General features: G+C 45.4%; 111 protein-coding genes (1 of these 111 running past the window's edge). 31 read left to right on the top strand and 80 right to left on the bottom strand.

Going from position 1 to position 115,343, the window contains the following annotated elements:
- Both A3IE_RS20240 and A3IE_RS0108535 read right to left on the bottom strand, forming a co-directional pair.
- Window positions 1-692 carry the 5' portion of a 4-hydroxy-tetrahydrodipicolinate reductase gene (locus tag A3IE_RS20240; RefSeq protein ID WP_020395194.1) on the bottom strand. It extends 94 nt beyond the left edge of the window, so only the first 692 of its 786 coding nucleotides appear in the window; its start codon is at window positions 690-692; its stop codon lies beyond the left edge, outside the window.
- A 227-nt stretch (window positions 693-919) separates the two neighbouring features.
- Complete coding sequence (locus A3IE_RS0108535) at window positions 920-2,821, bottom strand: amylosucrase (RefSeq protein WP_020395193.1); 1,902 nt, start codon at window positions 2,819-2,821, stop codon at window positions 920-922.
- A gap of 721 nt (window positions 2,822-3,542) precedes the next feature.
- On the opposite strand from A3IE_RS0108535, the gene A3IE_RS0108520 reads away from it, so the two are divergent.
- Window positions 3,543-4,262: an alanyl-tRNA editing protein gene (locus A3IE_RS0108520; RefSeq protein ID WP_020395190.1), complete on the top strand. Its 720-nt coding sequence runs from the start codon at window positions 3,543-3,545 to the stop codon at window positions 4,260-4,262.
- Window positions 4,263-4,347: 85 nt separating this feature from the next.
- Here A3IE_RS0108520 and A3IE_RS0108515 read toward each other — a convergent pair whose 3' ends face one another.
- Entirely contained in the window at window positions 4,348-4,914 is a 567-nt protein-coding gene (locus tag A3IE_RS0108515; RefSeq protein WP_020395189.1) for a DUF4360 domain-containing protein, read from the bottom strand.
- Window positions 4,915-5,145: 231 nt separating this feature from the next.
- Between A3IE_RS0108515 and A3IE_RS0108510 the strand changes: the two genes are divergently transcribed.
- Window positions 5,146-5,691 carry a cysteine hydrolase family protein gene (locus A3IE_RS0108510; RefSeq protein ID WP_020395188.1) on the top strand — a complete coding sequence of 182 codons (546 nt, stop codon included), beginning with the start codon at window positions 5,146-5,148 and terminating at the stop codon, window positions 5,689-5,691.
- Here A3IE_RS0108510 and A3IE_RS0108505 read toward each other — a convergent pair.
- The 6 genes from A3IE_RS0108505 to A3IE_RS0108480 all read right to left on the bottom strand — a co-directional run bounded on the left by A3IE_RS0108505 (window position 5,688) and on the right by A3IE_RS0108480 (window position 12,008).
- Window positions 5,688-6,701 carry a fumarylacetoacetate hydrolase family protein gene (locus A3IE_RS0108505; protein WP_020395187.1) on the bottom strand — a complete coding sequence of 338 codons (1,014 nt, stop codon included), beginning with the start codon at window positions 6,699-6,701 and terminating at the stop codon, window positions 5,688-5,690. The genes A3IE_RS0108510 and A3IE_RS0108505 overlap by 4 nt on opposite strands.
- Window positions 6,702-6,751: 50 nt before the next feature.
- The gene (gene hmgA / locus A3IE_RS0108500) at window positions 6,752-8,041 is read right to left on the bottom strand and encodes a homogentisate 1,2-dioxygenase (RefSeq protein WP_020395186.1); all 1,290 of its coding nucleotides are present in this window, start codon (window positions 8,039-8,041) and stop codon (window positions 6,752-6,754) included.
- Window positions 8,038-9,129, bottom strand: a complete 1,092-nt coding sequence (gene hppD, locus A3IE_RS0108495; RefSeq protein WP_020395185.1) for a 4-hydroxyphenylpyruvate dioxygenase — start codon at window positions 9,127-9,129, stop codon at window positions 8,038-8,040. The genes hmgA and hppD overlap by 4 nt, the downstream gene beginning before the upstream one ends.
- The gene (locus A3IE_RS0108490; protein WP_020395184.1) at window positions 9,126-9,335 is read right to left on the bottom strand and encodes a DUF2783 domain-containing protein; all 210 of its coding nucleotides are present in this window, start codon (window positions 9,333-9,335) and stop codon (window positions 9,126-9,128) included. Before A3IE_RS0108490 ends, hppD begins: the two co-directional genes overlap by 4 nt.
- Window positions 9,332-10,966 (bottom strand): FAD-dependent oxidoreductase, encoded by a 1,635-nt coding sequence (locus A3IE_RS0108485; protein WP_020395183.1) that lies wholly within the window; start codon window positions 10,964-10,966, stop codon window positions 9,332-9,334. Before A3IE_RS0108485 ends, A3IE_RS0108490 begins: the two co-directional genes overlap by 4 nt.
- Window positions 10,967-11,042: 76 nt before the next feature.
- A complete protein-coding gene (locus A3IE_RS0108480) occupies window positions 11,043-12,008 on the bottom strand; it encodes an MBL fold metallo-hydrolase (RefSeq protein ID WP_020395182.1) in 966 nt (321 codons plus the stop codon).
- Window positions 12,009-12,129: 121 nt separating this feature from the next.
- On the opposite strand from A3IE_RS0108480, the gene A3IE_RS21990 reads away from it, so the two are divergent.
- Complete coding sequence (locus A3IE_RS21990; RefSeq protein WP_157832854.1) at window positions 12,130-12,597, top strand: MarR family winged helix-turn-helix transcriptional regulator; 468 nt, start codon at window positions 12,130-12,132, stop codon at window positions 12,595-12,597.
- A gap of 111 nt (window positions 12,598-12,708) precedes the next feature.
- Entirely contained in the window at window positions 12,709-13,233 is a 525-nt protein-coding gene (locus A3IE_RS0108470; protein WP_020395180.1) for a hemerythrin domain-containing protein, read from the top strand.
- A 45-nt stretch (window positions 13,234-13,278) separates the two neighbouring features.
- On the opposite strand, the gene paaK is transcribed toward A3IE_RS0108470, so the two are convergent.
- The 12 genes from paaK to paaZ all read right to left on the bottom strand — a co-directional run bounded on the left by paaK (window position 13,279) and on the right by paaZ (window position 24,612).
- Window positions 13,279-14,589, bottom strand: a complete 1,311-nt coding sequence (gene paaK / locus A3IE_RS0108465; RefSeq protein ID WP_020395179.1) for a phenylacetate--CoA ligase PaaK — start codon at window positions 14,587-14,589, stop codon at window positions 13,279-13,281.
- Window positions 14,590-14,632: 43 nt separating this feature from the next.
- A complete protein-coding gene (gene paaI / locus A3IE_RS0108460) occupies window positions 14,633-15,100 on the bottom strand; it encodes a hydroxyphenylacetyl-CoA thioesterase PaaI (RefSeq protein ID WP_020395178.1) in 468 nt (155 codons plus the stop codon).
- A gap of 15 nt (window positions 15,101-15,115) precedes the next feature.
- Window positions 15,116-15,907 (bottom strand): 2-(1,2-epoxy-1,2-dihydrophenyl)acetyl-CoA isomerase PaaG, encoded by a 792-nt coding sequence (paaG, locus tag A3IE_RS0108455; protein WP_020395177.1) that lies wholly within the window; start codon window positions 15,905-15,907, stop codon window positions 15,116-15,118.
- A gap of 17 nt (window positions 15,908-15,924) precedes the next feature.
- The gene (locus A3IE_RS0108450) at window positions 15,925-17,226 is read right to left on the bottom strand and encodes a TRAP transporter large permease (RefSeq protein WP_020395176.1); all 1,302 of its coding nucleotides are present in this window, start codon (window positions 17,224-17,226) and stop codon (window positions 15,925-15,927) included.
- A 4-nt stretch (window positions 17,227-17,230) separates the two neighbouring features.
- The gene (locus tag A3IE_RS0108445; RefSeq protein ID WP_020395175.1) at window positions 17,231-17,773 is read right to left on the bottom strand and encodes a TRAP transporter small permease; all 543 of its coding nucleotides are present in this window, start codon (window positions 17,771-17,773) and stop codon (window positions 17,231-17,233) included.
- A 1-nt stretch (window position 17,774) separates the two neighbouring features.
- Window positions 17,775-18,806, bottom strand: coding sequence for a TRAP transporter substrate-binding protein (locus tag A3IE_RS0108440; protein ID WP_020395174.1), 1,032 nt, complete (start codon window positions 18,804-18,806; stop codon window positions 17,775-17,777).
- Window positions 18,807-18,890: 84 nt separating this feature from the next.
- The gene (paaE, locus tag A3IE_RS0108435; protein WP_020395173.1) at window positions 18,891-19,988 is read right to left on the bottom strand and encodes a 1,2-phenylacetyl-CoA epoxidase subunit PaaE; all 1,098 of its coding nucleotides are present in this window, start codon (window positions 19,986-19,988) and stop codon (window positions 18,891-18,893) included.
- Between the two features lie 10 nt (window positions 19,989-19,998).
- The gene (paaD, locus tag A3IE_RS0108430; protein ID WP_020395172.1) at window positions 19,999-20,556 is read right to left on the bottom strand and encodes a 1,2-phenylacetyl-CoA epoxidase subunit PaaD; all 558 of its coding nucleotides are present in this window, start codon (window positions 20,554-20,556) and stop codon (window positions 19,999-20,001) included.
- Between the two features lie 5 nt (window positions 20,557-20,561).
- On the bottom strand, window positions 20,562-21,323 hold the full coding sequence (gene paaC / locus A3IE_RS0108425) for a 1,2-phenylacetyl-CoA epoxidase subunit PaaC (protein ID WP_020395171.1): 762 nt from the start codon (window positions 21,321-21,323) through the stop codon (window positions 20,562-20,564).
- An 8-nt stretch (window positions 21,324-21,331) separates the two neighbouring features.
- A complete protein-coding gene (paaB, locus tag A3IE_RS0108420) occupies window positions 21,332-21,613 on the bottom strand; it encodes a 1,2-phenylacetyl-CoA epoxidase subunit PaaB (RefSeq protein ID WP_020395170.1) in 282 nt (93 codons plus the stop codon).
- Window positions 21,614-21,625: 12 nt separating this feature from the next.
- Window positions 21,626-22,567: a 1,2-phenylacetyl-CoA epoxidase subunit PaaA gene (gene paaA, locus A3IE_RS0108415; protein ID WP_020395169.1), complete on the bottom strand. Its 942-nt coding sequence runs from the start codon at window positions 22,565-22,567 to the stop codon at window positions 21,626-21,628.
- Window positions 22,564-24,612 carry a phenylacetic acid degradation bifunctional protein PaaZ gene (paaZ, locus tag A3IE_RS0108410; RefSeq protein WP_020395168.1) on the bottom strand — a complete coding sequence of 683 codons (2,049 nt, stop codon included), beginning with the start codon at window positions 24,610-24,612 and terminating at the stop codon, window positions 22,564-22,566. Before paaZ ends, paaA begins: the two co-directional genes overlap by 4 nt.
- A 198-nt stretch (window positions 24,613-24,810) precedes the next feature.
- Here paaZ and A3IE_RS0108405 point away from each other — a divergent pair, with 198 nt between their 5' ends.
- The 3 genes from A3IE_RS0108405 to A3IE_RS0108395 all read left to right on the top strand — a co-directional run bounded on the left by A3IE_RS0108405 (window position 24,811) and on the right by A3IE_RS0108395 (window position 27,154).
- A complete protein-coding gene (locus A3IE_RS0108405; protein WP_020395167.1) occupies window positions 24,811-25,428 on the top strand; it encodes a hypothetical protein in 618 nt (205 codons plus the stop codon).
- Window positions 25,425-26,366: a PaaX family transcriptional regulator gene (locus tag A3IE_RS0108400; protein ID WP_020395166.1), complete on the top strand. Its 942-nt coding sequence runs from the start codon at window positions 25,425-25,427 to the stop codon at window positions 26,364-26,366. The genes A3IE_RS0108405 and A3IE_RS0108400 overlap by 4 nt, the downstream gene beginning before the upstream one ends.
- Window positions 26,367-26,467: 101 nt before the next feature.
- The gene (locus A3IE_RS0108395) at window positions 26,468-27,154 is read left to right on the top strand and encodes an intradiol ring-cleavage dioxygenase (protein WP_020395165.1); all 687 of its coding nucleotides are present in this window, start codon (window positions 26,468-26,470) and stop codon (window positions 27,152-27,154) included.
- A gap of 31 nt (window positions 27,155-27,185) precedes the next feature.
- Here A3IE_RS0108395 and pcaF read toward each other — a convergent pair whose 3' ends face one another.
- From pcaF to boxA, 5 genes are read right to left on the bottom strand one after another with little or no spacing between them, the layout of a single operon-like run.
- Window positions 27,186-28,388, bottom strand: a complete 1,203-nt coding sequence (pcaF, locus tag A3IE_RS0108390; protein WP_020395164.1) for a 3-oxoadipyl-CoA thiolase — start codon at window positions 28,386-28,388, stop codon at window positions 27,186-27,188.
- Complete coding sequence (locus A3IE_RS0108385) at window positions 28,385-28,834, bottom strand: MaoC family dehydratase (protein WP_020395163.1); 450 nt, start codon at window positions 28,832-28,834, stop codon at window positions 28,385-28,387. Before A3IE_RS0108385 ends, pcaF begins: the two co-directional genes overlap by 4 nt.
- Window positions 28,835-28,840: 6 nt before the next feature.
- Window positions 28,841-30,352, bottom strand: coding sequence for a 3-hydroxyacyl-CoA dehydrogenase (locus tag A3IE_RS0108380; protein WP_020395162.1), 1,512 nt, complete (start codon window positions 30,350-30,352; stop codon window positions 28,841-28,843).
- A complete protein-coding gene (locus A3IE_RS0108375) occupies window positions 30,349-31,146 on the bottom strand; it encodes an enoyl-CoA hydratase-related protein (RefSeq protein ID WP_020395161.1) in 798 nt (265 codons plus the stop codon). The genes A3IE_RS0108380 and A3IE_RS0108375 overlap by 4 nt, the downstream gene beginning before the upstream one ends.
- Window positions 31,146-32,426, bottom strand: coding sequence for a benzoyl-CoA 2,3-epoxidase subunit BoxA (gene boxA, locus A3IE_RS0108370; RefSeq protein WP_020395160.1), 1,281 nt, complete (start codon window positions 32,424-32,426; stop codon window positions 31,146-31,148). Before boxA ends, A3IE_RS0108375 begins: the two co-directional genes overlap by 1 nt.
- A 249-nt stretch (window positions 32,427-32,675) precedes the next feature.
- Here boxA and parE point away from each other — a divergent pair, with 249 nt between their 5' ends.
- Window positions 32,676-34,565, top strand: coding sequence for a DNA topoisomerase IV subunit B (parE, locus tag A3IE_RS0108365; RefSeq protein WP_020395159.1), 1,890 nt, complete (start codon window positions 32,676-32,678; stop codon window positions 34,563-34,565).
- Here parE and A3IE_RS0108360 read toward each other — a convergent pair.
- Window positions 34,562-35,635 (bottom strand): zinc-binding metallopeptidase family protein, encoded by a 1,074-nt coding sequence (locus A3IE_RS0108360; protein WP_425425128.1) that lies wholly within the window; start codon window positions 35,633-35,635, stop codon window positions 34,562-34,564. The two genes, parE and A3IE_RS0108360, sit on opposite strands and share 4 nt — an antisense overlap.
- A 177-nt stretch (window positions 35,636-35,812) precedes the next feature.
- Between A3IE_RS0108360 and A3IE_RS0108355 the strand changes: the two genes are divergently transcribed.
- The 5 genes from A3IE_RS0108355 to A3IE_RS0108335 all read left to right on the top strand — a co-directional run bounded on the left by A3IE_RS0108355 (window position 35,813) and on the right by A3IE_RS0108335 (window position 39,315).
- A complete protein-coding gene (locus tag A3IE_RS0108355; RefSeq protein ID WP_020395157.1) occupies window positions 35,813-36,685 on the top strand; it encodes a DMT family transporter in 873 nt (290 codons plus the stop codon).
- Between the two features lie 25 nt (window positions 36,686-36,710).
- A complete protein-coding gene (locus tag A3IE_RS0108350) occupies window positions 36,711-37,580 on the top strand; it encodes a hypothetical protein (RefSeq protein WP_157832853.1) in 870 nt (289 codons plus the stop codon).
- A gap of 216 nt (window positions 37,581-37,796) precedes the next feature.
- Window positions 37,797-38,258, top strand: coding sequence for a DMT family transporter (locus tag A3IE_RS0108345; protein ID WP_020395155.1), 462 nt, complete (start codon window positions 37,797-37,799; stop codon window positions 38,256-38,258).
- On the top strand, window positions 38,255-38,680 hold the full coding sequence (locus A3IE_RS0108340) for a DMT family transporter (RefSeq protein WP_020395154.1): 426 nt from the start codon (window positions 38,255-38,257) through the stop codon (window positions 38,678-38,680). The genes A3IE_RS0108345 and A3IE_RS0108340 overlap by 4 nt, the downstream gene beginning before the upstream one ends.
- A gap of 14 nt (window positions 38,681-38,694) precedes the next feature.
- Window positions 38,695-39,315 carry a nucleoside/nucleotide kinase family protein gene (locus A3IE_RS0108335; RefSeq protein WP_020395153.1) on the top strand — a complete coding sequence of 207 codons (621 nt, stop codon included), beginning with the start codon at window positions 38,695-38,697 and terminating at the stop codon, window positions 39,313-39,315.
- Between the two features lie 18 nt (window positions 39,316-39,333).
- On the opposite strand, the gene A3IE_RS0108330 is transcribed toward A3IE_RS0108335, so the two are convergent.
- Together A3IE_RS0108330 and A3IE_RS0108325 are read right to left on the bottom strand one after the other, a co-directional pair.
- Window positions 39,334-40,188 carry an alpha/beta hydrolase gene (locus A3IE_RS0108330; protein WP_020395152.1) on the bottom strand — a complete coding sequence of 285 codons (855 nt, stop codon included), beginning with the start codon at window positions 40,186-40,188 and terminating at the stop codon, window positions 39,334-39,336.
- 62 nt (window positions 40,189-40,250) lie between these two features.
- Window positions 40,251-42,242 carry an acetoacetate--CoA ligase gene (locus tag A3IE_RS0108325; RefSeq protein WP_020395151.1) on the bottom strand — a complete coding sequence of 664 codons (1,992 nt, stop codon included), beginning with the start codon at window positions 42,240-42,242 and terminating at the stop codon, window positions 40,251-40,253.
- 318 nt (window positions 42,243-42,560) lie between these two features.
- On the opposite strand from A3IE_RS0108325, the gene A3IE_RS0108320 reads away from it, so the two are divergent.
- Window positions 42,561-42,998 (top strand): MarR family winged helix-turn-helix transcriptional regulator, encoded by a 438-nt coding sequence (locus A3IE_RS0108320; RefSeq protein ID WP_020395150.1) that lies wholly within the window; start codon window positions 42,561-42,563, stop codon window positions 42,996-42,998.
- Window positions 42,999-43,049: 51 nt separating this feature from the next.
- Here A3IE_RS0108320 and A3IE_RS0108315 read toward each other — a convergent pair whose 3' ends face one another.
- From A3IE_RS0108315 to A3IE_RS0108290, 6 genes are read right to left on the bottom strand one after another with little or no spacing between them, the layout of a single operon-like run.
- A complete protein-coding gene (locus tag A3IE_RS0108315) occupies window positions 43,050-43,958 on the bottom strand; it encodes a hydroxymethylglutaryl-CoA lyase (RefSeq protein WP_020395149.1) in 909 nt (302 codons plus the stop codon).
- 20 nt (window positions 43,959-43,978) lie between these two features.
- Window positions 43,979-45,667, bottom strand: coding sequence for an AMP-binding protein (locus A3IE_RS0108310; protein ID WP_020395148.1), 1,689 nt, complete (start codon window positions 45,665-45,667; stop codon window positions 43,979-43,981).
- A 37-nt stretch (window positions 45,668-45,704) separates the two neighbouring features.
- A complete protein-coding gene (locus tag A3IE_RS0108305; RefSeq protein ID WP_020395147.1) occupies window positions 45,705-47,708 on the bottom strand; it encodes an acetyl/propionyl/methylcrotonyl-CoA carboxylase subunit alpha in 2,004 nt (667 codons plus the stop codon).
- A 3-nt stretch (window positions 47,709-47,711) separates the two neighbouring features.
- Window positions 47,712-48,503 (bottom strand): enoyl-CoA hydratase/isomerase family protein, encoded by a 792-nt coding sequence (locus A3IE_RS0108300; RefSeq protein WP_020395146.1) that lies wholly within the window; start codon window positions 48,501-48,503, stop codon window positions 47,712-47,714.
- Between the two features lie 10 nt (window positions 48,504-48,513).
- Window positions 48,514-50,121: a carboxyl transferase domain-containing protein gene (locus tag A3IE_RS0108295; protein WP_020395145.1), complete on the bottom strand. Its 1,608-nt coding sequence runs from the start codon at window positions 50,119-50,121 to the stop codon at window positions 48,514-48,516.
- Between the two features lie 11 nt (window positions 50,122-50,132).
- Entirely contained in the window at window positions 50,133-51,305 is a 1,173-nt protein-coding gene (locus tag A3IE_RS0108290) for an isovaleryl-CoA dehydrogenase (protein ID WP_020395144.1), read from the bottom strand.
- A 106-nt stretch (window positions 51,306-51,411) separates the two neighbouring features.
- Here A3IE_RS0108290 and A3IE_RS0108280 point away from each other — a divergent pair, with 106 nt between their 5' ends.
- From A3IE_RS0108280 to bfr (A3IE_RS0108270), 3 genes are all read left to right on the top strand, one after another.
- Window positions 51,412-52,449 (top strand): AraC family transcriptional regulator, encoded by a 1,038-nt coding sequence (locus tag A3IE_RS0108280; protein WP_020395142.1) that lies wholly within the window; start codon window positions 51,412-51,414, stop codon window positions 52,447-52,449.
- A gap of 62 nt (window positions 52,450-52,511) precedes the next feature.
- The gene (gene bfr, locus A3IE_RS0108275) at window positions 52,512-52,985 is read left to right on the top strand and encodes a bacterioferritin (protein WP_020395141.1); all 474 of its coding nucleotides are present in this window, start codon (window positions 52,512-52,514) and stop codon (window positions 52,983-52,985) included.
- A 19-nt stretch (window positions 52,986-53,004) separates the two neighbouring features.
- Entirely contained in the window at window positions 53,005-53,472 is a 468-nt protein-coding gene (bfr, locus tag A3IE_RS0108270; protein ID WP_020395140.1) for a bacterioferritin, read from the top strand.
- 36 nt (window positions 53,473-53,508) lie between these two features.
- Here bfr (A3IE_RS0108270) and A3IE_RS0108265 read toward each other — a convergent pair whose 3' ends face one another.
- Window positions 53,509-53,802 carry a hypothetical protein gene (locus A3IE_RS0108265; protein WP_157832852.1) on the bottom strand — a complete coding sequence of 98 codons (294 nt, stop codon included), beginning with the start codon at window positions 53,800-53,802 and terminating at the stop codon, window positions 53,509-53,511.
- Window positions 53,803-54,112: 310 nt separating this feature from the next.
- On the opposite strand from A3IE_RS0108265, the gene A3IE_RS0108260 reads away from it, so the two are divergent.
- Window positions 54,113-54,322: a (2Fe-2S)-binding protein gene (locus A3IE_RS0108260; protein ID WP_020395138.1), complete on the top strand. Its 210-nt coding sequence runs from the start codon at window positions 54,113-54,115 to the stop codon at window positions 54,320-54,322.
- Here A3IE_RS0108260 and A3IE_RS0108255 read toward each other — a convergent pair.
- The gene (locus A3IE_RS0108255) at window positions 54,319-55,083 is read right to left on the bottom strand and encodes an arylamine N-acetyltransferase family protein (protein WP_020395137.1); all 765 of its coding nucleotides are present in this window, start codon (window positions 55,081-55,083) and stop codon (window positions 54,319-54,321) included. The genes A3IE_RS0108260 and A3IE_RS0108255 overlap by 4 nt on opposite strands.
- A 742-nt stretch (window positions 55,084-55,825) precedes the next feature.
- Here A3IE_RS0108255 and A3IE_RS0108250 point away from each other — a divergent pair.
- Window positions 55,826-56,494 carry a class I SAM-dependent methyltransferase gene (locus tag A3IE_RS0108250; protein WP_020395136.1) on the top strand — a complete coding sequence of 223 codons (669 nt, stop codon included), beginning with the start codon at window positions 55,826-55,828 and terminating at the stop codon, window positions 56,492-56,494.
- Between the two features lie 723 nt (window positions 56,495-57,217).
- Here the strand turns inward: A3IE_RS0108250 and A3IE_RS0108245 are convergent.
- The 5 genes from A3IE_RS0108245 to badH are packed head-to-tail and all read right to left on the bottom strand — an operon-like array spanning window position 57,218 to window position 61,917.
- On the bottom strand, window positions 57,218-57,913 hold the full coding sequence (locus A3IE_RS0108245; protein WP_020395135.1) for a nitroreductase: 696 nt from the start codon (window positions 57,911-57,913) through the stop codon (window positions 57,218-57,220).
- Window positions 57,914-57,923: 10 nt separating this feature from the next.
- Window positions 57,924-59,096 (bottom strand): acyl-CoA dehydrogenase, encoded by a 1,173-nt coding sequence (locus tag A3IE_RS0108240; protein WP_020395134.1) that lies wholly within the window; start codon window positions 59,094-59,096, stop codon window positions 57,924-57,926.
- A 36-nt stretch (window positions 59,097-59,132) separates the two neighbouring features.
- The gene (locus A3IE_RS0108235; protein WP_020395133.1) at window positions 59,133-60,284 is read right to left on the bottom strand and encodes an acyl-CoA dehydrogenase family protein; all 1,152 of its coding nucleotides are present in this window, start codon (window positions 60,282-60,284) and stop codon (window positions 59,133-59,135) included.
- A 40-nt stretch (window positions 60,285-60,324) separates the two neighbouring features.
- Window positions 60,325-61,107: a 2-ketocyclohexanecarboxyl-CoA hydrolase gene (gene badI, locus A3IE_RS0108230; protein ID WP_020395132.1), complete on the bottom strand. Its 783-nt coding sequence runs from the start codon at window positions 61,105-61,107 to the stop codon at window positions 60,325-60,327.
- A 42-nt stretch (window positions 61,108-61,149) separates the two neighbouring features.
- Window positions 61,150-61,917, bottom strand: coding sequence for a 2-hydroxycyclohexanecarboxyl-CoA dehydrogenase (badH, locus tag A3IE_RS0108225; RefSeq protein ID WP_020395131.1), 768 nt, complete (start codon window positions 61,915-61,917; stop codon window positions 61,150-61,152).
- Window positions 61,918-62,000: 83 nt separating this feature from the next.
- Between badH and A3IE_RS0108220 the strand changes: the two genes are divergently transcribed.
- Window positions 62,001-62,471, top strand: a complete 471-nt coding sequence (locus A3IE_RS0108220) for a MarR family winged helix-turn-helix transcriptional regulator (RefSeq protein WP_020395130.1) — start codon at window positions 62,001-62,003, stop codon at window positions 62,469-62,471.
- 14 nt (window positions 62,472-62,485) lie between these two features.
- On the opposite strand, the gene aliB is transcribed toward A3IE_RS0108220, so the two are convergent.
- Window positions 62,486-63,634, bottom strand: coding sequence for a cyclohexanecarboxyl-CoA dehydrogenase (gene aliB, locus A3IE_RS0108215; protein ID WP_020395129.1), 1,149 nt, complete (start codon window positions 63,632-63,634; stop codon window positions 62,486-62,488).
- Window positions 63,635-63,886: 252 nt separating this feature from the next.
- On the opposite strand from aliB, the gene aliA reads away from it, so the two are divergent.
- The 5 genes from aliA (at window position 63,887) to A3IE_RS0108190 (ending at window position 70,524) form a co-directional block, all read left to right on the top strand.
- Complete coding sequence (aliA, locus tag A3IE_RS0108210; protein WP_020395128.1) at window positions 63,887-65,512, top strand: cyclohexanecarboxylate-CoA ligase; 1,626 nt, start codon at window positions 63,887-63,889, stop codon at window positions 65,510-65,512.
- A gap of 8 nt (window positions 65,513-65,520) precedes the next feature.
- Window positions 65,521-66,300 carry an enoyl-CoA hydratase gene (locus A3IE_RS0108205; protein WP_020395127.1) on the top strand — a complete coding sequence of 260 codons (780 nt, stop codon included), beginning with the start codon at window positions 65,521-65,523 and terminating at the stop codon, window positions 66,298-66,300.
- A gap of 236 nt (window positions 66,301-66,536) precedes the next feature.
- Window positions 66,537-67,766 (top strand): DUF1615 family protein, encoded by a 1,230-nt coding sequence (locus tag A3IE_RS0108200; RefSeq protein WP_020395126.1) that lies wholly within the window; start codon window positions 66,537-66,539, stop codon window positions 67,764-67,766.
- A 535-nt stretch (window positions 67,767-68,301) separates the two neighbouring features.
- Window positions 68,302-69,885 (top strand): hypothetical protein, encoded by a 1,584-nt coding sequence (locus A3IE_RS0108195; protein ID WP_020395125.1) that lies wholly within the window; start codon window positions 68,302-68,304, stop codon window positions 69,883-69,885.
- A 315-nt stretch (window positions 69,886-70,200) separates the two neighbouring features.
- Window positions 70,201-70,524 (top strand): hypothetical protein, encoded by a 324-nt coding sequence (locus tag A3IE_RS0108190; protein WP_020395124.1) that lies wholly within the window; start codon window positions 70,201-70,203, stop codon window positions 70,522-70,524.
- Between the two features lie 13 nt (window positions 70,525-70,537).
- Here the strand turns inward: A3IE_RS0108190 and lexA are convergent, their stop codons facing one another.
- Both lexA and A3IE_RS0108180 read right to left on the bottom strand, forming a co-directional pair.
- The gene (lexA, locus tag A3IE_RS0108185; protein WP_020395123.1) at window positions 70,538-71,155 is read right to left on the bottom strand and encodes a transcriptional repressor LexA; all 618 of its coding nucleotides are present in this window, start codon (window positions 71,153-71,155) and stop codon (window positions 70,538-70,540) included.
- Window positions 71,156-71,278: 123 nt separating this feature from the next.
- Window positions 71,279-72,169: a LysR family transcriptional regulator gene (locus A3IE_RS0108180; protein ID WP_020395122.1), complete on the bottom strand. Its 891-nt coding sequence runs from the start codon at window positions 72,167-72,169 to the stop codon at window positions 71,279-71,281.
- Between the two features lie 111 nt (window positions 72,170-72,280).
- Here A3IE_RS0108180 and A3IE_RS0108175 point away from each other — a divergent pair, with 111 nt between their 5' ends.
- From A3IE_RS0108175 to A3IE_RS0108160, 4 genes are read left to right on the top strand one after another with little or no spacing between them, the layout of a single operon-like run.
- Window positions 72,281-73,312, top strand: coding sequence for a cupin domain-containing protein (locus tag A3IE_RS0108175; RefSeq protein WP_020395121.1), 1,032 nt, complete (start codon window positions 72,281-72,283; stop codon window positions 73,310-73,312).
- Between the two features lie 19 nt (window positions 73,313-73,331).
- Window positions 73,332-74,549 (top strand): 3-hydroxybenzoate 6-monooxygenase, encoded by a 1,218-nt coding sequence (locus A3IE_RS0108170; protein WP_020395120.1) that lies wholly within the window; start codon window positions 73,332-73,334, stop codon window positions 74,547-74,549.
- On the top strand, window positions 74,546-75,184 hold the full coding sequence (gene maiA / locus A3IE_RS0108165) for a maleylacetoacetate isomerase (RefSeq protein WP_020395119.1): 639 nt from the start codon (window positions 74,546-74,548) through the stop codon (window positions 75,182-75,184). Before A3IE_RS0108170 ends, maiA begins: the two co-directional genes overlap by 4 nt.
- Window positions 75,185-75,202: 18 nt before the next feature.
- Entirely contained in the window at window positions 75,203-75,907 is a 705-nt protein-coding gene (locus A3IE_RS0108160) for a fumarylacetoacetate hydrolase family protein (RefSeq protein ID WP_020395118.1), read from the top strand.
- Window positions 75,908-75,947: 40 nt separating this feature from the next.
- Here the strand turns inward: A3IE_RS0108160 and A3IE_RS0108155 are convergent, their stop codons facing one another.
- The 9 genes from A3IE_RS0108155 to A3IE_RS0108115 form a co-directional block, all read right to left on the bottom strand.
- Window positions 75,948-76,328, bottom strand: coding sequence for a hypothetical protein (locus tag A3IE_RS0108155; RefSeq protein WP_020395117.1), 381 nt, complete (start codon window positions 76,326-76,328; stop codon window positions 75,948-75,950).
- Window positions 76,329-76,507: 179 nt separating this feature from the next.
- Window positions 76,508-77,437: an electron transfer flavoprotein subunit alpha/FixB family protein gene (locus A3IE_RS0108150; protein ID WP_020395116.1), complete on the bottom strand. Its 930-nt coding sequence runs from the start codon at window positions 77,435-77,437 to the stop codon at window positions 76,508-76,510.
- A gap of 11 nt (window positions 77,438-77,448) precedes the next feature.
- Window positions 77,449-78,201 (bottom strand): electron transfer flavoprotein subunit beta/FixA family protein, encoded by a 753-nt coding sequence (locus A3IE_RS0108145; RefSeq protein ID WP_020395115.1) that lies wholly within the window; start codon window positions 78,199-78,201, stop codon window positions 77,449-77,451.
- 93 nt (window positions 78,202-78,294) lie between these two features.
- Window positions 78,295-79,926 (bottom strand): acyl-CoA synthetase, encoded by a 1,632-nt coding sequence (locus A3IE_RS0108140; RefSeq protein WP_020395114.1) that lies wholly within the window; start codon window positions 79,924-79,926, stop codon window positions 78,295-78,297.
- Window positions 79,927-79,943: 17 nt separating this feature from the next.
- Window positions 79,944-80,882, bottom strand: a complete 939-nt coding sequence (locus tag A3IE_RS0108135) for a branched-chain amino acid ABC transporter permease (protein ID WP_020395113.1) — start codon at window positions 80,880-80,882, stop codon at window positions 79,944-79,946.
- A 3-nt stretch (window positions 80,883-80,885) separates the two neighbouring features.
- Window positions 80,886-81,773, bottom strand: coding sequence for a branched-chain amino acid ABC transporter permease (locus A3IE_RS0108130; RefSeq protein ID WP_020395112.1), 888 nt, complete (start codon window positions 81,771-81,773; stop codon window positions 80,886-80,888).
- A 65-nt stretch (window positions 81,774-81,838) separates the two neighbouring features.
- Window positions 81,839-83,047 carry an ABC transporter substrate-binding protein gene (locus A3IE_RS0108125; protein WP_020395111.1) on the bottom strand — a complete coding sequence of 403 codons (1,209 nt, stop codon included), beginning with the start codon at window positions 83,045-83,047 and terminating at the stop codon, window positions 81,839-81,841.
- A 22-nt stretch (window positions 83,048-83,069) separates the two neighbouring features.
- The gene (locus tag A3IE_RS0108120; RefSeq protein ID WP_020395110.1) at window positions 83,070-83,783 is read right to left on the bottom strand and encodes an ABC transporter ATP-binding protein; all 714 of its coding nucleotides are present in this window, start codon (window positions 83,781-83,783) and stop codon (window positions 83,070-83,072) included.
- A complete protein-coding gene (locus A3IE_RS0108115) occupies window positions 83,780-84,550 on the bottom strand; it encodes an ABC transporter ATP-binding protein (protein ID WP_020395109.1) in 771 nt (256 codons plus the stop codon). The genes A3IE_RS0108120 and A3IE_RS0108115 overlap by 4 nt, the downstream gene beginning before the upstream one ends.
- Window positions 84,551-84,703: 153 nt before the next feature.
- Between A3IE_RS0108115 and A3IE_RS0108110 the strand changes: the two genes are divergently transcribed.
- Together A3IE_RS0108110 and A3IE_RS0108105 are read left to right on the top strand one after the other, a co-directional pair.
- A complete protein-coding gene (locus A3IE_RS0108110; RefSeq protein ID WP_020395108.1) occupies window positions 84,704-87,163 on the top strand; it encodes a cache domain-containing protein in 2,460 nt (819 codons plus the stop codon).
- The gene (locus A3IE_RS0108105; RefSeq protein WP_020395107.1) at window positions 87,151-87,855 is read left to right on the top strand and encodes a response regulator transcription factor; all 705 of its coding nucleotides are present in this window, start codon (window positions 87,151-87,153) and stop codon (window positions 87,853-87,855) included. The genes A3IE_RS0108110 and A3IE_RS0108105 overlap by 13 nt, the downstream gene beginning before the upstream one ends.
- Here the strand turns inward: A3IE_RS0108105 and A3IE_RS0108100 are convergent.
- From A3IE_RS0108100 to A3IE_RS23065, 26 genes are all read right to left on the bottom strand, one after another.
- On the bottom strand, window positions 87,852-89,243 hold the full coding sequence (locus A3IE_RS0108100) for a TRAP transporter large permease (protein ID WP_020395106.1): 1,392 nt from the start codon (window positions 89,241-89,243) through the stop codon (window positions 87,852-87,854). The two genes, A3IE_RS0108105 and A3IE_RS0108100, sit on opposite strands and share 4 nt — an antisense overlap.
- Window positions 89,236-89,745 (bottom strand): TRAP transporter small permease, encoded by a 510-nt coding sequence (locus A3IE_RS0108095; RefSeq protein WP_020395105.1) that lies wholly within the window; start codon window positions 89,743-89,745, stop codon window positions 89,236-89,238. Before A3IE_RS0108095 ends, A3IE_RS0108100 begins: the two co-directional genes overlap by 8 nt.
- 69 nt (window positions 89,746-89,814) lie before the next feature.
- Window positions 89,815-90,843, bottom strand: coding sequence for a TRAP transporter substrate-binding protein (locus A3IE_RS0108090; protein ID WP_020395104.1), 1,029 nt, complete (start codon window positions 90,841-90,843; stop codon window positions 89,815-89,817).
- Window positions 90,844-90,942: 99 nt separating this feature from the next.
- On the bottom strand, window positions 90,943-92,157 hold the full coding sequence (pobA, locus tag A3IE_RS0108085) for a 4-hydroxybenzoate 3-monooxygenase (RefSeq protein ID WP_425425127.1): 1,215 nt from the start codon (window positions 92,155-92,157) through the stop codon (window positions 90,943-90,945).
- Window positions 92,158-92,343: 186 nt separating this feature from the next.
- On the bottom strand, window positions 92,344-92,901 hold the full coding sequence (locus A3IE_RS0108080) for a rhodanese-like domain-containing protein (protein WP_020395102.1): 558 nt from the start codon (window positions 92,899-92,901) through the stop codon (window positions 92,344-92,346).
- Window positions 92,898-93,833 carry a quinoprotein relay system zinc metallohydrolase 1 gene (locus A3IE_RS0108075; protein ID WP_020395101.1) on the bottom strand — a complete coding sequence of 312 codons (936 nt, stop codon included), beginning with the start codon at window positions 93,831-93,833 and terminating at the stop codon, window positions 92,898-92,900. The genes A3IE_RS0108080 and A3IE_RS0108075 overlap by 4 nt, the downstream gene beginning before the upstream one ends.
- Window positions 93,830-94,576 (bottom strand): quinoprotein dehydrogenase-associated SoxYZ-like carrier, encoded by a 747-nt coding sequence (locus A3IE_RS0108070; RefSeq protein WP_020395100.1) that lies wholly within the window; start codon window positions 94,574-94,576, stop codon window positions 93,830-93,832. The genes A3IE_RS0108075 and A3IE_RS0108070 overlap by 4 nt, the downstream gene beginning before the upstream one ends.
- Before the next feature lie 8 nt (window positions 94,577-94,584).
- Window positions 94,585-95,442: a substrate-binding periplasmic protein gene (locus tag A3IE_RS0108065; protein ID WP_020395099.1), complete on the bottom strand. Its 858-nt coding sequence runs from the start codon at window positions 95,440-95,442 to the stop codon at window positions 94,585-94,587.
- Between the two features lie 104 nt (window positions 95,443-95,546).
- Complete coding sequence (gene pedF, locus A3IE_RS23070) at window positions 95,547-96,215, bottom strand: cytochrome c-550 PedF (RefSeq protein WP_020395098.1); 669 nt, start codon at window positions 96,213-96,215, stop codon at window positions 95,547-95,549.
- A gap of 79 nt (window positions 96,216-96,294) precedes the next feature.
- Complete coding sequence (locus tag A3IE_RS0108055; RefSeq protein ID WP_020395097.1) at window positions 96,295-98,067, bottom strand: methanol/ethanol family PQQ-dependent dehydrogenase; 1,773 nt, start codon at window positions 98,065-98,067, stop codon at window positions 96,295-96,297.
- 228 nt (window positions 98,068-98,295) lie between these two features.
- Window positions 98,296-99,471, bottom strand: coding sequence for a GAF domain-containing protein (locus tag A3IE_RS0108050; RefSeq protein WP_020395096.1), 1,176 nt, complete (start codon window positions 99,469-99,471; stop codon window positions 98,296-98,298).
- A 115-nt stretch (window positions 99,472-99,586) separates the two neighbouring features.
- The gene (pqqE, locus tag A3IE_RS0108045; protein WP_020395095.1) at window positions 99,587-100,705 is read right to left on the bottom strand and encodes a pyrroloquinoline quinone biosynthesis protein PqqE; all 1,119 of its coding nucleotides are present in this window, start codon (window positions 100,703-100,705) and stop codon (window positions 99,587-99,589) included.
- Window positions 100,698-100,970 (bottom strand): pyrroloquinoline quinone biosynthesis peptide chaperone PqqD, encoded by a 273-nt coding sequence (pqqD, locus tag A3IE_RS0108040; protein WP_020395094.1) that lies wholly within the window; start codon window positions 100,968-100,970, stop codon window positions 100,698-100,700. Before pqqD ends, pqqE begins: the two co-directional genes overlap by 8 nt.
- Window positions 100,967-101,704 (bottom strand): pyrroloquinoline-quinone synthase PqqC, encoded by a 738-nt coding sequence (pqqC, locus tag A3IE_RS0108035; protein WP_020395093.1) that lies wholly within the window; start codon window positions 101,702-101,704, stop codon window positions 100,967-100,969. Before pqqC ends, pqqD begins: the two co-directional genes overlap by 4 nt.
- A gap of 254 nt (window positions 101,705-101,958) precedes the next feature.
- A complete protein-coding gene (gene rbsD, locus A3IE_RS0108030; RefSeq protein WP_020395092.1) occupies window positions 101,959-102,360 on the bottom strand; it encodes a D-ribose pyranase in 402 nt (133 codons plus the stop codon).
- Between the two features lie 18 nt (window positions 102,361-102,378).
- Window positions 102,379-103,389, bottom strand: coding sequence for a LacI family DNA-binding transcriptional regulator (locus tag A3IE_RS0108025; RefSeq protein ID WP_020395091.1), 1,011 nt, complete (start codon window positions 103,387-103,389; stop codon window positions 102,379-102,381).
- Window positions 103,390-103,396: 7 nt separating this feature from the next.
- Complete coding sequence (locus A3IE_RS0108020) at window positions 103,397-104,407, bottom strand: ABC transporter permease (RefSeq protein WP_020395090.1); 1,011 nt, start codon at window positions 104,405-104,407, stop codon at window positions 103,397-103,399.
- Window positions 104,408-104,450: 43 nt separating this feature from the next.
- The gene (locus tag A3IE_RS0108015; protein ID WP_211206810.1) at window positions 104,451-106,001 is read right to left on the bottom strand and encodes a sugar ABC transporter ATP-binding protein; all 1,551 of its coding nucleotides are present in this window, start codon (window positions 105,999-106,001) and stop codon (window positions 104,451-104,453) included.
- Between the two features lie 73 nt (window positions 106,002-106,074).
- A complete protein-coding gene (locus tag A3IE_RS0108010) occupies window positions 106,075-107,034 on the bottom strand; it encodes a sugar ABC transporter substrate-binding protein (RefSeq protein WP_020395088.1) in 960 nt (319 codons plus the stop codon).
- Window positions 107,035-107,254: 220 nt separating this feature from the next.
- On the bottom strand, window positions 107,255-108,271 hold the full coding sequence (gnd, locus tag A3IE_RS0108005) for a phosphogluconate dehydrogenase (NAD(+)-dependent, decarboxylating) (protein WP_020395087.1): 1,017 nt from the start codon (window positions 108,269-108,271) through the stop codon (window positions 107,255-107,257).
- Between the two features lie 286 nt (window positions 108,272-108,557).
- Window positions 108,558-109,958 (bottom strand): APC family permease, encoded by a 1,401-nt coding sequence (locus A3IE_RS0108000; RefSeq protein WP_020395086.1) that lies wholly within the window; start codon window positions 109,956-109,958, stop codon window positions 108,558-108,560.
- A 190-nt stretch (window positions 109,959-110,148) separates the two neighbouring features.
- Window positions 110,149-111,108 (bottom strand): TerC family protein, encoded by a 960-nt coding sequence (locus A3IE_RS0107995; RefSeq protein WP_020395085.1) that lies wholly within the window; start codon window positions 111,106-111,108, stop codon window positions 110,149-110,151.
- A 210-nt stretch (window positions 111,109-111,318) separates the two neighbouring features.
- The gene (locus A3IE_RS0107990; protein WP_020395084.1) at window positions 111,319-112,527 is read right to left on the bottom strand and encodes a TsoY family (seleno)protein; all 1,209 of its coding nucleotides are present in this window, start codon (window positions 112,525-112,527) and stop codon (window positions 111,319-111,321) included.
- Window positions 112,528-112,600: 73 nt separating this feature from the next.
- Window positions 112,601-113,347 (bottom strand): tRNA pseudouridine(65) synthase TruC, encoded by a 747-nt coding sequence (truC, locus tag A3IE_RS0107985; RefSeq protein WP_020395083.1) that lies wholly within the window; start codon window positions 113,345-113,347, stop codon window positions 112,601-112,603.
- A gap of 6 nt (window positions 113,348-113,353) precedes the next feature.
- Window positions 113,354-114,718 carry a tRNA (N6-isopentenyl adenosine(37)-C2)-methylthiotransferase MiaB gene (gene miaB, locus A3IE_RS0107980; protein ID WP_020395082.1) on the bottom strand — a complete coding sequence of 455 codons (1,365 nt, stop codon included), beginning with the start codon at window positions 114,716-114,718 and terminating at the stop codon, window positions 113,354-113,356.
- A 409-nt stretch (window positions 114,719-115,127) separates the two neighbouring features.
- Window positions 115,128-115,343: hypothetical protein (locus A3IE_RS23065; protein ID WP_211206809.1), on the bottom strand; the 216-nt coding region annotated here is incomplete at its 5' end.

The raw sequence follows: 115,343 nt of genomic DNA, 5'->3' as shown, positions 1-115,343 counted from the left end.
CCATATAAATTTTGTACGGCAAACAGAACTCCGTTCCCAAAAGCTTCGCGCGCAATAGACTCATGCTTAAGACGCACGGTTTGATAAGGAAATCCGAATAAAATCTCATGGACACCAATAATCCCACCGGCTCTCACGGTATTGATTTCATCCTCCGGAATGTCTAACTCGCGTGCTATCACTTTTGCCGTCCCTGATACCTGTGGTTTGGTTTTAAAATGCTGCTCTGTAATGGCAATATCCGTAAAAGGCGCAATATTTTTCAGAACTTTTGCACTAAGAATCAAGAAGTTAATCCCCAAAGTAATATTGGGACTATGCATCACTACGGTACGTTTAGATAGCCGTTTCAGCTTAACGAGTTGGAGATCAGGGTACTGAGAAACCGCACTTACTATAGTAATATGCCGTTTTGCAGCAGCATGACCATAGTAGTCAATACCTGAAGGTGAGGAAAAATCTACAATTACATCGACCGGATAACGATCTAACAGCTCTTCTGCGCTCAGTTCTTGTTTGGAATAGAGCAAACACGGTAAGTCTGACTCTATTCCTAAAAACTCTGGCACTGAACGATGCTCTAGCATGTTCGAACGGCGTACCACCCATTGCAGCTTAGTGTTTGGCGATTCTAGTAAAATGGAGGCGACAGCACGCCCAGTTTTACCGAATCCGATCAGTCCTATACGCATTTTATTACTCCTACTTGCTGCACGCACTGACTCAAACAAAGCTTGAGTCACATGGTAAAGCCAGTGTAATGGCTAAGCCACAAGGCTGGGTTACCCTTATGACCAGCTGGTTAAAAACAAAGTAACCCATTGAAATTAATATAAATAGTTTAGAGTTACTTCACGAATAGCTTAACATTATACAAAAATAACGCTACAGAGCTACTTCACACACCCTATTGGCTAGTTTAACGTTGAATCGCTGGCACACTCAGCCATAGCACTTGGTAGGGTTTAAGTTTTACACCCGATGCTAAAGACACAGATTGAGAGCTAATCAAATCGATTAGCTGTTCAGGTAGAGTCGATAAAGTCAGGGCGCTAACAAAAACATGGTTTTCACTAAAATTCGCCAATACCAATATGCGATCTTTATCGCCACGCCAATAACCCAACACGTGAGGATTGCGCGCATTGAACGACACTAACTGTGTACCACCCAAGGCTGGGGTGTTTTTACGAATCTGGATTAAGTGTAATAAACGATTAAAGACTTGCCCTGCATCGCTCGACAGATCATGACGTTGTTCATAACGCACTTTATCAGCGTGCGGGCGATGCACCCAACGGGAGTCAGTGGCTTTATCTGGATCATCGCTAAAACTATAATCATTTAAAGTGCCAACTTCATCCCCTAAATAAATCAGTGGAAGCCCCCCCGAACTTAAGGCCACACTATGCAAAAGTATGATGCGATCAATCGCTAATGGGTCATGTTGTTCTAAGCCAACCAACGAGGCACACATACCACTAATGCGGCAATCGCCCGTCACCGGATTATCCTGAAAAGGTACGCCACGTGCGAAACTACCGGCAAAACGATTTACATAAAATTGATTCAAAAATTGGCGATGGAAAAAACCATTAATGCCAAATTCCGCCGCATCTTCATCAGCAAACGTCCAGCCAATGTCATCATGACAACGTACATAATTCACCCATGCCGTATGTGCAGGCAAGTTATGGCGACGCTCTAAGGCTTGCTGGAGAAGATTAACTTCGCGGGTAGCCAAGGAATTCCATAAAAGTGCCATTTGCAGGGGGTTGTAAGAAAGCTGGCACTCATTCGGGGCGATGTATTGAACGACTTTGTCAGGGTGAACAATTGCTTCGGATTTGAATAATAAACTCGGTGCAGCAATACGCGCAACGGCATTAAACGCACGAATTAAAGCATGAGCTTGGGTCAAGTTTTCGCAATCAGTGCCAAGCTTCTTCCAGATAAAAGCCACTGCATCCATGCGCAAAATATCCACACCAAGATTAGCAATAAATAGCATTTCCTCAGCCATCGCTGTGAAGGTAGCAGGATTGCTATAATTCAAATCCCACTGAAAACTATTGAAGGTCGTCCACACCCAACGCCCATCGGGAAGTTGTGAAAACGCCCCCGGATGTTGATCTGGAAAAATTTCACGCACGGTTTGATCATAAGCGTCAGGCATGTGGCGATCGGGGAAGAAATAATAAAAATCCTGATAATTGGGATTGCCCTTCACCGCTTCCTTAGCCCAGATGTGCTCATGGGAAGTGTGATTAAAAATAAAATCGACCACTAAAGTAATGCCCGCTGCTTTTAGCGCTTGCGCCACTGCCCGCAAATCCTCAATGGTACCGAGGGCAGGATTCACCTCCCGATAACTACTCACCGCATAACCACCATCACTTTGCCCTTCAGGACATTTAAACAAGGGCATGAGGTGTAAATAAGTCAAGCCTAACTCTTGAAAATACGGAATCTTGGCAAGGATGCCCTGCAAAGTGCCTGCAAATAAATCCACATAACACACGCCACCCACCATCTTTTCCGAGCTAAACCAATCGGGGTTATGCTCATGCGCCATGTCCTGATTCTTTAGCGTGGGGGAGCGCGCTTGCCATGCTTGATAAGCCGATTTCAGTAAGGTTTCGAGGAAGAGAAGAAAGTCATCGCGTTCACCATAGACACGACTCAACTCATTAGTAAGCGCAGGTAAATACCGAATTAAACGTTGTTCAAACGCCAGCCAATCAGAACTACTGAGCTCTGGTGCAAGCTGTTCACGCGCAAAACGGACTAATAATTGGGTTTGTTGTTGTTCATTAAGCATAATGCCTCTCCCTGTGGTTGGATGAGCATTAAAACATGGGGCAGGAGTGGGAGCAATTGCTGTCTACACAACGCTTAGCGGCTATTTTTCCGACTTAATCTGGCAAACAAATTTTCGTGTGCCCCTACTCGACCACAGTCAAACTCGCCTGAATTAAAGTCATGGCGTTCTGACGTGCGAAACTGGCACGGACACGCTCGGCAAAACCGGAATCACTAGATGTAGTCATCATGCTGCTCATTATACAATTGATTGAAAGGATACAACTTTAACTTAAACATCAACTACTGCTATTGTTGGGAGCGTAGTCATTATAAATCTTTACAAGATCGGGACTACTGCCTCCAACTCGATTGTCTACCCCCGAAAAATACAGCGCCAACGCTTATTCATGAATCCAAACCTGTTTCATTAAGCCAGCCAAGGGTTTAGTAAAATGGTCTCTCAGACTTAAGGCTATAGATTTTTGTCATTTTTTAGTAAAGTGAGCACCCTTCCTAAACTCCAATAGCAGAACGACGACGCTTATGCCCCTTTTAAATAACTTGCTTATTATGCTTGCCATTTCCTTGATGATCTTAGGCTCAATCGGTGTCATGAAACCTGGGCGCATTAAACTTTTGACGCGCAAAAGATCAGTAGCTTTATCAATCATTGGCGTATTTTTAGTGATTATTGCACCACATGTTTAATTTGAATCAATCATTTTGTAGGACAGACCATGACTACTGAACTGTTATTTCGCCATGATGCTTATCAAACTCGCGCCAGTGCTAAGGTACTTGCTATTAATGAGCGTGGTGGCATTATCTTAGATCGTACGCTTTTTTATCCTACCGGCGGCGGCCAACCGGGTGATAAGGGTCAATTATGCTTAGCCGATGGTCGCGTGATCCCTATTACTACCACAGTCTGGGATGATGCTGCACATACCTGTATTGCCCACATTCCAGCCGAAGCCAATCCATTACCCACCGTGGGCGAGTCAGTTGAATTAGTTTTGGACTGGCAGACACGTTATAGCCATATGCGGATTCATACAGCCTTACATTTGCTGTCTGTGGTCTTACCTTATCCCGTGACCGGTGGTTCTATTAGCCTTGGCGAAGGCCGTTCAGACTTTGATATTCCTGATGCGAATCTCAATAAAGAAACCATCACGCAACAACTACAAGCATTAATTGATAAAGATTTACCACTCAGTGAGCGCTGGATTAGTGATGAGGAGTTGGATGCTAATCCTAGTTTAGTCAAAACCATGTCCGTGCAACCACCGCGTGGCTCAGGAAAAATACGCTTAATCCATATTCAAGATGCTGACTTACAACCTTGTGGCGGCACCCATGTACGCCGCACTGGCGAAATTGGTCGAGTCGCCATAACGAAAATTGAAAACAAAGGAAAAATTAATCGGCGAGTGAGGATTGCTTTATTGAACTAAACCTTATTAGCGCACTGGCCAAACTAAAAAGGCCACCTAGGCGGCAGCCTTTAATGGCATGAATTTTCAGAACCTTATCTGAAGTTTAGCAAGGTTTGTATTGTAATTTAAAGATGATACCATTTTGCAAATCCAGTGAATCTACGCTAATAGAGCTTTTATTAGTCTTAGTCATAATCCGGCTATTAACACGCAAATTCACATCTTCACCACACTTAGCATAACTATTACTTGAAGTAATCAAGCTATCGCGTTGCGTATATTCTTTACCAGCATTACTACTCATCGGTGTTGACAAACTTGGACCTGTTTCGCCTGCAAAAAAGTAAGAGCGACGTAATTCTGCTGAGCCTTGTACAAAACCACGATAATCAGCGGTCATTAAAGAGACTTGAAAACCATTTGGAACATGCACTGGCACCGCAATATTACAGGTCTTATTACCCGGCGCAGCACTGTAAGAATCAAACAGAATACTTAAGGTTTGACCATCTGGAGTAATGGCATAATCCACAGTACCCGCTTTGCAACCACTGCCTGCAATCGCAGGGTCTTTGAAAAAGACTGTATTTAAATTGGGAGCAGCCTGTACTGAAGTAGCAGCAATAGTCGCTAAAGTAGTAGCAGCTAACCAGGTACGTAATGTGTTCATAACTTCCATCCTTTGAGTTAAATTGGGATTCTCAGACTAATGTGTTTAAAGGTCTTATGTGACCTCATGCCAGCGTAAGGAGCTTTTTCGTTTGTCTTAGCTCAACTACTAACGTGAGTTCAGTATTCCTTAATTCACGCTAAGCGCCTATCCCCTAGTTCAAGGAGCACACGGAAAAAACCACTCACTTATTTGAGGGATGAGCTTGGTCGAGTTGTGCTAGAATCATTTATGAACACTAAAACCTTACTCATTATCGATATGCAAGTGTGCATGGCTTGGCCGCAAGCAGGTGAACAGAATAACCCTGAGGCTGAAACCCATATCACGAAGCTACTCGCGCATTGGCGGCACACTAAACGCCCTATTGTTCATGTTCGCCATATTTCACGCTCACTAAACTCCTTATTTGCCGCTGGACAACAAGGTTGTGCATTTCAAACAGCCTTTCTACCTTTAGCCCAAGAAGCGGTCTTTGAGAAAAATGTACCGGACGCTTTTATTCAATCCGGTTTGGAACGTTGGCTGCATGTGCGCGGTATTCGTGAACTTGTGATCGTGGGGGTCAGTACTAATAATTCAGTGGAAGCCACTGCCCGCAGTGCAGGCAATTTAGGATTCGCTACCCAAGTAGTGAGCGATGCCACTTTCACTTTCGCTAAAGCTGATTATCATGGCGTAGCACGTGGCGCAGAAGAAGTACATGCTATGTCATTAGCGAATTTGGATGGCGAATATGCAACGATTACGAGCACCCACGATTTACTCAATACTTAGGCGTTATATTTAACCACCCGCTGATCAATCGCACCAAAAATACTCTGCCCCTGCGCATCCTTCATTTCGATACGCACACGATCACCAAATTTCATAAAAGGCGTTTGCGGCTTGCCCGTATTAATAGTTTCAATCATGCGCACTTCCGCAATACAGCTATACCCCACACCCCCATCCGCAATCGCTGAACCATGAGCCGTCTCTTGTTTATTAGACACCGTACCCGAACCAATAATTGCACCTGCACCCAGTGGACGCGTTTTGGCAGCATGTGCAACTAATTGCGGGAAATTAAAAGTCATATCCTCCCCCGCATTTGCCTTACCAAACAGTTGCTGGTTGTACTCCACCAATAAGGGCAAATGCACCCGCCCCGCTTGCCATGCATTACCTAATTCATCAGGCGTGACCGCCACAGGTGAAAAACTGCTAGAAGGTTTAGATTGAAAAAAGCCAAAACCCTTGGCTAATTCATTCGGAATCAGACCGCGTAGGGACACATCATTGACTAATAGAATCAAACGAATCTGTTGAGCACATTGTTCAGGGTTAGCCCCCATCGGCACATCATCGGTAATCACGGCAACTTCGGCTTCAAAATCAATGCCCCATTCTTCACTGCCTAGCGGAATATCCGCATGGGGTGGAATAAAACTGTCTGAACCGCCTTGATACATAAGTGGGTCATGCCAAAAACTTTCGGGCATTTCGGCATTACGCGCCTTACGCACTAACTCCACATGATTGACATAAGCACTACCATCTGCCCATTGGTAGGCACGCGGCAAGGGTGAAGCACAATCGGCTGGGTTAAAATCAAATGTACCCTCGGCTGTGCCTGCATTTAAGGCATCGTAACGTTCTTGTAAACGTGGCGCGATGTGTTGCCAATCGTCTAAGGCGGCTTGTAAGGTCGGGGCTATGGCTGTGACTTTCACGGCCTTTTTCAGATCGTGTGATACGAGGATTAACTCACCATCACGACCTTTGTTTAATGAGGCTAATTTCATAATTCCATTCTCTTTCAATCTATGAGTATGTTAAGCACGTTGAATGTGCCTCACCCTTTAAAATGCTTATTTAAACCTGACCAACATTCAATATAGTCATTCTGTAATTCAGGTGCTTCTAGCGCAAAACGCGTCGGTTGAATCACATAACGCGACTCAAACATAAAGGCCAACGTGTTTTCATAACGTTGTGGTTTGAGTTCGGCGTGACTGGCCTTTTCAAATACCGCTGCCTCAGGACCGTGTGGGGAAAAACTATTGTGTAAGCTTGCACCACCCGCTTCAAAACCCTTTTCCTTGGCATCATAGATGCCATAAATTAACCCCATGAATTCGCTCATGAAATTACGGTGATACCAAGGCGGACGGAAAGTCTCTTCCGCCACCATCCAGCGCGGTGGGAAAATCACGAAATCGGCATTAGCCACGCCCACCTGCCCTGATGGTGAAGTTAATACCGTAAAAATTGAGGGGTCCGGATGATCATAACTGACCGTATTCATCACATTGAAACGAGTTAGATCGTATTTATAAGGCACAGAATTACCCGTCCATGCCACCACATCCAAGGGCGAATGCTTTAACTCACAAGCATAGTTTTGCCCCATAAACTTGGTAACTAATTCAAATGATCCTTCTCTATCTTCAAAGGCAGCCACAGGGGTTTGGAAATCACGATCATTGGCATAACCATTCGCACCCACAGGACCACGCTCAGGTAAAACCAAGGGATGACCGTAGTTTTCACAGACATAACCGCGTGCCGTATTATCCAATAACACCACCCGCCATTTCATGCCGCGCGGGATTACTGCAATCTCACCAGCTTTCACCTCCAAAATACCGCATTCGGTATGCAGTCTTAATGCGCCTTGCTGCGGCACTAATAACATTTCTCCATCCGCATTCAGGTAGAAACGATCCTGCATAGATTGATTCGCCAAATACAGATGGATCGCAATGCCAGACTGCCCTGCCACACTACCATTGGTGGCAATCGTGGTTAAGCCTGTAACAAAATCCTGAGCTTGCGTAGGTATCGCAAACGGCGACCAGCGCAGCATATCCGGTGGCGTGGCAATTTCAGTATTCGGCGCACTGCGTGTTAAACCATTATCCATCGGACGATAACGACCCTGTAATACCGAAGGACGTATCCGATAAAACCATGTACGACGATTATCGGCACGTGGTGCAGTAAAAGCCGTGGTATTAAACTGTTCGGCATATAAACCATGTGCCACACGCTGCGGACTAAAACGCCCTTTGGGCAAAGCACCTATTAAGGCTTCCGATTCAAACTCATTGCCGAAACCAGTTAAGTATTGTAATTCACTCATACACTATCCTTTGCTGCAACTTCCAATACACCACGCTGAATTTGGTCACGCTCCATAGATTCAAACAAAGCCTTGAAATTACCCTCGCCAAAGCCTTCGTCACCCTTGCGTTGAATAATTTCAAAAAATACAGGACCTAATAAGGTTTGGGTAAAAATTTGGAGTAATAAACGCGGTGGCTGATTAGCTTGACTGACGCCATCAAGTAAAATGCCACGTGTCTGTAACTCACTCACAGGCTGTCCATGTTGCGGCAAACGTTCGTCCAACATTTGATAATAAGTGGCAGGTGGTGCCGTCATCAATGGCACACTCCGAGCACGCAACTGATCAATGGTTTGGAAAATATCATCGGTTAACAAGGCAATGTGTTGAATCCCTTCCCCATTAAATTGCATTAGGAACTCTTCAATCTGCCCTGTACCGCTGGAAGCTTCTTCATTCAAAGGAATCCGAATTTTGCCATCAGGTGCGGTCATAGCTTTAGAGCTCAAACCTGTATACTCACCCTTAATATCAAAGTAACGCAACTCACGGAAATTAAAGTATTTCTCATAAAAGCCCGCCCAATACTGCATACGTCCGCGATACACATTATGGGTGAGGTGATCAATCACTTTTAAGCCACACCCTACCGGATGACGTTCAACATTAGGCAGATATTCAAAGTCAATATCGTAAATACTCGATCCTTCTTGATAGCGGTCAATCAGATAAATTGGTGCATTGCCGATTCCCTTAATCGCGGGCAGTTTCAATTCCATCGGCCCTGCGGGAATATCAATCGGTTGCGCACCCAAGTCCAAAGCACGGTAATAAGCCTTGTGTGAATTTTCCACCCGAAAAGCTAAGCCACAAGCCGATGCACCATGTTCGTCGGCAAACCAAGTGGCTAAACCTGGTTCACGATTAATAATGAAATTGATTTCACCTTGGCGATACAAATCCACCTGTTTAGAACGATGTCGGGCGACATGCTTGAAACCCAAGCTGGTAAATACATGGATTAATACATTCGGATCAGGTGCAGCAAACTCAACAAATTCAAAACCATTTAATCCCATTGGATTACTCAGCGTTGTATTCATGAAACCCCTTCCTGCGGTAAATCCGCCGCAATGTGCATCGCTTCCATCAGTACCGTTTGATCACCGATATGATTAGCCAGTAACAAAATTAGACGTGCATTAATACGCTGACTTTTTTCCTCATCGCCGTCACGGTGTAAATCCGCTAAAGCTGCATAAAAGGCATCGGCATTGGTGAAATTTGAATTTAAATTTAATGCACTCATACTAACTCCTTACCCAAGGCACGCTGCATGGCTTGCTGCACATCCGCCACTGTCCACTGCCGCCAACGAGCCGCCACGTGTTGATCAGGACGCATTAAATAAGCGCTATTAGGCAGCAACTCATAACGCTCACGTACTTTGCCCTCACTATCAACAAAGTCCTGATCCACCACTAATACTTTTAAATCAGGCTCTTGGCGTAAACGGTTTACAACAGTTTGATCGGCATTACGCCCATCTACGAGCAATACAAACTGATCGCCTAATTGGCGCAGCAACCATGCTTTTTCACCATTTATAGTAATCGGTGCATCTTTACATACCGAACCCACTCGTTGCTTAGGTGTAAAGCCATCTTCCACACGATCAGCAGTATTCAAACTCGAACCGTCATACACACAAGGCACAGATAAACGTCCACTATTCACCAGTGGTCTGGCAAAGGGGTATTGCTCGGCAAGCTCTAATACCGTATCGCGAAATAAACGCGTCATACGATTTTTAGGGGTAATAAAGTCAGTGGCACGACTGGAATTTAGAATATTCTCATCTGCGCCCTGACTGCGTTCTTGATCATAAGTCTTCAATAAACTGGCAGGCGCTTGCCCTTTTAACACACGGACTAATTTCCAGACTAAGTTCTCAGCCGCTTGCAATGCGCCATTCGCACCACGCGCACCAAAGGGCGACACTTGATGGGCGGAATCCCCCACAAACAGAATACGATCTTCGTGAATAAAGGATTCCATACGGCGACAACGGAAGCTATACACACTGAGCCATTCAAACTCAAACTCAATCTCCTCACCCAGCATAGCTTTAATTAGAGGACGTACTTTTTCAGGTTGTTTCCATGCATTGCGATCCGCACCTGCCCCCAACTGAAAATCAATCCGCCAGCAGCCATCAGGTTGTTTATGCAATAACACCGACTGCCCTGGGTGAAACGGTGGATCAAACCAGAACCAACGCTCGGTGGGGAAACCCGCCTTCATTAAAATATCAGCAATCAAGAAGGTATCATTAAATACTTGCCCAACTGATTTCAGCCCTAAACTTTCCCGGATGGGACTGTTTGCACCATCGGCTATCAACACATAATCACAGGTCATGCGATAAGCGCCTGCGGGCGTTTCGACGACGACTTCGACCTTTTCACCTTGGCGACGCACTTGCGTGACCTTGCTTTGCCAGCGCAAATCAATTTCCGGCACGTGTTGAATACGATTCACTAAGTATTCTTCAGGGTAGTATTGCTGGATATTGACAAAGGCGGGACGCTCATGACCATCTTCGGGCAGAAGATTGAACTCATACACTTGGCGTTCGTGAAAAAACACTTTACCCAACTGCCATGTCACGCCCTTATCGACCACTGGTTGACCGCAATCAACACGATCCAGAATCTCTAGGGTACGTTTGGAAAAACACAGGGCGCGTGAACCATAACTCACAGTATTGTCATCATCTAATACCACCGTAGGAATGCCTTGCTTGGCAAAATCCAAGGCACTGTATAAACCGGTGGGGCCACCGCCGACAATAATAATGGGATGATGCACAGGTGTAGTTGCATCCTGATCAGGACTGCGCCGAAACGCATACACAGGATTTTGATAGGTTGAAACCATGCTCCTCTCCTCCAGAAGTATGATTTCCCTTCCTCGCTGTTTGAGAAAGGGTTTGGCAATGCGATAAAACTAGGGTTTAGTGCTTAGCAACGACTTCTTGCAAGGAATGCCACATTTCCGTATCACGCTTCGCCGTCCAAATGCGTGGATGCTGGTATTCGCCTGCTTCGTCATAGCAGCGGGTAATATCAAACGGTAAGCAATGTTCAAAGATCACCCAGTGACCAAATTGAGGTTGAAGGAGTTTATAGGTGTCAGCATAAGTGCTAGCCAAATCCATGCCTTGGGCACGGCATTTTTTCACATTACCATACATTTGATTTAAGAAATTGCGTGTGCCTTCAATCGCTTCTAAACACTGTTCAGCAGTTTGTAAAGCATCTCCACGCCCTGGCACTAATTTTTCAGGTTTCATAGCAGCCAATTTATCTAAGGTCGCGGGCCATTCTTCATGATAGGCGTCACCGGTATAAGGTGTTGCACCATATTCAACCTGATCACCAGAGAATAGAATTCTTTCCTTTGGCAACCATACTACGGTATCACCTTTAGTATGACCTTTGCCAACATGCAAAATTTTCACTTCGCGCTTGCCCATGAATACGGTCAGTTCACGTTCAAATACGATATTGGGCCATGTTAAACCTGGGACAGAAGAAACATCCGCAAATAAACGGGGGAAACGCCCTAATTCTGATTCAAAGTCTTGTTGACCACGCTCCACAATTAAGTCATAGGTGTTGCGGCTGGCATAAACATTCTCAGGCTGATAGGCCGATGCACCCAGCACACGTACCGCGTGATAATGGGTAAGGACGACGTGTTTAATGGGCAGATCCGTTACTTCTCGTATGCGACGAATCACATCGGCTGCCATCGTAGGCGTGGCTTGGGTATCGATGACCATTACAGAATCATCACCAATAATAATGCCCGTATTAGGGTCGCCTTCTGCTGTATAGGCGTATACGCCGTCGGCTAAGGGTGCAAAGGTAATCTGTTTTTGTTCCAGATCCGCTACCGACGCAAATTTCTTTTCCATGTCTTACTCCTCCAAGCCACAAACTAATTTTGATCGAAACCAGTTTAGTTTCGATCAAAATCAATTGCAAGCACAATGCAAAATTTTTTACACTGCGCTAAATCAATTTTTTATTAGTCTTATGAAAAACTTAGAACTCGACAATTTTTTGCCCTATCAATTAGTTATGGTAGCTGATTCTATTAGCCGCTCCTTGGCAAAAGTCTATGCTGATTTTGATTTGACTACTCCCGAATGGAGGATTTTGGCCCACCTTCAGCAATCCGATAATCGTACCCCGACTGAATTAGGTAGGTTGACTAATATGGATAAGGCACGCGTCACACGTGCTTTAATTTTAATGGATAACAAACACTTGGTCGTGCGCACCAGTAATAGCCAAGATAAACGTGTAGTGCATATCAGCCTGACAGAACAAGGCAAACAACTGTTTCAACAAATCGAACCCCAAGTCTTGGCCTGGAATCAGAACTTTTCTCATGTCCTACCCAATAAAAAAAATCAGTTGTTATTAGACCTATTAAAGCAACTAAATCAATGGTGTCTCACCCATTGCACTTCTACTGAGGAACCACCGAAAGCGGAATAAACCGTTTAGAAGAATAGAAACGGAACATTATCTAGCATTGATCGATGTCAATCGTGGGCTTTCACACAGGTGTATGATGCTGGTTATACAATATTAATAGGGAAAAACATCGTGAACACCACCCAAAATCCTTTGAATGAATTTTCTGGCTGTCATGCTGGTATTATGGCTAATTTTCAAAGTTTAGCGGAGTTGCCCGACCACTTGCATAATGCGGACAAAACGCAACAAACCGCGCAAAAGCTTTATGAGTTTTTTCACAAAGTGGTACTGGCTCATCATGCTGAGGAAGAGGAAGAACTGTTTGATGCGGTGCGTAATCCCGTCAAAGCGGATCCCGTGGATATCCGCAATGCGATTGCCCAAGCCTCTGCGCTCACGCAAGAACACCGCCATCTCGAAAACTTGTGGTATCAAATAGAGCCTGCGATTAAAAAGCTTGCCAAGGGTAAGCTGGCTAACTTAGATATTGCTATTGTCCATGAATTATCAAGCGCCTATTTGGCACATGCACAATTCGAAGAAAATACGTTTCTACCCTTAGCGGCAAAGGTATTAGAAGGCAGTGGTTTAGCCGCTTTAGGCTTATCACTCCATATCCGCCACCATCACAGCCTGCCTTATGCCTATATTTAAGCACTAAGCAACAGTTGGGGAATCCATAGGCTTCCCCAACTTCAATCAAGCTTTTGGGCGCTTATCAATAACCCGCTGTGCTTTACCCTGTGAGCGTGCCACTTCGCCTTCACCCACTATATTGATTTTAGTACTCACCCCAATCATGACTTTAATATGATGTTGCAATTCTTTTGCAGCCATGGCTCGCTCTGCGGCATCTACCTGATTACTGCGCGCTTCCACATGCACTAAAAGGTTATCAAGATTACCGTCACGGGTGATTTCAATCAGGTAGTGCGGCGATAATTGTGGAACTTTAAGAATTTGCTCTTCGATTTGCGATGGAAATACATTTACGCCACGAATAATCATCATGTCATCGCTGCGACCGGTAATTTTTGCCATACGGCGCATCACACACGCTGAGCCGGGTAATAAAGTTGTTAGGTCACGTGTTCGATAACGAATCACTGGCATCGCCTCTTTCACTAAAGAGGTAAACACCAATTCACCCTCTATGCCATCCGCAATCGGCTCTAAGCTATCAGGATTAATAATTTCAGGATAGAACGCGTCCTCCCAAATGGTAGGACCATCTTTAGTAGAGCCAAACTCTTGTGCAACACCGGGTCCCATGACCTCAGATAAGCCATAAATATCGACCGCACTTAAGCCCATACGTTGTTCGATTTCTTGACGCATGGCATTCGTCCAAGGCTCTGCACCAAAGATACCAATCCGCAGCGAACATTTGACAGGATCTAAGCCTTGTCTATCGAACTCATCGGCAATATTCAAACAATAGGAAGGCGTTACCATAATAATATCGGGCTTAAAATCTTGGATAAGTTGCACTTGTTTTTCAGTTTGTCCACCCGACATGGGAATCACCGTACAACCTAAACGCTCTGCCCCATAATGTGCGCCCAAGCCTCCTGTAAATAAGCCATAGCCATAGGCCACATGCACTTTATCCCCTGCTCTGCCACCGGCTGCCCAAATCGAACGTGCAACCATATCGGCCCAGCGGGAAATATCGCCTTGCGTATAACCAACCACTGTTGGCTTACCCGTTGTACCACTGGAAGCATGTATACGTGACACTTGCTCCATTGGCACCGCAAAGGTGTCAAATGGGTAGTTTTCACGTAGATCTTGCTTGGTGGTATAAGGAAATTTTCTCAGATCCGCTAATTCTTTTAGATCATCAGGATGCACACCCTCAGCATCGAATTTCTTGCGATACATCGGTGAGTTGGCGTAGGCATGACGCAAAGTCCATTGCAGGCGTTTTAACTGTAAGGCTTGCAATTCATCACGGCTGGCTTTTTCAACCGATGACAAAGCACCTTCCGGAAATGAAGTGGCACTCATAAATTCTCCTCCTCAGTGCTCATCCAGCACTGCCTCATTAGTATTAAGTCACAGGGCTAGTCACCTGATCGCTTGACTCGGGAACAACATGACCTTTCAATTGATACGAGCGCCCTCGAAACACCGCAATTAAACTGCCATCTTGACGATGAATTTCCACATCATAGATACCGGTTCGACCACTACGCGAACGCTGTTGAGCCGTCGCGGTAAGCCAATCCCCTTGATAAGCAGGTGCAAGAAAATCAATCGTGCATCCCGAGGCTAAGGTCACTTTATTGCTGTTATTACAAGCATGAGCAAAAGCCGTATCTGCTAAAGTAAACATCATACCCCCATGACACACATCATGCCCATTAAGCATATTTTCACGCACTTGCATCTGTAAACGCGCATAACCCGGCAGACTTTCTACGATCTCAATACCCATCGCTAAGGAGGCTTTATCATTCCTGTGCATAGTATCACTACACAATTGCGCTAAAGCCTCAGGGCTTATGGTTTGGTTCATGCTGCAATCCTTGGGTTAATGGCCGACAAATTGCGGCGCACGTTTAGCAAAAAACGCTTGGATACCTTCCCGATAATCCACAGTGCGACCCGCTAAACGCTGCAAATCACGTTCTAAATCCAATTGCTGATCCAAGGTATTGGTGGATGAGGCTTGCAAAGCTTGCTTGATATACGCTAAGCCTTGGGTCGGTTGTGTGGCGAGATAATGTGCCATCTCAGTCGCTTCTTTCAGCAAATGCTCATCATCAACACATTTCCAAATCATGCCCCATTGTTCGGCCTGCTCAGCACTCACTTTGTCACCTAATAAGCTTAACGCCATGGCACGCGCCCCACCGACTAAGCGCGGTAAAGTCCAAGTACCACCCGAGTCAGGTAATAAACCAATCTTGCAGAATGCTTGAATAAACTTCGCCGAGCGTGCTGCTAACACAATGTCACACGCTAAAGCTAAGTTCGCACCAGCACCTGCAGCCACACCATTCACCGCACAAATCACGGGCATGGGCAAAGCGCGCAAACGACGAATTAAGGGGTTGTAATAGTCCTCAATCGTTTGCCCTAAATCGACCACTTCAGCATTCGGATCAACCATGCGGTCATTCAAATCTTGTCCAGCACAAAAACCGCGCCCCTTACCCGTTAACAATAAGCAACGCACCGCTGTATTACTTTGAACTTCGCTCAACGCTTGGCGTACTTCTTGATGCATATCCGCCGTAAAACTATTTAACGTCTCAGGCCGATTCAGACTCAACGTTGCTACGCCTTGGTCAATGGTAAATTCAATATGGGTAAATGCCATCATCGTTTCCTTGCACATTAACGATATAACACCGTGGGTAAAAACAATGAGATTGTGGGGATCAAAGTCAAGAGTGTTAGGCGGATAAGGTCAGCCACCCAAAAAGGAGTAACCCCTTTAAAAATCGTACTAGTTTTGACATCTTTCAGCACACCACTTAGCACAAAGACATTCAACCCGACTGGTGGGGTTAGCAAACTAATTTCTGTGACCACTACCACTAAAATCCCAAACCACACCAAGTCAAAACCAAGGCTTTGTACCAAGGGATAAAAGATCGGCACGGTTAGTAGCATCATGGACAAACTTTCTAAGATGCAGCCAAGTAAAATATAAATGAATAAAATCAGAAAAATTACCGCCATGGGGCTGAGGTTGTAGCTTTGTACAAATTGGAGTAAGTAGTCTGGAAACTCAGCTCGGGTAATGAAGTTAGAGAAAATCAGCGCACCAATTACGACGAAGAATAAGGAGGCAGAGGTATGTGCGGTTTCAGTCAACACTTCATATAAGCTACGCCACGTGATGGATTTGCGAGACAATGCAATTAAAAATGCCCCCGCTGCACCAATGCCAGCAGCTTCTGTGGCAGTGAACATACCGATATACATGCCACCGATAACTAGGACAAATAACGCTAAAGTACCCCATACCCCTTTTAAAGCTTCGAGGCGCTCTTTACCCGTCGAACGCTCGCCCGGAGGGCCTGCTTTAGGATTACGCCATACAGTCCAAGCGACTGCACCGACATAAAGCACAATCCCTAACATGCCGGGGAGAAAACCCGCTGCAAATAGTTCGCGAATACTTTGCTCGGTCATAATGCCGTAAATCAGCAAAATAACACTGGGAGGAATCAATATTCCAAGTGTGCCACCTGCTGCAATCGATGCCGTGGCTAAACTGTCGCTATAACCATACTTGCGCATCGGTGGCATTGACACTTTGGACATGGTGGCGGCAGTCGCTAAACTTGAGCCACAGATAGCTGAAAAGCCGCCACACGCAACTACCGTTGCCATTGCTAAGCCGCCGCGTAAATGCCCCATGAAGGCATACGAAGCTCGATACAGCTCATTAGATAAACCGGATTTGGTAACAAAGTTACCCATCAGAATAAACAGCGGGATAACGGTTAAACTATAATCGCGTGAGGTGTCAATAAGACGACGTGCGGACATGGATAAGGCAGCCGTCCAATTCCAATCATTTAACCAGGCAAACCCAAAAAAACCGACCAAGCCCATGGCAATACCAATGGGCATACGCACCATAATTAGAAACAGTAAAACCGCAAAACCCACTAAGGACACTAACATGGTTCTACTCCAAGTTTGGATTAGGTGAGTGTTGCTCTAAACGATACTGTACTAGTGCTCGATAGATGCCTAAAGTAAGCAATACTAAGGCCGTAAACCAGCACATGACTCCAAAGAAGCTAATAACCATACCCACTGGCAAATGTAGATACTCGGTTACTTCGCCGTGAGAACTCGCGCGTGCACCCAACTCCCAAATACGCATCCCAATGACAATCAGAGCAATGGCAGTCACTACATTAAATAAAACATTACGAACAAAGCTGACATGATGAGGAACAAAAGGGTCTAAAATATCCACCACTACTTGTTCATTGCGCCAAGAAATCACTGGCAAGGCCATAAAGATCATCACGCCTAATAAAACTTCAATTAGCTCTACACCACCCACTAAAGGTTTATTAAAAACATAACGGCCAATTACATCGATACAGGTGATAATCATCATCAGTGTTAAAGCACTACCTGCAATCAGGTTGAGGGTAAGAGCTAGCCCCTTGACTAGCCCTTTCTCAGAGTGCTGGGTGATTTGATCAGCACTCGTCATATTATTTTGCCCCTTCCGCCTTAGAAATTTCGCGTAACTCTTTTAAAGCAGCCGCTGCATCAATACCGCTATCTTTGACACTTTCTAAGAAGTTTTTGTCAAAATCCTTAGTCATTTCGGCAAACTCTGCCAACATTTCTGGGGTTGCTTCTTTAATGGTATTGCCTGCGGCTAAAGCATCTTTTTCACCTTCTTCCGCTTCAGCCCCCCATTTTTCACCAGCTAACGCTGACAACTTTTCACCGGAAACCTTCATAATCGCTTCGCGGTCTTTTGGATCTAGTTTATCCATGAATTCTTGGTTGAGAATAATCATGAAACTTCCCAAATACATGCCATTGGGAAATTTGATTGAGAACGGGGCAACTTCTTTTAAGCGCAAGGTTTTCTTCTCACCCATCGGCATAAAAGCACCATCTGCTACACCTTGGGCGAGAATTTCATAAACCTTCGAGCCCGGTGCTGCAACACCCTCAAGCCCCATGGCCTTACCAATATCAGCTTGTACACCGCCACCGATACGAATCTTTTTACCCTTCAGATCAGCCAGTTTTTCAATAGGTTTCGCTAAGTGAATTTGACCAGGGCCATGCGTAAATAAACCAGCTAATACCACGCCTTCATGTTCTTTCGATTTCGAAAGGTATTTTTCATTCACGCGCCAGTGCGCAATCGAAGCACCTTTGGCGCCCCCTTCAATACCCGGTAATTCGACCATTTTGGTTAATTTAAAACGCCCAGGATAATAACCGTGGAAAGTCCACGCTGCTTCATAAGCACCATCTTGAACTTGATCAAGTAAGGCTTTAGGGTCGCCGCCGGGGTATTCAATTTTGAGTTTGACGCGGCCTTCGGTAGCTTCTTCGATCCACCTCCCCCAAGTGGGCAAGACATCGGCATTCATGGTATGAGCAGGGGGTAACCAAGAACCCACTCGAATGACTGTTTCTGCCCAAGCGGCACTACTCATCAATAAAGCAACTGATACAGCAGTAGCGCGCATCACAGCACGTTGAATCGCAAGACGTTTCATAGAAAACTCTCCTCCAAGTTTTAAGGATGTCAGCCTAAGGCTGACGCAACTAGCTAATCAATCATAATGACATCTATAAATTCATCAGCGCTGATCAAAATCGACAATCACCTCGTCTGAGACCGGATGCGCTTGGCAAGTTAAAATATAACCGGCTGCAATTTCATGCGCTTCTAAGCCATGATGCAAGTCCATATCCACTTGCCCTTTAACTAATTTGGCCTTGCAAGTGGAACATACGCCCGCCTTGCAAGCATAAGGCAATTCCATACCCTGCTGAATGCCTGCATCCAAAATATTCGCACCTACCGTCGCTAATTCGAATTGCAATGCACGTCCATCCGCAATAACCGTGACCTTCGAGGTTTTTTCTTCACCATAAGTCTCAATACGTTGTTGGGATTTTTCTAAGACCTTTGCAGCATCTTCGGAAGAATTGGCAAATAACTCATAGTGAATACGTGAGTCCTCAAAACCTGAGGCACGAAAGCCACGCGATACTTCTGACATCATGGCTTCTGGGCCACAAATAAACACTTCATCCGTCGTTTTAATATTAATCAAACGACTGCGATGTAAAGCCGAGCCTTTATTATTATCAATCATTCCATTAATCAAATCCGCCCCCTGATCCTCTTGGCTCATAATATTGATCCACTGAAAGCGTGTCAGATAACGATTTTTAATAAAACTCAGCTCTTCTTTAAAGAGTACGGATTGTGTACGGCGATTACCGTAAATTAGGGTGATTCGACTTTTTGGCTCTTCCACCAGAATCGTTTTAATAATCGACAAAATCGGCGTAATACCACTGCCGGCTGCCAAACACATATAATTCTTAGCCTGCTCCGCGCTCAAGTCCGTGTAGAAATGTCCTTGGGGCGGCATCACCTCAATCACGTCACCCGCTTTAAAATGATCATTAGCATAGTTCGAGAACTTTCCACCACGCACCCGCTTAATGCCTACTTGCAATTTATGATCGTGTACACCTGAGCAAATCGAATACGAGCGGCGTACCTCCTCACCATTAATCGTAGCGCGTAAGGTCAAATATTGGCCTTGAATAAACTGAAATTTGTCTTGTAAGTCGCTGGGCACTTTAAACGTCACACAAACTGCTGTATCAGTTTCAGGACGCACATCGGCTATGGTTAAAGGGTAAAAATTCGTATCCGACATGCCGCTCTCCTCATAAAACCTTAAAGTAGTCAAATGGCTCACCACAAGCTTCACATTGAAATAATGCTTTGCAGGCGGTAGAACCAAATTCACTAATACGTTGCGTATTGCTTGATGCACAGCGTGGACAAGGCACACCAAGCTCTGGTGTGTAGCTTTGTGCGTGCATACAGCTAGTTTGTGGTGGTGCAATACCATAGGCTTGCAATTGCTTGCGTGCTTTGGGCGATAAGCAATCGGTTGTCCAAGCGGGTGCAAGCTGTGTCTTGATTTGATAAGGACGTAATTGCGCTTGCTCTAGGACTTCGGCAATTTGATCCCGCATCATATCCACGGCTGGACATCCTGAATACGTGGGTGTAATGCTTACCACGGTCAGCGTTCCATCCTCATGACTTTGTTGCTGAATATCGCATAACACCCCTAAGTCCCATAGACTGATCACCGGAATTTCTGGATCTTTAACCGCATCCAGCAAATCCCAAATAGCCGAATAAGCGGAGCCTTGGCGACGCTGCAAACGCTCTTGCCAAGCCGAAGTCACAATGGGAATCGTGCTTACACTCATGGCTTTTACCACTTCAGTCCCGGATAAGCACGGTGTAAGAACTGTAATTCTGTGAGCAAGTGTCCAAGATTTTCAGTGTGGTAGCCAACACGACCGCCACGCACCGCCCAATCATCCTTAGGCACAGTCAAGGTGGCCTCACTTAGGATTGCACTGACTTGCGCTAACCAAGCTGGACGCAAGCCCGTATTGTTTACCCCAATACCCACCTCTGCTAAGGATTGCTCCAAAGCATCTATTTCAAATAACTCATGGGTATAACCCCATAAAGCATCGACCGCACGCTGCGTACGTTTGTGACTTTCCGCCGTTCCATCGCCTAGTCGTAGTACCCACTCCTTACTACGGCGCAAATGATAGCGAGTTTCTTTAATTGCTTTGTGGGCAATCGCTGCTAAATTGGCATCGGCAGACTGTGTTAACGCCTCCAAATACAAAAGATTAAACACATCGACTAACAGTTGACGCACCATGGTATAAGCGAAGTCGCCACGGGGTAATTCATGGATGAGTAAATTACGAAACTCGCGCGCGTCACGGGTATAGGCAAAATCATCCTCAGTCTTACCGCCTCCAGCTAATTCAGCGGCATAGGTATAGTACATGCGGGCACGACCAATATAATCGAGCGCCACATTACTTAAGGCTAAATCCTCTTCTAAAAAAGGACCATTACTACACCACTCCGAAATACGGTGTCCCAAGACTAAAGCATCGTCACCAAGACGCGTGGCATATTCCAACGTTGCTGCCGTTAAATCACTCATGGCTAGCCTCACATATTGTTAACAGCGTCAGGGAGCTGATAGTACAAAGCATGACGATAAGGTTTGTCATCCGATGGATCATAGAAGCTTGCGCTATCATCTTCTTGTGAGGCACAAATATCACGTGAGCGCACGACCCAAATACTCACCCCTTCACTACGTCGCGTATAACAATCACGTGCATACTCCAAGGCTTGCTCCGCATCCTGCGCGTGCAAACTGCCCACATGCTTATGATCAAGGCCACGCCGTGAACGGACAAATACTTCGTATAACTCTAGATTAGCCATGAACTTACTCCTTTATGCCGCTTGTGCTTGGGTTTGCTTTGCTTGTTGCTTTGCGTTATAGGCGGTCATTGCCTCACGCACCCAAGCCCCTTCCTCATGCGCTCGGATGTGATGCTCTAAGCGCTGGCGATTGCAGTGACCATTGCCATTAATCACGCTATAAAACTCATCCCAGTCAATTTCGCCCGAATCATAATGCCCGCGTGCCTCATTCCATTTCAGATCTTTATCAGGATGCTCTAAGCCCAACACTTCAATCTGTTGCACGGTTTGATCAATAAACTTTTGGCGCAAATCATCATTACTTTCGCGCTTAATTTTCCAAGTCATGGATTTAGCAGAGTGCGCTGACTCAGCATCATGTGGGCCAAACATCATCAGGGCTGGCCAATAAAAACGATTTAGCGCATCTTGTGCCATCGATTTTTGCTCAGGGCTACCTTTGGCTAAGGCCAGCATCAACTCATAACCTTGGCGCTGATGGAAACTTTCTTCTTTACAAATCCGAATCATGGCGCGTGAATAAGGGCCATAAGAGGTACGTTGTAGCGAGACTTGATTCACAATTGCTGCGCCATCCACGAGCCAGCCAATTGCCCCAATATCCGCCCAAGTCTGGGTTGGATAATTGAAGATAGAGGCATACTTCGCTTCGCCGGATTGCATTGCTGCCACCAGTTCCTCACGTGAAGTACCTAAGGTTTCCGCTGCACTATACAAATACAGGCCATGACCACCTTCATCTTGAACCTTCGCGAGCAATACCGCTTTACGACGCAGGGAGGGTGCGCGTGTGATCCAATTACCTTCTGGCTGCATTCCAATCACTTCGGAGTGCGCGTGCTGAGAAATTTGACGCAAAAGATTTTTACGGTAAGCGTCGGGCATCCAATCTTTTGGCTCAATTTTTTCTTCGGCATTAATCTTGCGCATGAAGTTTTCTTCATGATTCATGAGTTTACTCCTTCACGGTGGGCTTCTTTAGCCACCAGTGTCAATACATCATAATTGGCAACCACAGCGCCGTCTTGATTCACAATTGTGGTGTCCCAGCGCACTTCGCCATAATCTTCGGTTTCGCGATTGGTTTTTTGCTTACAGGTAAATTGCACTTGCAAGGTATCGCCCGCATAAACAGGGGTCGCAAAGCGCAAATGATCCAAGCCATAATTCGCCAATACAGGGCCTTCGCCCGGCCAGACAAACAAACCGGCTGCTAAAGAAACGAGGAAATAGCCATGCGCAACACGATCCTTGAAGAAAGGATTGCGTTGTGCTGCGGCTTGATCCATATGCGCATAAAACTTATCGCCTGACAAGTCAGCAAAAGCTTCGATGTCGGCCAAATTGATCGTGCGCTTTTCACTAATGACCGCATCGCCGATTTCCAATTCATTAAAGTTCTTTTGGAAAGGATGCACACTGTCAAGATGACGCTCAGCACCTTGCAACCACATCCCTGTCACCGCGCTCAGCATATCCGGTGAGCCTTGTAGTGCAGTACGTTGCATGTAGTGCTTTACACCCCGTATCCCACCCATCTCCTCACTGCCACCCGCGCGTCCAGGGCCACCATGAATCAAATGGGCTAAGGGCGAACCATGACCAGTTGACTCTTTCGCCGCTTTTTCATCCAGCACCAATACACGTCCATGATGAGGGGCAACACCGACCACCAGATTACGCGCCACACTGGGGCTTGCGGTGACCACTGATGCCACTAAGCTACCTTTACCTAAAGCAGCTAAGGCAATAGCCTCTTCATCTGTCTGATAAGGAATCAAGGTACTCACAGGACCAAAGGCTTCTACATCGTGCGCAGCCGTGTGATAAGGGTCACGGCTGGCTAACAACACTGGCGCCATAAACGCCCCAGATTCAGGATTAGCCCCGACCACATCAACAGCATCGGCGCTCCCAAAAATAATTTCATTATTTTTAGCCAGCTCAGCAATACGTCCGCGCACATCATTGCGCTGATCCAAACCAGCCAAAGCCCCCATGCGCACACCCTCAATATCGGGGTCGCCCACGCTAATCTTGCTCAAACGCGCTTTTAAGGCTTCTGCCACTGCTTCTAATTTATCCGCAGGCACAATCGCACGGCGTATGGCTGTGCATTTTTGCCCCGCTTTTACTGTCATCTCACGGACGACTTCTTTGATATACAAATCAAAAGTAGGTGACCCCACTTGAACATCGTTGCCTAAAATAGAACTATTTAAGGAATCGGCTTCCATATAGAAGCGCACGGAATTTGCCACCACAGTGGGATGCTGTTTAAGTTTTTGTCCCGTCCAAGCCGAACCCGTAAAGCTAACCGCATCTTGGTAAGTGAGGTGATTAAATAAATCACCGGTACTACCACAAATCAATTGCAGTGAACCTTCAGGCAGAAGGTTCGACTCAATAATATGGCGTACAACTAGCTCAGTGAGATAGGCCGTTTGACTAGCTGGTTTAACAATACTGGGAACACCAGCTAAAAAGCTGGGTGCAAGCTTTTCTAACATCCCCCAAACAGGGAAGTTAAACGCATTAATTTGTAAGGCTACACCTGTAATCGGCGTATAGACATGGATACCAGTGAAAGTACCGTGACGTGAAATCTGCTCTTGGGAGCCATCGATATATAAATTGCTATTGGGGAGTTCACGTCGACCTTTGCTGGCAAATACCAACATGGTGCCAATCCCACCTTCAATATCAATCCACGAATCCGTCCGAGTAGCGCCGGTTGCTTTGGAGAGTGTGTAAAAAAGCTCTTTGCGCTCCATGAGATATTGGCCTAAAGCTTTAAGCATGAGCGCGCGTTGGTGAAAAGTGTAACGGCGTAAATTAGGGGATCCGACTTGGCGTGCATAATCCAGCATAGCCTGAAAATCGAGACCCTCGCTGCTGATTTCAGCAATAGCTTCACCACTTATCGCGTGATGAATCACTGTTCCTGTTGTTGAAGAGGCATACCATTCACCTTGCGCATAGCTTTGCAGCTTCATCCGCCGATCTCCTCCGTATTTTGATAAAAATCATCTTAATATGACACATCAACTTAGTCAAAAACTATTTTTAAGTATCACATACCCCAATAAACCCCTGCTATAGAAGGAATAATTAAGCGTCATTAATGCAGGATTACCATTTTTTTCGTGAATTTTGTATCATAAGTTCACACGATATTTGAGGAGGAGTTCACTATGCCTTACTACGCGATTGATGGCATCCGTCCTGTCATCCATCCCACGAGTTTTATCCATCCGACTGCAACGATTATTGGCGATGTGATCGTGGCTGCGGGTTGTTATGTCGGACCTGGTGCGGTGCTCAGAGGTGATTTTGGGCGCTTAATTCTTGAGGAAGGTGCTAATCTGCAAGATACCTGTGTGATGCATGGTTTTCCAAATACCGACACGGTCGTCGAGCGCAATGGACATATTGGTCACGGTGCGGTGCTACATGGCTGTCGTATTAAAGAAAATGCCTTAATTGGAATGAACAGTGTGATCATGGACGGAGCCGAAGTAGGACATTCCTCCATTGTGGCAGCCATGAGTTTTGTAAAAGCCAATATGATTATTCCGGAAAAACAATTGGTGGCTGGAACACCAGCGCGTATTATTCGCACCCTGAGCGAGCAAGAAATTGCTTGGAAAGAAGCTGGCACTTCCACCTATCAACAGCTAACCCTACGCTGCCACCAAAGCTTGGTAGAAACCACGCCATTGAGTGAAATAGAGCCCAATCGGACGCGCCTAAGCTTGGAAAATTTAGTGCCTTTGTACCAGTTAAAAAATACAGATGCTAAATTAACGTGAATCTAGCAACGTTTCACCATACCGCCAGTGAAGTCGTTGAGGCCTTCAAACGTGCCTCACCGATTCATGCTAATACTTTAATTTTGACGATTTATGGCGACATGATCTGCCCCCATGGCGGCACGATTTGGTTAGGCAGTTTAATCAAGCTCACAGAACCTTTAGGTATTAGTCAACGCTTGGTGCGTACTTCGGTGTTTCGTCTAGCTGAAAAAAAAATCCTGAGGTCTCGCCAAATCGGGCGGCGTAGCTATTATTCGCTGACTGAACGCGGCCAACGTCAGTTTGCAAGCGCCGCTCAACGTATCTATGCTGCGCAATTGCCGACTTGGGACGGTCAATGGCGCTTAGTCTTAACCCAATTGGGCGAATTGGATAATGAACAACGCGAGGCTGTACGCAAAGAGTTATTATGGCTTGGCTTCACACTTATTACGAACGGTGTATTCGCGCATCCCAGTCTTGATCTGGCCGTGGTTAAACAGATGGCCGAAGACATGCAAGTTAGCCAACATCTCGTCATGTTACGCGCTTACGCCCATGAATTGGAACATCTACCGACTGCCAATCAGCTCATTAAAAATTGCTTTAATGTGCAAGCTTTTGAGGAAGAATATGAAGCGTTTCATCAACTATTTTCCCCTGTACTCCAAGCTGCTTTAGCCGAGACTACCCCCCTAGACCCACAACTCTGTTTTTTAATTCGTACCCTCTTAATTCTAAAGTACCGCCGTATCTTATTGCGTGAACCCGAATTACCCCATGAACTCGCTCAAGCGGAATCCTGGAGTAGTAAAGCTCGAAGCCTGACCGCACAGCTCTATCAAACTATCGCACCCGCCGCTGAACAGTATTTTCTTGCTTTAAGCGAAACCGAAAAGGGTAAATTTGCACAGCCTAATGCCTCTTATTATCAGCGTTTTCTAGCTAATCACTGACTTTGTTCTCACGCGACAATTCTCCTAGGTTTATTAAGTTTTACGGCATTTTAAATCTGATTACGCCACACTAGACGCTTAGAGTTTTTGAGGCTAAGAGAATGGCAAATCTTCCCATGGATAGCTCACGCCGTCGTACCTTAATGGCCTTAGGCGCCAGTACTTTAGGTCTATTCAGTGCGACAACATGGGCCAGAACAGATACACCTGCGTGTATACTCTCTCCAGAACAAACAGAAGGGCCGTATTTTGTCGATGAGGATTTAAACCGTACCGATATTCGTAGCGATCCACGCTCTGGCAAAGTCGAATCTGGCGTGATACTACAATTGGCATTACAGATACAAGCGGTGCAATCGGGTCGCTGCCAACCCCTAGCAGGTGCGCAGGTTGATATTTGGCATTGTAATGCGCGCGGCATTTACTCCGACGTGCGTGACTCTTATGCAGATAGCACTGGACAACGTTTTCTGCGTGGCTATCAAGTGACCAATGCTCAAGGCTTAGTTAATTTCACCACCATTTATCCGGGCTGGTATCCGGGGCGCACACCGCATATCCATGTCAAAGTACGCACGCGCAATAGTGAATTTACTTCACAGATTTATTTTGACGATGCTTTCAGTGACCTTATTTATCAGCAAGCACCTTATAACGGGCGGGGACGACGTGGAACTGGCAATCGCAACGACTTTCTTTTCCAAGACGGCGGCGAAGCCATGCTGCTTAACTTGCAAGCCAACAATAATGCTTATCAAGGGCAGATCACTATCGGTGTGAGTGTGTAGCAGTTTCAACTGCTACACCTTGTGCTGAATCCTAGACACGCTCGATAATTAACGCGATACCCTGTCCAACACCAATACACATCGTGCATAAAGCATAGCGTCCCTGACTACGTTGGAGCTGATACATCGCCGTGGTCACTAAGCGCGCCCCACTCGCTCCCAACGGATGCCCTAAGGCAATAGCGCCACCATTTGGATTAACACGCGGATCATCGTCTTTTAAACCTAACTCACGCAAAACCGCTAAACCCTGAGCAGCAAAGGCTTCATTTAGCTCGATCACATCCATTTGATCGAGGCTTAAGCCTGTCAATGCTAATACTTTACGCGAAGCAGGTGCTGGCCCAATCCCCATAATACGCGGTGCAACGCCAGCGGTGGCCATGCCGACCACACGTGCACGCGGGGTTAAACCCTGTTGCTTGGCGGCCTGCTCACTAGCCAATAAGACCGCGCAAGCACCGTCATTGACCCCAGAGGCATTACCAGCCGTCACCGAACCCGTGGCACTAACCACACCTTTTAACTTCGCTAAGGCTTCCAACGAGGTCTCGCGTGGATGCTCATCCTTATTCACGATCACCGCATCGCCTTTGCGCTGCGCAATACTGACTGGCGTAATTTCCTGATCAAATATCCCCGTCTGCTGCGCTTTAAGCGCTTTCTGCTGCGAACGCAATGCCATTAAATCTTGCGCTTCGCGCTCAATATTAAAATCCACTGCGACGTTTTCAGCCGTCTCTGGCATCGAATCCACGCCATACTGTTTGCGCATTAACTCATTCACAAAGCGCCAGCCAATGGTTGTATCGTACACAGCATTACTACGACTAAAAGCGGAATCCGCTTTAGGCATCACAAAAGGAGCGCGACTCATGCTTTCTACGCCACCCGCCAGCATTAAACCAGCTTCGCCTGCTTTAATCGCCCGTGCCGCAGAGCCTATCGCATCCATCCCTGAACCACATAAACGGTTAATGGTGGAACCTGGAACATCAATCGGCAAACCCGCTAATAAGGCTGACATGCGCGCCACATTGCGATTATCCTCGCCTGCTTGGTTGGCACAGCCATATAACACATCCGCTACCTGAGTCCAATCCACAGAAGGGTTACGCTGCATCAGTGCTTTCAATGGAACAGCGCCTAAATCATCAGCACGTACCGAGGATAAAGCACCACCATAACGCCCAAACGGGGTACGAATCGCATCACAAATATAAGCCTGAGTCATGGGTTTGCCTTCTGAGATAAGTCGAACAAACTGGTTGCCTCCAAGTCCAAAACCTCCAGTTGCTCTTGATTAAACAATTGCCAACGCCAGCGTAATACGCCCAAATCAGGACGCTTACTGGAGCGACGTGCTTCCAAAACTTGAATCGTCAAAAATAATTGATCATTTACCCGCACTGGATTAGGCCATTTCACATAACTTAGCCCCGGTGAGGCAAACGATTCTGAACCCGCCAAAGCCACGCCAACCACCATGCGCATCGCAATAGCACAGGTGTGCCAACCACTGGCAATCAAGCCTGCAAAAGGCCCTAGCTCAGCATTTTGTTTTTCGGTATGAAACCATTGTGGATCATAGGCAGTGGCAAACTGAACTAATTCCTGCTCACTCAGCCCATAAGGCCCTGCTTTGAGCACTTGCCCAGCACTAAATTCACTAAAGCGCACGCGTTCCTACTCCATAAGACCATGCAGATATTGCTGCTGAACCAGCCAAGGACTGACCCGATAACGTTCACCGCGATAATGCTGATCAAGAGCATTCAGTAAACGCACCACACTCTGGCTATCCCACTGTGCCAACCACTCAAAAGGCCCCGCCGGATAATTCACACCCAACTTCATTGCGGCATCCGCACCTTCTGGGGTACACACCTGTTGTTGGACAGCATCCGCTGCTTCATTAATCAACATCGCAATGGTACGTGCCACAAGGAGGCCGGGGGTATCCGCCACTTGCTGTGCATTAAAACCCAATGCTTGTAAACATTGCTGCGCTTTATCTTGCCATTCGCGGTTGGCACGGCCTGAAATCGCCCATGCCAATGCACTCGCTGGCGCATCACTTAAGGGCAGATCAAATACCGCCACTTGTTTACCGAGTTGTGTCGCGGTTCGACCATCTGTTAAACGTAACTGTGCGCCATCCAAATCGATCCCGATCCAATCAGCATCTTCTAATTGGGTAAAATTGATCTGCAAATCTTTTAAACGTCTTGCTAATAAATCCGCAACACGCCCCTGCCCCATAACCGTTACATCTTGCGCTGTTGGCATGGGAGCCGCTACATACTCTGCAATACTGGGTTTTAGCGCAGTTTCGCGATAGTCATAAAAACCCTGTCCAGTCTTACGCCCCAATAAGCCACCATCCACTAATTCAGCTTGGACTAACGAGGGGACATAGCGCTTATCATAAAAATTCGCTTCATACACAGAGCGCGTTACCGAAAAATTAGTATCGTGCCCAATTAAATCCATCAATTCACACGGCCCCATGCGAAAGCCAACTGCCCGCAAACAGGCATCTGCTACCACAGGTCTTAAGGCGTGTTCATGGAGTAAAGCCAAAGTTTCGGCATAAAACGGGCGTGCAATGCGATTAACAATAAACCCGGGGGTAGAGCGTGCATAAACAGGAGTTTTGCCCCATGACTGGGAGAGTTCAAAAATAGCCTCGGCTATGGCTTTTTGGGTTTGCAACCCCGAGACCACCTCGACTAATTTCATGAGTGGCACCGGATTAAAAAAGTGCATCCCTACCAAACGCTCGGGATGCTTTAAACCATTCGCTATCGCCGTGACGGAAATCGATGAAGTATTGGTTGCCAACACACATTCAGGAGAAACAATGCCTTCCAATTGTTGGAATAAACTCCGCTTTACCGCAAGATTTTCAACAATCGCTTCTATCGCTAAACCCGCAGTCTTTGCTTCGGATAAATCATGAATGGCTTGTACTTTATCTAGCATCGCACTGGCTTTATCGGCACTTAATTTGCCTTTATCCACTAGCATCGTGAAGGTTTGCCCCAGTTTGGCCTTCGCCTCAGTGGCAGCGCCCTCGCGTGCGTCATACAGCAATACAGTATGGCCTGCTTGCACCGAAACCTGTGCAATGCCAGCTCCCATAATGCCCGTACCAATAATTAAAACAGGAACAGCGGTTAAAGAAGGTGTTGTCATAGGCTCGGTATCCAATGGGCAGGACGTTTATCAAGAAAAGCGGCAAAGCCTTCGCGGGCTTCCTCCGTACCGCGTACTCGGCTAATGGTTTGCGCGGTTAATTCGATAGTATCAGCACTAAACGAGCCGGGCTCTAATTGTGCGTAAAGCTGTTTAATTTCATGTTGCGCCTGTGGCCCACCGACTAATAATTCGCTTACGGCCTCATCCACCGCAGCATCCAGTTGATCTAAGCCAACCACTTGTTGTACTAAGCCAATTCTCAAGGCTTCATCGGCTTTAATACGCGTGGTGCTCAAGGCTAAACGCTTGGCTTGGCGTTTACCCAGCGCATTAATAAGATAAGGGCCAATGACAGCTGGGAGAATGCCAAACTTCGCTTCACTCACTGAAAAAGCCGCATTCTCTGATGCAATCGCCATATCACAGGCGCAAGTTAAGCCAACCCCACCACCCATCACCGCGCCTTGCACACGCGCTACTGTAGGCTTAGGACAGGTTTCAATGCGTGCATACATGGCAGCAAAACGGCGTGCATCTTGCAGATTCCATTCTTGACTAGCACTACTGGCGCGTTGCATCCATTGCAAATCAGCGCCTGCACTAAAATGTTTACCCTCGCCCGCTAACACAATAACACGCACACTAGCATCAGCCGCTAATGCAGCGAACGCTTGGTCTAATTCACCGACCATGATTTCGTCAAAGGCATTAAATACCGCTGGACGTGACATGGTAACTTGCATGACACCTGGTGCGCGTTGGGTTACGACAATCGTTTGCCATTGAGTCATTAATAAGTCTCCAAATGTAAACGGCCTTCTTGCTTTAAGCTCAGTCCTAAGCTTTCCCAAGCTAAACCTGCTTGCTGTGCAATATCTCGCAAGGCCAATACTACCCCTTCTTCCATGCTCTTCAAACCACAGACATAAAAATAAGTATTCGGATTTTTTAATAGCTCGGCAAGATCCGTAGCACGTTCACGCATTAAGTCTTGTACATAACGTTTAGGCTGATCGGGTATTCGCGAAAAGGCAAAGTTAATATCAATAAAATCTTTGGGCAAGCTTTGAAGTGGGCCAAAATACGGTAATTCCTCTTTGGTACGCGCCCCAAAGAATAGCATCAGTTTACCCCCTTCAAATTTGCCACTTTTGCGCAAGCGCCGCCGCCACTCTGTCATCGCCCGCATGGGCGCACTGCCCGTTCCCGTGCAAATCATCACAATATTGGAGCGCGGATGATTGGGCATTAAGAAACTACTACCAAAAGGACCAATGACCTTAACTTTATCACCCACTTGTAAGTCACACATATAATTCGAAGCCACGCCACGGACTGGATTACCCTGATAATCTTCCAACACCCGCTTAATGGTTAATGACACATTGTTATAGCCCGGGCGCTCGCCATTCCGTGGGCTTGCAATGGAATATTGTCGAGCATGATGAGGCTTACCTTTTGCATCTACGCCCGGTGGAATAATGCCAATCGACTGCCCCTCCAACACCGGAAAAGGCATCGCACCAAAATCCAATACAATATGATGGGTATCATAATCGCGCCCTACTTCCGTCACGCGTACATTACCCACCACAGTCGCATTCACAAAAGGCTCTTGGGATTTCACACCGTATAGATTGGTATAAGCATGAGCGGCTGACCAAGGCGGCAAACTAGCATTATATTGCGCACTATTGAACGGAGCGTCCAAATCAACAAGCGACGGAGTTGAGCTTTGACTAGCTTCAGCCGTTGGCAGACTATCAGCGCTAATACCTAAATCTGCTAGCTGCTCGTCACTTAATTCACTGGGCAAACTGTCCCAACTAAACTGTTCTTCTAGGGTATAAGGCCGTGTGCTAGGCATTTTGCGCCAATTATCAATCGAGCCGGTTGGGCAAGGTGGGATACAAGCCATACAGAAATTGCAAACTGCCGCATCCACCACATAATTGGTTGAATCGTGGGTAATCGCATTAACAGGGCAAGTAGCTTCGCAAGTATTGCAGCGAATGCAAATTTCGGGATCAATCAAATGTTGATTGATCAGGGTTGACGTAGCTATCTCCACTATCGCTCCTCCAGCATAGTTAGTCATGCTTATGCAAATTCAATTTATGCATTATGGTGCATGATTTTAATCAGCAACGCAAGCACTTTAATGCATATTGATGCAAATAATTCATTTCCGAATCAGTATCCTGCGTTATTTGCAAATACCCTGCATCCTTAGAAACAATCCTTACCACCTATCCAAGCCCTGCTATAATAGCTCTCCCATTTCTTAGTCCGCTATTTCATTAAAGGTTCTGATTGCTCCATGACAACTCCCATCTATGATGCTGCAGCGATTGAAGTATTAACTGGCCTTGATCCGGTGCGAAAACGCCCAGGTATGTACACCGATACCACCCGCCCCAATCACCTAGCACAAGAAGTCATTGATAATAGTGTCGACGAAGCTTTGGCGGGACATGCCACGCAAATTCTAGTGACCCTGCACGCTGACAATTCATTAAGTGTGGCAGACAATGGTCGTGGTATGCCGGTCGATTTGCACCCTTTGGAAAAAAAGCCGGGGGTAGAAGTCATTCTTTGCACCTTGCACGCTGGTGGCAAATTCTCGAATCAAAACTATCAATTTTCAGGTGGTTTGCACGGTGTGGGTGTCTCAGTAGTCAATGCTTTATCTGAGCGTTTAGAAGTAGCGATTAAACGCGATGGGCACATTTATACTATGCGTTTTGCGCATGGCGACAAGGCCAGCGAGTTGCAAACCTCAGGCAAAGTAGCCAAAAAAGATACCGGAACTGAATTGCGTTTCTGGCCAGATGCACGCTATTTTGATACGCCCAAATTTTCGGTAACGCGCTTAAAACACAATTTACGAGCCAAGGCAGTATTGTGCCCAAACTTATATATTCGCTTCCATGATGAAAACACCAATGAAACCGTGGAATGGCGCTACGAAGCCGGTTTACGTGATTACTTATTTGAGGCCGTACAAGGTTTTACCCTCCTACCCGAAAAACCCTTTGTCGGAAAGTTAGATGCGAACCGTGAATCAGTGGAGTGGGCCTTATTATGGCTGCCCGAGGGTGGCGAGCTGATTCAAGAAAGTTATGTTAATCTGATTCCAACCTTGCAGGGCGGTACGCACGTTAATGGCTTACGCACAGGGGTCACGGATGCTTTGCGTGAATTTTGTGAATTCCGTAACTTAATGCCGCGCGGGTTAAAACTAACGCCCGATGATGTGTGGGAAAATATTAGCTATGTCTTGTCGTTCAAAATGCAGGAACCGCAGTTTGCAGGCCAAACGAAAGAACGCTTATCCTCACGCGAGGCCGCTAGTTTTGTATCTGGTTCATTAAAAGATGCGTTTAGTCTTTACTTGAATCAAAACACGTCGATTGGCGAACAATTAGCGGATATGGCGATTAATAATGCCAGCCGCCGCCAACGGGCCAGCAAAAAAATTGTACGCAAGAAAGTAACCACGGGCCCTGCTTTACCCGGAAAATTAGCCGATTGTGCGTCACAAGATTTAAGCCATACTGAATTATTTTTAGTAGAAGGCGATTCGGCGGGCGGTTCAGCCAAGCAGGCACGTGATCGTGAGTTTCAGGCTATCATGCCTTTGCGCGGCAAGATTCTAAATACTTGGGAAGTCGACCCTGATCAAGTACTGAGTTCGCAAGAAGTGCACGATATATCAGTGGCCATTGGCATGGAGCCGGGCTCCATTGATCTTTCGGGCTTACGTTATGGCAAAATTTGTATTTTGGCAGATGCTGATTCGGATGGTGCACATATTGCGACCCTGCTGTGTGCTTTATTTGTACGCCATTTTCGAGCGCTTGTTGAAGCGGGTCATGTCTTTGTTGCTATGCCCCCCTTATTCCGCATCGATGTGGGTAAAGAAGTTTATTACGCGTTGGATGAGGCAGAAAAACAATCACGCCTAGATTTAATTAGCGCAGAAAAAAAACGCGGGATCGTGAATGTCACACGCTTTAAAGGTTTGGGTGAAATGAATCCGATCCAATTGCGCGAAACGACCATCTCCCCAGACACACGTCGTTTGGTGCAGCTCACTATCGATGATCAAGCGGCTACTGATGCCATGATGGATATGCTACTAGCGAAAAAGCGGGCGGCCGATCGTAAAGCATGGCTGGAAGATAAAGGAAATTTAGCCAGCGTTTAGTGCCTACCACCTTGTGCATGAATCACTTGGTGGATAAAACGCATTTTTTCTATCACGGGCGGATTGATTACAAAGGGATAAAGTAAATCCTGCCCCATACTGCGGTTAATCGCATTCAATGCCGTGGATAAGGGAAACCAATTATCCATAATTTGATTAAAGTCTTGCTGCTCATAGGCATTGAAATCATGGAGGCTGCTGCCAGTTTGATAGGCTGCAACAACCCGCAAATCAAATTGGCTCGCTGTTTCCAACGTATCGATAATATGCAGATAGTGCGCCCAAGTCTCCGCCCAATCCTCCCAAGGATGAGAACTTGCATAAGCACTAATATAATAATTTTGCCAATCAAGAGGCGCCCCAAACTGATAATGGCGTTCTAAGGCTTGGCGATAATTGCGGGTTTCATCACCGAAAAGCTGACGAAACCCTTCTAACCAATACGTGTGGCGAATTAAACGATCCCAATAATAATGGCCTGACTCATGGCGGAAATGTCCCAAAATCGTTCGATACGGCTCATTCATTTGCGCCCGCATTCGCTCACGTGTGACAGGGTCAGCCTCTGCAATATTGATAGTAATTAAACCTTTTGAGTGCCCAATCAAAACACGTTTGCGTCCACTAAAAGGCACATCCGCTAAAAACTCGAATGCCAAACCATTCGACGTTTCAGGGCGACGTGGTGCAATCGGCAAGCCCAAACGCAACATGGCATACACAAAATAACGTTTATCCATCTCAAGCCGATGCCACAATACCTTATTATCAGCATTGCTTAAATTGGGAATAACATGGTTCAAACGGCAAGATACGCAAAATGCCTCGTGATCATCCACTGCCACCATCCAATTACAAACCTGTTGGTGATAATAGTTAGGGCACATGCGATACCAACGCTCAGGCTGACTTTGGATAGGCTTCCATAGGTTTTCGCCACTATTTTCAAACGCTAAGAGCTTCAGTTGCTCCGGCACAAACCCTAAAGTAGCACCACAACGTTGACAAAATACATTCTCAAAATACAGTTGGTTGCCACAACCATTACAGGTATATAACTGCAAAACCACGCTCCTAAGTACTTGACCTCTGTCTGCGTAAGCGATTGTGGCGCTTTAGTTCAAAGCGCAGCAAGTCTTTGGACGAAAACTAAGGCCATTGCTAAGCGTTTAGATTATGCCCTGACTAGCCCTTACCCCCTAAAACAGCGTAGCATGACCACTTTTGTGCCTTAGGTCAGCCCTGCTATGCATGAACATAATAAAGGAATTTTGTTATTAATCCTCACTACTTTTATTTTTGCTATTCAAGATTCAGTCACCAAACTGCTAGCCGGTCAGCTTCCTGTTTTCCAATTTCTAGGCATTCGCTATTTGGTGTTTTTTTTATTTGCACTCTGGTGGACTACCCGTAAGCGCCCCCTTAAGCAAGTATTAGTCGTAAAACATCACAGCTTGCAATTACTGCGCGGCGTTTTATTAGGCCTAGAAAGCTTATTATTTGCTTGGACGCTCAAACATCTGGGTATTGCACAAATGTATAGTATTTTTGTGTCTTTTCCTTTAATCGTGACTGCTTTGTCGCCGCTTATTTTGAAAGAGCCAGTTGGCTTTTGGCGTTGGATTATTATCACGATTGGCTTTATAGGCGCCATCATTATTATTGCACCGGGTTCCATCAATTTTACTATTTATAGCTTATTTGCACTGGGATGCGCAGCACTTTATGCGCTTTATAATATACTGACCCGCTTTGTCAGCAAAACCGACCACACTGACTCTTCTTTACTATATACAGGTCTTATGGCGGCCGCTATTAATGCACCTTTCCTACCCTTTGTATGGAAACCACTTACAGGCTATACCGCTTTCTTGATTTTACTACTCTGTGCTTTAGGCTTGCTCAGCCACTATTTAATGATCGTTGCTTTAAAACTTACTCCTGCGGTTATCTTACAGCCTTTTAATTACTTTACCCTACCGTGGGCTTTGCTATTAGGGGTGCTATTATTTGGTGAGACTATACCGCTACAACAATTAAGCGGTGCAGCGCTAGTTGTCGCTAGTGGCTTAGTGGTAGCTTATTACCAAACCCAAAACAAATACACCAAATTAAGCTAATATAGTAAGATTATGATAGCTTTTAATGATCGCTACTATGCAGCCTAACCCTTATGAACCACCCAAAGCCAATTTAGCTTTACCCCAACTACCTGCAGAAAACGCTAATGTGTTAACTCGTCCCAGAATTATACCTTGGCGTGAAGCGGCTAATTGGATTCGTTTAGGCTGGAACCTATATAAAAAAGATTGGCTAATATGGCTAATTATTTTAATCATAATACTTGTATTGGCTCTTACACCACCAGTTCTGTTAGGCTATTTCAATTTCTTTTTGCCTTATGAGCGATTAGTGTTATGGGAAGAAAATTCGTCTTGGTTATCAGCTTTAAGTATTTTATATGAGGTTATTATATATACATTTCTTATTATGTTATCAGGTGGGTTATATCTAGGACTAGCACAGGTACAACAAGGGCTACCCTTAAAAGTAGCTCATCTATTAGCAGGTTTTAAAGACAACCTAATTAGCCTATTCACCTTAGGGCTACTATCCAGCCTCGCTTATCAGGGTTTAATAGGATTGTTCAATCAATTTTCACAACCTGCTAACATAACTGAAGAGCTAAGCTTTCCAATTAGCTACCTCTATTCATTATTTCTAGATCGCCCTAATATAGTAGGCATGAGCTATTTTTTTATTAATCTACTTTCCTCCATTTTTATTGATTTTACCATCATGCTGACCACCCTCAATAGAATGCCACTCCCTACTGCTATACAAAAATCCCTTAAGGGCATATTGAGGAATATACCTGTTATGCTTTTTTATTTGTTACTATCTAGTTTATTAGAAATAATGGCGACACTACCTTATTTATTGGGCTTATTTATTGTCTTGCCGCTACGCTATTGCAGCGCTTATATTGCCTACCAAGCAATTTTTCTGAAATAGTCAAACCCCAAACTCATAATATTTTTTAAAATTAGTTTTTAAGCCTAACCAGCTATTGCTATCTATATCATATAAAAATTTAATATATGCTTTGTGGTATCACCAAAAGACAACAAGTGTAGTCATCTCCTAACCAAGCTAACATTTTCTACCCGGCTCCGTGATTGCGTAGCCATGACTTAGCGATTACTCTAAATTTTTTCATTAGGACTATTCATGAAACAATCACGCGAAGTGTTGTTAGCCTTACTTGCAGGGATGCTCTTAGTCGGTATAGTGAGTTTTAATAGCCAACTGGCCAAAGCTACTACGCCATTATTTGCGTCTTGGGTCGCGCATGGGGTGGGTACGCTGGTTTCTATACTTTTTTTGCTTGGCTTCCTGCACTTTTTTCCACCCCTTAAAACCTCAACAAAAACAGTACCTTGGTGGGGCTATGCTGGGGGCCTAGCAGGGGCTATGACTGTAGCGGTTGCCTCAATGGCCGTGAATAGTCCACTGGGTTTGGCCGGAACTTTAGCCCTGAGTTTAGTAGGGCAAATTAGTTTTAGCCTTGTATCTGATCAATTTGGGTGGTTTGGCTTACTCAAACGCAAGCTGACCATTCATGATTTCATCAGTATTTCATTGGTTGTTACAGGCAGTCTATTCATTATTTATTTTCAGGCTAGATCATGAGTACCGGTATTATATTAGCCATAGTGTCAGGCATTTTGATTAGCCTCAATCGCATTGCTAATGGACGTGTGGGTCTTGCCCTAGGAGCTTTTAAAGCTTCTTATTGGAATCATCTAGTTGGTTTGGTTTTCCTTAGCGTGCTTCTGCTAGTGATGCAAGGCTTTGTCTGGGAACACGCTAGCCATGCACCTTGGTATGCTTATTTGGGTGGTGTACTAGGTACTTTTTTTGTCGCCATTAATAGTTATGTCATTCCGCGTTTAGGGGTAACGAAAACTGCTTTAGCGGTGATTAGTGGACAAATGGGCATGGGGGTATTACTTCATGCCGAACAACAGTCCCTGCCTCATCTATTGCTGCAATGCTTAGGGGTTGCTTTTATTTTAGCCGGAATTATATGGGCACAACGCCATAAAACATAATGGTAGGAATCTGTATGAATATTGCTAAACCCTATATCCAACGCATTGAAGCACTCTTAGCCAGACAACCACGTGTTTTGCTAGGTCTGACGGGTGCGCCAGGAGCTGGCAAATCCACTTTGGCTGAGGCATTAAGCCAACACTTTGCTAGTCAAGCCCAAATCGTGCCTATGGATGGATTTCATTTGGCGCAAGTCGAATTAGAGCGTTTGGGTAGGGCGGCACGTAAAGGCGCACCGGATACCTTTGATAGTGATGGCTATGTCGCTTTATTAAAACGGCTACGTGAGCCACAACACACGATTATCTATGCCCCTAGCTTTCGACGTGATTTGGAAGAGCCGATTGCTTGTGCCATTCCTATTGCTCCTGAAACACGCTTAATCATTACTGAAGGCAATTATTTATTGCTTGAACAAGAGGCTTGGAAAGAGGTAGCCACTTTGTTAGATGAAGTATGGTATGTGGAAGTCGAACCAAACCTACGCCTCGAACGGCTTGTAGCGCGCCATCAACGCTTCGGACGATCCTTGGCCGAAGCACAAGCGTGGATTGCTTCAACCGATGAACCTAATGCTCGTGTAATTGAAGCTACTAAGTCGCGTGCTAACTGGATAATTCAAGAAGCACGCTAAGCGTAATGAGGATTGTGCTTAATAACTTGCTAAAAACTGTGCAATCGCATCGTAACTTGGACTTAAGGCACGCAAAGGTTGCGCCAAACCAGCTAGTAGTTTGACATGATCAACCTTAGGATAGATCTTCACCCCTACTGCATGACCCGCTTGCGCTAAGCTTTCTGCAAAGACTTGGGTATGGCGAGGAATGACGCGATCATCGGCTGCGCCATGCAATAATAAACTGCGTGGCATATTGACCGGAATATTTATCGGCGGTTTCACTTGATCGGCTGTAACTGCGCCAAACACTTGAGACACTTCGGGTAAATCTAAAGGCAAATCATAAGGCCCTGCCATACCAATTAGACCGACCAGCTTCGCCGAGACCCCTTGAGCGCGCAAGTAATGAGGACGAGTCGCTAATAAAGCCGCCGTATGCGCACCGGACGAATGTCCCATTACAATAAAACGCTCGAGTGGCCTCCCTAAGAGTTGTGGTGCGTTGCGCTCTGTGTAGGCAAGCGCCTGAGCCAAATCCTGAACAAACGCTGGATATTGTACCTGCGGATAAAGACGATAATTCGGAATAATGACCGTATGGCCGAGGCTAGTCAGCGCATGTGCTACAAAAACATAATCCTTTTTATCACCTTCACGCCAAGCACCACCATAAACAAATAAAATAGGTGGTGCATTAGGCTTTGCGAGTTTAGGCCGATAAATATCTAAGGCTTGGCGTGGCAATCCACCATATTTTAGACTTTGCTGAGTATAGCCACTACTTGGCAGAACGGCATTTAGCGCATCTACCGGCGTAAGCGTCGAACACCCTGCGCCCAGTAATAAGGCACTTAAAGCAAGGATCGCAATCAAAATGAGCTTATTCATGCGGTCAATACCCCTAGCTTATTTCCTTAAAATCCTTCTTTAGATCAGCGATTAGCTAAGCCCTAACTTTGCAACTCCACTCTATCTTTAAATTGCTCTAAAGCCTCTGGATTAGCCAGTGCTTCTATATTCTTTACGGGTTTACCGTGCACCACATTCCGAACGGCTAATTCCACTAATTTGCCACTTTTAGTGCGTGGAATATCAGTGACTTGAATAATTTTAGCCGGCACATGACGTGGTGTAGCATTTGTCCGAATCGCTTGTTTAATACGATTAGCTAAAGTTTCGTCCAAGTTTTGATCAGGCTGCAAACGCACAAATAAAATAACCCGTACATCACTGGGCTGGTCTCTTGGCCAATCTTGCCCAATCACTAAGGACTCCAAAACCTCCGGCAAATTATCGACCTGACGATAAATTTCCGCCGTGCCAATTCTTACCCCACCGGGATTTAAAGTAGCATCTGATCGCCCATAAATGATTAAGCCATCATGGGCAGTAATTTCACAAAAATCCCCATGACACCAAATATTAAGAAAACGCTCGAAATAAGCGGCATGATATTTTTCACCCTTTGCATCATTCCAAAAACCCAAGGGCATACAGGGGAAAGCTTGGGTACAAACTAATTCCCCTTTTTCTTCGCGTACAGCTTGCCCGTCTTCATTCCAAACATCGACCGCCATCCCTAAGCCTTTGCACTGAATTTCACCACGCCAAACTGGCAGATTAGGATTGCCCAATACAAAGCAAGAAATAATATCCGTGCCGCCCGAAATGGAAGCTAGCGCCAGCTCAGCTTTAATGGACTGATAAACAAAATCAAAACTTTGAGGCGCTAAAGGACTGCCTGTAGAAAATACTGCACGCAAGGCAGTTAAATCATAATGCTGACTGGGTTCTAAACCGCTTTTCGCAAGACTTTCGATATATTTGGCTGAGGTGCCAAAGTGGGTCATTTTTTCAGCTTCGGCATATTGCCACAGAATATGACCGTCATTCACAAAAGGATTGCCGTCATATAAGAGTAACGTTGCCCCAACAGCCAAACCCGACACCAGCCAATTCCACATCATCCAGCCGCACGTTGTGAAATAAAATAAGCGATCGCCTTCACGAATATCCGCATGTAAACGATGCTCTTTAAGATGCTGCAACAAAGTGCCACCGGCGCCATGCACAATACATTTTGGCACACCTGTAGTACCAGAAGAGTACATAATATACAGTGGGTGATTAAAGGGCAGCGGTTGGTACTGAGGCTCAGTCACCCCCACATGCGGCGCTATAAAATCCTCATAAGCGATCGCTTGGTGAATCGAGCCTAGCGCTACAGCTTTCGTCGTAGTGTGCAGATAAGGCACTATGACAATTTGTTTAAGACTGGGCAAACGTTGGGAAAGCTCGGCCAGTTTATCGCGAATATCCAAAGCTTTGCCGTTATACCAATAACCATCGCAGCTAATCAGCACCTTTGGTTCGGTTTGCCCAAAGCGATCTAAGACACCTTGCACCCCAAAATCAGGCGAAGCACTGGTAAACACAGCGCCTAAACTCGCAGCCGCTAACATGGCAATCAAGGTTTCTGGTAGGTTCGGCATATAAGCCGCCACGCGATCACCCGTCTCGACGCCACAAGCTTTTAAAGCGGCTGCAAATTGTGCGACTGCAATCCGCAATTCCGCACGACTCATCCGCCGCTTAATTTTATCCTCGCCCCAAAAGACTAGCGCTTCTGGATTGCTGGAATCGCGCAACAAATTTTCAGCGAAGTTGAGATGAGCCTCGGGAAACCATTGGGTGTCGCGCATCGAAGTACCACTCTGTAGTACAGTAGTCCCCATCTCGCCTATGACACCACCAAAATTTGCGACTTCTTTCCAAAATAATGCAGGCTGTTCAATAGACCACTGATGTAAATCTTGATAAGTGCTGACCTCAACGGCATAGCGCTGTTGAATCGTTTTACTAAAGGCAGTCATGGCCGAAGCAGCTATACGCTCAGCCGAGGGCGCCCACAAAGCTGGGGTCGTGGTTATCGCATTAGTCATTCCGCTCTCCTCGGTGTCAATCACAGTATCATCTTCCTGTTTAGTAGCTTAGAACTATTTATAAATGGACAAAATTTCATCTAATTACGCCACGCCAGTACACTTCCTGGGTGACAGCTTAATAATTAACCTACTCAAACCCTTATAAAAAATATATACTCATCTATCCACTCTCTACCTCCCAAGACTCACTCAAGAGTTTTTAATGTGCATCAAGCTATGCTTATTAAGTTAGGAGGTTTATGACTACCCTAGATATCTAACCATCAAACTTTATTTTTCACCCTTTCGATTAACTTTATCCACAGATCCCTTTAAATGAATCTAAACAATTTAACCTGCTTTAATTTTTATTCTGGCTGGCGTGCTGTTAACACTATTTATAAAAACGTACTTGGTTCAGGAATTTCTCCGCAACAGGTTTATGTCTTAGAGTTATTAGACCATAACAAGCCCCTTTTATTTTCTACTATCCAAGAGCAATTAGGCATCGACCAATCTGCTTTATCGAATATGCTCAAACGGATGGAAAAATCCAATCTTATCATTAAAAACAAAGACTTAACTGATAAACGAGTCATCTTATTAAAACTCACCCAGCAAGGTTACTCTTTTCGCGAACAATTACGTGCAAAATATGATGCACTGAATAAAGCGCTGGACATTCAAATCAATGGAGATGAGTTAAATCACTTAAAAAACATTGTTAAAAATATGCACCATCAAGGCAACATGACTTTCACACAAGACCTTTAAATGGAAGGTGGGATTATAACTAATCCCACCCTAATGTTTTATCTACGTTATCTACGCATTGGATTGTGCTAATAGCGCTTTAGCAACCCTAGACTGCGGGGTTCTCCCCAAGGCTTGGCTAATCCAGTTTGCGCATTGCACTAACTGCTCTAAGTTTATCCCTGTTTCTACACCAGACTGCTGCATTAACCACACTACATCTTCAGTCGCCACATTACCCGACGCCCCTTTTGCATAAGGGCACCCGCCTAAGCCCGCCACCGAGGCATCAAACACGCTAACACCCATTTCTAAAGCAGCAAACACATTCGCTAAGGCCATACCATAGGTATCATGAAAATGACCGGCTAATTGTTCCACCGGTATAGAACGACTTAGTGTTTCAATTAATCGGCGCGTACTGAGGGGTGAACCAGTACCAATCGTGTCCCCCAAACTGATTTCATAGCAACCCATGTTTACAAGCCTTAGAGCTACCTGCTCTACGGCTTCAGGGGTAACAAGCTCGCCATAGGGGCAGCCCAGCACACAAGACACATAGCCTCGTACTTTAACCTTCGCCTGCTGAGCGGCGGCTAGAACGGGTTCAAAACGTGTTAACGATTCAGCAATCGAGCAGTTAATATTTTTCTGACTAAATGCCTCTGAAGCTGCGGCAAACACAGCAACCTCTTCCGCGCCTGCCGCTAAGGCTGCTTCAAAACCTTTGAGATTCGGGGTGAGGACTGGATAGCTAATAGTGGGCTTACGTGTGATTTGCTGCATTACCTCAGCATTATCACACATTTGGGGCACCCACTTGGCTGAAACAAAGGAGGTGGCTTCAATCGTCGATAAGCCAGCGTCACCTAAACGCTCAATCAGCTCTACTTTAGTAGCGGTTGATACCATTTGCTTTTCATTCTGCAAACCATCCCGTGGGCCTACTTCAACGATTTTCACGCGTTGCGGCAAAACCATTCGCTTTCTCCTCGTCACCCTTAAGCCGTTTTCACATCTTTCAAGCCCAAGGCTTTTTTAATTTCCTCACGCATCAAGTATTTTTGAATTTTACCGGTGACAGTCATGGGAAAGCTGTCCACAAAATGCACATAGCGCGGCACTTTATAATGCGCGATTTCATTCTTACAGAATTGTTTGACTTCATCTTCCGTCAGCGTTTGCCCCTCGCGCACGATAATACAGGCACACAGTTCTTCACCGTATTTCTGATCAGGCACCCCAATAACTTGCACATCTTGGACTTTAGGATGGCGGTATAAAAACTCTTCGATTTCACGCGGATATAAATTTTCACCCCCGCGAATTACCATATCTTTAATGCGCCCGACAATATTGCAGTAGCCTTCCTCATCCACGGTTGCTAAGTCACCGGTATGCATCCACCCTTCACTATCAACCGCTTCGCGCGTTTTGGCTTCGTCATTCCAATAGCCCAACATCACCGAATAGCCACGTGTGCATAACTCACCCGTTTCATTCGGTGCAACCGTATCACCGTCTGCATTAACAATTTTGACTTCACAATGCGGCTGAATGCGCCCTACGGTGGACACGCGCCGCTCAATCGGATCATCGGTGGCACTTTGGAAAGATACCGGTGACGTTTCAGTCATGCCATACGCAATCGTTACTTCGCTCATGTGCATCTTATCAATGACCTGCTTCATCACCTCAATCGGACAAGGACTACCCGCCATAATGCCCGTGCGCAAATGGCTTAGGTCATATTTAGCAAAATCGGGATGACCTAAGATAGCGATAAACATAGTAGGGACGCCGTACAAAGCAGTACAACACTCCTCAGTCAGGGTTTTTAAGACAGAGCTTGGATCAAAACCTTCATCGGGATAAATCATGGTAGAACCATGGGTAAGACAGCCCAAATTCCCCATGACCATGCCGAAACAATGATATAAAGGCACAGGAATACATAGACGATCGCCCTCTACTAAGCGAATCGCATCGCCTACAAAACGTCCATTATTTAAAATATTGCGGTGCGATAGTGTGGCACCCTTCGGTGAGCCCGTAGTACCCGAGGTAAATTGAATATTGATCGCATCGGTAGCCGCCAGCGTCTGCCCTAATTGCGCTAAGGCTTGTAATTCAGCTTCACTCGGAGCGACCAGCAAATCATTGAAATTCAGCATACCAGCACTTTTTTCAGTGCCTAAACGAATCACAAACGCTAAACTTGGTAATTTCGCTGCTTTTAATTGACCCGCCGCGCTACTTGCTAATTCCGGCGCGAGATCGGACAAAATACTTAAATAATTACTGGTTCTAAAGGCGGGCGCTAAGATCAAAGCACGACAAGATACTTTATTTAGCGCGTATTCTAATTCGGCACGCCGATAAGCCGGATTGATATTCACCAGAATCAAGCCTGCTTTTGCCGTCGCAAATTGAGTCAATGCCCACTCGGAATTATTCTGTGACCAAATTCCAATCCTATCGCCAGACTTTAAGCCTAAGCGTAGCAAAGAACAGGCTAAAGCATCGACTTGTTCCTTTAATTGTGCATAAGTAAAGCGCAAGTTTTGATGTCGAACTACTAAAGCCTCTTGCTGTGCATGACGCACACAGGCTTCATCAAAAAATTGCCCAATGGTTTTTTCAATCAATGGAGTATGTGTTACCCCTTGTACATAACTTTCTGTAATCATGATTCTCCTCCTAACCAATACTACAGTTGCATTTCGTTTAAGCCTTTATCGCCTCAAATTCGACCAAATCCGCCCCATCGCTCACTTGATCACCTACCGCGAAACGATAAGCTTTTAATAAGCCTGCTGCCGGTGCACGAATGGTGTGCTCCATTTTCATCGCTTCCAAAATCAATAAAGGTGTGCCTTTCTCGACTTGGCTATTAGGCTCTGCCAATAAAGCAATCACCTTCCCCGGCATCGGTGCTATCAAGCCACCTTGCAAAGCAGCTCCTTCCGCCACAATCTGTAAAGGATCAACATAATGCACTACCCATACCTGTTCATCGGCAAATAGATGGCGCTCCTGATGCAGATCGACCACAGTAGCGGCAATGCGAGAACCATCGAGTACCAGTGTTAATGCGCCTTGATCCCAAGCAATAACACTGGCAGCACTCTGCTGATCATCTACTACTAAGGTATAGCCTTGTTGAGTATAAGTGACTTGGACGGTTTTGAGGGTATCACCGAAGCGGAATTTCAACTCACGCTGTGCGGGTAAGTTTACGCGCCACGCATTAGCACTATTCCAAGGCGACACCGGCTCCGCACTCTGCTTTGCTACTTGCATTGCCGCGTGTTGCTGTTTACTTAACTCTGCCAAAGCAGCAATAAACAGCGGCTTTGCGGCTATAGCTTGCGCTTCGGGAAATAAGCTCGCTTGCTCACGTTCAATTAAACTGGTATCCAGATCGGCCTGTGCAAAAGACTGGGTGGCAATCAAGCGCAGCAAAAATGGAATATTATTCGCCACTCCCACGACTTGATAAGCTGCTAAGGCTTGGTGCATACGCGCTAAAGCCCGCTCACGATCTTTATCCCAGACAATCAATTTGGCAATCATAGGGTCGTAGAAAGGACTAATCGCATCGCCTTGCTCCACCCCAGTATCCACGCGCACATGCGCAGTGTCTGCGGGGGGACGCAAATGAATGAGTTTACCGGTGGAAGGTAAAAATCCTTTATCTGGATCCTCGGCATAAATCCGCGCTTCAATCGCATGACCCTGAATAGCCAACTGCTCTTGCTTTAAGGGCAAAGGCTCACCCGCTGCAACACGCAATTGCCATTCGACCAAATCTAAGCCGGTAATCATTTCGGTAACAGGATGCTCAACCTGAAGGCGCGTATTCATTTCCATGAAATAAAACGTACCGTCTTGATTGACAATGAATTCGACCGTACCCGCACCTACATAACCCACTGCCCGCGCTGCATCCACCGCAGCCTTGCCCATCGCCGCACGACGCTGCTCATCCATGTGCGGCGCCGGTGCTTCTTCTAGGACTTTTTGATGGCGACGCTGTACAGAGCAATCGCGCTCAAACAGATACACATAGTTCTGGTGTTGATCACCAAACACTTGAATTTCAATATGGCGTGGACGCACTAAATACTTTTCGACCAGCACTTGTTGGTCGCCAAATGCGGACACGGCCTCGCGCTGGCAAGAAGCTAAGGCTTCTTTAAAATCCTCAGCACGCTCCACCAAACGCATCCCTTTACCACCGCCACCAGCACTTGCCTTAATTAAGACCGGATAGCCAATGTCATCGGCTTGGATCTTTAAATAATCGGGGTCTTGATTATCACCATGGTAGCCTGGGGTTAATGGTACGTGTGCTTCAGCCATGAGGCTTTTTGCGGCAGATTTCGAACCCATCGCATGAATCGCTGCAACAGGCGGGCCGATAAACACAATCCCTGCTTTATCACAGGCCTCACAAAACGCTTCATTCTCGGACAAGAAACCATAACCCGGATGAATCGCTTGCGCGCCCGTCACTTGCGCTGCACGAATAATATGCTCAATCACCAAGTAACTTTCTTTAGCCGCCGCAGGGCCAATGCAAACCGCCTCATCCGCTAGGCGTACATGGCGACTATTCGCATCCGCCTCGGAATAAACCGCAACGGTTTGAATCCCCATGCGCTTGGCGGTTTTAATCACACGGCAAGCAATTTCACCCCGATTCGCAATCAGAATTTTTCTAAACATGCCTTACTCCTTGGGATTAATCCATGAGGCTGGACGCTTTTCCAAAAAAGCTGCTAAACCTTCACGCGCCTCGGGTGTACTACGCAATTGCGCAATGCGCTCAGCAGTATCGACTAGCACTGACTCAGTGACTGGTTTATGTGCCACGGCCACTATCAATTGCTTAGCCGCCGCTTGTGCTTGCGGGCCACCCGCTAATAAAGCTGCAACGATTTCTTGCACCTTAGCATCCAAGTGCTCCGCAGCCACTAACTCATGCACTAAACCGATCTGTAAAGCCCGCTGGGCATTGATACGCTCAGCGGTTTGGAAATAGCGATAGGCTTGACGCTCACCGATGGCACGTAATACATAAGGACTAATAGTGGCCGGAATAATCCCAAACTTAACTTCCGAAGTCGCAAAGCTAGCCGCCTCAGAGGCAATGCAAATATCACACGCTGAAGCGAGTCCCATCCCACCGCCCAAGGCTGCCCCGTGTACCCGCGCAATCGTCGGTTTGCTGCAAGTCGCAATGCTATGCAACATGGTCGCTAAGCGCAGGGCATCTGCCTGATTGGCTTCTACACTCGCCTCACCCGCTGCTTTCATCCAATTCAAATCGGCGCCAGCGGAAAAACTTTTACCGCGCCCGCCTAAAACAATCACGCGAACTGATTCTTCGGTATTCAATTGCTCAAAAGTGGCATTGAGATCACTAATGAGTTGGGCATTAAAAGCATTGTGCACTTCAGGGCGATTCATCCAGACATAAGCCACACTCGCTTGCGCCTCGATTTCTAAAGTAGTAAACATCGAAGCCTCCTTACATGCGGAACATGCCAAATTTAGTGGGTTGAATGGGGGCATTTAACGCTGCTGCTAAAGATAAACCTAATACCCGTCGGCTTTGGGCTGGGTCAATCACACCATCATCCCATAGCCGCGCTGTTGCATAATAAGGATGCCCTTGGTCTTCATACTGCTGGCGAATTGGCGCACGAAATGCCTCCTCATCCTCAGCACTCCAGACCTCACCTTTTGCCTCAATACTGTCGCGGCGCACGGTCGCTAAAACACTAGCGGCTTGCTCACCGCCCATCACGGAAATACGACTATTCGGCCAAGTCCACAAAAAGCGCGGACTATAAGCACGCCCACACATACCATAATTTCCCGCACCAAACGAACCACCCATAATCATGGTTAATTTAGGTACTTGAGTGGTTGAAACAGCCGTTACCATTTTTGCGCCATCTTTGGCAATCCCACCATTTTCATACTTACGCCCCACCATAAAGCCGGTGATATTTTGTAGGAATAACAAGGGGATAGTGCGCTGCGAGCACAGCTCAACGAAGTGTGCGCCTTTTTGGGCTGATTCAGAAAACAAAATACCATTATTAGCAATGATACCGACCGGATAGCCATATAAATTGGCAAAGCCTGTCACCAAAGTAGAGCCGTAGCGTGCTTTGAACTCATCAAAACGCGAACCATCCACGATCCGTGCAATCACCTCGCGCACGTCATAGGGCTTACGGGTATCCGCCGGAATAATGCCGTAAATCTCCTCAGGATCGTAAAGTGGTTCTTCACCAGCCCCTAATAAAATCTGCTGAAGTTTTTTACGATTCAGATGCCCGACAATACGCCTAGCAATGGCTAAAGCATGCGCATCATTTTCTGCAAAGTGATCGGCCACACCAGAAATGCGCGTATGAACATCTGCGCCACCTAAATCTTCACTACTGACGACCTCACCGGTAGCAGCTTTCACGAGCGGCGGGCCACCTAAAAAGATCGTTCCTTGATTTTTGACGATAATGGTTTCATCCGACATCGCAGGCACATAAGCCCCACCCGCCGTACACGAGCCCATCACCACCGCAATCTGCGGAATCCCTTTGGCCGACATATTGGCTTGATTAAAGAAGATGCGCCCGAAATGATCGCGATCTGGAAATACCTCATCTTGGCGCGGTAGGAAAGCGCCCCCCGAATCGACTAGATAAATACAGGGTAGATAATTTTGCTCAGCAATTTCTTGAGCACGTAAATGCTTTTTGACCGTGAGTGGATAATAAGTGCCGCCTTTCACCGTGGCATCATTCGCCACAATCATGCACTCAATCCCTTCAACACGCCCTACTCCAGCAATGACCCCGGCGCTCGGCGTTTCATCATTGTAAACACCGAAAGCAGCTAATTGACCAATTTCCAGAAAAGGCGAGCCTGCATCCAATAAGTGATTAATACGCTCACGCGGCAATAATTTACCACGCGCCGTATGTTTATCACGCGCTTTGGCATCGCCCCCTAAGGCAATAGCAGCGGCTTTCGTGCGCAAATCATCCACTAAGCCACGCAAGACACTTGCATTGGCTTGGAAATCTTCCGCGCGGGTATTAATTTTAGATTTAAAAACGTCCATAGGTCTGCCTCCTAGGCCGTTTCATTGAACAATTCGCGCCCAATCAACATGCGGCGGATTTCAGAAGTACCCGCACCGATTTCATATAATTTGGCATCGCGCCATAAGCGTCCTGTTGGGTATTCATTGGTATAACCCACGCCACCCAACACTTGAATCGCCTCACCCGCCATCCACGTAGCTTTTTCGGCGGAATATAAAATGGCGCCCGCAGCGTCTTTGCGTAAAGTTCTGGAGTGATTGGTTTGATCACAGGCACGACCTAAGGCATAAACATAAGCGCGGTTAGCCTGCCAAGTGGAATACATATCAGCCACTTTGCCTTGCATCAACTGGAACTCACCAATACTTTGCCCAAACTGTTTGCGTTCGTGTAGATAAGGTACAACCACATCCATACACGCTGCCATAATGCCCAAGGGGCCACCACATAGCACGGCACGCTCATAATCTAAACCCGACATCAACACCTTTACGCCGTTGCCCACACCGCCCAATATATTTTCTTCGGGAATTTCGCAATCATCAAAAAACAGTGGAAAGGTATTCGAGCCGCGCATCCCTAGTTTGTCTAAATGCGTGCCCGCACTAAAACCTTTAAAGCCCTTTTCTACGATAAAAGCGGTGATACCTTTTGGTCCTGCATTGATATCGGTTTTAGCATAAACCACCAAGGTATCGGCATCACCACCATTGGTAATCCACATTTTTGAACCATTCAACACATACCGATCCCCTTTTTTATCAGCACGTAATTTCATGGAAACCACGTCAGAACCAGCATTCGGCTCAGACATGGCTAATGCACCCACATGATCACCACTGATTAATTTAGGGAGGTATTTTTCACGCTGGGCGTCATTCCCATTACGCTTAATCTGATTGACACACAAATTGGAATGCGCGCCGTAAGACAGGCCAACCGAAGCTGAGGCACGGGAAATTTCTTCCAGCACTACAATATGGGCTAAATAGCCCATATTAGTACCCCCATACTCCTCGCTAACGGTCATGCCCAGTAAGCCCATATCGCCGAACTTTTTCCACAAATCGGCAGGAAATTCATTAACGCGATCAATTTCAGCGGCACGTGGGGCAATTTCGGCTTCCGCAAAACTACGTACGGCTTCGCGCATCACTTCAATATCTTCACCCAGCAAAAAATCGAGACTAGGAATCTGCATGACTAACCCTCCTCAAGGCATCTTAAGAGAAGAGCTTAACGTGTTTTTTCACAAAAAGCTTGCCAAAAAGGTTGCAAATTCTGCCAATTATTTTTAAGTTTAAATCATGAAATCGCTACTACTGCCACCGATTAATAATCCACTGGAAGGTAAAGCTAGAACGCCTATTGCTTTCATCCAAGCCATGGTTATAGCGTATCAGTACTATGGCATTGATCCTGCCAATGCATTAGCCTTGGCTAAAATCTCCCCTGCGCAACTCTCTAACGCTCGCAATCGTGTTACAGCAGCCCAAATGGAAATCATGTCGGCTGTGGCTATGCAAGAACTGGATGATGAAGCCTTGGGCTGGTTTAGTCGTCGCTTGCCCTGGGGAACTTATGGGATGTTATGCCGCGCTTCGCTCACCTCCACTCATCTCGCTATCGCTCTGAAGCGCTGGTGTCGCCACCATCAATTACTGACTGAAGATTTAGTATTAAAACTTGATATTCACGAAGACCAAGCGGTGCTGAGTTGTGAGCTCAACCAAGTACCCGCACCCTTACAAGAATTTTGTCTAGTTACCAATTTCCGCTATATTTTGAGTTATGCCTGCTGGCTCATTGACTCACGCATTCAACTCTTTAGCGCCACATTTCCTTATCCCGCGCCCGAACATGCTGATGTTTATCCGCATTTATTTAGTGGAGAAATCAAGTTTAATGAGCCGTGCGCACAGTTAAGCTTCGATGTACGCTATCTCAAACTACCCATCCGACGCGACGAACGTGAATTAAATCAAATGTTGCAACGTGCGATTGCTGTCACCGTTCATCCCTACCGGCGCGACCGCTTGCTGCTTCAACAAATTCGCCGCCTTTTGCAACAAGACCTCAGTAAAAATTGGACAGCCGAATCCTTAGCGCAACACTTTCATCTGTCACTGCGCAGTTTGCATCGCCATCTCCAAGAAGAAGGTGCTTCCTTGCAGCAACTCAAAGACGAGGCACGTCGTCATCAAGCCAGCAAACTCTTACATCGTAGTCAACTTCCCATCAAACACATCGCTCAACAGGTGGGCTTCAAAAACGAGAAAAGTTTCAGCCGTGCGTTTCGGACTTGGACTGGGCAAACCCCACAAGCTTTTCGCCAATTGTCCTAAATAGTGAGTAGCTCCATTTCACGCTACTATTAAAAATCCTTTCACCCTAAAGGTAATCAGCTATGAAAAGTAGTTCCCCTATTAATCCGCTGTTGAATAAAGTCTTACGTGGTCAACTCACCGCGATTAATCAGTATTTTCTCCATGCGCGTATGTGTGGGCATTTCGGTCTGGAAGGCTTGAATGAGAAGGAATACCACTATTCCATTCAAGCCATGAAACAAGCCGACCAGTTGGTTGAGCGCATTCTGTTTTTGGAAGGCTTGCCGAATTTGCAAGATTTGGGCAAGTTATACATTGGTGAAGATGCGCCAGAAATGTTGGCGAATGATTTACGCTTAAGCAATGAAATGTTGAGCGACTTACGTCAGGCGATCGCCACCTGTGAATTAGAACAGGATTATATCTCGCGTCAGCTACTGGAGAATATTTTGAAGGCCACGGAGGAACAGGTAGATTGGTTAGAAAGTCAACAATGGCTTCTGCAAAATACCGGTGCACAAAACTACCTCCAATCCATGATGCACGACGACTAACCAGTTGGGAGAGAAAATTATGCAAGGCAATCAACGTGTTATTAATACTCTAAAAACGCTACTCGCGGGCGAATTAGCGGCGCGCGATCAATATTTCATTCATTCGCGGATGTATGACGATTGGGGCTTGAGCAAACTTTATGAGCGTTTAGACCATGAGCGCCAAGAAGAAACTCAACATGCCGATGCCATTATTAAGCGTTTATTATTTTTAGAAGCTCAGCCTGATCTCAATCAGCAAGACTCGTTGAATGTAGGTACAGATGTGGTGAGTATGCTAAAAAATGATTTAGCGCTGGAATATAAAGTGGTCAAAGCCCTGCGTGATGCGATCAAAATCTGTGAAGAAGCGTTAGATTATCAAAGTAGTGCGATGCTAAAAATCCAACTTGCGGATACCGAAGAAGATCATGCGTATTGGTTGGAAAAACAATTAGGCTTAATTGACAAAATTGGCTTAGCTAATTACTTGCAATCACAAATGTGAGTCTAGTGAGCTGTCAAGGCAAACCCAGCGCGGGAACTACCCAGACAGTTCATTCGCATCACAGTATTTTAAGATAATCACAGCCAGCTTTAATGCCCATTTGTCATTCGTTGCACTTAACGCATATTGTTTTGATAACAAACATAGCATCGCTTGTCGTTGCCTTGCCGTGCCTCTATCCAGTAAATCCTCCAAAACTAACTCGCCCTGCGCAATATAATCACCAATCTGTTGTTGTGTGAAACTCGCTATTAACTGCCCTGTCCTAGTCGAATATAAGTTGATTAGAGCCTCATTACGCTCTGAATCTATGTGAACACAGAACCCCATAGCTTTTTCCTTAATATCAAGAGAAAAAACTAGCCTGGCTATGTTTGCTTTCAACATCTAGTGGCTGGGCTATAAAACTGCTCGCTGAAGAAATACTTATTTTTAGCTATAAAGTTAGGCAAGATGTATGCGGCTTAAACATGAGGATGAAATCACACGTTTTGGAGAATTCACCTAACTTTATTGAGAATAATAATCATTTAAGGAAGGCGCGTCAAGCGCTTACAAAAGTTATTGAGAATTATTTGCATTAATAAAAAACTCCAGTATGATACCGGCTAAACGTTAATAACTCTTATTCAGGTGGAGTATGTATATTTGTATTTGTCATTCGGTGAGTGATAAAGCAATTCGTGCGGCAGTGCAGCAAGGCTACACCAGCTTGGAAGCGATTCAAGATATACTCAAGGTAGGCACTTGTTGTGGGCGCTGCAAACCTGAAGCACAGGATGTCATTAGCCATTGCTTGAATGAAACATCCTGCACCAACTTTCACTTAGCACAAGAAGTAGTGCTTTAGGGAATCAGCTTAAACTCTAGAGCGCAGCAATCAGCTAACGCTTCAGGCTCGATAATGCGTTGCGTCATTTCCCCTTTGTCATAGTGCTTAAAAACATTCCCAAAGAGTGTTTTTCGCCCATCTTTGGTAAATAACACCAGCAAAGGTTTTTGAGTGAATACGGCATCGGGATGGGTGGAATTTAGCCAATTCGCAGGCACAAAATCAACCCATTCGGCCTGAGTGCGATTAAAGCCATATTGCTTGACCCAGTTCCCTTCTACTAGCGCTTCTAACACAGTGTCGCCATCATCGGCACGGCTAAGCTTGAAAGTTTCATAGCCCTGCTGAATGCTCTCCTCGAGCATATCCAAGCGCATGGGTTCACGAATACCAAAACTACCAAAACCTAAATCAACCAAGTATTCATGTCCCCCTACCTGAACTACTAAAGCCAGATGGGTGCGCGGACGACGTACTGGATAAAATAAGGGGCGTGCCGCCACAAATTCATAAGGAATATGTAAGGCCCCTAGCGCCATCGCAAAAATACCATTCACTTCGTAACAATAGCCCCCACGCTTTTGTGGAATGATTTTGTGCACTATATCATTAGGTTGAATCGAGATAGGTTTCTTGGCTAACACATCTAAATTCTCGAAAGGCACAGTCATTAATTGCTGCTGCATCAAAGCTTTAACCGTAGCGAAATCAGATTTTAGGAGGCCTTGATAGTGTATTCGCTCACAATAAGCGTTTAAGTCGAAAGTATCAGTGTGCATAGAAAAGTAATTCGGCTCAAAAAAATAAGCAGTTTAAGAAACTTAGAAGTAGAACGATAGTGCTAATGCCTCTGATCGACTCAATAGCTGCCCATTGGGTAATACTCTTATTATCCTTCTGTGGATGGTACTATCGCCTCCACCTACAATGATGAACAACGTGTCAAAAAGTTATCAGGACAGACCCACTTCCTATTCGTGGGATAATGACTGCATCATCGTTGATTATGAGTAAAGCCAGCATGGTTACAGGTTCATGAAACGATTTATCTAAGATTTATCTGATAGCAGTCATTCAAGTAAGAAAATTAACCAATTAACTTATTTCTCTATTTATTATTCAGATTAATGAATCTTCCTATAGCAATATAAGACCCTGTTGACATTTAAAAATCGCACTTAGTTAAAGCAATAGTTTGCGTCATTCCTTTGATTTCCATATATTAAAATAATCACTTACTTAAACTAAACGTCAAGAGAACCTAGGCTATTTTTACATGACAGAGCATTTCACAAGGATATCCTATTGTCCTAAATTCATATTTAAAGTCTTAATCACCCATTAAGAGAGCTTACTATAGATATACGCCTTTGATGATTAGGAGCATGACAGCTTAATTTATATACTTTAAAATTCTTTTGGTATATTATTTGTGGTTGCAAGTGATGACACTGACTTATGCTTGCTTTTAGCTATTACCCCCTAACATCATATTAATTTTATAGTAAAAAGGTCGAAATTATGTCAAACGAAAAACTCTTAAAAAGGGCTTTATTAGATGAAATAGCCATACGCTATGGTACTGATAAATCTAGTAAACAGCATGATTATATGAGGTTTTATGAGTTTTACTTCTCTTCTTTTCGTGATCAGGAATTCACCTTTTTAGAGCTAGGTGTTGGTCCAGAAGATAATAAAGGAAAATCTTTATATACGTGGAGTGAATATTTCAAAAACGCTCAGGTGGTAGGGGTTGATATTAGGCCTGATGCGAAAACCATAGAACATGATCGAATCATTGTAGAAATAGGTAATCTGAGCTCTCTTAACTACTTACAAACACTAGCCAGAAAGTTTAATCAGAACAGAATTATTTTGGATGACGCTAGCCATATGTGGAGTCATCAAATTTTAGCATTTGAAGTTTTATTTCAAACCCTAGAATCAGGTGGTCTCTATATAGTAGAAGACCTACATACTAGCTTTCGCTCATTGCATGAGCAAAGTTATGCAGATAGTCCCGTTGATGCATTCACCTATTTTAATCATTTGACCTACTGTATTTGTGGTCGAGGCGCCCAGCACCGAAATGGTGAAAAACTAACCCTAAGTGCCATGCAAATAGCGTTGGCACAACAAATAGACATGATAGCCTTTTATGGAAAAACTTTATTAATTATAAAAAAATAAGACCTCTTTCATGAACCAATGATTGATCAGTTCACGGTAATAAACCATACAAGCTGAGTACTGAATCGGAGTTAAATTTAAGCCTGACCTATTGGTGAGACTGTCCCTCTTTATTGACGCTGGGAACCCAGTACGGCCTAAGTGAGTCCAATGCGCGGCGAGTGGTAAGACGCTTGGAAGTATAATGATCTGTTGTTACCTAAAACCCTGTCGGATGATGGCGTCGAAAAACCGATTGTCACACAAGTCGATGCGACGGACATACTGATTGAGCGTCCTAAAAAATAGAAGCGCTGGTAAAGTGGTAAGCAGCAGTCCCCCATCTTCAAAATCTAAAAAGTTTCGTTCACGATTTTACCCTTTTTAAACAAATCCTAGTATGTGGCGTTATCGTCCCTACTTCGTAATGGGCAAGGGATCAGCGTACTCACCACTTCCACTTTAAGACATTAATCCCGCTCAAGAAAGCCAAAGGACACCCTTTAGCCCCAGCGCGAGAAGCCATTAATCGTGAAATTAATCGCCGACGGATGGTATTTTTGAATGAAAAATCTCAAAAGCTAATTGACTCTCCAAGCCTTATGCTTGGAGACCCCATTGCTTCTTAGCCGCTTCTGCTAATGCAAACGCCTAACTACTTCCTCAAAAATACGATCATACACGGTGTCTTAAAGAAGGGTATGCACTTACTCACTTATTCTACTGCCGCAAAAGCTCTAAAAATCAGGAATGGTAAGAAACAAATTCGCTAGTAGGCGCCCGTTCCGTCACAAGCTTATTCACGGTCGCTTCATTATCGGCATAGCCTAAAGCCATTCCACACACAACTTGCTGATGCTCATCTAACTGAAGCACCTCACTAATGATAGTATGATAATCAATCCATGCTGCTTGTGGACAAGTATCCAAACCACGCGCTACCGCTGCGAGCATGATATTTTGCAGAAACATGCCATAATCCAGCCAACTGCCTTTGCCCATGCGCCGATCAATCGTGAAAATTAGGCCCACCGGTGCGCCGAAAAACTCGAAGTTTTTGCGATGCTGAGCGCGGGTTTTGTCCATATCCCCCTTGCCTATTCCTAAAAGACTATACATATCCCAGCCAATCTTGCGCCGTCTGGCTAGGTAAGGATCAAAAAATTTGACCGGATAATAGTCATATTCGGGCTGGTGGCTAGTATCTTGCGCGTCAAAAGCAGCACAAACACGCTCGACCAATTGATTTAAGGTATTACCCGTTAAGACATGCACAAACCATGGTTGCGTATTCGTCCCGGACGGTGCGCGCGCTGAAATGCTTAATAGCTCATCCACTAAAGTTTTATCAACGGTCTTAGGCAAATAAGCTCTTACCGAATGGCGTGCCGCCATCACCGCATCCGCCTGCGGCGTTGCTAATTTAGGATCAATTTGCATGGTCTCTTCCTTAAGAAAACGCTTGGATACCCGTTTGGGCACGGCCTAAGATCAGGGCGTGCACATCATGTGTCCCCTCATAGGTATTCACCACTTCCAAATTCACCACATGACGAATCACACCAAACTCATCCGAAATACCGTTACCGCCGTGCATATCACGCGCTATGCGAGCAATCTCCAACGCTTTACCGCAGGAATTACGCTTCATAATCGAGGTAATTTCTGGCGCCGCCACCCCTTCGTCTTTCATGCGGCCTAAACGTAAGCAGCCCTGCAAGCCCAGTGTAATGTCGGTTTGCATGTCGGCTAATTTCTTTTGGATCAATTGATTAGCCGCTAAAGGACGACCAAACTGTTTGCGATCCATCACATACTGACGAGCACGGAACCAGCAGTCTTCCGCTGCCCCTAAAGCGCCCCATGCAATCCCATAGCGAGCTGAGTTTAAGCAGGTGAATGGCCCTTTTAGTCCCGTGATTTCCGGAAACTCGTTTTCAGCCGGAACAAATACCTCATCCATAACAATCTCGCCGGTAATCGAGGCACGTAAACCGACTTTGCCGTGAATGGCTGGAGCGGATAAGCCTTTCATGCCTTTCTCAAGGATGAAACCGCGAATGTTGCCTTCGTCATTCTTAGCCCACACTACAAAAACGTCAGCAATCGGGCTATTGGTGATCCACATTTTGCTGCCCGATACTAAATAGCCACCATCAACTTTTTTAGCGCGTGTGGACATCGAAGCCGGGTCAGAGCCTGAATTAGGCTCGGTTAAACCGAAACAACCTATCCACTCACCCGTAGCAAGCTTGGGCAAATATTTACGTTTTTGCGCTTCTGAACCAAAGGCTTCAATCGGTACCATCACTAAGGACGATTGCACACTCATCATTGAGCGATAACCAGAATCGACCCGCTCTACCTCGCGCGCAATCAGGCCGTAACTCACATAATTTAAGGCCGCCCCACCGTATTCCTCAGAAATCGTTACCCCTAATAAACCTAACTCCCCCATTTCCCGAAAAATAGCAGGATCCGTTGATTCATTGCGGAATGCTTCTTGCACCCGTGGTTTTAATTTACCTTGCGCATAACTAGCAGCTGCCTCACGTATCATACGCTCGTCATCCGTCAATTGCTGATCCAGCAATAAAGGATCATCCCACTTAAATTCCGCCATAGTTGTCCACTTCCGATTAGGGTTAAGTAAAGTAGCTTAGGATGCCGCTCGAATCATATTGCGCGCAATCACTAATTGTTGAATTTGGCTGGTGCCTTCAAAGATACGAAATAATCGCACATCTCGATAAAAGCGCTCAATGCCATATTCGGCCAAATAACCTGCCCCGCCAAAAATTTGTACGGCACGATCGGCAATACGCCCACAAGCTTCGGAGGCAAATAATTTGGCACAAGCCGCTTCTGTACCCACATCCTGCCCAGCATCACGTCGCCTTGCCGCATCAATTACCATTGAACGGGCTGCATAAAGCTCAGCCTTACTATCGGCGAGCATGGCCTGAATTAATTGAAAGTCGGCAATAGGCTTACCAAACTGCTTACGTTCCAAAGCATAATGCAAAGCATCGTCCAGCATACGTTCTGATACCCCCACACACAGGGCAGCAATATTAATCCGTCCCTTATCCAATACCTTCATCGCCGTTTTAAAGCCTATCCCTTCGCGCCCACCAATTAGCTGACTCACGGGCACACGGCAATTGTCAAAAATCACATCGGCGGTATGTGCACCTTTTTGCCCCATTTTTTTATCAATAGAACCAACTGTTAATCCCGCTGTGCCACGCTCAACAATAAAAGCTGAAATCCCATCTGCCCCTTTTTTATCGGCATCGGTTCGTGCCATCACTGTGAAAATACCAGCTTCAGGGGCGTTGGTAATATAGCGTTTCGTACCATTGAGGATGTAATGATTACCATCCCGTACTGCCTGTGTACGTAAACTTGCTGCATCCGAACCAGAATCTGGTTCAGTTAAAGCAAAAGATCCAATGAGGTCGCCGCTGGCTAATTGTGGTAGATAATGCGCTTTTTGCTCGGAGGTGCCATCCATGACAATCCCTTGGCTCCCTATCCCATTATTGGTGGCAAATAATGAGCGAAAGGCTGGAGAAGTATGACCAATGACCATAGTAGCCAATACCTCTTCTTCCATGCTTAAGCCCATGCCGCCGTATTCCTCCGGAATCGACAAGCCAAATAAACCGAGCGCTTTCATTTCCGTCACAATACTCTCGGGAATCTGATCACTTTCCGCGACTTCCTGCTCAAGCGGTATTAAGCGTTCGCGCACAAAACGCTCTATCGTATCCAACAAGATATTCAAAATTTCTTGGTCACGAATCATGCGTATCTCCTGTTTGAGTAACGCTTGCGGAATTGGAAGTTTATTTGACGTATTTGCGAAACTCTGGCTTACGTTTCTCGCGGAACGCATTGCCACCCTCAGCAGACTCATCCGTTTCGTAATAAAGTTTCAGGGCATGCATCGCAAAAGCCCCCATACCACGAATACTTTCGCTATCCATATTGAAAGATTTTTTCGCCAAGGCAATGGCGGTGGGGCTTTTCTCTAGGATTTCATCGCACCATTTCTTCACTTCTGCATCAAGCTGATCGTGTGGCACGACAGCATTCACTAGCCCCATTTGCAGGGCTTCTTGGGCAGTATAACGGCGGCATAAATACCAAATCTCGCGCGCTTTCTTTTCGCCCACCACCCGTGCTAATAAAGCTGTCCCAAACCCCGGATCCACTGAACCTACTTTGGGTCCCACCTGCCCTAATTGTGCATTTTCAGAGGCTATAGCCAAATCGCAAATCGTCACGAGCACATTACCACCACCGATTGCAAAGCCATTCACCCGTGCAATGACCGGCTTAGCAATATCACGGATCGCGCTTTGCATTTCTTCAATCGGCAAGCCAATCGTGCCACGTCCACCATAACCACCATCTTGTGTCCCTTGATCTCCACCGGTGCAGAAAGCTTTATCACCTGCCCCGGTCAAAACGACTACACCAATACTTTTATCAAAATCAGCATCTTTTAACGCGTGAATAATCTCTTCACAGGTTTGGGCACGAAAAGCATTGTAAGATTTAGGGCGATTAATCGTAATCGTCGCAATACCACTGTCTTTGGTATAAAGAATATCTTGAAATTCCATGACTTACTCCTCCAACAACTGTTTTCAAAAAAGACCTACAAACTAACCTGCCATCGTCAAGCCACCTGACACACTAATCACTTGTCCAGTAATAAAAGCCGCTTCATCGCTGGCTAAAAAGACTACGATTCCGGGTACATCGTCAGGCTGCCCTAAACGGCCAAAGGGAATCGCTTTCGTGAGTGCAGTTTTAAGCTTTTCACCCTGCTCTCCTTCACCCGCAAAATCGCGGAACAAAGCGGTATCAGTAGGGCCAGGACAAACCACATTCACACTAATTTGCTTGCGGGCTAATTCACGCGCCATGGTTTTTGAAAACGCAACCAAACCACCTTTACAGAATGCATAAACCGCTTCACCGGAGGAACCCACTCGTGCTGCATCAGAAGCAATATTAATCACACGCCCTGCGCCCCGCGCAGACATACCGGAAAGAACAGCATGATGCATATAAAGCGCACCATAGAGATTGACTGCAACGATTTGATCCCAAAGCACCTTATCGGTTTTCAAGAAAGGGGCTGCTTTATCCCAACCCGCATTGTTCACCAGCACATCAATCGTGCCTAATTGCTGCTCTGTGGCCGCTACCGCTGCGATGACGGACTCTTGTTTAGTCAAATCCACCTCAAAAGCCTGAGCTTGTCCTTGGCTTTCACGAATCGACGCCGCTACGCGCTCAGCACTTTGCTTATTAATATCAAAAACAGCGACTTTTGCGCCTTCCGCTGCAAAACGCTGGCAAATAGCGGAGCCAATCCCGCCGCCGCCGCCAGTCACCAGCACCACCTTATTCGATAATCCACGCATATAATTTCCTCCTCATGCTAAAGATTGCTTTTTAGGGCTAAGTTGCGTTTCAATGAAAACGATTTAATTAATTCATTAAGACTATGAAAGACTTGACGCCTGAAAAAAATTTGACTGCTGATGAAATCAATAACCGATTGTTTTTTCGCTTTTTTCAGGCAGCTAATACGCTGCACACTAAAGGCACACAGGCATTGGAAGGCTTGGGAGTCACCACACAGCAATGGTCGGTGTTGGGTGCTTTGTCTCGCCCTCAGGCCAAACAAGGTATGAGTGTGGGGGATTTGTCGAAATATTTGCTGGTCAGCCGTCAAAACCTCACAGGGGTTTTGGATCGCTTGGAACGTGATGGTTTTGTGGAGCGCGCTACTGATGAAGCAGATCGGCGTGCCCGAAAAGTACGTTTGACAGTTGCGGGTGAAGCATTGTGGTTGAAACTCGCTGATCCCATTCGTGCTTTTTACAATGGGGCTTTGCAAGGCATGTCGTTTGATGATCGGATTGAATTTATCCATTATATCAATCGCTTGCAAAAAAACATGTCGCAGCTTTAGCCTAAGCATGGCACTTAGACCGCAAAACGTTTTTTCATTTGGCGCGCAATAATCATTTTCATGATATTTGCCATTCCATCACCAATCTGTAAGCCTAATACATCACGATAGCGCTGCCCAAAATGGTAGTCGCTACCATAACCACCATGACCGTGAGTCAAAAGACACTGCTGGATAATTTCGCAGCTTAATTTAGGCGCCCACCACTTGCACATCGCAGCTTCTGCCGTATGCGGTAAATGCTGGTCTTTCAACCAAAGGGTTCGTAAACATAAGCTACGACAAGCTTCATAATAGGTTTCACACTCGGCCAATGGAAAGCTAACCCCTTGAAAATCGCCAATCGGCTTACCAAAGGCTTCACGCTCTTGGCTATAACGCCATGCCTCGTCTAAAGAAGCACGCGCTACTCCCAAGCACTGCAAACCAATCAAGGCACGGCTATAGTCGAAACCTTGCATTACTTGTACGAAACCTTGCCCCTCATCCCCTAGCATTAAATCTTGTGAGATGTGTACACCATCAAAAAAAATCGAGCCGCGTCCAACAGGGCGAGTACCTAAATCATCAAAGGCTGTGCGCGTAATACCTGCTGCATCGAGCGGTACGAGAAAAGCGCTAATGCCATGTGCACGTTCTGATTCTTCGCCCGTGCGTGCAAAGACCACTGCAATACCTGCTTGAGTGGCCATAGAAATCGAGGTTTTTTCCCCACTTAGAATGAAATCCTTGCCCTCGCGTCGTGCTTTAAGCTTGAGTTGAGCAGCGTCAGAGCCCGCATTGGGTTCTGTTAAGGCCAAAGCAATCGCCACCTCACCACGTAGCGCTTTGCCTAGCCATTCAAGTGCTAGATCAGACTTTGCATAATGCGCAACAATTTGTCCGCAGAGTGAAGTCAGGAGATTGACATACGAAACATTAAAATCACCATAAGCAATTTGCTCTAACAATAAACCACTGGTTACACAATCGACACCGAGACCACCTACTGCTTCCGGTAACTCCACACCTAAGAACCCTAGATCGCCCATTTCGCGAATTAATTCCGGTTCAATACAGCGCGCTTTCTCACGCTCACGGTAAAAAGGAGCCAGACGGTTTTTCGCAAAACGACTAGCCGATTCGATTAAGGCTTGTTGTTCATCTGTGAGACTGAAATCCATGGCAGCTCCTCATACACAGTGGCTATATACTTAATCTTAGAGAACAACTTGGATTAATGTCAATATATTTACATAATAAACAATTCAAGCTATTGGGGTAAAACTTAAAAAGTCCTAAAAAATTTTCAAAAAATGCTTATTCTCCACTAATTTTATGTAAATATATTGACTTTTATACGACACTTTCCTAAGCTAATTAGCATCACAATTTTGCTATTAACTGGTCATTGTAGTGCCATAGAAGGAGGAGCTATGCATTTTGATCCTGTACTGTTAGCCGCACGCCTACAAACCATGAAAGCAGCGGGTTTGTGGCGTGATGAAACGATCAATTTACATCTCCAACAGGCTTTAGAGCATTGCCCCGATAAAACAGCCGTGGTGGCCTATCGCAGTGGGCAAACGACACCTACCCGCCTGAGTTATCGTGAGTTAGACAATCGGGTAGAAAAAGTGGCGCGCTCGTTAGTGGCTTTGGGCGTGGGCAGTAGTGATGTAGTGACTTTTCAATTGCCGAATTGGTGGGAGTTTATTGTCTTACAATTGGCTTGTGCACGGATTGGAGCGGTTGCAAACCCAGTGATGCCGATTTTCCGTCAGCATGAATTGCGCTTTATGCTGAATTTTGGTGAATCTAAAGTTTTCGTGATCCCCAAGCTATATCGTGGTTTTGACTATGAAAGCATGGCGCGCAGTATGTTGCCCGACCTTCCGCATTTGCAACATTTGATTATTGTGGACGGTGAAGGCGACGATAGTTTTGAGCAAAAACTGTTACGCGATGATATGCCAGCCACCCCCTTCACACCGATCCAGCCTGACGATGTTATGCTCTTGATGTATACCTCGGGAACAACCGGTGAACCGAAAGGTGTCATGCACACTTCCAACACGCTTTTCTCCAATTTATATGCCTATGCTGAACGCATGGAGCTGAGTGGTGAGGAAGTAATTTTGGGAGCATCTCCTTTAGCACACCTAACCGGTTATGGCTATTTGGCTAGCCTGCCTTTGATTTTGAATACCACCACGGTATTGCAAGATGTTTGGGATCCACAACAAGCCTTAGCTATTGCACGCAACGAAGGTGTAACATTTAGTATGGCTTCTGCCACCTTTGTGGCCGACTTATGTCAAGCGGTTGAACAAGGTGTAGCACCTGCCCCTAGTTTTAAGAAATTTAACTGTGCAGGTGCTCCCATCCCTCCTATTGTGATCGAGCGTGCCTACCGCTTAATGGATTTGCGCATTAGCTCAGCATGGGGTATGACTGAAAATGGCGCTGTCACAGTAACTGACCCCGCACGCGCTTTAGAACGCTCGGGTAATTCCGATGGTCGCCCCCTACCCGGCATGGAAGTTATCGTGGTCGACAGCACAAATAATCCCGTGCCCTTGGGTGAAGTGGGCTCATTACGTGTGCGTGGCGCATCCATGTTCGCAGGCTATCTGAAGCGGCCTGAACTGAATAGTACTGATGAACAAGGTTGGTTTGATACTGGCGATCAAGCTTTTATGGATGCTGAAGGTTTTATTCGTATTGTAGGCCGCAGTAAAGATGTGGTGATTCGTGGCGGTGAAAATATTCCCGTAACGGAAATTGAAAATCTACTGTATAAGCACCCTGCTATTGCCACAGTTGCAGTAGTCGGCTTTCCTGATCGACGCTATGGCGAACGTGTGTGTGCCTTTGTTTCACTCAAGCCCAAACAGCAATTCAGCTTTGAAGAAATGAGTAACTACCTGAATAGCTTGCAAATCACCAAGCAATATATTCCCGAGCGCCTAGAAATTCTGCCGCAACTCCCGATGACACCCAGCGGTAAATTGCAAAAATTCAAATTGCGCGATATTGCCAAAAACTACACAACAGAGTAAGGGAAAACATGGAGCACGAACCACCGATTCTTTTTGAGAAACTTGAGCGCGTGGCACTGATTCGCCTCAATCGTCCCCACGTTTATAATGCACTGAATGATGCGCTGATGGATGCACTTACTGAAGCTTTGGATGATTGTGCGCAAGATGCGCAAATTAATTGCGTTGTCATTACAGGCTCAGCACAAGCATTTGCAGCGGGTGCTGATATTTCTACAATCGCCAAACTAAATTATCAGCAAGCTTATAAAGAGGATTTAATTAGCCGCAATTGGGAACGCTTAAGGACTTTTCGAAAACCCGTTATTGCTGCGGTATCTGGCCTAGCCTTAGGGGGTGGCTGTGAGTTAGCGATGATGTGCGACACCATTTTTGCGGCGGAAAATGCCAAATTTGGTTTACCTGAAGTCAAAATTGGCACTATCCCTGGTGCAGGTGGCACACAACGCTTACCCCGCTCTATCGGTAAAGCTAAAGCGATGGATATGTGTTTAACGGCGCGCAGTATGGATGCGCAAGAGGCCGAACGTTCCGGTTTAGTAGCACGCATTTTCCCGACGGCACAATTGCTAGAAGAAACCTTGAAAATAGCACAAACCATTGCTTCCTATTCCCAGCCGATCTTGATGATGATGAAAGAAAGCGTAAATCGCGCATTTGAATCTCCTTTACAGGAAGGCATTTTATTTGAACGCCGTAGCTTGCACGCTGCATTTGCACTGCATGATCAAAAGGAAGGTATGCAAGCCTTTTTAGAAAAGCGACCTGCTGTATTTAAGGATTGTTAAAAAGTACCCGCTCAAAGCGAATCCGTTACTGCGCAGCTCTTATTGGCATCAGTAAAACTCTGAAAAACCTGTTGTTATGCTGTGCATCGCTTTCAGATTTTTCGGCCTGATATCGTTTAATGTTCAAGCATTTGATCCTCTAATCTTTGAATAACTTTTTAAAATTTGGACAGGTTTTCGCTGTGACCCTACACTATGCACCATTCTAATTTAAAAAGGGCTGAGGATGTGCAGGTATGCTTGATTGGTTGGCTGATCAATTCAACAGCTTATTAAAATGGTTGCTCGCTTTGTTAGTGGTGGCTGCTGCATTCATTGCCTACCCTAGTATCAAACAAAAACTGACGACAAGTGCTAGTCCTAACGCCCCTGTAGCCACAGCTCCCGCGATGAGCCTTCATGAAACGGCTAAACTGATTCAAGCCGCTGAGCCTACTATGCGCGATGCAAAAGGCTGGGCCAATGATTTGTTAAATGCCTTAAAACAAAATCAATTAGCACAAAGCCGCGAAAATGTCTGTGCTGTTATTGCTATTGTTGATCAAGAATCCGGTTTCGTCGCTAACCCTACTATTCCTAATCTTGGTAAGATTGCCGAACAGGCTGTCATTAAAAAACTGCATAATTATCCTTTAGTGGGCGAAGGCGCAATTCTATTTCTTGAGCGCTTTCCCGATCCAGCCAGTAGCTTTTTAAAAAAAATTCGCAATGCCAAAACAGAGCGTGATTTAGATTTAGCCTATCGGCAGTTGATCACGGGTTTAGAGCAATACGCTAAAAAATATAAATTAAATATGTTACTTGATAATCGTTTTGCCTATGACTTTATCGAAAGTAATAATGATATTGACACCATAGGCTCAATGCAGGTTGCCGTTAGCTATGCTAAGCAAGTTGAAATCGAACGGGGTCGTAAATTTCTGAGCTTGGCAGATTTATATGAATTACGCGATACATTATACACTCGAGCCGGTGGTCTCTATTACGGTACGCGTTTATTGCTCGCTTATGAAACTGGCTATGATAAAAAAATTTACCGTTTTGCAGACTTTAATGCAGGCCGCTATAGTTGTCGAAATGCCGCTTTTCAAGAGATTATTGCTAATTTATCTAGCAAAAAATTAACAAACGACGGTGACTTATTGATTTATAAAGATAATGGTGAAGTGTCTATGACAGCGAGCGCCACTGAGCAGGCGCTTAGAGAATTGTCCAAAAATTTAGCATTAGGTTTAAGTGACTATCAAATTCGTCGTGACCTGCGTCATGAAAAACAGTTGGATTTTAATGACACCAAAACTTATAGAGCGCTGCAACAAACCTATCAAAGCCGTACTGGGAAAAAATCGAATTATGCAAAACTCCCGAAAATTCAGTTGAGTAGCGAGAAAACTTCACGCATTTTAACAACTGAGATTTTCGCTCAAACTGTTAATAAACGTTATCAAGCCTGTATGGCACGGTAAAAAAAATAGGCTTTAAACTGCTTAACGTACTCGCTCACCTGATTCCTTGAATAAAAATACTTTAGTAGACCAGAACAAACGCTCAGGGTTCTGGTGATGGGGATGAGCGTTGATGATAGTAATAGCATTACGGCAGGAGCCAGTTTAAAAGTCAGGTACAAAAAGACTACTTGGTCGATTGTTTTTTTAGAACGGGTCTTGCGAAAACAGGTATGATTCTTTCAAACAACTTCCCTGAGCGGCAAGACATACGATCAATCTTGTTTCTGCCACCTTACTCCGGATCTCAATCCTATTAAATACAAATGAGCACAAGCTAAGGCGCACCGACGACGAATCGGGCTGTCGGTGGAGGAATTAGTTGCACTACCTCTTTGATTATTTTGGGTACTGGTTTTCTATAATTAAGCCTAAAAGTACTACACCAAGGTGCTAATTGTTGGTGCTTTTTCATTTAACCTACCGTTTATAAACGTTTCTCTGCCTTTAGCCCTTACGTTATACTGGTATTAACCCAATATGGTGAGGGCTATTCATGGCACACACTCCTACTCCTGATATCCAGCAACAACGCTTGACGATGCTTACACAAAAGTTAGCTAAGTTGTATAAGCAATACGATCTGGAAACCGATGCGACACGTAAGTTTCAACTTGAACATTTGATCAAAGAGACTGAGGCGGAAATTCAGGGAATGCACCATATCTCCGCCCTTTCACATGATGGGCAAACGTCAAAACATTTACCATACCAAGGTATGACTAGTACTATGAAAGTAGGCTTGATCGGAGCATTGGTAGTCACAGGAATAGTAATTTCATTTATTTTTATGAGCACTACAAATAATATTAAGGGAAATTGTAGTGGCGACTTGAGTGATGTTAAAGGTAATGTACAAATCAGTTGTTATAACCAAGGCGAAACCCCAGAGGAAAAACAACAAAAAATTCAACAGGCTAAACAAGCTGTGGGTAATGAAATTATTAACAATTTACTAGCATTAGATAGTCGTTTAGGTTACATAGCTCAAGCACTAGGACAAGACAATTTATCTACTAATCTTGATCAAGTTAATAAAGAAATAGTTCCCGCAGCAGCAAAATATTTTAAAAACGGCATCACCAATCTTTTAGCACAAACCAGTATAACCTCACTGCGACAAACCATGAATAGTAGTCCATTAAGGTCTGACTTTGGGACTGCTCTTACACAAACATTAATTAATACAGGAACTGATGTAACAAACATACGTCAATTTTACGACCAGCTAAAAAATATAGAGTTAAAAACAGAAAACTTATTTGGTGACCTAGCACAAATAGCTAATCATCGAGTTAGCAATAATCCTCAGGAAATGGATTTTTATCAAAATAACCTTGAAAATACTATTAAATCCCTAAAAATTTATACTGAGCTTACTTACTATATTGGTCTTGAAACCTTAACAGATTTGAATCTTTCCAAAGAAAATATTAATACCCAATTATCGGCCTTATTACTTTTACAACCAAAAAAAATTCCCACAAAAGCCATACTCCATCAACTCAAAATTCAAAAGCTCACTGAGTTAGAGAAGCTAATACAAAAGAAGCAGGATGCCAATACTAGTGGAGAAGAAGGCTTTAACCAGCGTTTAAATGAGCTAAAAGAATTAGTAGCACAATTAGATATTAAACCTGAGGACAAACCTGAGGATTTATTTTGGAAAGCGGCTACACTAAGAAAATTAGGACAAACTAACAAAGCCAAAAGTACCCTAGACTATGTAAAAAAACACTTTCCAAATTTGGATAAATTTACTCAACAATATCTGGATACTGCCTACTATTTTACTGAGCAAGCCAGCGCATTTGGAGTAGAGGGTGGTTTATATGTAGTTGATACTAGCCAAAGTACTCAGGCATCTAAAATAGGTTTAACCAATGGTGATATTGTACTCACCTACAATAAAAAACCATTACTAGTACTTCAGGATATTTTAGATGCTCAACAGGAGTTAGGCCAAACAGCTTCGATCAAAATTACATTTTTGCATATACACAAAGATACCCATAAATTTGAGCTTCGTGAAGCTATTGTATTAGCTGGTAAACTTGGAGTAATGTTTAAACCGATATGAACTTTTATAGGGCTTACGCATTGACAGCCTCCCCATTTTGTGAAATGAGCTAAGCTTTAGCTGCCAGTGGACAAAGATAATCCAAAGACCGAGCCATCTACCAACAGTGCATTACACCTCGCCAATGTCCATGGGATTTTTCATGAGTGAACGGAAATCAACGGCCTACACCCTTGTCAGAAGTGATAGCATATTCCATGAGAGCGTGAACTGCTTTCTGTTGCAGGAAGCATATAAACCCTGTTACCTGATTGCTGAAGCCAGTCAGTCGCTGAACCTAGTCGGGGATAATGGCTAAGGGTCTGGTTACGTGAAATGGGTAAGGATGTAGAAATAGTCACTACTGCTAGCGATCAAGAAGCCGTTATTGTTAGACAAGGGCAGATACTTTATTGCGCCGCTTGTTTGGATGCTGAAGCTTATAAAGTCGTGTTTAAAAAATTGTGTAAAGAACTACAAATACCACATGTGGATTTACCGGACGGGGTAAAAGTACGTCAACTGGGGGATCGGATGATTGCTATCAACTACTCAGCCACAGCGCAAGATTTAAGCGCTCTAAAACCGCTATTTCATTTTGAACACGACAGCATGAGCGCGGCTAATGTGGCGTTTGGAAGCATAGCAGTTAGACACTAAGCACAAAGGATACTTAACGATAACTTCTAAACAAACCAATCATACGTCCCTGAATTTGTACGCTTTGTGCCGGATAAATCATCGGGCGCATCGTCTTATTTTCAGGATGCAGTTCAATCTGACCATTGGCTTGGTAATAAATACGTTTTAAAGTCGCTTCTTCGCGCTCAATCAAAGCGACGACAATCTCACCATTACGCGCTTCTTCTGTGCGTTGGATCACCACATAGTCCCCGTCCATGACACCGATATCGATCATGGATTCACCTTTAACTTTAAGGGCATATCGGCCAGGGCCTAAAAATAACTCATTGGGGCTAATATCCGCCTGATCACTAATGGCCTGAATCGGCTGACCCGCAGCGATTTGCCCTTCTAAAGGTAGGCTAGTCAATGCTAAAGGGAGTTGTGGGTGTTGATCCAATAAGGGCTTAGGCATTTGATAGGCACGTTTACCTTGACCACTGAGCAAAACATTTTTTTGAATCAAGGTTTGAATATGCTGGTGTACCGTACTGCGGCTTTTAATGCCAAGTTTTTGCCCAATTTCATCCAAAGTGGGAGCATAACCAAAATGATTATACCACTGTTGAATCACTTCCCAAATCTGTTGCTGTTTACGTGTGAGCATCACCGCCCCCTACCAAGCCGAACCAAACACGAATCTATTATAAGAACTAAATACGAACTTTTCCAATAAGAATTTATTAGTTTTGATTTGCTTTTTGTTTTAGCTTAAAAACCCCACCATCACTCAAGTTAATAAATTCATAATCGTTTCTCTAAGCCACTGACTGCCTTTATCAGCATGAAAGCGCTCATGCCAGTGCTGTTTGACCGCATAATCCGGTAATGCGAAGGGTAGTGGAAAACAGTGAATCTTATTAGATTGTGCTAATAGCTCGCCCAATTTCTCCGGCACGCTAGCGATTAACTCCGTATGCTCAATCAAATAACCAATTCCTAAAAAGCTTGGCAATTTCAAATCAATACGCCGCCGCAGTTGGCGCTTTTTCACTTCAACATCTAACAGCATATGCCCCGTGCCCGACGTCACAATCGAAACATGCCCTTCTGTTTGATAATGCTGCAAACTGAGCGATTGTTTAATCCGTGGATGGTGTTTGCTGACAAGGCAGATGTAGTTTTGACGAAATAGGGTTTGTTGATAAAAACCCGCTTCTAGTTGTGGTATAAAACCAATCGCTAAATCCACTTCACCACTTGCTAATTTATCGGCTGTCTCGCGCCCAATGGGGTAAACCTCCAGTTTAATATGAGGGGCAACTTGCTTAAGATGCGCCCAAAGCTTGGGCAATAAGACCATATGCGTAATATCCGTCATACTAATCGTGAAACTACGGGTAGCGGTTTTAGGATCGAAACCTTGTGTAAAACTTTGCACCGCTTTTAGACCTTCAAGGGCTTGCTTAGCAATCGGATAAAGCTCATGCGCAAGGCTTGTGGCTTCCATTTTATTTTTAATACGTACAAATAGCGGATCATTAAAATGCTCACGCAATTTCGTCAAAGCAATACTGACTGCGGGCTGCCCCATGGCAAGCATATCCGAGGTTTTCGAGACACTGCCTGTTAGATAAAGTCGCTCAAATATTTCTAATAAACGTTGATCTACATTCAGCACACTAAAGCTCTATTCGATTTTTTAATACATTGTATCAAAGACTATAGCTAGACGGAATAAAGCGGAAACTGCTAAGGTTCGCCCCATACTACAACGATTGAAGGAGTGAATATGCAAGCCTTAGGCACTTTACAAGATTTGCCGCCTGAGTACGTGGCTTCACTCACTGAACTGAATCTAGTGCCATTGTGGCCGAGTTTACGCAGTGTTCTCCCGCCTCATAAACCACAACCACGCACTTTAGCAACGTATTGGCCTTATCGCAGTCTCAAGCCGTTGCTCCTGCAAGCAGGTGAATTAACGCCGATTGAGAAAGCTGAGCGCCGCGTCTTGGTCTTGGCCAACCCAGGGCATGGTTTAGAAAAAATGCAGGCTAGCTCCAGTATGTATCTAGGAATGCAATTGCTGCTACCGGGTGAAATTGCGCCGCCGCATCGCCATACACCTAATGCGGTACGCATGGTCGTAGAAGGCAGTGATGCTTATACCACGGTGGAAGGCGAGCGCTGTCCTATGGTGAAAGGTGATTTAATTTTAACGCCAACGGGTTTATGGCACGAACATCATCATAATGGCAATGAGCCAGTGATTTGGCTAGATGTGCTAGATTTACCCTTGGTGTATTACCTTGAAGCCTCGTTTGTGGAAGAAGGCCAACCGCAAACCATTAAAGGTGAGGCGCGTGAGCAACGCTATCATCGCGGCATTGTACCCATGCCTTTATTTGAACGTGCTAAACCCCATTACCCTATGTTGCGTTATCCGTGGGCAGATGCCAAATCAGCACTCTTACAATTAAGTGAAAGCGATCCGCATGGTTCTGCCATTCAAATTGCTTATATCAATCCGGAAACTGGCGCCGCTTGTGAAAATATCCTCGGTTTTTCAGCTTTGATGTTGCGCCCGAATGAAGTATTGAGACTTCGCAAACGTTCACCTGCGCAAATTTTCCATCTGATTGAGGGACAGGTACACATTCAGATTGATACGAATAGTTTCAACTTAGAAGCATCGGATACTTGCTGTGCACCATGCTTTGCAGAGATCAGCTTCACTAATCAGTCTTCTGAAGCATCCTTTATCTTCATCGCTGACGAATCACCCTTGCATCACAAACTTGGCTTATATTCAGAGCGTGCTTAAGCACTGGGGAGGCTAGAACATGACAATAGCAAATTTACCGATTTTGGTAGCGGGTGGTGGCATTGGTGGACTATCAGCAGCCCTAGCCTTAGTCAATCAAGGCTATGACGTCTTGGTGTTGGAACAAGCTAGCGAAATTGGCGAGATTGGCGCAGGCATTCAATTAGGTCCCAACGCTTTTCATGCTTTTGACGCGCTCGGCATTGGCGATAAGGCCCGTGGACGCGCAGTGTACACCGATTATATGATCATGCACGATGCGCTTGATGAAGGTTTAGTGGGCAAGATTGAAACGGGTGAAGCCTTCCGGCAACGTTTCGGCAATCCTTATGCAGTCATTCACCGTGTGGATGTGCACAGTTCTTTACTAGAAGGCACGCAAGAATCCGGCAAGATCACCTTTAAAACCGCTACTAAGGTCTGTAAAATCGAGCAAGATCGAAGCTCGGTGACTGTCTATGATCAACACGGTAATACGTATAAAGGCTTAGCTTTAATCGGTGCAGATGGCGTGCGCTCGGTTGTGCGCGAGCAGTTTGTAGGTGATCCTGCGCGGGTAACAGGACATGTGGTCTATCGTGCTGTCGTTGATAAAAAGGATTTTCCCGAAGATTTACAATGGAATGCAGCAAGTATTTGGGTCGGCCCGAACTGCCATTTAGTACATTACCCACTACGCGGTGGCGAACAATATAATGACGTGGTCACCTTCCACAGTCGTGAGCAAGAAGAATGGGGTGTCAAAGAAGGTAGCCGCGCAGAAGTACAAAGCTATTTCCAAAGTATTACGCCCAAAGCACGCCAATTAATTGATTTACCTAAAAGCTGGAAACGCTGGGCTACTGCTGATCGTGAACCCATCGCACAATGGACCTATGGGCGAGTGACTTTGCTTGGGGATGCTGCCCACCCAACCACCCAATACATGGCGCAAGGTGCTTGCATGGCGATGGAAGATGCGGTCACCTTAGGCGAGGCTCTGCGGACTTGTGAGCAAGATATTGCCAAAGCTTTCGATCTTTATCAGCGCGCGCGAGTAGCTCGCACGGCTCGAATTGTTTTATCCTCCCGTGAAATGGGTCGTATTTACCATGCCAAAGGCGTTGAACGTTTGGTGCGTAATGAATTATGGCGCGGACGTTCACAAACACAATTCTATGACGCAATGCAATGGTTATACGGCTGGAATGTCAGCAACTGCCTCGATGCAGCCCAATATGTGGAGTCAACCCTTTGAAACTCTATAGCTTTTTTTCCAGTGGAACATCCTACCGCACACGTATAGCCTTGAATTTGAAAGGATTGAAGTACGAATATATTCCAGTAAATTTACGTGCCGCAGAAGAATCTAGCACAGATTATAAAACTCTCAATCCACAAGGCTTAGTACCCTCCTTAGTGGTAGAGGGTAAAGTCTTGACTCAAAGCCCTGCCATCATTGAATGGCTAGAAGAACAATATCCTGAACCGCCTTTACTCCCAAAAGATGTCAATCAACGCGCTCATGTACGTGCCTTAGCAGCGCTGATTGGCTGTGATATCCACCCGATTAACAATAAGCGTATTTTGGATTATCTACGCAAACACTATGGGCAGGATGAGGCGGGTATTAATGCATGGTGTGGCGAGTGGATCCATGCAGGGTTTGCAGCTTATGAGCAACTGTTATTGGCTCATACTAAGCGCGGCAAATACTCATTTGGTAACACCCCGACGCTTGCCGATGTTTATTTAATTCCGCAATTATTCTCAGCACGGCGTTTTAAGGTAGATTTGACACCCTACCCTAGGATTTTAGCCATTGAGCAACAGTGCCAAGTGCTGAAAGCTTTTGCCGATGCAGCGCCCAATCTGCAGCCGGATGCTATTTAAGATTTCTTGGAGCTAGTCATGACAAATTTTGTATTTAATCCGGTGGAAACCGTGGGCTTGCAGGTAGCCGGTACAGAGGCCAAATTTCCAGTACGCCGCATTTATTGCGTAGGGCGTAATTATGCGGCGCACGCGCGCGAAATGGGTTTTGATCCTGATCGTGAACCACCCTTTTTTTTCTGCAAACCCAATGATCCTGATTCTGTGGTTCCAGTAGGCCAAGAACCGGTCACTATCCCCTACCCCAGCCTCACCACGAATTATCACTATGAAGTCGAATTGGTGGTCGCGATAGGCAAAGCAGGCAAAGACATTGCTATTGAAAACGCTGCACAACATATTTTCGGTTATGCAGTGGGCTTGGATATGACTCGCCGCGACCTTCAAATGAAAATGCGCGAACAAGGTCGCCCGTGGGAAATCGGCAAGGCCTTCGATTATTCTGCCCCGATTGGCACCTTGACTACCCTAAAAGATGCGGGCGAATTAAACGATGGCAAAATTGAGCTCTTAGTCAATGGTGAAGTGAGACAATCTAGCACCATAAAGCATCTGATTTGGTCAGTCTCTGAAACGATTGCGAATTTATCGACGCTGTTTGAGTTAAAAGCGGGTGACTTGATTATGACAGGGACACCTGAGGGGGTGGGAGCCGTGCAAAAAGGTGATCGTTTAGAAGCATCGATCGAGGGCTTAAACCCAATCACCGTCAATATTGTCTAAGTCCACACACCTATAAAGCGCTCAATCACTTTGGGCGCTTTTAACCTAAGCAAGCTTCTGGCGACCAGTCAATCACTGCTTTATCACTCCACACTTGCAAACTCGCTAGTAATAAAGGCTGCTCGTAGCAATCATAGTGCTCATCAAAAATAGTAGTTAATTCCAGCATCTGCCACTCAGAAAAGCGTACCCGTTTGCTATCTAATAAGCACAGTACACGCCACAAACCCGCTTTCTGATAAAACGTCGGCTTGGCTAAAAGTGTGGTCACTAATTGAAATAAATCAGTCTTCAAGAGCAGCTTATTATGGTTGGGCAAAACGACTTCTAACTCATCAACCAAGCTTTGATAAGCCAACTCAGATTGAATTTCGCTTGAACTTGTTGCTATGGTTTGCAAAAAAGAATGCAAAGCTTTCATACGCTACCCAAGGGTTTAGAAGATAGCCTTAGGGTGTAATTTTTTCTGGAAGAAAACGAGCGATTACAAGAATAAATAGGACTTATTTCTTATAAGCGGCTAGTGTTCAGTTTACAACAAAACTAAGCTGCTGTAGCGCACAGCAGCTTTTTGACCTGCAACAGTATCGCCGCTTCAGGCTAGAGTTTTGCCGTCAGTTCAGGAACAATAGTGAATAAATCGCCGACTAAACCATAGTCTGCCACTTGGAAGATCGGGGCTTCAGGATCTTTATTAATGGCGACAATGACTTTCGAATCTTTCATACCAGCCAAATGCTGAATCGCGCCAGAAATACCGACTGCCATATACAATTCTGGTGCAACCACTTTACCGGTTTGCCCGACTTGCAAGTCATTCGGTACATAGCCTGCGTCCACCGCTGCACGTGATGCGCCAACCGCCGCGCCCATTTTATCCGCTAAGGCATAAATAATAGCGAAGTTCTCTTTTGAACCCACACCACGGCCACCCGAGACGATTAATTTAGCAGAGGTCAGTTCAGGACGATCTGATTTAGCGATTTCCGCCCCCATAAATTGGGTCTGTTTCGCTTCAAATAGATCACTAATCGCTTCAATCGCTGCACTCCCGCCGCTAGTCGATACGGGATCAAATGCCGTCGTGCGCACACTGAGCACCTTGATCGCATCAGAACTTTGTACCGTAGCAATCGCATTTCCCGCATAAATAGGACGTTTAAACGTATCTGCACTCACGACCGCCATGACATCGCTAACCATATTAACGGCTAATAAAGCAGCAGTGCGTGGTAATACATCTTTGAAAGTGGTGGTAGCAGGTGCTAGAACGTGGGAATAAGCTGGGGCTAGCTTAGCGATCAATTGGCTGGTATTTTCGGCAAGCTGCTGTGCATAGACCGCATTATCGGACACTTTGACTTTGCTGACACCTGCTATCGCAGCCGCTTGCTGCGCAACTGCTTGGCAATTGCTGCCAATGACTAAAACCTCAATAGCACCGCCCAGTTGCTGGGCTGCGCTTAAGGCATTTAAAGTAGCTGGTTTGAGGTTTTGATTATCGTGTTCGGCAATTACTAATACTGTCATAATTTTCCCCTTTACAGCACTTTCGCTTGATTTTTTAGGCTATTAATCAAAGCATCCACATCAGGCACCATAATGCCCGCTTTACGCTCAGAAGGCGGTTCTACTTTGATCATTTTCACTGAATTATTCAGCGACACACCTAAAGATTCTGGAGTCTGGGTATCCAAAGGCTTTTTCTTAGCCTTCATAATATCTGGTAATTTCACATAACGCGGCTCATTCAAGCGCAGATCGGTCGTCACCACCAACGGCAATGCTAATTGTAAGGTCTGCAAACCGCCATCGACTTCACGCACTACAGTAGCTTTGCTATCAGCAATCGTCACTTTAGAGGCAAAGGTTGCTTGGGGGTAGTCACACAACGCGGCTAACATTTGGCCGGTTTGATTATCATCCGAATCAATCGCTTGCTTGCCCAACAATACAACGCTTGGCTGCTCAGCTTGTACGACTTTTGCTAATAATTGAGCAATCGTTAAGGGACTCAGAGCCGCTTCACCACTGTCAATCCAAATACCACGATCTGCACCCATCGCCATCGCAGAACGAATGGTTTCTTGTACCGCTTTCGAGCCGATGGAAACAACAATAATTTCACTGGCCACACCCGCCTCTTTTAAACGTACTGCTTCTTCAACCGCAATTTCGCAGAATGGATTCATAGACATTTTAGCGTTGGCTAAATCGACATCACTATGATCGGTTTTAACACGCACTTTTACGCTGTAATCCAGCACGCGCTTTATTGCTACCAGTATTTTCATGCTGCTTTTATCCTTAAAAAAAGAGTAGCCTTTAAAAAAAGCTACTCTGGTATGGCTAGAAGGAGAGGTCCTTCAGCCCGTTAGTGAAGATAATTAGTTTGCATCCCGCGCCCATTGACGCAGTACGAATTTTTGTACTTTACCTGTGGAGGTTCGTGGCAAATCCACAAAGATTACTTTTTTAGGCACTTTATAGCGCGCCATATTGTCGCGACAATACGCGATGACCTCGTCTTCCGTCAGGCTTGCACCATCGGCAAGTTTAATGAAAGCACAAGGAATTTCACCCCACTTTTCATCTTGTTTGGCGACGACGGCAACGTCTTGTATGGCCGGATGTTTATACAGTACATCTTCTACTTCAATACTGGAAATATTCTCACCGCCAGAAATGATAATATCTTTCGAACGATCCTTGATTTCGATATAACCATCAGCGTGCCACACTGCCAAGTCACCGGAGTGGAACCACCCTCCTTCAAATGACTCATCGGTGGTTTTAGGATTCTTTAGGTAACCTTTCATAACGATGTTTCCACGCATGAAAACCTCACCTATGGTTTGCCCATCTTGCTCGACAGGCTCTAGGGTAGCAGGGTCAGCGACCATTAAATCTTCTTGCATAGGCGCTCGCACCCCTTGACGTGCTTTTAGGCGCGCGCGTTCTTCTATGCTGACGCCATCCCAATCATCCTTCCACACGCTCACCACACAAGGGCCATACGTTTCAGTCAAACCATAGACTTGCGTAACATCGAAATTCATCTCTTCCATGGTTTGAATCACTGCCGCAGGGGGGGGCGCACCGGCTGTCATCACTTTAACAGGATGCGTAATGCCCGCTTTTACGGAGTCTGGTGCACTGCCAATCATACTTAATACAATCGGTGCACCACACAGATGATCCACTTTTTCGTTAATAATTAACTCAACAATTTTCTGAGCACGCACATGACGCAAACAAACATTCACACCCGCAATAACCGCCATAGTCCAAGGGAAACACCAGCCATTGCAATGGAACATCGGTAAAGTCCACAAATAAACCGTACCCGTTGGCATATTCCATGACAAAGCATTACTCACCGCATTCAAATATGCACCACGGTGATGGTAAACCACACCCTTTGGGTCGCCCGTGGTGCCAGAAGTATAATTTAGGCTAATAGCATTCCATTCATTGCTAGGGGCTTGCCACTGAAAATGGGGATCACCTTCTTGTAGCAATTGCTCATAAGTCATGCTACCCAGTAATTCACCTTCTTGAAAGCTAGGATCATCAATATCAATAATTAAAGGTTTAACTTCCAACATATCCAGCGCTTTACTCACTACCGCATTCATTTCGCGCTCGGTAATGAGAATCTTGCTTTCGGCATGTTTCAAAATAAAGGCAACAGAAGGCGCATCTAAACGGGTATTAATCGAGTTCAGCACTGCACCGGCCATCGGAATGCCAAAATGAGCCTCAAAGTGCTCCGGCAAATTCGGGCAAATAATAGACACCGTATCGCCTACCTGAATCCCGCGCTTCACTAAAGCACTGGCTAAGCGACGACAGCGGGTGTAGGTTTCAGCCCAAGTACGACGCACCTGATGATGTACCACCGCCAACTTATTCGGGTAAATCGAAGCAGCACGCTCCAAGAATGTGACAGGGCTTAATGCTTCATAATTTGCCGCTACCTGATCCAAGTGCTGTTCGTAGATATTCACCTGCGTCATACTATTCCTCCTTGCCGCTAAAAATTATTTTTCAATACCTTATTAAGCTCGCCTACGATGCCATTCCTGAAGAGCAACACGCAGACAATAAAGATCACACCCATAATAATATGAATATAGCTCCCTAGCTCGCCACCAGAAAATAAGTTTTGTATGCCAATAATCACACTTGCGCCAACTAAGGGTCCAAAAACTGTTCCCATGCCCCCTAATAAGGTCATCAGTACCACTTCACCTGACATATGCCAGTGTGCATCGGTTAGTGATTCTAGTTGAAAAACTAAGGCTTTGGTTGAACCTGCTAAACCCGATAAGGTCGCCGAAATAATAAACACCATTAATTTATAATGACGGACATTGTAGCCTAGCGAAATAGCACGCGGCTCATTCTCGCGAATTGCCTTTAAGACATGACCAAAAGGTGAATGAATAGTGCGATGAATAAACCAATAACCTGCTAAAAAGACAGCCAATACGAAATAATACATCACCATATTATTCGATAAATCGACTACACCAAACAGTTTGCCACGTGGAATACCTTGTAATCCATTTTCACCCCCCGTAAATGGCGCTTGTACGTATAAGAAAAATACCAGTTGCGCCAATGCCAAGGTCACCATAGCGAAATAAATACCTTCGCGCTTGACCGACAACTTACCAAATACAAAGCCTAATAAAGCAGATGCGGCTGTACCTATTAAAATACCTAACTCAGTGGTCAAGCCATATTCACTCATCACATAGCCCGTCATATAACCGCCTGTACTTAAAAAGGCGGCATGACCGAAAGAAAGCATTCCAGCATAGCCAATCAGCAAATTAAACGCAGCGGCGAATAAACCGAAACACAATATCTTCATTAATAAAACAGGATAAACCAGCCAAGGAATAATCAGGGCTAATACAAGAGCAGCCAGCAGAAATAAACGGCTCTGGAAAAATTGAGTCATCATATTCTATAATTCCTTGCCAAAGAGACCAGCGGGTTTAAAAAGTAAGACTAACACCATGACTAAAAAGATGACTGTGGTAGACGCTTCGGGATAAAAATATTTCGTTAAACCCTCAATAATGCCCATCAATAAGCCAGTCAAAATCGCGCCACCAATCGAACCCATCCCACCAATGACCACGATCGCAAATACAACGATGAGGATATTGGCCCCCATATCAGGACTAACCGAATAAATCGGCGCCGCTAAAACCCCTGCGAAACCTGCTAAGGCGACCCCAAAGCCAAAGGTTAGAGTGATCATTAAGGGTACATTGACTCCAAAACCTTGCAAAATTCGAGAATTCTCGGTGCCTGCACGTAAATAAGCACCTAATTTAGTCTTCTCAATCACCCACCAAGTAGAACCGCAAACCAGTAAAGAAATAACAATGATCCAAGCGCGGTAAGTGGGCAAATACATAAATCCTAAATTAGCACCGCCCTGCAAGGTTTCAGGAATAGAATACGGTAAACCCGACGAGCCAAATAAATGTGTAAAGATACCTTGTAACACTAAAGCCACCCCATAGGTTAATAATAAACCATAAAGGTGATCTTCATTAGAAATTGGGCGAATCAGAATCCGCTCAATCAATATCCCAATAAACCCTACACTCACTGGCACAACAATTAATGCTAGCCAATAGTTAATCCCCAAATGCTGTAATCCTAGCCATGCAAAAAAAGCACCGACCATATACAAAGCACCTTGAGCGAAATTAATAATCCGCAGCAAGCCAAATATAATGGCCAAGCCTAAACTGAGTAAGGCATAAAATGAGCCATTAATGAGTCCAACCAGCAATTGGCCAAATAAAGCCACTGGATTAATGCCAAGGAATGAATCCATAACACACCTATGCTGAGCAAATGCATTCGCAGGGATGAGCTTATTCATCCCTGCCCCAGATTTAATTACTTCTTAGCAAAATCACACGTTTCTACCATCGGTAGGAACACTTGATCACCGGATAGGGTTTTCTCAATTTCAAAGATGTCATCCTCGTTTTTACGCTCATCCGCTTTCTTAACACGTACTTGGTACATGTCATGCACCATACGCCCATCCGAACGCAATACCGCATTACGCGCAAAGAAATCATCTGGTTTGATTTCCTTCATTTTTGCCATGACAGCCGTACCTTCGTCAGTGCCAGCTGCTTTGACCGCGTTCAAATAATGCATAGTCGCAGAATAAGCGCCTGCTTGACTCATACCCGGCGTTTTGCCGAATACTTCTTTATAGCGCTTCGCCCATTCCTTGGTTTTATCATCCATGTCGCCATAAAACGCTGTCGTCAAGCGCATATTGGCAATAACTGCTGGATCAATAGCTTGCACTTCAGAGGCAAACACAACCAGCCCGACCATGGTAGCTTGCTTATCTAAGCCAAACTCATGTGCCGCTTTTAAGGAGTTAATGAAGTCTTTGCCTGCATTCGCGAAGGCAATGGCATCCGCACCTGAGGACTGGGCTTGCAAAATATAAGAAGAGAAATCGGTAGTACTCAGCGGAACTTTCACGCCCCCAACCACTTCTGCACCGTGTTTTTTAATTACATCCGTGGCAACCGTTTCGAGTGCTTTACCAAATTCATAATCCGCCGTAATGAAGAACCACTTCTTCTTACCCGCCGCCACCAAAGGATTCACCGTACCATTGGCTAAAGCCGCAACGTCATAAGTCCAATGCGCGGTAAAAGGAGAACATGCTTTAGTGGTAAAAGCCGTACTACCAGCCGCCGCAATCAATAGGGGTTTTTTCGCTTCGGTTAAGACTTTACTAATCGCTAAACCAACTGAAGAGGCGACTACACCACCAACAGCATCAATTTTCTCTTTAGCGACCCATTCACTGACAATGGCGGAGCCAACATCTGGCTTATTTTGGTCATCCGCAGAAATCACTTCGATAGGCTTATCCAGCACCTTGCCACCGAAATCTTTGACGGCCATTTCTACGGCAGTGACACAACCCTTGCCACATACATCTGCATAAGTCCCCCCCATATCAGCCATCACGCCAATACGGACTTTGCCATCAGAAATGCCTTCCGCCCACACGGCATTTGCACCCAAAGCCAATGCCATAGCACTCGCTACCACTGTTTGTTTTAAAATCATGTTTTCTCCTCCAATAAAACCCTTAAACACTCAAATAGGTATCTAACAGCCCGCGCTTTTCCTCCAGCTCAGACTGATGAATTTCCTCTACAATATGACCGTGCTCCATGATGTAATGCCGGTCTGCAATGGGTGCCGCAAAATGAAAATTCTGCTCGACTAATAAAATGGTGAGGCCACGCTGTTTAAGCTGCACCAATACTTCGCCTAGTTTTTTCACAATAACGGGCGCTAAACCTTCCGTAATTTCATCCAGTAATAAAATATTGGCGCCAGTCCGCAAAATTCGCGCTAAAGCCAACATTTGCTGCTCACCACCGGAAAGACGTGTTCCTTGACTCGCGCGCCGCTCTAACAAATTGGGAAACATGGAATAAAGCTCATCCAGCGACATGCCATCACTACGCACTTCTGGTGGCAATAAAAGATTTTCTTCCACGCTTAAACTAGCAAAAATACCACGCTCTTCTGGGCAAAAGCCTATACCTAAATGTGCAATACGATGCGCTGGCATCCCCAGCGTTTCAGTGCCATTAATCATAATGCTGCCCGAACGACGCCCCACCATATTCATAATTGATTTCAAGGTAGTCGAACGGCCTGAGCCATTACGGCCGAGTAAAGTCACTAACTCGCCGCGATTCACATATAAATTAATGCCATGCAGAATATGTGACTCGCCATAAAAGGCGTGCAAATCCCGTAAGCGGATTTTTTCATCCATTGAGCTGGTCATGCAGCCTCCTCCGTAGCAGCAATACCAAGGTAGGCTTCTTTGACCCGTGGATCAGCGGATACTGTGGCGTAGTCGCCCTCCGTTAGGACTGCACCACGTTGTAATACAGTGATTCGATCGGCTAAGCGTGACACCACATGGAGATTGTGCTCCACCATTAAAATAGTGCGATTCGCTGAGACCTTCTTAATCAAATCTGCCACTACGCCCACATCTTCATGCCCCATACCTTGCGTGGGTTCGTCTAATAACAACATTTCTGGTTCTAATGCCAAGGTGGTAGCCAACTCCAAGGCTCGCTTACGCCCATAAGAAAGATCCAGTGTTTTGGCATGTGCAAAACTGAGTAAGCCGACTGAATCCAATAAGCGCTCAGCTTGCTCATTCAAATTATTCAGAACTTTGTCTGATTTCCAGAAGTGAAAACTATTCCCTTCTTTGCGCTGCAGGGCGACGCGCACATTTTCCAACACACTGAGTTTGGGAAATACTGCCGAAATTTGAAAGGAACGCACCATCCCCATACGTGCAATCGTTGAGGCTTCGATGGGCGTAATGTCTTTGCCATTCAGTAGAATTTGGCCGGAGGTAGGAATCAGGTATTTAGTGAGGAGATTGAATACAGTGGTTTTGCCCGCACCATTCGGGCCAATAAGGGCATGGATATGGCCGCGCTGAATGCTCAAATTAACTTTATCAACGGCGGTAAAACCTTTAAAACTTTTGGTCAAGTCACGCGTTTCTAATATAACGTCAGTAGTCGCCATTGAATCCTCCTCCAAAGATTACTGATTTTTAGTATAGCAAGGCAATTTTGCACAAGTATTGCGAGAATGTAACGAATTGTACAAACCCCATACTTTCGTAAAAGCTATGCTATAGTTCGGAAGAATTTCTGTATTCCGAGGGAGAGGTCGAGAGTGCGTCGCTTATATCCGCTGCGCTCCCAATTGTCACGCCAATTTTTATTCATGCTGACCGGCATTTTACTCGCCGTTTTCGCCAGCATGTATGCCTATTCCGTGCCTTTAATTAAGCAGCAAGTGTTTGAAATCGAGCGTAACTCAAGCCGCTTAACACTGAATAATGTGTTTGAAATCGCCAATCGCATGTATGCGAATTTAGAAGATTACCGAACCCAAGCCCTGCACTCGCATCAGCAACAATTAAAAGTCGCGGTGGCGATGGCTGAATCCTATCTGCGCTCTGCCTATCGTGAAGGCTATACCCAAGGTTTGTCAGAAACACAAATTCGTCAACGCGCTTTTTCAGCCTTGCGCGATTTTACCTATGGCAATCATGATTATATCTGGATTACAGGTTACGACGGTATGATGCTCTCACACCCTGATCCGCGCTTTCATGGCAAGGATTCGGCACAAATGCTAGATAGCGATGGGCGTGCCATTGTACCCAATATTGTGCATAAAGTTCGTAAGGAAGGAGAAGGCTTTTATCAGTATTCGTGGCAGCGTCTATCCGGTGATAAGCCTTTGCCCAAGGTGTCGTATGTAAAAAATTATCCTGAATGGGGCTTTGTCATTGGCTCAGGCGTCTATATGGACGATGTAGAAACTGAATTTCAGCTACGCAAAGAACGCTCACTCGCCGAATTACGTGTCGCCTTGCAAAACATCAAAATTGCCAAGACTGGCTATTTGTATGTATTTGATTCTGAAGCACATATGCTATTTCACCCTAATAATAATATCGACCGCACTGAATTTAAAAACTTGCAAAACCCAGTAACCAAACAATCTATTTTCAAAGACCTTATTGCGGTCGCCGACACAGGAAAAGAGCTTTATTATCAATGGGATAAGCCGGATGATCCGGGTAACTATATCTATGAAAAATTAGCCTTTGTGCGCTATCTAAAAGGTTTCGATTGGTATATTGGCTCTTCCGTCTATCTGGAGGAGCTGCGTAGTAGCGCTGCCATTTTGAGTACGCGCTTAATGGCATTAGCGGCTTTGACGATTTTAGCTGCCTTAGGTTTAGCGTATTACTTCATCACTCAAATGACACGCCCGCTAGAACAGCTGGCTAATACCGCTTTACGGGTCAGTCAAGGTGATTTAAGCGCCAAAAGCGGCATTCAACAGGATGGTGAAATCGGCATTCTGGCCAAAAGTTTCGATGGCATGGTCGAGCAACTGAAGACCAATATTGATAGCTTGGATACACAAGTCAAACAACGGACTGACGCTTTATTAGAAACGAATGCCAAAGCGCAGCGTATGAAGGCCGTAGGACAATTAGCGGGCGGATTAGCGCATGATTTTAATAATTTACTCTCGATTATTTTAGGCAATTTATTATTACTCCATGAGCGTCTTCAGGATAAAGAGCTCGCGGCTTATGTTAATCCAGCGATTCGCGCTACACGACGTGGCGCTGATATTACGCAACGTTTACTCGCTTTCTCACGACGTCAGCCCTTACAGCCCGAAACGGTCGATGTGGGACAACTGACCGCCGAAACAGTGGAATTATTGCGTGGCTCTTTACCCAGTCATATTAACTTGAGCTATCTACCTGATCCTAAGACCCCACTCTTAGCAACCATTGACCCCAGTCATTTAGAGAATGCCTTGATCAATTTAGCACTCAATGCCCGCGATGCCATGCCCCAAGGCGGACAACTGAGCTTTGCCGTAACAGCGCTTCAACTGACCGAGGGATTGATCTTCGATGAGTCTGTTCCAGCAGGGCGCTATATTCAAATTCAGGTCATGGATACCGGTACAGGGTTTAGTGAAGATTCGCAGCGCCTAGCCTTTGAGCCTTTTTATAGTACCAAAGTCGGCACGACTAATTCTGGCTTAGGTTTAAGTATGGTTTATGGTTTTGTGAAACAATCGCACGGTTATATTCGCATTGATAGTCAAGCACAACAAGGCGCCACTATTACCTTATTATTACCAGCAGCCTTAGACTATCCCGCACTCGCGGAGCGTGGCAAAGACGATGCCATATCACTTGCTAGCCTACAAGGCCAACTATTCTTATTAGTCGAAGATAATGCCGATGTGCGTGCCGTGGTGCGCCAACAATTAATCAGCTTAGGCGTGCAGGTGGTGGAAGCGGAAGATGCTGAAGAAGGTTTAAGCCTTGCCCAAGCCTTGCCATCATTAGTAGGTCTCGTCTCCGATATTATGTTGACGGGGAAAATGGATGGCTATCAATTGGCGCAACACTTTGCAGCACTTAAACCACTGCCTATCATTGTCTTAATGAGTGGCTATGCTTATCCTGCTGCGCTACACAAATCAAATCTAAGTTTTATACAGCTTCACAAACCTTTCGACCTACAACAACTCAAGCAAGCCCTATGGCAGGCCAGTCAAACGAAGGAGGCTGGATTATGCAAAAACTAATTTATGTGGTGGATGATGAAGCCGATATTTGCCAATTAGTGTGTGCTGAATTAGAACGCTACGGACATCTAGCGCAAGCTTATGGCACAGGTGCTCAGGCACATCTTGCCTTAAAACAAAAGCAGCCCGACTTATTGATTGTGGATTTAGGTCTACCGGACATGGATGGATTGAATCTAGTTCGCCAATTGCAAGATGCTTGCGAAATGGGTGTCATCATTCTATCGGGACGCAATAGCATGACCGATCGGGTCTTGGGCTTAGAGCTCGGGGCAGACGATTATATTAGTAAGCCGTTTGATCCACGTGAATTAGTCGCACGCGCTAATAGTATTTTGCGCCGTATTAATAAATTAGCCAGTGCTTGGCAACAGCAGCACACCCCAAAACGTGCAAGCTTTGGCGCATGGCAATTTGATACGGCGACCCTAACCTTAGTGAATGAAACCGGAAACGCGGAGAGTTTAAGCTCTTCCGAGGCACAACTGCTGCTACAACTGCTCAAATCACCCAAACAAATCCTTTCGCGTGAGCAACTCATGAAAGACAAAGAGGAAGCCTTTGATCGCTGTATTGATGTGCGTATGTCACGCATTCGGAAAAAACTAGAGGATGATCCAGCCGCGCCGCGCCTGATTAAAACCGTCTACGGCGCGGGCTATATGCTGACCGCTGATGTACAGTGGCATTAGCCACTCAGCAAACGAGGTATGAGTAGGGTAATTATCGGCAAGGCAATAATTAAGCTAACCCGAAAAAACTCTACCATTAAGAATGGCACAACACCTTTAAAGGTTTGGCTCATCGGTACATTTTCCGAAAGCGACGAAATAATGAAAACATTCAAGCCCACTGGTGGGGTAATGAGCCCTAGCTCCACCACAATGAGCGCCAGAATACCAAACCAGATTTTTAGATCGTCCGTACTCAAGCCATAAGCTGCATCCGCTGCAGTGACTGCATCTCCCCCATTTAAGTTCACTAAGGTGGGCCAGAAAAAGGGTAAGACCACTAAAATCATCGCTAGTGAATCCATAAAGCAGCCTAAAATAATCAGAATCACCAACATACAGAACAAAATCGTAAAAGGTTCTAAACTGGAACTAGCCGCCCATTCCGCTAAAGCAGAGGGCAAACCAGCACGGGTAAAAAAGCCTTTTAAGACTTCAGCGCCAAATAAAATCAAGTAGATCATCGCGGAAGTCACGGCGGTTTCACGTAAGGATGTCAAAATCCCTTGTGTTGATAGACCTGTGCCAGTACGCCAGCGCATATAAAGACCATAAATAAAGATGACAAACACCCCAACACTGGCAGCCGGTGTAGGGGTAAATAAGCCAAAACCTAAGCCTAAAATAATGCCACCGAAGATCACTAACACCGGAATTAAACGACGATACGCGTCACGGCGCTCCTCGGGTGACATAGGGTGTGGCTCAGGCGCTAAGCTAGGCTTGAAGCGCACTTGTAGAGCAATCACCGCAATAAAAGCAAAAACCGCTAATAAGCCGGGCAAAATAGCGGCTTGGAACATTTGCAAAATACTGCCTTCGACAATAATGGCATAAATAACCAAAGCGACCGACGGTGGAATCAAAATCCCCAAAGTACCACCGGCTGCAAGGGCACCGGTGGCAAGGCTTGGCGCATACCCAAGGCGTTTTAGCTCCGGTAGAGCTACTTTACCCATCGCCGCCGCTGTGGCTAAAGAAGAACCGCAGACCGCACCAAAACCACCACAAGCACCTATCGCTGCCATGGCAACACCACCACGCCGCTTACTCATCAAGGCTTCTAAACCACGAAATAAATCGCGACTTAAATTTGACTGGCTCGCTAAATAGCCCATCAAGACAAATAACGGTACAACAGACAAGTCATAATTGGCCATTGTTGACCAGAGCAGGGTTTTGAATTGCTTCAAATAAGGCTGAAAGCGAATATGGGACGCTACTAAACTGAGCGCGTAGGTACCACCAATACCTACCACAATCATACTGATCCCAACGGGCATACGTAGCATCAGTAATGCAAATAAGATAATCAGGCCAATAATGCCGATCATTTCAGGACTAAGCATGGGTCACCTCGAGCGGTACAGGATCCAGTATTTGCACCAAACACGCGACCGCCCAAAGCAAAAGCGACAAAATGCCCGGAATATAAAAAGGCCATTCCGGCCAACCCAAGACACCTGCCACCGAGTGATCACTGCGTACTTCTAACATGCCTTGTACCATCCACCAGGCTAAAAACAAGACTAAGCAGAAGGTTAAAGCTGCCCAAAGTTTTTCAGTCAAACGCTGTAAACTGGTGGGCAAATATTGGATAAAAATATCAACCGCGATATGCCCGCCTTTGACCTGACATAAAGGAAAAAATAATAAAGCGGCGGAACTCATCGCAAGCTTTACAAAATCTTCATAGCCGGACAGACCCGGAATAGTAAAGCCAAAAGGACTGAGTAAACGGTGTAAAGCGAAAGCGCCTACATTGGTGCTGGTCACTAAAATAATGGCCAATAATAAAATTCCGCCTACTAAAGCAAAAACATCGGCTAGTTTATAAACTATTGCGCGCATAGGCTTACCTGTGATGAATAATCTGTCTTTCGCCTTCCTTGGCAAAAGTAAGATAATTATAAAAGGCGATTATTTGGCAGCAGCGGCAACGGCTGCACGTGCTTTCTCGACTAAAGCAGCGCCATCAAAACCTTTCGTTTTTGACTCTTCAATCCAGCGTGTCACCACGGTTTCATTAGCTTTATCGAACTTTGCTGCTTCTTCGGCAGGTAAGACGATAGTTTCAACTTTGGCAGAAGCCAAGGCATCCACTCCCGTTTTTTCAAAGTCCTCCCACATTTTGCCAATATCAGCGGCCACTTTAGTGCCTGAGTTATCATCAATTACTTTCTTTAACTCATCTGGCAATTCTTTATAACGATCTTTATTCATAGCAAACATGAATATTGCCGTACCAAAGCGCCGTCCTTCTGGCAACTCAGAAATCGACTTATCCATTTCCTGTAATTTCAAAGCGGGCACAATTTCTAAGGTCGTCAAGGCCCCATCAATCGTTCCTTTCGATAAGGCTTCCGGTAATTCCGGAATAGGCATGCTGACTGGTTCAGCGCCCATTGCCTCAATCACCCAAGCGCCTGTCCGTGAAGGGGTACGCAATTTCATTCCCTTCACATCATCAAACGTGCGTACTGGCTTTTTAGCGGAGTGAATCACATTGCCATCATTCGAATGCAGAAATAAAACATGTACATCTTTAAAATCTTCCGCCAATAAATCCATAGAATTATTCAGCGCAATAGTGGTTGCAGTGGCAGAGTCTTTATGCACAGTGGGTAATTCAAAGACCTCGGTACGGGGGAAAGTGCCAGGGTTATAACCTAATAAAGTCCAGACAATATCTGCTGAACCATCACGCACTTGACCGTATAATTCTGAAGGCTTTCCACCCATGGACATGGAGGGGAAAATTTTGACTTCAATACGACCATTGCTTTCTTTGCTGACTTTATTGGCCCACGCCTCAATCATTTGAATATGGGCATTCGATTTAGGGGATAAAAAATGGTGGACTGTTAACGTCACCTCAGCCGCCCAGACACTCGACATTGTCATCACAGTCGCCAACACTGTACGACCGACAAAACGCCATGCTTTCATAACCTCTCCTCTTAATGAAATAGCAAACCGACTTAAAACCGCTATTGATGTAGCGTCTTGATCCTAGCGCTTAAACCAAGCCACCAAGCCCGTTAGCGCTTAAACACTCTCATAAGCTAAGCCCACATATTGTTCAGCAATCACACGGCGCCCAGCCTCCGATTGCAGATAGTAGTTTAATTCAGACTCCATAAAGCGCTTAAAGGTCAAGCTTCCCATATCCGCGACTGGCATACCTTGATAGTTGTGCAGCATATTGCTCATCCACCAAGAAAAACGCTCACCATTCCACACACGGCGTAAAGCAATTTCTGAATAACGCGACGTACAAGCCTTATCCCCTTGCTGATACACCCGCGTCAAAATAGCATACAGTGTAGCAACATCAGAAGCCGCTAGATTTAAGCCCTTAGCACCGGTAGGGGGCACAATATGCGCCGCATCACCCACTAAAAATAGCTGACCATATTGCATTGGTTCGCACACAAATGAACGCAAAGGAGCAATACTTTTTTCAATACTGGGGCCTGTCACCAATTGCTCGGCTAGCTCAGCAGGCAAACGACGCTTTAACTCTTCCCAAAACGCATCATCAGACCAGTCCTCGACTTTTTCAGTCAAAGGAACTTGCAAATAATAGCGGGAACGCGTAGCAGAACGACGGCTGGCTAAAGCAAAACCACGTTCGTGATGACAGTAAATAAGCTCCTCACTCACGGGCGGCGTATCACTTAACACACCTAACCAGCCGAAGGGATAAACACGCTCATGCTCAGTGCGTAAGGCTTGAGGAATGGTTTGACGTGACACACCATGAAAACCATCGCAGCCTGCAATATAATCACAGCTTAGGGTATAGGCTTGACCTTGATAGTTAAAGGTGACACTGGGCTGCTCGGCGTTAACATCATGTAATGCGAGCTCAGACGTTTGATAGTAAGTGCTTAATCCAGCGGCAGCTCGTGCTTCCATCAGGTCTTTGGTAATTTCAACCTGACCATAACACATGACCGTTTTGCCACCGGTTAAACCTTTCAAATCAATATGGGTTAGCTTACCGTTGACCGCAATAGCAAACCCTTCGTGAATCTCACCTTCACGATCCATACGCGCTCCCACACCCGCTTCGCGTACTAGATTTACAAAACCCTGCTCCAAAATACCCGCGCGTATTCGACCCAGCACATAATCACCGGTAACACGTTCCAGAATAATATTGGAAATACCCTGTTTGGCAAGCAATTGCCCCAACAATAAACCTGAAGGACCTGCACCAATAATAGCGACTTGAGTTTTGATCGTTTGCAAGAACACATCCTCCTATCCATTTGGAGAAATATCTTGCGGTAAACAAGCTTGGCTCGCTATTCACTTGTCAGAGGTTTTCTTGTACTTTTTTAACTTAAATAGCGGGTAATAAGCATGGATATTGTAAAAATTAGCGCTATTTAGTACAAAAATACTAAGTATGTTTCTTGTGAAGTTTGCTTTTAGAAAGCTTCAATCTAGTTTAAATGGCACTGGTTCAGTTTTGACTAAAGTTAACCCTGCTTCTTTCCAACCGTCTACACCCTCTTTGTACCAATAAACACGGGTATAACCATAGTCGCGCACGCGCTGCACCGCGTTCCAAGACATCCAACAATCGGCTACACAGTAAAATACTAAAGGTTTTGCCAAATCTTTATTGGTGAGCTTCTCAAGCTGAGCTTTGAACCATTGATTAAACGGTGGTTCTAGGGTGCCATAACCCACATTGGGCAACCAAACACTATTAGGCAAACTTTCATGCGGCTCACTCACCAACCATTCCGAACCAAATCCTTCATCCACCCGCAAATACACTGCCCATACATCAATCAGGATAGGCTTTTCGCTTGCAAGTAGTTTTTGTAGTTTCGCTGTGTTTAACGTAATGCCATTGGGCACACAACTCGGTGTAGGGCTGCGATAATGATCCAGTTTTAAACCCACTGGCATATCGGCAGTGCGAATACATTCATCCGCCTGACAACTGGCCATACTCAAGCATAATAAAAGCAAACACCAAAATTTCATTCGGCTTGCTTTGCGGGCTTTAATTGTTCGGCTTCCAACGCAGGATATAAATGCGCAACGGAGCGCCTTAACTCGCTCTGCGCCAAAGCTAGATCTTTAAACTCTGCTGGAATAGGCGTTGCCATGACTTCTGTCATGTCTAAGCCACTTGCAGCAGCTTCTTGCAAAGTGGTCTGTAGCCAGACTAAATAAGCGCGCGTTTGGGCAATAGGGGCTGGATCTTTAGTGACTTTACCATGCCCGGGCACTAACACCTTAAACGGAATTTTTAATAAAGTCTCCAAGGAATGTTGCCACTGTTGGATATTCGCATGGGGTGTGGTAGCAGCACGATTATGAAACACCAAATCACCACTAAATAAAACACCGGTTGTTTTATCAAAAAGCACTAAATCGCTGTGCGTATGCCCTTGAAAAGCGAGCACCTCTAGGTCGTGCCCACCAATCGTTTCCGTCCCTAATTTAGCGGTTTGTGTTGGTGGAACGAGATGGGTATCGCGCATCCAATCGCCAATCATGCGATACATATTATTGCTAAACATTTCACCTTCTTGTTTTGCCGCTTGAATGGTTTCTGGCAAAGCATAGATGGGCACATCTCTGAAAGCTTGATTACCTAAAAAATGATCGGGATGATGATGGGTAATATAAACACGTATGACTTTTTTACCGGTCTGCTTCTCAATCAAGGCACGTTGCTGTTCACCAAAGCGGCGTGAAGAACCCGTGTCAATGACGATGACACCCTCATTAGTGATAATATAAGCCGCATTAACAATAAACCCGCCATTTTCTTTGGAAAAATCTTCGGTTTTCCCTTCTAATACATAAGTATCCGGCGCAACTTGCTCGGGTGTGAAAGGGTATTCAAAATTCGCTGCCTGCACGGTCACACTGAATGCCAAGCAAGCTAAACCCCATAAGTGCTTCATGGACTAACCTCAGCCTGAATGCGGTTGCCATTATTATCACGCCCTTCTAATTTAAATTGGCTTTGATTGGCCACATCAAAACTCAGCATCGGGTTTTCACTAATCGGTTCGAATAAATCTAATTCTGCGAGTACTTGCCCATCAGCCCCCAACACATTCAGATTCTCAATATGGAAGGTCGGTATGCCAGAGGCTAAGCCTGTATCCATCGGGTGCATCACGCGCACGCGCAAGCGATTTGAGCCATCAGGCCGTTGCCAAACATTGCCTGATACTTTACCCAAGGTTTTGGTCCAATCGCCTGAGGATGTGCCCACACTAGGTAGGGTACACCCGCCACCCGCTGCATTTACCCAAACGCCGCCAACATGCCAAATGCCATCCGGTGTTTTGGCAGCCACATGAATCGGACTGCCCTGTTGTAATTTCATGCGAAATGCTAAATGGGGGCGCATAGCCTTGGGGCGAAAACGCAATACTTGTTGGATAGGATTAAGATCAGCCACCACGACCACTTCTTGGACTTGCTCCAAGCCCTCGACCTGAAAAGCAATGGGTACATTTAGCGAGTCCTCAGCTTCTGGCGGTGCTTCTACTTTAACCTTGCCATCAAATTGGTAAGGCTCAGCTTTTAGAAAGCGCTGATGGACAAAATCCCATTGGGGGGAATTAAAAGGGTCTGGTGGATTAGCCCATCCCACAGGACTGAGCAAAGCCAAGCATAAAATAGCTGCGCGGCGCATACTTAACCTCAATTTTGTGCAGTTGCCTCCGGGGGAGTGGCCGGTGGCGTATAAGTCACTTTATAATTGTCAAAAATTTGCTTGATGTTACCCGCTTTCACTAACTCAGCCATCGCCGCATTCACAGCCTTAGCCAATTCTGCATTGCTTGCTTTGACGGCCACACCCATAGCCCAATTAGTACGGGATAAGCCCGGCGTTACTAAGGATTGAATCTGTAACTGAGCGGGACGCTCCACTAATAAACCCTCCAACTCACCACGTGGCCCCATCACACCCGCAATCTCACCGGCTTTAAGAGCGTCTATCGCCTTAGTCAAATTCTCATAATGTTTAAGTTGCTCGCTAATTTTACCCTGCATGGCTTGTAGTAAATAAAAATCACTTAAGGTATCAATCTCCACACCAATCGGCGCACTCATGAAGCTGGCTAAGGTGGGCTGAGTACCTATCTTGTCAGTATTAAAGGCAAACGCGAGATTTTCGAGTTGATAAGGAGCGACAAATTTGACTTGATCTACTTTTTCAGCAAAGGCGTTATCCACTGGCATATGCAGCATGACATCTGTAACACCACCACCTAAATAATGGCCTTTCCACACATTATTGCGTAGATCATCCTCCACATTTTCGTCCGCTCCGACTAAACGCACCTCACTTTTCACACCGAGTTTAGTAGCCAAAGCATTAGCAATTTCAATATCAATCCCCTGCTGCTTACCATCTTTGACATACGAATAAGGGGGAAAATCTTTATAAACAGAAACGCTTAACACGCCTTTGGCTTTGACATCAGCCAAATCCGCCCATGCCATTGGGCTCGACATGACTAAAGCTAAAACACCCACATTTAATAGCTTTTTCATAAACTCTCCTCTGGATAGGCCACCCTAAGGTGACCATGTCTACATGCCCAAGACGATATAGCAATTTTTAGTAAAACTTTAATAAGGTTAGCTTAGCTAATGTTTTACATACTAGAAATCGGTGTACCAGCTGTAGCAGGGGCTGGACTGCTAGGCGTTACGGTAGTAGCTACATCAGGGCTGGTCGTCGTCGTTGCTGTAGCCGCTGGTGTCGTACTCGTGCTAGTCGCAGAAGCTGCCGCCGCAGGTGCTGGTGTCACAGGTGTAGCAGAAGCTGCTGGGGTTGCTTCAGTGCTAGCCGGAATCGTCGTCGTAGTTGCGGGTGCAGATGTAGCTGCTACGGCTGGGGCATCCACAGAAACCGTCTCTAACCATGAACGAATCGCCCATAGACCTTCTTGACTAACAATACCATCAAATTTCGGCATATAGGTCACGCCATTGCGGATGGCGCCATTCACCATACGCTCTTTAAAAATATCATCACCTTCTTGGCCTAAGGGTAACTTTTCACGCAAATCAGGCGCAATGCCACCTGATACCGCATCAATACCATGACAGCGCGCACAGTTCTGGGCATAAGCATGATGCCCAATCTCAACGGCACGTGGATTACCAGAATAAGGATTGGTATCCACCCATACAGTGGAGTCTTTTAAGGCTTCTAGGCCTGTAATATCAATCGGTTGGGGAGTGACATCGCCGTGGGCAAACACCTGACTTGTTACTAAGCATAAGCCTAAAGCTAACGTTAAAGAAAACGTCTTTTTCATCTAACTAAAACCTCTGATCATCTTTGGACAGTAAACAGCGCGCCAACATCCATAGAACGCGCTGTACTTAATAGTTCGCTTATTGCTTAGCGGCCACAGTAGCAGTATTTGGCAACTTAAATACCCATAAGCTGCCGCCTTGGTTTAAGTTTTTAATACTTTTTGCTACCTCACCGCCCCATAATGGAACAGCACCACCCCAACCGGATGGAACAGCCACAAATTGCTCACCATCTTGTTCCCAAGTGACAGGGCAACCAACTACGCCTGAGCCAGTCTGGAATTTCCAAACCTCTTCGCCTGTTTGAGCATTAAAGGCTTTTAAGTAACCTTCTGGCGTTCCGGTGAAAACCAAATTGCCTGCCGTGGTTAAGACACCACCCCACAGTGGTGCTTTATTTTTGGCTTCCCAAACGATCTTGCCGGTTTTAGGGTCAATTGCACGTAAGGCACCGATGTAATCCTCATTAAGTGGTCTGATGGTAAAACCAGCCCCTAAATAAGCTGCACCTTTTTTATAGCTAATCGGTTCATTCCAAATATCCATGCCCCACTCATTTGCAGGCACATAGAATAAATCGGTGGTTGGACTATAAGCCATCGGCATCCAGTTTTTGCCGCCCAAGAAAGAAGGAGCGGCAAACACCGATTCACCTTTACCCGTATCGGTATTTTTCCCTGGACGATTAGCATCGATATACACGGGGCGACCTGTAGCTAAATCAATTTTCTCAGCCCATGTGATTTTATTCACGAAAGGAGAGGCACTAATTAACTTGCCATTGGTACGATCTAAGACATAGAAAAAGCCATTACGATCAGCGTGAGCACCCGCTTTAATCACTTTTCCATCTGCTTGCTTTAAATCGAAGGAGATAAACTCATTAACCCCGTCGAAGTCCCAACCATCATGCGGTGTCCATTGGTAGTGCCATCTAATCTTGCCATCCGCAGGATTAATCGCGAGTAAGGAAGAAGAATACAAATTGTCGCCGGGGCGTAAATGTGAATTCCAAGGCGATGGATTGCCCGTTCCGAAGAATAAAGAATCCGTTTCGAAGTCATAAGTGCCACCGAGCCATGTGGCTGCACCGCCCGTTTTCCATAAATCGCCCGGCCATGACTTATTCACCTCGCCCGTAATACCGTTGTCTTGACCATTTAACGTACCCATATGGCCTTCTACGGTGGGGCGTGACCACACTAATTTTCCTGTTTTCGCATCACGGGCTTCGACTTTCCCCACCACACCGAATTCACCACCCGATACACCAGTAATGACTAAACCTTTCACTACAATAGGTGCTGCGGTATTTGAATAGCCCGCCTTGTAATCTTCCATTTTCTCTTTCCAAACCACCTTACCGGTGTCTTGATCAAGTGCTACTAATTGTGCATCTAAGGTCGAGAAAATGAATAAATTTTCATACAATGCCCCGCCACGGTTTACCACGTCGCAGCAAGGTAAAATACCATCCGGTAAACGGTGATCGTATTGCCACAACTCCTCACCTGTTTTGGCATCCACGGCGAAAGCACGTGAGTAAGAGGCCGTTACAAAAATTTTGCCATTATGAATCAAGGGTTGGGCTTCTTGACCACGCTGTTTTTCATCGCCATAGGACAATACATAAGCTGGAACTAGATTTTTAACGGTATCAGTATTTAATTTAGTCAAGGGGCTGAAACGTTGCCCTTGTAGGCCAAGGCCATAGCTCACGACGTCATTAGTCGTACCTGGGTCATTGGCAATATCTTGATCTGTCACAGCAGCGAATGAAACGGAACTTGCTAGTGCAGCAGTAATGGTTAAAGCCAGCAAGGCCTTGCGAATAGGATGGTATGCTTTCATAAACCGGACTCTCCTCTAATCGGCAGCAACTTAAGGGATTAGCCATCAATGCCTCCAACGCAAACAATGGCTAGGTGCAGAGGAGCTTATTCAGAGGCAGGTTGGAAAAAGGTTGGACTTCTTTAGCAAAAATCAAAATTTTACGGAGAGTTTGGCATATTTTTAGAAAAGAAATAACCTTGACATCCACCTCTCCGAGGATGTCCGACATCAATGACTATAATTCCATCAAAAGCGCCGAATAGTCACCAACTCTGATAAACGCTCCCGCACTAACGCACTACCGGATGGGCTCTTACACAGCTTATCCATCAATAAAACAGGATCTTGGCAAGAGTCTAAAGTCTTACCCATCACTGCATCGATACAGTGCCGCCACTCTTCCAACTCAGGCGATACCGACTGTGGTAAGAAACTACCTTGGTATAAAGCAAATGCCTCATCCGATTGCCGACTGCGTAATGCCTGCCAAACTTGGATAAAGTCCGCCCACACTGACATTTGCAAACGATAAGGACGCGAGCCAATTTTTCCTTCTAAGAGACGACGTAAATGCGAAAGTTCAGCTTTCAAAGTGGACATGGCTATAGGTAAATCACCATATAAAGCCGCATGGAAGCTCTCTAAGGTCAAACCTTGGGGATTTAACGCGAGCAAACACAAGATTTCTACTTGGCGCATCGGTAAATTCAGAGGTTTACCTTGGAATAAAATGCGCGGCTGACCTAAAGCATGTATTTCTAGCTCGGCCTTGGGCAAATGTTGCGGTAAAGCACGCGCAATGGAGCGGGCTAATTCAGTAACCGCCGCTTGACCTAAGGGCGTATGACGCTTCCAAGTCGTGGACATATCCAATACACCCACTAATTCGCCAGACTGAGGATGCAGAATCGGTGCGGCATAACAAACCCAGTCATGCACAAAAGGTTGATAGTGTTCGGATGAAAAGACCGTCACAGGACGCTTAACATTCAAAGCCAAGCCTACTGCATTGGTACCAACTGAGCGCTCGTCCCAGCAGCCACCGGCGGTAAAATTAACCGACTCCGCACGGCTACGCATATGACGACTAGCAAAAGTCCATAATAAACGCCCTTGGGTATCGGCAATGGCTGCGACTAATTCACCCTCTTTGGCTAACTGCATCATTTGTTCTTGTTCACGTTGTGCAGCTTGGCTTAATAAAGAGCTTTTCCACAGACTTTGGGTTGTGTAGGCATCTTCAGCGGGTGCATGGCCTTGACGCGGCTTCGTAAATTGCGCACTTCTTTGCCACGAGGAAATAATATCTTCGCGGATGGGTGCTTGCTGAGGAATAGATAAGCCTGAAACAAATCGGTTCCATTGACTATCAAGCATACTGCGTCGCTGTAGTAACGACCCAGTAGTGGCTGTACGCTCCATAACGCCTCTCCTAACGTTTTACTAGGCTAATAAAGCCCTAGTTTGGCAATGCGTGATTTAACCAATCCACTGGAATAGTTAATTTTATTGAATATGCGTAAACATATAATATTTTTCAAATTCTTGCAGTTTTTTTAGTAATACTATTTTGTCGATTTCTAAATAAAATAGGCTGTGTCGGCTGCATGCTCAACTGTCTGGTATCAATCGCCTGTTCAATTAAATGGTGATGCGGTGATTTTGCACAAGTCGGATCTGCATGAGTCGGATCACCGGTTAACTTAAACGCTTGGCAATGACACCCGCCAAAATCTTTTTCACGCTCATCGCAACTACGACAGGGCTCTTTCATCCAGTCCTCACCACGGAAATAGTTGAACGCTTTAGACTCATACCAAATCCAATCTAGGTCGTGATCACGCACATTATGTAATTCTAAATTGGGCAAGCTACGTGCCGAGTGACAGGGCAATACCAAACCATCAGGTGCGACCGCTAAAAACACCCTACCCCAACCGGCGACACAGGCTTTCGGGCGCTTTTCATAATAATCCGGCACGACGTAGTAAATCTTCATCTTGCCTTTTAGTTTTTCTTGATAGTGATGCGCCACACGTTCTGCTTCGCGGACTTGTTCCAAGCTAGGTAATAGATGATCACGATTCGCCAAGGCCCAACCTTCAAATTGTGTGGTCGCCAGCTCCACATAATCCGCCTGTAATTCGGCAGCTAAATCCAGCATTTGTGCCACACGATCAGTATTTTGGCGATGAATCACAAAACACAGCACCATCGGATAGCCGTTTGCTTTGACCGCACGCGCCATTTCTAATTTATGCTGGAAGGCATTCGTGCCTGCTAAATAATCATTTAAAGTAGCATCATCGGCTTGGAAGCTGACTTGAATATGATCTAAACCCAGTTCACGGAATTTTTCGACCCGTGCAGCATCCATGCCTATACCGGAAGTAATCAGATTACTGTAATAACCGAGCTTGCGCGCCTCAGCAATGAGAATCTCTAAATCCTTACGCACCAGCGGTTCACCACCAGAAAAACCTAATTGCGCTGCACCCATCTTACGAGCTTGATGCAATACTTTGAGCCAAACCTCGGTATCTAGCTCAGCTTTTTTCGGTATTAATTCTAGTGGATTACTGCAATAAGGGCATTGCAACGGACAGGAATGGGTGACTTCAGCCAAGAGCCATAGTGGCGGCGGAATTTTAGCCATATTTAATCCAGCCCTGCACTTCAGCTTCCACTAAGAATTGCGTCACATCCTCAGCCAAGCCTTCGGTTTCATAATCTGCTTCTAGCTGCGCAATCATGGCCTCCACCGTGCGTTTACCATCGCATAGGGACAGCACTGCAGCGGCAGTATCACTTAATTTCACCATGCCTTCCGGATAAAGCAGCACATGATTTTGCTGAGCCTCCTCCCATTGAAACCGATAACCTGCCGCTAAACGCGGTATAGCTTTGAAATCAACACTCACGCGGTTTCCTCCACATTAAAATACGGCGGCATATTTTGCACATAGGCGAGATAAATCGCATCTAGCATGGACCAGAGCACATCCAGCTTAAATTTCAGAATCTTTAACGCACGTTGTTGTTGCTCATAAGTGGTGAAGTGCTGCAACGTTAAGGCGAGCCCATGATCAACGTCACGGTGTGCTTCGGTTAAGCGATTGCGGAAATATTGCAAACCCGCATTATCAATCCACGGATAATGATCCGGCCAACTTTGTAGGCGTTGTTTATGGGCGGTGGGAGCAAATAATTCGGTTAAGGACGAGCATACCCCTTCGCGCCAATCAGCGGTATGCACGAAATTAATATAGGCATCGACCGCAAACCGCACGCCAGGCAAAACATGACGCTGATCTAATAATGCTTCACGCGGCACGCCACAGGCTTCACCCAAACGAATCCAAGCCTCAATGCCACCATCGGAAATATGCCCTGCACTGGGGCCACCATCATGATCAAGAATGCGTTGAATCCACTGGCGGCGCACCTCACGATCAGGGCAGTTGAACAGCAAAGCCGCATCTTTACGCGGAATCGTCACTTGATAATAAAAGCGATTGGCGACCCAGCCGCGCAATTGCTCAGCAGTGAGCTTGCCTTCATACATCATGACTTGGAAAGGGTGATGAATATGGTAGTAGCGCCCTAAAGCGCGTAATTGTTGTTCAAATTCGGCGGGGGTCCATGCGTTGGTCATGCACTAAGCTCCTCTTCTTAAGGCACTAAAACTAATTCTAGCAGAGCTGGGGGTTGGTATAAGGTTGGTGAGTAGTGTTTAGGCTAAGCCTAGCGAAAATTTGTTTTCTAGCACCCAGACATTTGGCTAGCACGATGCCCTGATTTCCTACACCTTCTTACACCAATAACAAAAACACCCTAAACAATCTCTACAACTGCCACTTAGTTAATCAGAGTAAGCAAACTCTTCTCAAGCAAGGCGTCGACTCCCGATTAAAAACAAACCCCTGCACATAAAATAATATTAGTATAGGGTGTTGCTTCGCCAGTACGCACAATAGCCTTAGCTTGTTGGCTTAATATTTTAAAATTTTCGTGCGACGTCGTTTCAAATTGAGCTGGCAAGCCCTTTCCAATCAAGCTTTGATACCATGCTGGGGCAGCAGTATTAATTAGAGCCTCTTGTGCCAGAATGGCTCGTTCCACCTCCATTTCACTTAAGATAACGTTTAAGACCTCATGAAAACGCGGAATACCCAGACTGAGTGCTAGATCAATGCGCTTTACCTGCGCGGGAATCGGCAAGCCCGCATCAGCAATCACTAACATATCACCATGCCCCAAACCAGCAAGACAATACGATAACTCGGCATTTAGCAATAAGGTCTTTTTCATAATCCTCTCTAAAAATTCTTAAGCCATGCATTTGGCAGTAGAATCCCGCACACATAACTCGGGTGTTAATAGCAAGGTTTGCGTATCACTGCGCCTACCTTTAATACGTTCCACCAACATATCGACGGCATGAATACCCATTTCTTGTTTGGGCTGGCGCACAGTGGTGAGCGGCGGGCTGGTAAAACGTGATAATTCAATGTCATCGAAGCCCACTATCGACAAATCACGTGGCACTTGTAGACCTTGCTCATGTATCGCCCGTAATGCACCAATCGCCATTAAATCATTACAAATGACCACGGCACTTGGCTTATCCCTAGGAGCACTTTTCCAATAAGACAACAGCTCCAACATGGTGTCATAACCGCCTTGACTCGTAAAATCACTGTGTAACAGCACTGAGGGTTTCATAGCGGCCCATTGTAAAGCAGCCAGCCAACCGTTTACCCGCTGATCACTAGCACTTAAACCTTGGGGGCCTGCAATACACGCAATCTGACGATGATGTAAGGCTAATAAATGCTGGGTAGCCAATTTAGTGCCATGCTCATGAGCGGTTTCGACTAAATCGCAAGTTTTATTGTTAACCTCACGATCCACTAGCACGACTGGAATATTCAATTTTAAAGGCAGGCGCCATTGATCGGGCTTACTGGCCGTAATGAGGATGAGGCCATCGACGCGCTTTTCCATGAGAATTTTTAAATATTTAGTTTGGCGCTCTGGATTATCGTAGGTATTACACAAAATCAGGTTGTAGCCTAGCTCAAAACTACGCGCCTCAATACTACGCATAATTTCGCTAAAATACGGATTCGAACAATTCGGAACCAACATCCCTAGGGTATGGGTATTTTGACTTTTTAGGCTGCGTGCTACGCTACTGGGGACATAGGCTAATTCTTTGATCGCCGTTTGTACACGCTCAGTGGCTTCAGAACCGACAAAGCGTGTTCCATTGATCACGTGTGAAACCGTAGAAATAGAAACTTGGGCATGTTTGGCTACATCTTTAATGGAAGTCATAGAACAATTAGTGTGCAGTTTGTAGGCGACGTTGGCGCAGTGTATCAATAATGACCGCCACTACAATCACTACGCCCGTAATAATACGCTTACTGGGTTCGCTAGCACCAATCTGCGCTAAACCGGCTTCTAACACGGCAATAATCAACACACCAAAAAACGTAGCCACAACTGAGCCACGCCCCCCCATGAGGCTAGTGCCACCGATCACGACCGCTGCAATGACTTTTAACTCTATCCCGACACCCGCATTGGGATCAGCCGCTTCTAAGCGCGCCGCCTGCATTAAACCCGCTAACGCAGCTAATAAGCCCATGGCAGCAAATACACTAATACGAATGGGGCGGGGATCAATACCGGCTAAGCGCATCGCCTCTTCATTCGTGCCAATGCCAATCATATAACGCCCGAAAATAGTCCGAGTCAGCAATATATGCCCCAACACGACTACCATTAAAGCAACCATAAAGGCGAGTGAAATACCGCCGAAACCCGCCGAAATGGGTTGTGCCAAGCCTCCCATTGCACTACCGACATATTGGGTACGCGAATCAGTGACTAGATAAGCACTACCGCGAATCGCTTCTAATAAGCCTAGGGAAACAATAAACGAAGGTATTTTCCAGATAACACTAATGGCACCATTCACCGTACCACAGACCAAGCCCACACTTAGTGCAAATAAGCCCGCTACTACAGGTGACCAACTCCATTGTAAAATCGCAACGGCACTGACCGCAGCACTGAGCGCCAACACCGAGCCGACTGACAAATCAATGCCAGCAATAATTAATACAAAGGTCATACCCACTGCCATCACAGCCAAACCCGGAATTTCATTGGCAATGGTGACAAAAGTGTCAGAACTCCAAAAATATTCGCTTTTCAGACTAAAAAAAGCGATTAGGGCTAATAAAACCAAGAAAAGACCGAGATAAGTTGCCCATGGGGATTGCCAAAAGGAAGTTTTATGCTTATCCAATTCGGGGCTGGCTGGAGCTGGCTGGGTTGCTTGCATAACAATACCTATGGAAGATAAAAGCTTGATCAAAAGTTTTAAGCTAAGCTTGCGTAAAGGCAGCCTCTAATAAGGCTTGTTCTGTCCACTCGCCACGCTTAAATAAGGCCACTAAGCGCCCCATACTCATAACGCCAATCCGATCACTCACCGCCATTAATTCACGCAAATCGCTTGACACCATCACAATAGCTTTGCCTTCGCTTGCCATTTGATTGATTTGCGCATAAATATCTGAGCGCGCCCCCACATCCACACCCCGTGTTGGCTCATCTAATAATAAAATATCGCAGTCTTTTTCTAGCCAGCGTGCAAATACTACTTTCTGCTGATTACCACCGGATAAAGTAGCAACCGCTTGTTCCGCACCAAAAGAACGAATAGCAAGGGCTTTAATCCATTTGGAGGCAAGTAGTTTTTCACGTACTCGCGCCACAAACCCACCCATGGTAATGCGAGCGGTATTCCCAAGGCTGATATTATGAGCGATTGATTGGGGGAGTAATAACCCTTGGGATTTCCGATCCTCAGTCACTAACCCCAAACCCGCTTGTATGGCAGTTAAAGGATTAACCCAATTAGGGGTAATAGTGAGAACTGGTTTATGGTGACGATGAATATGCAGCTTCCCGCTATCAGCTTTATCCGCACCAAATAATAAACGTACCAACTCTGTGCGACCTGAGCCCACTAAACCGGCAATTCCCAAAATTTCACCATGGTGCAGCGCAAAACTTACCGACCTTACCGCTTTAGCACGCGACAGTTGCTCAACTTGTAAGGCAATGCTTCCTTGCGGACGCGCTGCTTGTGTATTTAAATCATCTACCTCCCGCCCCACCATACGCTGGACTAAATCTTTTTCTTGCACGCCCGCCATGGGGCGCACATCCACCAAATGCCCATCACGTAATACGGCAACAGTATCTGCAATTTTCTGTAGCTCTTCTAAACGGTGCGAAACATAAATAATCGCAACACCTTTGGCTTTTAATTCAGCAATTTGTTGAAACAGATGGGTCGATTCGCGTGGCGTAAGCATCGCGGTAGGCTCATCCAGTATCAATACTTGCAAGTTGTCTTGCAAATTGCGGGCAATCTCAACCATTTGCTGCTGTCCGATCCCCAACTCAGAGACTAAGGTGTCAGGATTAAGTTGCTCCAACCCCATTTTATTAAGTTGTTGAACAGCTCTTTCGCGTAATACGGTTTTATCTAACCAACCTAGATGATGGGGTAAATGTCCCATCAACAAATTCTCGGCTACTGTCAACGTGGGAATTAAACCTAACTCTTGCAACACCATGCGCACGCCCTGTGCTTCCGCATCGCGCCGTGAAGAGGGCGTGTAAGTTTGCCCATTGAGTAACAGTGAGCCACTCGAAGCGGAGGTAAGACCGCAAATAATTTTAGAAACAGTGCTTTTACCTGCACCATTTTCTCCGGTGAGTGCTAAAACTTCGCCACGCCTTAGGCTTAACGTAATGTCCTCTAACACTAAGGTTTGTGCGTAAGATTTACTAATAGCCTTTAAGTGCAACACAGGAAGCGTCGAATTAGTGCTCATATTGGATGATGCAAAACTAACAGTCATAACTCGCTCGCTGATAGTAACCAAGTACTACCCTCATTGATAAAATGAAGGTAGTTAATGCTTCGGTGTAGTCTTATTTAGAGTCTTTAGTCACTAAAACCACATCGGTTTTCACTTGTGCTTGCATATCATTTTGCGTTTGTTTGTCAGCAATAGCTTTTAGCGCAACTTCAATACCAAACACAGCCTGTTTAGAACCGAATTGATCCGCTGTTGCTAACAAACTACCATCGTCCAATAAAGGCTTCACTGCACTGATATTGTCGTAACCACCCACCAAGACCTGACCTGTTTTATTAGCGGCCTTGATCGCTGCGACAGCACCAATCGCCATGCTATCATTACCGGCTAATACTGCTTTCAAGTCAGGATGCTCACGTAGGAAAGCGGAAGTAACTTTATTACCCCCTTCAATTTCCCAATTGCCCGATTGCACGCCCACAACATTCATTTTGGCGGCTTCCATCGCATCTTTATAGCCAGCGGTACGTTGTTGAGCATTGAAAGTTGTAGACACACCCTCAATAATCGCCACTTTATCATTTTCTTTTAATTGCTTAGCCACATAGTCACCTACCAGCTTGGCACCCACGCGATTATCTGGCCCTACAAAAGGCACGACTAGGTTTTTATCTTTTAAGGCCGCTTGATCCAGTTGATTATCAATATTGACCACCAATACACCTTTATCGACGGCGGCTTTAATCGCTGGCACTAAAGCTTTCGAATCAGCGGGCGCAATCACAATCGCATTAACTTTTTGTGCCACCATCTGCTCAATAATTTTGATCTGTGCTGCGGTATCGGTTTCATCCTTAATACCATTGGTAACTAAAGTGTATTTAGCCGCATTGTCTTTTTGATGGGCTTTCGCACCCTCTTCCATAGACTGAAAAAATTCATTCGCTAGGGATTTCATGATTAAAGCCACTTTAGGTACATCTTCAGCCCAAACAGGGGTAGCCCAAATACTACTCATTAAACTCAAGCTAGCTAGCATAGTGAATGCGAATTGACGACGTGAAATAGTCATAATGATCTCCTCCAACTGACAGTTTATTTCCTTGCACTTTTGACAGCCTACTCTAAAAAAACGTTTGCGCAAACGTTTTTTTCATAAAAAGTACCAAGCCACTGAAAATAAAACCGATGAATCTCGCAGAAATAATTTATAAAATTTGGAGGCAAACTGTCTAAGTCATTAGCCAAGCGCAGTCAGAAAAATACGAAAGTTTTAAGTCTTAAACAACTACTTAGTGCTTCTTTTCCAGATGTCCACCAAAACCGTAACGCATCGCAGACAAAACTTTATAAGCATATTCTGCTTGTCCACGTGATTCGAAGCGTGAATATAAAGCAGCGCTAATTACCGGCACAGGTACACCTTCGTCCACCGCAGCTTGCACCGTCCAACGGCCTTCCCCTGAATCTGCCACCTGTCCCGAAAAACCATCCAATGCTGGATCACTTTGCAAAGCTGCAGCAGTTAAATCTAATAGCCACGAGCCGATGACACTACCGCGTCGCCAAACTTCGGTAATATCCTTAATATTAAAATCATATTGATAGTGTTCGGGGTGACGTAGTGGTGTGGTTTCGGCATCTTTAGCATGGTCTTGCTTACCCACATTCGCGTGATGCAGGATATTTAAACCCTCCGCAAATGCTGCCATAAGTCCGTATTCAATACCGTTGTGCACCATCTTCACAAAATGTCCAGCACCACTAGGGCCACAATACAAATACCCCTGTTCAGCCGTCGACACCGGCAAATTCTCTAAAGCCTTGGTACGTGGCGCAGTGTCCACACCGGGCGCCAATGCTTGAAAAATAGGCTCTACATGATCGGCGGCTGTTTTATCGCCCCCAATCATTAAGCAATAACCTCGCTCCAAACCCCAGACACCCCCACTGACACCAACATCCAAATAATGAATGCCCAATTCGGCAAAAGCCTGATGACGACGAATATCATCGTGGTAATACGAATTACCACCATCTATGACGATATCGCCTGCTTGCAATAAAGGTTTTAATTCTTCCAGCACCTCATCAACAATGGCCACAGGCAACATCAAGCATAAAGCACGTGGTGCTTTCAACTTAGCCACATACTCAACCAAGGATTGGGCTGGAATGCCACCTTGTTGTGCCAGCATTTGCAAGGCTTGTGGATTACGATCAAAACCCACGCATTCATGACCCGCACGCATAATCCGTGTCGCCATATTCGCGCCCATTCGCCCCAAACCAATAATGCCGAATTGCATGGAGTACTCCTGTTATTCAAAAAACAAGTTATGTCTTTAAGCATAGCTTGAAATAACGGCATCATCCGTAGAAGCTTATTGCCGAGCTAGTAGACTCAACTTCACTAGGGCAAATCATTTTGCAAGTGATGAGGAGTAGTCGTGCAAGCAATGGGTAGCGCGATTCAAAGACAAAGGTAGAAGATTTCAACTAAACCAGTAGTGTAAGCCGCTTCATGGCGCTCATTCAATCACTCAAATCACAAGGTTGAAATCATCACACCTTGTGATTTGAGTCTGAAACTAGCTAAACACTAGCCGCAATAGGGGGGCTGCCTACTCGGGATTTATTGAGTAAAAATGGGATAAAGCCCAGCAAAAGTCCACCAATACCGATCAAGTTAGTAGTTAAATCAAAATTGATGGCACTATAAACCGCAATGAAGACCATAAAAGCAGCAGCTAATGCAGGCCAAATGACATAAGAAATGGCTTTCCATACCTCAGATTTTATTTTATCGCGATAGTACCAAGCACACGCAAATCCCGCCAAACTCATATAAAAGCAAATCTGAAATCCAATCGCCATCACCGATGTATCCAAAATTTGTTTAACTGACTCCATATAAGACGAGCTAAATAATAAAGTCACGCCTAACAACCAAATTACTAAGGTAGCTACCCACGGTGTTTGCCATTCGGGATGAATTTTGGAATAACATGGATGTAAAGCTTTGTCGCGTGACATAGCAAACATACTGCGGCTAAATTGCAAAATCTGAGTCTCAATCGTGCCAACGGTACTCAAAATGGTGGATAACACCGCGAGATAACTCCAAGGCTTTGGGAATAATTTATCAGCAATTGCATACAAGACATTAGTATTAGCCGCTGCAATTTCTTCGTCAGTCAATACAATTAATACGACAATCATCATAATGATAAAAAACAAAATCAGGTTCACCATCGCCCAAAATGCGCCCTGCCCCGCTGGTTTAGGCTCACCATCTTCTGTTTCCTCGCCTAAATTCATGGTGACATCCCAACCCCAATAGAAAAAAATCGCTGTTAACGCCCCAGTAGCAAAGGTTGCTGGTGTAAATGAAAACGGTGAGACCCACGCCCAAGATGGTGGGTGCCCGGGATTGTTACCGTACTTAATAAAAGCACCAATAATGAGGGCGAAAATAATGACCGTTTCAATCACGGTAAGGATTATTTGGGCATAACTTGCATGTTTAATGCCCTTAGTCACCACTATTGTCACCAAGGTTAGCCAAATCGCAGCCGTTAAACTCACCCACCCAGTGCTTTCAACAATAGCCTTATCAAGGCCAAAGGTTTCTGACAGAATCACGAGCGTTGAGGTCGCTGCGGGAATGGTGGCCGATACCATAAAAACCACTGAAGCCACTAATAGCCCCCAGCCCGCAAAAAATCCCCACGATCGTCCAAATACCTTGCCGACCCAAGCATAGGTTGCTCCTGCGTTTGGGCTCATTTCATTGAGGTGGGTAAATGCCAACATAATACCGAACATAATCAAGCCACAGTACAGAATACTGCCTACTGATAAGGTTCCAACAGCGCTAACAATCACCGCCGTGGTGACCGCCACGCTAAAAGCGGGAGCAGTCCCTGCTATTCCCATGACAGCCGACTCCAGAACACCTAGAGAGCCGGCCGCTAAACTTTTTTCTTCTGACATTACCTCTCCTTAATTAGCAACATAAAAGAAATGAAAGCAATTTGTAGCACAAAGCCTCTACATCGTTGCAAACATTGTGTGCTTTTTTCAAAGAAGCTGCTAGCTAGGGAAAAGTGGAAAAATTAACAATATCTAAATAAAGAAAGAGCATACAGCACTGTATGCTCTTGGAAACCGAGAAAGTAATTGGCTACGCGGTTTTAATCGCTTTTTTATCTATACGCCAGGACATGATACCGGCGGTGAGTAAAGTAACGACCACGAACCCTAGTGAGAATGCAATAGGAATTTTGTAAACCTCGAGCAACAACATCTTGATCCCGATAAATACCAAAATAATGGCCAACGCATAAGGCAATAGTGACATGCGATTAGCTAAATCGGCAATCAAGAAAAACATGGCACGTAAGCCCAAGATCGCCAACAAGTTTGCGGTTAAGACAATAAAGGGATCGGTGGTTACCGCAAAAATGGCTGGAATCGAATCAACGGCGAAAATTAAATCAGAAAATTCAACCAAAATAAGTACGATCATTAAAGGCGTGAAAAATAACACACCATCACGACGTACCCAGAATTTCTCACCTTCTAAACCTTCGGTAATACGTAGATGCTTTCTGAGCCAGCGTAATAGCCATCCATCCTCGGAATCCACTTCTTCGCCATGGTTGCGCCACATTTTTATGCCCGTAAACACCAAAAATGCACCGAATACATATAATATCCAATGAAATTCTTGAATTAACCATGCACCCGCAAAGATCATAATAGTGCGCATAATAATCGCGCCTAGCACACCATATAAGAGCACCTTACGCTGCATATTCGCAGGAATAGCGAAAGCTGAGAAAATCATTAACCAAACAAATACATTATCAATAGCCAAAGACTTTTCAATTAAATAGCCGGTAAAAAACTCTAAAGCACGCTCATTGGCAAGCTCAAGCCCTACCTTATTTTTCAAATACATCCAAAGTCCAGCACCAAATAACAAAGCAACAGCGACCCAAACACCACTCCAAATGGCGGCCTGTTTGGTAGAAACTTTCGCTTGCCCACTTTTATTAAACGCAACAATATCAATCAGCAATAACACTGCGACTAGCGCAAAAAATATACCATATAAACCAATATTTCCTATGCTCTCCATAATGATCCCAAGCTTAAGGGTTAAGAACAGTTAAAACTAACCTAGTACAGACTTTGGCTAAATTTCCTAGGACTCCAGTAGGGATAATTTGACTAAATTTTAAGAGCTTATTTGGAGAAAATTACAAGACGCTCAACCCCGTACAAGGCTCATTGACCTCATAAAAAAGGCGGCAAGCCTAAGCTCACCGCCCTGCCAGGAGGAGAAGTATTAAGCCTCAACCAAACTGACTTTAGGTTCTGGTTTTAGTAATTTGAAGTTGAGACGGAACAAGGTGGCAATCGTTTTTAATTGTAGTAACACCAAGGGTGCTAACAATACAAAGTGAACGATGGAAAACTTTTCTACCAAACCAGACCCGACTAATCCTACATGGATGAAGAAAAACGCCATCACAAAGGCTGCAACGCCGGGACAGACTAAAGAAAATGCACCAATACTTTTTGCGCTACCGTATAAATAATCCTTAAAATACCCCAAACGTTGCATTACCACATACCCCAGCAAGGCAAATAAGACTTGGATACTGACAAACATGGTAAACATCGCTAAGTTGTAGATTGGCTCAATATGTGTGCCAAAATTATGATGCATTCCCATCAGCAGGCGATAAATCGCAATACCCGCTAAGGTAATAATCGGAATAATAATCCACAAAGATACCGCCGCTTCACGATCTACTCCTTGCTGTAACATGCCTCTAAAACCTAAGACCAAGACAATCATGCCCAATAAAGCAGCAAAGCTTAAGAACATCAGCGCCAAAATCATAGCCATACCAGAAGTGACAGCAACCTGACTCATGGCGGCTGAGGCCGAGAAACCCACCCCGACCATGGTTAAGGCAAAGACCGCTAACAATTGGCTTAAGCTATTGTTGCGTGAGCAATCAAATGTACCTGTACTCAAAGCACGCGCCATAAAGCGCAGTAAAATTTTCAGCGCGTAGAAACCTGTGATCGCAAATGCCAAAATGGCAGCGGGGAATAAATATTCGACCACTGACCAAAGCTTCGGTACAAAGACCGCGCCTAATGCAAAACCGACATTAATGGTCATGGCAAACGTCAAAGGCAGTGCCATTAATTGCACTTCGCCATTCGATTGACGCAAACCTTGGTAAGTGTCTGTACGCTGGTAACGCAGATATTCCACACTATTCCACACCAAAAGACGCAGGTGTAACAGGGCAAAGAGTGCTAATCCCACTAATGACACACCAATCAAACCTTGCATCCACGGGTTACCCACTTGGAACGCCGCCACTAGGGATTCCCAAGTCGGAATCGGTGTGTTAGGGTGTGGAGTCAAAAACATTAAATAGATGAAAAAAGAGATACTTAAGCCGCCCGCGCCTAATGCGGATAGAAAATACAAAGGCGAGTAGCTAGCACCTAAGTGGCTAGGTAGTTTGAACATGATAAGCTCCGCTAGTTTATTATTACGAATATATTAGCTAACTCTAATATTTCAACATTGATATTTAGCAAAGCTAAAAATTAATTATTAGGCAGTACGGATTTTGCGCATAGCGCATAGCACTTAGCACAGCTTCAAAATCCTTAGGTAATGAAGCACTTATGCTTAATTCATGCCGATAGACCGGATGAACAATACGCAAAGTACCAGCATGTAGCAGCAAGCGTTCGCAAGCGAATTGCTCGCGAAACAAGCGATTTTGCTTACCATCGCCATGCGTAGTATCTCCCAAAATAGGGTGAAAAATATGCTTTAGATGACGGCGTAATTGATGCCTACGCCCCGTTTTTGGCTGCAATGCTAAGAGTGAATAGCGGCTGCTTGGATGCTTAACGGAAGCAAAGGGCAGCTCAAATGACTCAAGGTTTCGATAATGCGTAATCGCAGTTTGAGCAGGCTTATTAGGATCAGCTTTAGCATCAGCGATCTCGTCCAGCTCTTCTTTTAACGCATAATCAATCACACCTTCAGGTGCACAGAAACCACGCACTAAAGCCCGATAAGTTTTCTGCACTACGCCTTGGGTAAATTGCTCAGTTAAAGCACGGGCAGTAGCAGTATCTAAAGCAAATAACAGAACACCTGAGGTAGGTCGATCTAAACGATGTACAGGATAAACCTTCTGGCCGATTTGATCGCGTAATAATTGCACAGCAAATTGGGTTTCGTGCTTATCAATCAGGCTACGGTGCACTAACAAACCGGCTGGTTTATTGATCGCGACCAACCAGTTGTCTTGATACAGAATCGGAAGCAACATTAAATCTTAAATAGCTTGCATATCCATGCTACCTGCTTCGCGCTCAACTGCAATCACTTGCCCACGTAAAGAATTGGGCAAAGCTTCGCTAATCTGAATATCGACAAAGCGCCCAATTAAACGTGTATTGCCATCGAAGTTCACCACACGGTTATTCTCGGTACGACCCGCTAACTGATTTGGATCTTTCTTCGCGGGACGCTCCACCAACACACGTTGTACTGTACCCACCATACTTTGGCTAATCGCGTTGGCACTGTCCAAAATACGACTTTGTAAGGTTTGCAAACGCTGCTTTTTAACGTCCATCGGGGTGTCATCGGGCAAACTGGCGGCAGGTGTACCTGGGCGTGCGCTATAGATAAAGCTGAAACTATGATCAAAACCAATCTCATCAATCAACTTCATGGTATCCGCGAAATCTTTCTCAGTTTCCCCCGGAAAGCCGACTATGAAATCCGAGGACATACTAATCGTCGGGCGCAGTTGGCGAATCTTACGAATTTTGGATTTATATTCCAGCACCATATGATTACGCTTCATCGCCGCCAAAATCCGGTCTGAACCACTTTGTACCGGCAAGTGCAAATGGCTCACTAGCTCTGGTACTTGCGCATACACATTAATCAAACTCTCGCTAAACTCATTTGGGTGCGAAGTCGTAAAGCGAATGCGGTCAATCCCATCCACCGCCGCCACATATTGAATCAAGAGCGCTAAATCGGCGACTTCACCATCGTGCATAATGCCACGATACGCATTCACATTTTGCCCCAATAAATTGACCTCACGCACACCTTGCGCTGCCAACTGTGCCACTTCAGCCAAAACATCATCAAAGGGACGAGACACTTCTTCACCACGGGTATAAGGCACAACACAGAAGGTGCAATATTTACTGCAACCTTCCATGATCGACACAAATGCTGTGGGACCTTCTGCCCGTGGCTCAGGCAGATAATCGAATTTCTCAATTTCAGGGAAACTAATATCCACGACAGGTTTACGCAGCGTGCGCACTTGATTAATCAAGTCCGGCAAACGGTGTAGGGTTTGAGGGCCAAATACCACATCCACTAAAGGCGCTCGCTCCCGTAAAGCTTCTCCTTCTTGACTGGCAACGCAACCCCCTACCCCAATAATCACATGAGGATTTTTTTCTTTAAGCGCGCGCCAACGACCCACTTGAGAAAACACTTTTTCCTGCGCTTTTTCACGGATCGAGCAAGTATTCAGCAACAGCACATCCGCTTCCTCAGGGTTGCTCGTTAACTCCATACCTTCGTGTGCATGAAGTACATCAAGCATTTTCGCTGAATCGTACTCATTCATCTGACAACCATGCGTTTCGATGAAAATTTTACCGGCCATATCCTTTCTCAATCACAGTGTTAAAGCAATCGACGATTATGTCTGGCAGATGTTCCTCGGGCAACAGCTAGCTTAGTAAATAATGGTTTTTTCAGAAAAATCCTTATGCCAAAACACCAGTCCTAGTCTTGGTGGTAGGTCGTGAACAATCGTGACTTACAGTGCAGTTCTTATGGATTTAGGAAATGTCACCCTATATTCTAGCTAGAACGCGGGTCTTAACCAAAAACTATATTAATCGAATAGGCTTAGTAGGAGACGCAATGGAGTTGAGGATTACTTGCACAAGATTAAAGAGCGTCATACAGGCTGTAAAAAGCCAACAATTTGAATAGACTGTAAAAAATACCATTAAACTATCAAAATAATTTAATGGCATAGGTTTGTTTGTACAGATCACGTTAAAACTTTAACAAATCTCGCATCTAGTTAGACGCCTAATTAAAGAGGGCATTTTCCCAAACGCGATTTCGTAATCAGAGCTAGCCCAACGCGGAACTGAACCGGGCATCGGACGACTAAACGCAGTTTCGTAATCAGAACTAGCCCAACGCGGAACTGAGCCAGGCATCGGACGACCAAATGCAGTCTCGTAATTAGAGCTAGCCCAACGCGGAACTGGGCT

This window comes from Thiolinea disciformis DSM 14473 (genome assembly GCF_000371925.1).
GTDB classification, from domain to species: Bacteria; Pseudomonadota; Gammaproteobacteria; order Thiotrichales; family Thiotrichaceae; genus Thiolinea; species Thiolinea disciformis.
This window is presented reverse-complemented; position numbering and strand designations above follow the sequence as displayed.

What these genes read in the sequence shown, in the direction of transcription:
- A3IE_RS0108535 (WP_020395193.1), bottom strand. Translation starts at nt 2,821, where the DNA reads ATGCTTAATGAACAACAACAAACCCAATTATTAGTCCGTTTTGCGCGT.
- A3IE_RS0108520 (WP_020395190.1), top strand. Translation starts at nt 3,543, where the DNA reads ATGACTACTGAACTGTTATTTCGCCATGATGCTTATCAAACTCGCGCC.
- A3IE_RS0108515 (WP_020395189.1), bottom strand. Translation starts at nt 4,914, where the DNA reads ATGAACACATTACGTACCTGGTTAGCTGCTACTACTTTAGCGACTATT.
- A3IE_RS0108510 (WP_020395188.1), top strand. Translation starts at nt 5,146, where the DNA reads ATGAACACTAAAACCTTACTCATTATCGATATGCAAGTGTGCATGGCT.
- A3IE_RS0108505 (WP_020395187.1), bottom strand. Translation starts at nt 6,701, where the DNA reads ATGAAATTAGCCTCATTAAACAAAGGTCGTGATGGTGAGTTAATCCTC.
- hmgA (WP_020395186.1), bottom strand. Translation starts at nt 8,041, where the DNA reads ATGAGTGAATTACAATACTTAACTGGTTTCGGCAATGAGTTTGAATCG.
- hppD (WP_020395185.1), bottom strand. Translation starts at nt 9,129, where the DNA reads ATGAATACAACGCTGAGTAATCCAATGGGATTAAATGGTTTTGAATTT.
- A3IE_RS0108490 (WP_020395184.1), bottom strand. Translation starts at nt 9,335, where the DNA reads ATGAGTGCATTAAATTTAAATTCAAATTTCACCAATGCCGATGCCTTT.
- A3IE_RS0108485 (WP_020395183.1), bottom strand. Translation starts at nt 10,966, where the DNA reads ATGGTTTCAACCTATCAAAATCCTGTGTATGCGTTTCGGCGCAGTCCT.
- A3IE_RS0108480 (WP_020395182.1), bottom strand. Translation starts at nt 12,008, where the DNA reads ATGGAAAAGAAATTTGCGTCGGTAGCGGATCTGGAACAAAAACAGATT.
- A3IE_RS21990 (WP_157832854.1), top strand. Translation starts at nt 12,130, where the DNA reads ATGAAAAACTTAGAACTCGACAATTTTTTGCCCTATCAATTAGTTATG.
- paaK (WP_020395179.1), bottom strand. Translation starts at nt 14,589, where the DNA reads ATGAGTGCCACTTCATTTCCGGAAGGTGCTTTGTCATCGGTTGAAAAA.
- paaI (WP_020395178.1), bottom strand. Translation starts at nt 15,100, where the DNA reads ATGAACCAAACCATAAGCCCTGAGGCTTTAGCGCAATTGTGTAGTGAT.
- paaG (WP_020395177.1), bottom strand. Translation starts at nt 15,907, where the DNA reads ATGGCATTTACCCATATTGAATTTACCATTGACCAAGGCGTAGCAACG.
- A3IE_RS0108450 (WP_020395176.1), bottom strand. Translation starts at nt 17,226, where the DNA reads ATGTTAGTGTCCTTAGTGGGTTTTGCGGTTTTACTGTTTCTAATTATG.
- A3IE_RS0108445 (WP_020395175.1), bottom strand. Translation starts at nt 17,773, where the DNA reads ATGACGAGTGCTGATCAAATCACCCAGCACTCTGAGAAAGGGCTAGTC.
- A3IE_RS0108440 (WP_020395174.1), bottom strand. Translation starts at nt 18,806, where the DNA reads ATGAAACGTCTTGCGATTCAACGTGCTGTGATGCGCGCTACTGCTGTA.
- paaE (WP_020395173.1), bottom strand. Translation starts at nt 19,988, where the DNA reads ATGTCGGATACGAATTTTTACCCTTTAACCATAGCCGATGTGCGTCCT.
- paaD (WP_020395172.1), bottom strand. Translation starts at nt 20,556, where the DNA reads ATGAGTGTAAGCACGATTCCCATTGTGACTTCGGCTTGGCAAGAGCGT.
- paaC (WP_020395171.1), bottom strand. Translation starts at nt 21,323, where the DNA reads ATGAGTGATTTAACGGCAGCAACGTTGGAATATGCCACGCGTCTTGGT.
- paaB (WP_020395170.1), bottom strand. Translation starts at nt 21,613, where the DNA reads ATGGCTAATCTAGAGTTATACGAAGTATTTGTCCGTTCACGGCGTGGC.
- paaA (WP_020395169.1), bottom strand. Translation starts at nt 22,567, where the DNA reads ATGAATCATGAAGAAAACTTCATGCGCAAGATTAATGCCGAAGAAAAA.
- paaZ (WP_020395168.1), bottom strand. Translation starts at nt 24,612, where the DNA reads ATGAAGCTGCAAAGCTATGCGCAAGGTGAATGGTATGCCTCTTCAACA.
- A3IE_RS0108405 (WP_020395167.1), top strand. Translation starts at nt 24,811, where the DNA reads ATGCCTTACTACGCGATTGATGGCATCCGTCCTGTCATCCATCCCACG.
- A3IE_RS0108395 (WP_020395165.1), top strand. Translation starts at nt 26,468, where the DNA reads ATGGCAAATCTTCCCATGGATAGCTCACGCCGTCGTACCTTAATGGCC.
- pcaF (WP_020395164.1), bottom strand. Translation starts at nt 28,388, where the DNA reads ATGACTCAGGCTTATATTTGTGATGCGATTCGTACCCCGTTTGGGCGT.
- A3IE_RS0108380 (WP_020395162.1), bottom strand. Translation starts at nt 30,352, where the DNA reads ATGACAACACCTTCTTTAACCGCTGTTCCTGTTTTAATTATTGGTACG.
- A3IE_RS0108375 (WP_020395161.1), bottom strand. Translation starts at nt 31,146, where the DNA reads ATGACTCAATGGCAAACGATTGTCGTAACCCAACGCGCACCAGGTGTC.
- parE (WP_020395159.1), top strand. Translation starts at nt 32,676, where the DNA reads ATGACAACTCCCATCTATGATGCTGCAGCGATTGAAGTATTAACTGGC.
- A3IE_RS0108355 (WP_020395157.1), top strand. Translation starts at nt 35,813, where the DNA reads ATGCATGAACATAATAAAGGAATTTTGTTATTAATCCTCACTACTTTT.
- A3IE_RS0108350 (WP_157832853.1), top strand. Translation starts at nt 36,711, where the DNA reads ATGATCGCTACTATGCAGCCTAACCCTTATGAACCACCCAAAGCCAAT.
- A3IE_RS0108345 (WP_020395155.1), top strand. Translation starts at nt 37,797, where the DNA reads ATGAAACAATCACGCGAAGTGTTGTTAGCCTTACTTGCAGGGATGCTC.
- A3IE_RS0108340 (WP_020395154.1), top strand. Translation starts at nt 38,255, where the DNA reads ATGAGTACCGGTATTATATTAGCCATAGTGTCAGGCATTTTGATTAGC.
- A3IE_RS0108335 (WP_020395153.1), top strand. Translation starts at nt 38,695, where the DNA reads ATGAATATTGCTAAACCCTATATCCAACGCATTGAAGCACTCTTAGCC.
- A3IE_RS0108330 (WP_020395152.1), bottom strand. Translation starts at nt 40,188, where the DNA reads ATGAATAAGCTCATTTTGATTGCGATCCTTGCTTTAAGTGCCTTATTA.
- A3IE_RS0108325 (WP_020395151.1), bottom strand. Translation starts at nt 42,242, where the DNA reads ATGACTAATGCGATAACCACGACCCCAGCTTTGTGGGCGCCCTCGGCT.
- A3IE_RS0108320 (WP_020395150.1), top strand. Translation starts at nt 42,561, where the DNA reads ATGAATCTAAACAATTTAACCTGCTTTAATTTTTATTCTGGCTGGCGT.
- A3IE_RS0108315 (WP_020395149.1), bottom strand. Translation starts at nt 43,958, where the DNA reads ATGGTTTTGCCGCAACGCGTGAAAATCGTTGAAGTAGGCCCACGGGAT.
- A3IE_RS0108310 (WP_020395148.1), bottom strand. Translation starts at nt 45,667, where the DNA reads ATGATTACAGAAAGTTATGTACAAGGGGTAACACATACTCCATTGATT.
- A3IE_RS0108305 (WP_020395147.1), bottom strand. Translation starts at nt 47,708, where the DNA reads ATGTTTAGAAAAATTCTGATTGCGAATCGGGGTGAAATTGCTTGCCGT.
- A3IE_RS0108300 (WP_020395146.1), bottom strand. Translation starts at nt 48,503, where the DNA reads ATGTTTACTACTTTAGAAATCGAGGCGCAAGCGAGTGTGGCTTATGTC.
- A3IE_RS0108295 (WP_020395145.1), bottom strand. Translation starts at nt 50,121, where the DNA reads ATGGACGTTTTTAAATCTAAAATTAATACCCGCGCGGAAGATTTCCAA.
- A3IE_RS0108290 (WP_020395144.1), bottom strand. Translation starts at nt 51,305, where the DNA reads ATGCAGATTCCTAGTCTCGATTTTTTGCTGGGTGAAGATATTGAAGTG.
- A3IE_RS0108280 (WP_020395142.1), top strand. Translation starts at nt 51,412, where the DNA reads ATGAAATCGCTACTACTGCCACCGATTAATAATCCACTGGAAGGTAAA.
- bfr (WP_020395141.1), top strand. Translation starts at nt 52,512, where the DNA reads ATGAAAAGTAGTTCCCCTATTAATCCGCTGTTGAATAAAGTCTTACGT.
- bfr (WP_020395140.1), top strand. Translation starts at nt 53,005, where the DNA reads ATGCAAGGCAATCAACGTGTTATTAATACTCTAAAAACGCTACTCGCG.
- A3IE_RS0108265 (WP_157832852.1), bottom strand. Translation starts at nt 53,802, where the DNA reads ATGGGGTTCTGTGTTCACATAGATTCAGAGCGTAATGAGGCTCTAATC.
- A3IE_RS0108260 (WP_020395138.1), top strand. Translation starts at nt 54,113, where the DNA reads ATGTATATTTGTATTTGTCATTCGGTGAGTGATAAAGCAATTCGTGCG.
- A3IE_RS0108255 (WP_020395137.1), bottom strand. Translation starts at nt 55,083, where the DNA reads ATGCACACTGATACTTTCGACTTAAACGCTTATTGTGAGCGAATACAC.
- A3IE_RS0108250 (WP_020395136.1), top strand. Translation starts at nt 55,826, where the DNA reads ATGTCAAACGAAAAACTCTTAAAAAGGGCTTTATTAGATGAAATAGCC.
- A3IE_RS0108245 (WP_020395135.1), bottom strand. Translation starts at nt 57,913, where the DNA reads ATGCAAATTGATCCTAAATTAGCAACGCCGCAGGCGGATGCGGTGATG.
- A3IE_RS0108240 (WP_020395134.1), bottom strand. Translation starts at nt 59,096, where the DNA reads ATGGCGGAATTTAAGTGGGATGATCCTTTATTGCTGGATCAGCAATTG.
- A3IE_RS0108235 (WP_020395133.1), bottom strand. Translation starts at nt 60,284, where the DNA reads ATGATTCGTGACCAAGAAATTTTGAATATCTTGTTGGATACGATAGAG.
- badI (WP_020395132.1), bottom strand. Translation starts at nt 61,107, where the DNA reads ATGGAATTTCAAGATATTCTTTATACCAAAGACAGTGGTATTGCGACG.
- badH (WP_020395131.1), bottom strand. Translation starts at nt 61,917, where the DNA reads ATGCGTGGATTATCGAATAAGGTGGTGCTGGTGACTGGCGGCGGCGGC.
- A3IE_RS0108220 (WP_020395130.1), top strand. Translation starts at nt 62,001, where the DNA reads ATGAAAGACTTGACGCCTGAAAAAAATTTGACTGCTGATGAAATCAAT.
- aliB (WP_020395129.1), bottom strand. Translation starts at nt 63,634, where the DNA reads ATGGATTTCAGTCTCACAGATGAACAACAAGCCTTAATCGAATCGGCT.
- aliA (WP_020395128.1), top strand. Translation starts at nt 63,887, where the DNA reads ATGCATTTTGATCCTGTACTGTTAGCCGCACGCCTACAAACCATGAAA.
- A3IE_RS0108205 (WP_020395127.1), top strand. Translation starts at nt 65,521, where the DNA reads ATGGAGCACGAACCACCGATTCTTTTTGAGAAACTTGAGCGCGTGGCA.
- A3IE_RS0108200 (WP_020395126.1), top strand. Translation starts at nt 66,537, where the DNA reads ATGCTTGATTGGTTGGCTGATCAATTCAACAGCTTATTAAAATGGTTG.
- A3IE_RS0108195 (WP_020395125.1), top strand. Translation starts at nt 68,302, where the DNA reads ATGGCACACACTCCTACTCCTGATATCCAGCAACAACGCTTGACGATG.
- A3IE_RS0108190 (WP_020395124.1), top strand. Translation starts at nt 70,201, where the DNA reads ATGGGTAAGGATGTAGAAATAGTCACTACTGCTAGCGATCAAGAAGCC.
- lexA (WP_020395123.1), bottom strand. Translation starts at nt 71,155, where the DNA reads ATGCTCACACGTAAACAGCAACAGATTTGGGAAGTGATTCAACAGTGG.
- A3IE_RS0108175 (WP_020395121.1), top strand. Translation starts at nt 72,281, where the DNA reads ATGCAAGCCTTAGGCACTTTACAAGATTTGCCGCCTGAGTACGTGGCT.
- A3IE_RS0108170 (WP_020395120.1), top strand. Translation starts at nt 73,332, where the DNA reads ATGACAATAGCAAATTTACCGATTTTGGTAGCGGGTGGTGGCATTGGT.
- A3IE_RS0108160 (WP_020395118.1), top strand. Translation starts at nt 75,203, where the DNA reads ATGACAAATTTTGTATTTAATCCGGTGGAAACCGTGGGCTTGCAGGTA.
- A3IE_RS0108155 (WP_020395117.1), bottom strand. Translation starts at nt 76,328, where the DNA reads ATGAAAGCTTTGCATTCTTTTTTGCAAACCATAGCAACAAGTTCAAGC.
- A3IE_RS0108150 (WP_020395116.1), bottom strand. Translation starts at nt 77,437, where the DNA reads ATGACAGTATTAGTAATTGCCGAACACGATAATCAAAACCTCAAACCA.
- A3IE_RS0108145 (WP_020395115.1), bottom strand. Translation starts at nt 78,201, where the DNA reads ATGAAAATACTGGTAGCAATAAAGCGCGTGCTGGATTACAGCGTAAAA.
- A3IE_RS0108140 (WP_020395114.1), bottom strand. Translation starts at nt 79,926, where the DNA reads ATGACGCAGGTGAATATCTACGAACAGCACTTGGATCAGGTAGCGGCA.
- A3IE_RS0108135 (WP_020395113.1), bottom strand. Translation starts at nt 80,882, where the DNA reads ATGATGACTCAATTTTTCCAGAGCCGTTTATTTCTGCTGGCTGCTCTT.
- A3IE_RS0108130 (WP_020395112.1), bottom strand. Translation starts at nt 81,773, where the DNA reads ATGGATTCATTCCTTGGCATTAATCCAGTGGCTTTATTTGGCCAATTG.
- A3IE_RS0108125 (WP_020395111.1), bottom strand. Translation starts at nt 83,047, where the DNA reads ATGATTTTAAAACAAACAGTGGTAGCGAGTGCTATGGCATTGGCTTTG.
- A3IE_RS0108120 (WP_020395110.1), bottom strand. Translation starts at nt 83,783, where the DNA reads ATGACCAGCTCAATGGATGAAAAAATCCGCTTACGGGATTTGCACGCC.
- A3IE_RS0108115 (WP_020395109.1), bottom strand. Translation starts at nt 84,550, where the DNA reads ATGGCGACTACTGACGTTATATTAGAAACGCGTGACTTGACCAAAAGT.
- A3IE_RS0108105 (WP_020395107.1), top strand. Translation starts at nt 87,151, where the DNA reads ATGCAAAAACTAATTTATGTGGTGGATGATGAAGCCGATATTTGCCAA.
- A3IE_RS0108100 (WP_020395106.1), bottom strand. Translation starts at nt 89,243, where the DNA reads ATGCTTAGTCCTGAAATGATCGGCATTATTGGCCTGATTATCTTATTT.
- A3IE_RS0108095 (WP_020395105.1), bottom strand. Translation starts at nt 89,745, where the DNA reads ATGCGCGCAATAGTTTATAAACTAGCCGATGTTTTTGCTTTAGTAGGC.
- A3IE_RS0108090 (WP_020395104.1), bottom strand. Translation starts at nt 90,843, where the DNA reads ATGAAAGCATGGCGTTTTGTCGGTCGTACAGTGTTGGCGACTGTGATG.
- A3IE_RS0108080 (WP_020395102.1), bottom strand. Translation starts at nt 92,901, where the DNA reads ATGAAATTTTGGTGTTTGCTTTTATTATGCTTGAGTATGGCCAGTTGT.
- A3IE_RS0108075 (WP_020395101.1), bottom strand. Translation starts at nt 93,833, where the DNA reads ATGAAGCACTTATGGGGTTTAGCTTGCTTGGCATTCAGTGTGACCGTG.
- A3IE_RS0108070 (WP_020395100.1), bottom strand. Translation starts at nt 94,576, where the DNA reads ATGCGCCGCGCAGCTATTTTATGCTTGGCTTTGCTCAGTCCTGTGGGA.
- A3IE_RS0108065 (WP_020395099.1), bottom strand. Translation starts at nt 95,442, where the DNA reads ATGAAAAAGCTATTAAATGTGGGTGTTTTAGCTTTAGTCATGTCGAGC.
- pedF (WP_020395098.1), bottom strand. Translation starts at nt 96,215, where the DNA reads ATGAAAAAGACGTTTTCTTTAACGTTAGCTTTAGGCTTATGCTTAGTA.
- A3IE_RS0108055 (WP_020395097.1), bottom strand. Translation starts at nt 98,067, where the DNA reads ATGAAAGCATACCATCCTATTCGCAAGGCCTTGCTGGCTTTAACCATT.
- A3IE_RS0108050 (WP_020395096.1), bottom strand. Translation starts at nt 99,471, where the DNA reads ATGGAGCGTACAGCCACTACTGGGTCGTTACTACAGCGACGCAGTATG.
- pqqE (WP_020395095.1), bottom strand. Translation starts at nt 100,705, where the DNA reads ATGGCTAAAATTCCGCCGCCACTATGGCTCTTGGCTGAAGTCACCCAT.
- pqqC (WP_020395093.1), bottom strand. Translation starts at nt 101,704, where the DNA reads ATGACCAACGCATGGACCCCCGCCGAATTTGAACAACAATTACGCGCT.
- rbsD (WP_020395092.1), bottom strand. Translation starts at nt 102,360, where the DNA reads ATGAAAAAGACCTTATTGCTAAATGCCGAGTTATCGTATTGTCTTGCT.
- A3IE_RS0108025 (WP_020395091.1), bottom strand. Translation starts at nt 103,389, where the DNA reads ATGACTTCCATTAAAGATGTAGCCAAACATGCCCAAGTTTCTATTTCT.
- A3IE_RS0108020 (WP_020395090.1), bottom strand. Translation starts at nt 104,407, where the DNA reads ATGCAAGCAACCCAGCCAGCTCCAGCCAGCCCCGAATTGGATAAGCAT.
- A3IE_RS0108015 (WP_211206810.1), bottom strand. Translation starts at nt 106,001, where the DNA reads ATGACTGTTAGTTTTGCATCATCCAATATGAGCACTAATTCGACGCTT.
- A3IE_RS0108010 (WP_020395088.1), bottom strand. Translation starts at nt 107,034, where the DNA reads ATGACTATTTCACGTCGTCAATTCGCATTCACTATGCTAGCTAGCTTG.
- gnd (WP_020395087.1), bottom strand. Translation starts at nt 108,271, where the DNA reads ATGCAATTCGGCATTATTGGTTTGGGGCGAATGGGCGCGAATATGGCG.
- A3IE_RS0108000 (WP_020395086.1), bottom strand. Translation starts at nt 109,958, where the DNA reads ATGTCAGAAGAAAAAAGTTTAGCGGCCGGCTCTCTAGGTGTTCTGGAG.
- A3IE_RS0107995 (WP_020395085.1), bottom strand. Translation starts at nt 111,108, where the DNA reads ATGGAGAGCATAGGAAATATTGGTTTATATGGTATATTTTTTGCGCTA.
- A3IE_RS0107990 (WP_020395084.1), bottom strand. Translation starts at nt 112,527, where the DNA reads ATGTTCAAACTACCTAGCCACTTAGGTGCTAGCTACTCGCCTTTGTAT.
- truC (WP_020395083.1), bottom strand. Translation starts at nt 113,347, where the DNA reads ATGTTGCTTCCGATTCTGTATCAAGACAACTGGTTGGTCGCGATCAAT.
- miaB (WP_020395082.1), bottom strand. Translation starts at nt 114,718, where the DNA reads ATGGCCGGTAAAATTTTCATCGAAACGCATGGTTGTCAGATGAATGAG.